The organism is Micromonospora sp. WMMD1155 (assembly GCF_029581275.1).
Taxonomy (GTDB): domain Bacteria; phylum Actinomycetota; class Actinomycetes; order Mycobacteriales; family Micromonosporaceae; genus Micromonospora.
In genome coordinates this window covers 6,675,218-6,789,104 of sequence record NZ_CP120742.1, presented here as the reverse complement: position 1 = coordinate 6,789,104, position 113,887 = coordinate 6,675,218, and the positions used below count along the sequence as shown (strand labels likewise).

The following is a 113,887-nucleotide window of genomic DNA, read 5'->3' as shown; positions in this document are numbered from 1 at the left end:
CGGGTCGTCGGTCAGGCCGATTCGCGACTCGGGTCGACGGCCGCGCTGCGTGCGTCCGGTGGCGGGTACGGCTGCTCGGCGAGCAGCCGCGCCAGGTGTGCGCTGTTGAGCGCCAGTGCCCTGGTGGTGCGGCCGGTGGTGTCCGGCTTCGGGCCGGCGTCGCGGTAGTCCACGGTGTGCAGTGCCTCGCCGACCCAGTAGGTGGCGGCGGCCGCCGCGAGGGTGAACCCGACCTCGTTGAGCGCCTGCTGCACCTGGCCGATGGTGTGGTGCGCGCCGTCCTCGTTGCCGACGACCGCCACACCGGCCACCTTGCCGTAGGTGAGCAGTCGGCCCTCGTCGTCGGTCTCGGAGAGTTCGGCGTCGAGGCGTTCCAGGACCATCTTGCAGACGCTGGACGGCTGACCGAGCCAGATCGGCGTGGCGATGACGAGCACCTGGGATGCCAGCAGCTTGGCGCGGATCGACGGCCAGCCGTCGCCGTCGCCCTCGTCGGTGGACACCCCGAAGCGCACGTCGTGGTCGACGACCCGGACCAGCTCGCCCTCCACGCCCTGCGCGGCCAACTCGGCGAGCACCTCCCGGGCGAGCTGCTCGGCGCTGGACGGTGCGGGTGACGGCTTGAGGGTGCAGTTGAGTACGAGGGCGCGGATGCTCGCCACGTCGATTCCCTTCCGCCGTCGGGTGAGGATTACCGTCTCCCCATACCCGGATGCCGACTCGGGACACCTCGGCAAGACCTAATGCGCTGGTCGGGTCTGCCGGCCGGTGGCATGGTGACCGCATGATCGAGGACGTCCCGCGGCGGGTGGCCGAGCAGGTCCGGGCAGGCTTCGGCCTGAGCATCTCCGCGATGGAGCTGGTGACCCACGGTGCGGACCAGCGCGCCCGCCTGTGGCTGGCCCGCACCGTCGACGGCGGCCGCTACGCGGTCAAACTGAGCGGTGGCGGCACCGCCGCCGGCCTGGTCGTCACGGCGTACCTGGCCGACCAGGGGGTGCCGGGGATCGCCGCCCCGCTGCGGACCCGCGACGGTGGCCTATCCGTCGACCACGACGGGTGGCGCCTCTCGGTGGTGCCCTGGGTCTCCGACCAGCGGGCCCTCGACGGCCCGATGACCGACGCGCACTGGCGCGCGTACGGTGAGGTGCTGGCCGCCGTGCACGCGGTGCCGGTGACCGAGCGGCTGCGACGGCTGTTGCCGACGGGCGGCGCGGCGTACCCCTCGATCGTGGCCTCGACCCGCGCGGTGGCCGAGCGGCTGCGCGACCCGGCCGGACCGCTCGCCGCCGAACTGGCCCGCCAGTGGTCCGCGGTGGCCGACCGCGTGGACGCGCTGACCCGGCACGTCGAACGCCTCGCCGCCGACCAGGGGATCGGCCCCGGCCCGGACGTGGTCTGCCACGGTGACCCGCACCTGGGCAACCTGCTGCTCGGCGCGGACGGGCAGGTCTGGTTGATCGACTGGGACGACGCGGTGCTCGCGCCGCCCGAGTGTGACCTGATGTTCGTGGTCGGTGGCGTGCTGGCGTTCGCCCCGGTCAGCGCCGCCGAGCAGGAGGCCGCCCTCGCCGGGTACGGGCCGGTCGACATCGACAGCGCCCGTCTCGCCTGGTTCCTCGCGGTCCGCGCGCTGGACGACCTCTCCGACTGGACCCGCCAGGCGTTGGATCCGCACGCCGAGACGGCCGAGCGGGAGCGGGCGGCGCGGATCGTGCGGGGGCTGGTGTCCGACGTCGGTCTGGTCGCTCTCGCCGATGCGGCGCTGCGCGACCTCGACCGGCGGAGCTGAGCGGGGACCGCGTCCCTCCGGGGCCGGAGAACACGAACGGCAAGGAGGTCACGCGCTCCTTGCCACCTCCAACATATAGCGCACCCCGGGTCTTGCGGCAAGACCCGGGGTGTGCCGCAGAATCTCCTGCCGACGCCCAAAACTGGGGAAACCGGGGGATATCATGATCGATGTCGTCATTGCCGGCGGTGGACCGACCGGCCTGATGCTCGCCGCCGAGCTGCGCCTGCACGGCGTGCGGGTGCTCGTGGTGGAGAAGGACAGCGAGCCGACCCCGTTCGTCCGCTCGCTCGGCCTGCACGCGCGCAGCATCGAGGTGATGGACCAGCGCGGTCTGCTGGAGCGGTTCCTCGCGCTCGGACAGCAGCACCCGGTGGGTGGCTTCTTCGCCGCCATCCCCAAGCCGTCACCCGGCGGGCTGGACACCGCACACGCGTATGTCCTCGGCATTCCGCAGACCACCACCGACCGCCTGCTGGCCGAGCACGCGGGCGAGGTCGGCGTCGAGATCCGGCGGGGCTGCGAACTGGTCGGCCTCAGCCAGGACGAGCACGGGGTGACGGTGGAACTCGCCGACGGTACGTGGGCGCGCTCCCGGTACCTCGTCGGCTGCGACGGTGGTCGCAGCACCGTCCGCAAACTGCTCGGCGTCGGCTTTCCCGGCGAGCCCAGCCAGGTCGAGTCGCTGCTCGGCGAGATGGAGGTGGGGGTCGCGCCGCAGACGGTGGCCGACGTGGTGGCCGAGGTCCGCCGGACCCACCTGCGATTCGGTCTGGGGCCACTCGGCGACGGGGTGTACCGCGTCCTCGTCCCCGCCGAGGGGGTGGCCGAGGACCGCTCGGTCCCGCCGACCATCGAGGAGTTCAAGACCCAACTCCGGGTGTACGCGGGCACCGACTTCGGCGTGCACTCGCCGCGCTGGCTGTCCCGCTTCGGCGACGCCACCCGGTTGGCCGAGCGGTACCGGACCGGCCGGGTGCTGTTGGCCGGTGACGCCGCGCACGTCCACCCGCCGACCGGTGGGCAGGGGCTCAACCTCGGCATCCAGGACGCGTTCAACCTCGGCTGGAAACTGGCCGCCGAGGTGAACGGCTGGGCGCCGGAGGGGCTGCTGGACAGCTACCACGCCGAGCGGCATCCGGTGGCCGCCGACGTGCTCACCAACACGCGTGCGCAGATGGTGCTGCTGTCGCCGGAGCCGGGCCCCCGGGCGGTGCGTCACCTGATGTCGGAGCTGCTGGACTTCGAGGAGGTCAACCGGTTCCTGATCGAGAAGATCACCGCCATCGGCGTCCGGTACGACCTCGGCGCGGGCCACCAGCTGCTCGGCCGGCACCTGCGCGACGTACGGCTGAAGCACAACGGTCGCCTCTACGAGCTGATGCGTGGTGGCCGGGGTCTGCTACTCGACCAGACCGGCCGGCTCTCCGTCGCCGGGTGGGCGGACCGGGTCGACCACATCGTCGACGTCAGCGACGAACTGGCGGTGCCCGCCGTGCTGCTGCGGCCGGACGGCCACGTGGCGTGGGTGGGCGACGATCAGGCGGACCTGCGCGGCACGTTGCCCAGGTGGTTCGGCGCACCCGTCCAGGGCGACCCGTCAGCGCTCGGCGCTGTCGACCAGTTGCCGGGGTGACCGGGCGCCACCGAGGCTCTTCGCCTGGTACATGGCGGCGTCGGCGCGGCTGAGCGCCTCGGTGAGCTGGGCCGGACCGGTCACCGGGGCGAGCCCGACGGAGGCGGTGACCCGGACGCTGCATCCGCTGAGCCGGATCGGCGCGGCGACGGTCTCGGCGAGGCGACGGGTGGAGTGCTCGATCCAGCGCCGGTCGACGGTCGGGCTGGCGAGCAGGCCGGCGAACTCGTCCCCGCCGAGGCGGGCGACGAGATTGTCACCGGCGAAGCCGGCGAGTCGTTCGGCCACACTGATCAGCACCTGGTCGCCTGCGGCGTGCCCGTACCGGTCGTTGATCTGTTTGAAGTCGTCGAGGTCGAGCACCACGGCGATCAGCGGCTGGCCGGCCGCGTCGGTGAGCAGGGCGGCCGCGAGGCGGTAGAAGGCGCGTCGGTTCGGCAGGCCGGTGAGGGGGTCGTGGCTGGCGGCGTGGCGTTCGGCGGCGAGCTCGGCCTGCAGGTGCTCGATCTCGGCCTCGGCCCGCACCGCCCGCCGGCGAAGTTGCCAGGAGGAGAGAAGCGCGCCGGCCGCGCAGATGCCGGAGGCGACACTCATCGGATCCGGCACGAACCCTCCCATCGCCGCGACCGCCTCCAACGCTCGGCCGACGCGGTGCGCCGCGTCGGGCCAGTTTTACCTGATGGTTGCCCCTGTGGGGTGACTCAACGTGAACGGATGCACACCGATCATGTGCGTTATCATGCTCGCCGTCCGGTGCAGATGCAATAGCAGATGCACGTGCAGAACCGTCCGATGTCGATACCGCACCCCTCGCCGTCACCGCTCCTCCCACGGCCACCGGCGGGCTCGTGAGCAGAAAGACGCCTCCATGCAGCAGCCACCCAATGGCGTACCGATCCATCAGTTGCCCCCGCTGAGCTGGCAGAAGAGCCGCCGCAGCAACCCCAGCGGCAACTGCGTCGAACTCGCCGAACTGCCCGGGGGAGCGGGCATCGCGGTTCGCAACTCACGGCACCCGGAGGGGCCGGCACTGATCTACACAGTGGACGAGATCGCCGCCTTCGTGCTCGGCGCGCGGGACGGGGACTTCGACCACCTGATCAACTGACCGTCCCGGGTGGGGTCGTCCCGGCGACGGGACTGATTCACCGGCGCGGAGGAGTTCACCTCACTGTCGGTCCATGGCATGCTTACACGTCGGCCGGGCCAGGTACCCGACCGCGTGGGTCGGTGTCCGGAGGTCCGCACGTGACGATGGTTCCCGCCGAGGGTGGCCCGACGACCGGGCCGACCGTGCTGCGCATGCTGCTCGGCGCCCAGTTGCGTCGCCTGCGGGAGACCAGCGGGGTGACCCGTGAGGGCGCCGGCTGGGAGATCCGCTCCTCCGAATCGAAGATCAGTCGGATGGAGCTGGGTCGGGTCGGCTTCAAGGAGCGCGACGTCTCCGACCTGTTGACCCTCTACGGCGTCACCGAGGAACACGAGCGCGAGGCGCTGCTGAAGCTCGCCCGGGACGCCAACAGCCCCGGCTGGTGGCACCGCTACGGCGACGTGCTGCCCACCTGGTTCCAGTCGTACCTGGGGCTGGAGGCCGCTGCCGCGTTGATCCGCAGCTACGAGGTGCAGTTCGTGCCCGGCCTGTTGCAGACCGGGGACTACGCCAGGGCGGTCGTGCTGCTCGGGCACGGCGCGGCCGGTGCGGCCGAGATCGACCGACGTGTCGCCCTGCGGATGCAGCGGCAGCAGTTGCTCCACCGGGATAATCCGCCGCAGCTCTGGGCCGTGGTGGACGAGGCGGCCCTGCGCCGCCCGATCGGTGGGCCCGCGGTGATGCGCGGCCAGCTCACCGCGCTGATCGAGGCGACCAAGTCGCCGAACATCCGGCTCCAGGTCATCCCGTTCGCCGCCGGTGGGCACGCCGCGGCCGGGGGCGCCTTCACCATCCTGCGCTTCGGTGACCAGGAGTTGCCCGACATCGTCTACATCGAACAGCTCACCAGCGCTCTCTACCTCGACAAGCGTGACGACCTGGATTACTACGCGGTGGCCATGGAGCGGCTCTGCGTCGAGGCCGAGCCGCCGGAGCGCACCCCGGACATCCTCCGCCGTTTGCTGGACGACCTCTACCCGGCCTGATCGCGGCGCGACGCACGCCAGCTCGGCTTCCCCGGTCCCAACCGACTGCCGCGACCACTGCCTGCCACCCCGCGCTGTTCCTGACCCCTTCGCACTCATTCGGGCACGCACGGGACGAACAGTGTGGGCTCGGGCACGGAGGGTGGTCGAGGAGGGCTCGGCCAGGCAGAATGGTGAAACCATGTCGCCTTTCACGCCCACCCTCCGTCTGCACGACCGCTACGTACTGCACGAGCGGATCGGCCTCGGCGGCATGTCCGAGGTGTGGCGGGCCGACGACGACGTGCTAGGCCGACCGGTAGCGATCAAGGTCCTCGCCGGGCAGTTCGCCACCGACCCGCACCTGCGGGCCACCATCCAACGCGAGGCCCGCGCGGCCGCCCGGCTCACCCACCCCCACGTCACCCAGGTGTACGACTACGCCGAGGCCACCCTGGTCGACGGTGCCGTCGTCCCGTACCTGGTGATGGAGCTGGTCGAGGGCCACAATCTCGCCGACCGGCTCCGCAACGGCCCGCTTCCCTGGCCGGAGGCGGTCCGGGTGGCCGGTCAGATCGCCGCCGCGCTCGCCGCCGCACACCGCATCGGCGTCGTGCACCGCGACGTCAAGCCCGGCAACGTCATGCTCACCGACACCGGCGCCAAGGTGCTCGACTTCGGTATCGCCGCGCTCGGCGGGCTCGACGGCCAGTCCGGCGAACCACTGATGGGCACCCCCGCCTACTTCGCCCCGGAACGGCTCAGAGCCGGCCCGCCCGACCCGGCCAGCGACGTGTACGCCCTCGGCGCGCTGCTCTACCGCACCCTCACCGGTCAGGCCCCCCTGCCCGTGCAGAGCTGGGAGGACGCCCTGGAGGTGCACCGGCGCGGCACTGTCGTGCCGCCGCTGCGGGTGCCCGGTCTCCCCGCCGACCTCGCCGACCTGACGCTCGCCTGCCTGGCCGCGAACCCGGCCGACCGGCCCAGCGCCGCCCACCTGGCCCGCCGCTTCGGGGCGGGCCAGCCGGTCGAGCCGCCCACCGAGATGCTGCGCGTCCTGCCGGCCGCCCACCCGCCCACCCTGATCGACCGCTCGGCCGCCCGCCCCGCCCCGGTCGCCGCCGTGCCGTCCCGCAGCCGGTCGCGCCGGCCCGTCGCCGTGCTGGTCGCGGCCGGCCTCGCCGTGCTCGTCGGTGTCGGTGCCCTGATCACCCAGGGCCGGCTGGGCACCTCGGGCACACCCGACCGGGCCGACGTCGCCGGCGCGCCGTCGGCCTCCGCCCCGGCACCCCGACCCACGACGCAGTCGCCGACACCGAAACCGCCGCCCTCGCCGTCACCGGCCGCCGGCACCGCGCCCCCGACCGCCGGGCAGCAGGTGCCGGTCAGCCTCCGCGAGGTGACCGGCGAGTTCGCCGCCGTCCTCGCCGGCGCGCTGGCCCGTGGTGACGTCGACCGCAAGACCGCCGAAGACCTGCGCGACGAACTCGCCGACCTGAACCGCCACACCTGGGACCGGGCCAAGCGCGTCGCCGAGCTGCGGGAACACATCGCCGAGTTGGTGGAGCGCGACCGATTGTCAGCGCGCACGGGCGCCCAGCTCGACGATCTGCTCGCACGGACCAGCAGCATTGTCACCGGCCGTACGGACGACTGATACCTGCGTCTATGCCGCTGGCATGATGTCCCGATGCGGACACGTCTGATCTTCGTGCGACACGGCGAGTCGCTCCACCAGCTCGAAGGAATCGTGGGCGGACCACGTGGATGCCGGGGCCTCACCCCCCTCGGCCACGAGCAGGCCGACGACCTCGCCAAGCGGCTCACCGGCGAGGTCGCCGCCGACCGACCCGTCGCGGTCTATTCGTCCGTGCTGCGGCGGGCCGTCGAGACAGCGCAACCCATCGCCACCGCGTTCGGCGTCCGGCCGGTGGCCGACTGTGGCCTGTGCACCTGGCACACACCCCCGTACGCCGACGGCCTGCCGGCCGCCCGCTTCCGCACCGAACACGCGGTGCCCGGCGGGGGTGTGTTCCGGCCGTTCGAGGAGGGCAACGAGAGCTGGGCCGAGCTGGTGATGCGCGTCAGCCGGGCGATCATGGAGATCGCCGATCGGCACCGGGGTTCCACAGTGGTCCTGGTCGGTCACAGCGAGACCGTCGAGGGTGCGTTCCACGCGCTCGCCGCGCAGCCGGTCTTCCGGGCGTTCGACCTGGACGTGCCCCCGGCCTCGATCACCGAGTGGACGACCGACCACGATCCGGGCGGTTGGCCGCCGGCCCGTTGGACGCTCCGTCGTTTCGCCGACACCGGCGGGTGGGCCCGGGCGTGACCCGTTCGTCGACGACCGACGGCCACCTGTTCGCCGTCGCCGGCACGGCGTGGCCGTCCGCCTGCTCCCGCCGGTCGTAGTCTCGCAGGATGACGACGATGCAGACGCACACCCTCGCCGTACCCGGTGCCGACCTGGCCTACGACGTCCGCGGTCCGCTGCCCCCGACCGGCGGACGCCCCGTGCTGCTGATGATCGGTCAGCCGATGACGGCGGAGGGCTTCAGCGCGCTCGCGCCGCACTTCACGGACCGTACCGTCGTCACCTACGACCCGCGTGGCCTCGGCCGCAGCGTCCGCACGGACGGCCGGATCGACCACACGCCGCAGCAGCAGGCGGCCGACCTGCACCTGCTGGTCGAGGCCCTCGGTGCCGGCCCGGTCGACGTGTTCGCCAGTAGCGGCGGCGCGGTGACGGCACTCGAACTCGTCGCGACGTACCCCGGTGACGTCGGCACGCTGGTGGCGCACGAACCCCCGATCAACGCAGTGCTCCCCGACGCCCACGCCGCCGAGCGGGCCCGCGCCGGGTTCTACGACGCGTACCAGGCGAAGGGGACCGGCGCCGGCATGGCCGCGTTCATCGCGATGACGTCCTGGCAGGGCGAGTTCACCGACGCGTACTTCGCCCAGCCCACGCCCGACCCGGCGATGTTCGGCCTGTCGACCGACGACGACGGCACCCGCGACGACCCGTTGCTGTCGAAGAACTCGTGGGCGGTCACCGACTACCGGCCGGACGCGGGACTGCTCGCCGCCGCGCCGACCCGGATCGTGATCGCGGTGGGGGAGGAGTCGGCGGGGACGTACACCGCGCGAACGGCCCACGGCCTGGCGGCCCTGCTCGGTCAGCAGGCGGTGGTGTTCCCCAGTCACCACGGCGGCTTCCTCGGCGGCGAGTTCGGCTACGCGGGCAAGCCCGAGGAGTTCGCGGCCCGGCTGCGGGAGGTGCTGGACGCCGGCTGACCGGGCTGGGTCACCCGCGCTGCTCGCTCAGGATCTGCTCCCGCAGGATCTCGGCGTGCCCGCAGTGCTGGGCCAGCTCGCGCAGCACGTGCAGGTACACCCAGCGCAGCGGCAGCGGGCCACGCCGGTGGCCGGGCAGCACGTCGTCCAGGCCGAGCGACGACGTCGCGCGGCGGGAGGCCTCGCAGGCCTCGCGGTGGGCCTGCTGCACGCTGGCGATCGTGTCGTCGTCGTCGAGCACGAACGACTCGTTCGGCGTCGCGGGAATGCCGATCTCGGCGCGAGAGCGGCGGGTGACGGCCTCGTCGAACCAGACCTTCTCCACGAAGGTGGCGTGCTTCACCAGACCCAGCAGCGTGGTCCGGGACGGCACCAACGATCGCCGCGCCTGCTCCTCGGTCAGCCCGTCCAGGTAGCCGTCGAGCGCCCGGCGATGCTCGTCGACGAACGCCTCGAACTGCGCCTGCTCCGGCAAGGCGATGACGTCGGGTGCGAAGGTCCCGGGAAAGGATGTCATCCGCGCAGCATCCCAACGTCATCGTCGGCATGCAAACACGTCAGCCGAAGGAGAGGAGAGCACCGCGCTCGTCGAAGCGGGCCGTGGCCGCCCAGGCGATCTCCCAGCGGTTGCCCTCCGGGTCGGCGAGGTAACCGGAGCGCCCACCCCACGGCCGGTCGACCGGCTCCGCCACCACCGTCGCGCCCGCCGCGACGGCCGCGGCGAAGGCCGTGTCGACCTCGGCGCGGCTGTCGACGTTGCAGGCCAGGGTGACTCCGGACCAACCACCGGCCGGCGCGGCCACGCCCGGCGCCGCCTCGGCGGCCAGTTCCGGCAGCGGGTAGAGCGCGAGCAGGACGCCACCGAGCAGGAAGGCCGACCAGCCGTCGTCACTGCTCGGCAGCTCGGGCCACCCCAGCGACCGGTAGAACGACCGCAGCGTGGCGACGTCGCGTGCACCCAGCGTGACCACGGACAGTCGGGAGGGGACGGTGCTCATGGTCCGACCGTAACGCGGTCACCGTCCGCCACTCGCCCGGGGACGCAACGGCACCGCTCGTCCGGAGACCACGGCGTCACCCTGACCGCGCCGGTCGCCGCCACGGTCGGGTCACGTCCGGCGACCGGTCAGTCGAGGCGGACGCTGACCGACTCGCCCGGCTCGACTCCCGCGCGGGCGTACACCTCGCCCTGCGGTGTCCAGACCCCCGACCGCCCCGCCGCCTCGGTGTACCCGCCACCGGTCGAGCCGGCGAAGCTCGCCACCGCCACCCAGACCCGGTGCGCGGCCGTGATCCGCCCGGCCCGCTCGTCGATCACCGCCGAGTCCTCGGCCGACTCCAGCACACCCGCCGCGTACACGTCGATCCCGAGCGCGGCGGCCCGCGCCGCGTGTGCGGCGATCCCGGTGTCCTTGCAGATCGCCAACCCCACCCGCCAACCGTCCACATCGAGGACCGTCGGGGCGCCGCCCGGTCGGAAACGGCGGGACTCCGCGCCGCCCAACCACATCTTCCGGTACGCCACGGTCACCCCGCCCCCGGTCACCGCCAGCACCGCGATGTGGTCGCCCGCGACCGGCGCACCGGCCAGAGCCAACGCGCCCGTCTCCGCGCACGCCTCGACCAGCGGCGTCAACCGCGGGTCGTCGACCGACACGACCGGCGCGTCCAACTCGTACCCCGTCAGCGACAGCTCCGGGAAGACCACCACCCGGGCGCGCGCCGCGCGGACCGCGGCGGCGTGCGCCACCGCGTTCTCTCCGACATCCAGGGGTACGCACGCCGGCTGCGCCGCCGCGAGCCGCAACGGGGTGCGGTTTTCCACACCCCCACCGATGTGGTCGACTCGTGCGGTCGGGCGGTCGTCCTCATGGTCGACTCTCAGGATCGCTTCGTACCGTGGGGGCATGATTCGAACGTCCCACGTCGTGCTCGCCACCGGAACCCCCACCGCCGCGGCGGAACCGCCGCAGGGCGGGATCGTCGGTTACGTCACTGACCTGGTGGAACGGCTCGGCGGCCCCGGTGCCGGCCTGGCGGTGGCGCTGGAGAACCTCTTCCCGCCGATCCCGAGTGAGGTGATCCTGCCGCTGGCCGGGTTCGTCGCGGCGCAGGGACGGATGAGTCTGGTCGGTGCGATCTTCTGGACCACGCTGGGCTCGGTCGTGGGTGCACTGGCGCTCTACCTGATCGGCGCGTCGCTGGGGCGCGACCGGATGCGCGCCATCGCGGCCCGGCTGCCGTTGGTGAAGCTCGCCGACGTGGACCGGACCGAGGCGTGGTTCATCCGGCACGGCGTGAAGGCCGTCTTCTTCGGCCGGATGATCCCGATCTTCCGGAGCCTGATCTCCATTCCGGCCGGGGTGGAGCGGATGCCTGTCGCCACGTTCCTGATCTACACCACGTTGGGCAGCCTGATCTGGAACACCACGTTCGTGCTCGCCGGCTATTTCCTCGGCGACAACTGGCATCTGGTCGAGGGCTACGCCGGCATGCTCCAGAAGGTGGTGATCGTCGTCTGCGCGGCGGCGGCCGCCTGGTTCGTCGGGTCGCGTGTGCTGCGCGCCCGCCGCGCCGCCCGCAACCCCGAACCGGCCGCTCCCGAGCAGAGCGACCTGAACGGTGTGCCCGACCCAGCCGGTCGCGGCACCCTCTACCGAAGCGGCTCGTGGGCCTCGGACGAGCGCTGACCGGCCCGATCCGGTTCCCTCCGCTCTGCCTCACCTGACGCGGCACCCGGTGCCGCCGACCGGTGCGTCAGGGCTCGGCGCGAAAGGTGGACGAGATGGTGGGGGAGCGGCGACCCGGCAGGTGGTGGCACCGGCTCCGGCTGCCGGTCGGCGTCGCCGCCGGAATCGCGACGGCCGGTGTCGGGTTCGCCTTCCTCGCCCTCGTCGCCGCGTTCAGCCTGGGCGCTGTCACGCCTGCGGGCCGCCGTCGGGGCGCTGCCCTGACCAGGAGGTACGCGACGCGGCTGGTGCACCTGGAACATCGCCGCCTGAGCGGGCTGCTCGCCGCGGCAGAGCTGCCCACGGCGAACGATGTGGCGACCCGACGGCAGCTCGGCTACCTGGCCGCCCGACTGCTACCCGGCACGCTCGGCGTGCTGGCGTACGCCGTGCTGGCCATCGGCGTGGTGCTGGCCGGGATCGTGCTGCGCGCCGCCGTACGCGGAGAGCTGGACCTCCTCGACGCCCTGGCCCAGATCGGAGTGGGGGCGGTCCTGCTGCTGCTCAACGTCCAAGCCCTCGCCAGCATCGCGGCGCTGGACGTCCGGTTGGCTCGGCGACTGCTCGGCCCGGATGGTCGAGCGGAGCTGACGCGGCGGGTCCAGGAGCTCACCACCAGCCGGGCCGGGGTCATCGCCGCTGTCGACGCCGAACGGCAGCGCATCGAACGCGACCTGCACGACGGCCTCCAGCAACGCCTGGTCGCCCTCGGCATGCTGCTCGGCCGGGCCCGCCGTGCCCGCGACGCCGACCGTACGCACGCGCTGATCGTGCAGGCACACGAGGACGTACAGCGGGCCGTCGAGGAGTTACGCGAGGTGGCATGGCGGGTCTACCCGTCGGCACTGGACAGCAACGATCTGGGGGAGGTGCTGGCCATCGTCGCCCGCGGATCGGAGGTGCCGGTGCGGATCCGGTGCGAGCTGCCGGTGCGCCCCGAACGGCAGATCGAGACGGTGCTTTACTTCGTGGCCTGCGAGGCGCTCACCAACGCCGCGAAACACGCCGCCGCTAACCTGGTCACCGTCGACATCGAGGCACAGGATGGGTGGGTCCGGATGCGCGTGCACGACGACGGTGTCGGCGGGGCGGAACCGGCCGGGCGCGGCCTGTCCGGGCTGGCCCGGCGGGTCGCCGCCCTGGACGGCCGATTGCAGGTGACCAGCCCGGCCGGCGGTCCGACGATCGTGCAGGCGGAGCTGCCGTGCGGCTAGTCCTCGCCGAAGACTCGACGCTGCTCCGGGAGGGCCTGACGCGGCTCCTCGCCGAGGAGGACCACGAGGTGCTCGCCGGTGTCGGGACCGCCGACGAACTCGTCGAGGCGGTCGGACGAGTCCGTCCCGACGTGGTCGTCACCGACGTCCGGATGCCGCCCACCCACACCGATGACGGGCTACGGGCCGCCCTGGAGATCCGCCGACGGTGGCCCGACACCGGCGTCCTGGTGCTCTCCCAGTACGTGGAGCGGCGGTACGCGGGCCGGCTGCTCGCCGACCGCCCCGAAGGAGTCGGCTACCTGCTCAAGGACCGCGTCGCCCAGGTGGACGACTTCCTCGACGCACTCGACCGGGTCGCCGCCGGAGGCACCGCCCTCGACCCGGAGGTGATCCGTCAGGTGGTGGCCGGCTCGGAGCGGCCCGACCCGCTCGGTCGGCTCACGCCGCGCGAACGGGACGTGCTGCACGAGATGGCGCAGGGCCACACGAACCTCGCCATCGCGCAGCGGCTGCACGTGTCGCAGAGTGCGGTCGAGAAGCACGTCAACGCCATCTTCGACAAACTCGACCTCACTCACGCGGCCGGCTACAGCCGACGAATCCTCGCCGTCCTGCGATATCTGGGCACCTGACGTCCTTACCTCTGCGACGTAGCCGCCCCGCCTTGATCCACTCGACGTCGGCGAAACGGCGGTATCCGTCACCCAGGACACCCCAACTTCGCCGAAGTCGAGTGGATCAAGCCCACGTACGCGGACTGTGCGGCATGCGTACGTGGGTGGCGTGGATTACCGCCCGGTTCGGGTATCGAGCCCGCGATGTCCGGTCCGGGTGGACGAATTGTCTGGTATCGGACTGTGGTCGGCTGCACTCGTGGGCCGGAATGATGGTCGGGCGGGGGTCGTTACATACTCCGACGATCGCAGGACCACGGCCGCTGGCTCGACCGGCCGGCCCCGGAATGACCCCGGTTCGCAGATCGTTGCACCTGGACCCCGGCCCGACCGGTACCCCGCTTCACCGGGTGCCAGCGGATGGTCCATCCCCGGAATGACCCCGGCCCCCGGGTCGTTACACCTGGGCCCCGGCGCCGCGAGCCCCCCGCTCGCAGGCCGCCGATGATCCCCCAAAGACTTTGTTGCAGCGCCGGACGAGGTGCTCACACCCGTGGCATCACTGCGGGTGTTCCTACCCCCGAAGGAGCTTCCCCCATGAACACGATCATGCGTAAGAGTGTGCTGTCCGTTGCTGGTCTGGCGTTCGCCGGTGGTGTGTTCGCCGGTCCGATCGCCGCCCACGCCAACCCGGTCGATGCCAAGCCTGCCGCTGTCGCGGTGCCGTCGGCGGCACCGAAGCCGCAGGGCGAGCAGTCGCACATCGACCTGAACGACGAGCAGACGGCCAACGTCAAGGCGATCATCGACGCCACGAAGAAGGCCGGTCTGCCGGAGCGGGCCGCGGTGATCTCGATCGCGACGAGCCTGCAGGAGTCCAAGCTGGAGAACCTCGGCCACCTCGGCGACGCCAACGACCACGACTCGCTGGGCCTGTTCCAGCAGCGCCCGTCCAGTGGTTGGGGCACGCCGGAGCAGATCACCGACCCGGCCTACTCGACCACCGCGTTCCTCAAGGGCCTCAAGCAGGTCGACGGGTGGCAGGGCATGCCGCTGACGGATGCCGCGCAGACCGTGCAGGTCTCGGCCTACCCCGACGCCTACGCCCAGTGGGAGCAGCAGGCCACCGAGCTGGTCGCCCAGCACTGGAACAGCTGACCCCCAACCGCACCAACCGACCGCTGGCCGGCACCCCCACAACGGGGTGCCGGCCAGCGGCACATCCACACCGAGATCTTGGGACAGTTTCCGTTACGCGAGAACGGAAACTGTCCAAGATCTCGTGATGCGGCGGTGTGGCAGCGCGCTTCGGGATGGTGTGAGGTAGCGCGGCAAGGAAGTTGCGGCGGGAAGCGGGACGCCGGGAACAACGTCGGGGTCGGGCTGGTTGTGGAGGGTGTCGGTGTGACTCAGTGTCCCCGGGCCTCACCTATATCGCCCTCGCGGAATACCGTTCGGCTGGAGCCGCGTCGTGCCACTCGCCGAGAGGCGACCTGCACACCGACACCAGCGCCGCCCCCGACCCACACGGCCGGGGGCGGCGCTGTCTCTGCTGAGAGGGCGGCGGCACAATGTCCGGATGACAGACGCGCAGCCGTGGTCCGAGCAGCCGGGCGTACTCGTACTCCCCAGTGGGGTTGCGGTGCGCGGGCGCCGTGTCGCTGCGGAGACCTCGCCTGCCGACTTCGCCGTGCTGTTGGCACCTGGTCCGGTGCCGGCCTGGCCGCATCGGCGGATCCGGTGGCCCGATTTCTGGGTTCCGCTGGATCGCGCCGACGCCCTCGATGCCCTGCGGGAGGCACTGCGGCGGGCGCACGACGGCGAACGCGTCGAGGTGGCCTGTCGGGGTGGGGTGGGCCGCACCGGAACGGCCCTGGCCGCGTTGGCGATCCTCGACGGTCTGCCGGTCGAGCGGGCGGTGCCGTGGGTGCGGGCGGGCTACCACCTGAAGGCGGTGGAGACCCCCTGGCAGCGGCGCTGGCTACGCGGCGTCGCCTGAGCCGCAAACCTCCACACGCTTCGACCGGACCGCGCGCACGCCCTGGCCAAGCCGTGCACCCCGTCGCGCCCCCGACCGGCTGCGGGCACGCCCCTGGCCGGCCGCGCGCACAGCCCGGAAAGCCCGAACCCACAAGCGTCACCCCCTGGGGATCACCGCCGGTTCGGTGACGTACTCGCGTAGGTGGGTGGCGGTGAGGGTGTCACCGTGGGCCACCAGGTCGGCGGGGGTGCCGGTGAAGACGACCCGGCCTCCGTCGTGTCCCGCCCCGGGGCCCATGTCGATCAGCCAGTCCGCGTGCGCCATGACCGCCTGGTGGTGCTCGATGACGATCACCGTGTTGCCGGCGTCGACCATCCGGTCGAGCAGGGCCAGCAACTGATCCACGTCGGCCAGGTGCAGGCCGGTGGTGGGTTCGTCCAGGACGTACGTGGTGGTCTTCTCCGCCAGGTGGATGGCGAGCTTGAGTCGTTGCCGCTCGCCGCCGGACAGGGTGGTCAACGGCTGACCGAGGCTGAGGTAGCCCAGCCCGACGTCGACCAGACGGTTGAGGATGGGGTGCGGGAAGAACCCGTGCGCCTCGGTGACCGACATGGCCAGCACCTCGCTGATGTTCTTGCCGCGCAGCGTGTACGTGAGCACCTCGTCGGTGAAGCGTCGGCCCTCGCACCGTTCGCAGACGCTCGCCACGCCGGCCATCATCGCCAGGTCCGTGTAGATCAGGCCGATGCCTTTGCAGGCCGGGCAGGCGCCCTCGGAGTTGGCGCTGAACAAGGCGGCCTTGACCCCGTTGGCCTTGGCGAACGCGGTGCGGATCGGGTCGAGCAGCCCGCTGTAGGTGGCCGGGTTGCTGCGCCGGGAGCCACGGATCGGGGACTGGTCCACGATCACGACGCCGGGTCGGCCGCGCAGCGACCCGTGGATCAGCGAGCTCTTGCCGGAGCCGGCCACGCCAGTGACCACGGTGAGCACGCCGAGCGGGATGTCCACGTCCACGTCGCGCAGGTTGTGCAGGTCGGCCTGGCGGATGGCGAGCTGGCCGGTGGGTCGGCGTACGTCGGCGCGCAGGGTCACCCGGTGGTCCAGGTGCCGACCGGTCAGGGTGTCGGAGCGGCGTAGCTCGGCGACGTCACCGGCGAAGCAGATCCGACCGCCGTCGCTGCCGGCCCCGGGGCCGAGGTCGACCACGTGGTCGGCGATCGTGATGGTCTCCGGTTTGTGCTCGACCACCAGCACGGTGTTGCCCTTGTCGCGCAGTCGCAGCAGCAGGTCGTTCATCCGGGCGATGTCGTGCGGGTGCAGGCCGACGGTGGGCTCGTCGAAGACGTACGTGACGTCGGAGAGGCTGGAGCCGAGGTGCCGGACCATCTTCACCCGTTGCGCCTCGCCGCCGGAGAGGGTCGCCGACTCGCGGTCCAGGCTGAGGTAGCCCAGCCCGATCTCGACCAGGGACTCCAACAGGTCGCGGAGGTTGGCGACGAGTGGGGCTGCTCCCGGGTCGTCGACGCCCCGAACGAACGCGGCCAGGTCGCTGATCTGCATGGCCGAGCACTCGGCGATGTTCCGTCCGGCGATCCGCGACGACAGGGCTGCCGCGTTGAGGCGGGTGCCGCCGCAGTCGCCGCAACTGGTGAAGGTGACCGCCCGGTCGACGAAGGCGCGGATGTGCGGTTGCATCGACTCGCGGTCCTTGGCCAGTAGGAGCCGCTTGACCTTGACCGCCAGACCCTCGTACGTCCAGTTGTTGCTGCCCACCTTGATCTTCGTGGCCGGCTTGTGGAGGAAGTCGTCCCACTGCTGCGGGGTGAAGTCCTGCAGCTTGACGTCGGGGTCGAACAGGCCGGAGCCGACGATGGTCTGCCAGTACCAGGAGCCGACGGCGAAGTTGGGCGCGGTGATCGCGCCGTCGTTGAGGGAGCGTTCGACGTCGACCAACTCGTTGATGTCGAGGTCGGAGACCCGGCCCAGCCCTTCGCAGGTGAGGCACATGCCCTCGGGCAGGTTGAAGCTGAACGCCCCGGCGCCGCCCACCACCGGTCGGCCGAGCCGGCTGAACAGGATCCGCAGCATCGCGTACGCGTCGGTGGCGGTGCCGACGGTGGAGCGGGAGTTGACGCCCATCCGTTCCTGGTCGACGACGATGGCCGCGCTGAGGTTGCGCAGCGAGTCGACGTCCGGCCGGTTGAGGTTCGGCATGAACGACTGGAGGAAGGCGCTGTAGGTCTCGTTGATCATGCGCTGGGACTCGGCGGCGATGGTGCCGAAGACGAGCGACGACTTGCCGGAGCCGGAGACGCCGGTGAAGACCGTCAACCGGCGTTTGGGGATGTCGACCGAGACGCTGGCGAGGTTGTTCTCCCGCGCTCCGCGTACCTCGATCATGTCGTGGCTGTCGGCTGCGGACCATGCTGGCTGCGACATGCGGACCCTTCACGAATTCGTGGCGGGACTCGTGCCCGCCGGGCTGACGGATTCCATTGTCTCATTCATCCCCATGTAGAGACTTTCGCCGAGATAGCCGAGCAGACCGCGAGGAACTGCTCCGGAAAGTCTCAAATCACGTGGTAACCGGTACGGTTGCCGTCGTGACCTCCGGACCCGTCGAACGGCTGCGCGCCGTCGACCTCGCCGCCACCGTCGGGATCTCGGTGCAGCAGGTGCGCAACTACGTCGAGCAGGGGGTGTTGCCGCCGGTGCGCCGCACCGCCAGCGGTTACCGGATCTTCACGACCGAGCACGCGCGGGCGCTGACCGTGGCGCGCCGCCTGGCCGAGGGGCACGGCTGGATCCGTACCCGGGAGATCATGGCGGCGGTGCACTCCGGTGACCTGCCGACGGCCCTGGCGGCGCTCGACGGCGGCCATGCCGAACTGGACCGGGAGCGCGCGGAGATCCGCCGGGTGCTCGGCGCCTTCGAGACCGTGCTGGCCAGCCCGTCGCAGGCCCGGCCCGCCCCACGCCGCGACGCCCGCATCGGCGAGGTCGCCGACCTGGTCGGCGTCCGGACCTCGCAGCTCCGGCTGTGGGAGGACCGCGGGCTGCTGCGGCCGGGTCGCGCCCCGGGCACCAACTACCGGGTGTACGACGAGGTGGAGCTACGCGCCGCGCAGGTCATCGCGCTGCTGCGCCGGGGCGTGTACCCGTTCGAGATCATCGAGGCGGTGCTGGGCGAGCTGCGGACCACCGGCAGCCCGCAGCGGGTGCGCGCCGAACTGGCCCGCCGCGAGCAGGAGCTGCACGCCCGCAGCCTGCGCCGACTGCGGGGCAGCGCCGCGCTGCACGACTACCTGAGCGCTCGGGTTGACCCCGCATCCCGTCCCGCCGGGCGATCGTCGTGACTAGGGTCGGGCACATGAGAGCTGCGCTGCTGGCGGCCACGACGTCCGCCGTCCTGCTCGCTCCCGCTCCGGTCGCCGCGGCGGGAGCGTCCGCCGTGCCGTCGGTGCGATGCCCCCGGGTTGCGGTGTCGGCGATGTCCCGTCCACCCCGGCCCTCGCCCCCGCCCGCCGTGCCCGCGCAGCGGGTCGTCGGCGGCGTCGGGCTGGACACCGCCGGTCTGGTCGTGCCGGCCGATGTCGCCGCCCCACCGGCTGTCAGCGCCACGTCGTGGCTGGTCGCCGACCTGGACAGCGGCCAGGTGCTCGGCGGTTGCGGCCCGCACGAGTACGGCACCCCGGCCAGCGTGCAGAAGCTCCTGCTGGCGGCCACGATGCTGCCCCGGCTGGACCCGAAGCAGACGGTCACCGTCACCGACGACGACATGAACATCGAACCCGGCTCCTCGGCCGTGGGCCTGGTCGCCGGAGGCCGGTACACCATCGAGACCATCTGGCTCGGGTTGCTGCTCAACTCCGGCAACGAGGCCGCCAACGCGCTGGCCCGACTCGGCAGCGGCACGGACAGCGCCGCCGGCGTACGCGCCATGAACGAGCACGCGCACCACCTCGGCGCGCTCCAGACGCACGCGGTCACCCCGTCCGGGCTGGACGGGGCGGGCCAGTTCACCAGCGCGTACGACCTGGCGTTGATCGCCCGCGCCTGCTTCGCCCAGCCGACCTTCCGTCGGTACGCGTTGACCGAGCAGACGTCGATTCCGGCCCAGCGGGCGCAACGCACCAAGGGTTTCGCCATCCAGAACGAGAACCAGCTCATCTACCGGTACCCGGGTGCGCTCGGCGGCAAGACCGGCTTCACCGACCTCGCCCGGCACACCTACGTGGGGGCGGCGGAACGGGGAGGACGACGGCTGGTGGTGACCCTGCTGGGTGCCGAGTCGGCGCCGAAGCGCGGCTGGGAGCAGGGTGCGGCCCTGCTCGACTGGGGGTTCACCGTGCCCCGGGACGCCTCAGTCGGCCGGTTGGTCGAGCCGGGCGAGCTGACCGCCACGCCGTCGGCGGCGCCGTCCGCGTTGGCGGTTCCCGGCGCGCCCCGACCGGCGGCGGCCAGCGGGCCGGGGCACAGCGACGCGGGATGGCTCTGGTCGGTGACCGCGGCCAGTGGCGCGGCCGTGCTGGGCTTGATGGGTGGACTGCTGTGGCGGCGTCGCCGTCGCCTGCCCTGACGAATCGACATCCGGCGCTGCCCTCCATAGACTCCGGTCTTCGTGGCACCACGAGTCCAGGAGGATCCCTGTGTCGAGTGAACTCCCACCGCGCCTCCGCGTGGCGACACCCCGCCGCGTCCTGACCCGCCTCGCGGGGGTGACAGTGCTCGCCGGGGCGCTGGTCGTCGGCGCGTCCGCCGCCGCGCTCGCCGCGCCGGGCCCGTCGGCAGACGGGGCGAACGCACCGGGCACGTCGGCCGCGTCCGCTGCACAACGCATCGACGCCGCCACTCGACCGCCGCGCACCACGCACGGCCCGTGTGCGTACACCGAGACGCCGGACGAGCCGGCGGCCCGACCGGTGCCGCTGCCGCCCGACCCGCGACGCACCCCGGCCCGGGGCATGGTCCGGGTGACCCTGGCGACCAACCACGGCCCGATCGGGTTGACCCTGGACCGGGCCGCCGCGCCGTGCACCGTGCAGAGCTTCCTGCACCTGGTCGGCAAGCGGTTCTACGACCGTACGTCGTGCCACCGGCTCACCGCGTACCCGACGCTGAGCGTGTTGCAGTGCGGTGACCCCTCCGGCACCGGCGAGGGCGGCCCGGGATACCGCTACCGCGACGAACTGCCGACCGGCCTGCCGCCGGCGCCGACCGACCCGACCGGGGAACGCCGGGTGTACGCCCGTGGCGTCCTCGCGATGGCCAACGCCGGGCCGGACACCAACGGCAGCCAGTTCTTCCTGGTGTACGCGAACTCGGCGCTGCGCCCCAACTACACGATCTTCGGTGCGGTCGACGGTGCCGGGCTGGCCACCCTGGACCGGATCGCCGCCGGGGGAGTGGCCCCGACCGCCGAGGACCCCGCGCCCGTCGACGGCGCGCCCGCGCTGCCGGTGACGATCCGCAAGGCCGTCCGCTCGCACCACCACCACTGATCCGGCGGCGCGGTGGGAGACCAGTCGTCGCTCACCGCGCCCGCCGGCGGCCCGGCATGGACGGGTCACCTTCCGGCGGCCTGCTGGCATGCCCGCGCAGGGCCATCACCCCGAACCGGCCTCGGCCGGGTTGCTGTCCGGCGGCCGCAATTACCGGAACCGGATCGGAAGCGCTCCGACCGGTCTCCGGCGCAGGTCCGGCCGTCACGACGGGCCGGGCGAGCCGGTCGGCGGGGCGGCGGTGCTGTCCCGCACGACCAGTTCGGTGGCGAGTTCGACACGGGGCGAGTCGATGCCCTCGCCCTGGGACAGGCGCAGCACGGTCCGGGCCGCCAACCGTCCCATCTCGACCAGGGGCTGGCGCACCGTGGTCAGCGGCGGTGACGCCCACCGGGCCTCCGGCAGGTCGTCGAAGCCGACGACGCTGACGTCGTCGGGCACTCGCAAGCCTCGGCGTCGAATGGCCTCGTAGACGCCGAAGGCCATCTGGTCGCTGGCGGCGAAGATGGCGGTCGGCGGGTCGGGGAGGTCGAGCAGCGCCGTTCCGCCGGAGAAACCGGAGGCGTGGTAGAAATCGCCCGGGTAGATGAGCGCGTCGTCCACCGGCACCCCGGCGGCCTCCAACCCGGCCCGGTAACCGTCCAGGCGTGCGCGGCTGCACAGCAGATGCGTGGGGCCGGCCACGAAGCCGATGCGCCGGTGCCCGATCGACAGCAGGTGTTCGGTGGCGGCGAGCCCACCGGCCCAGTTGGTCGCGCCGATGGTCGGCACGTCCATGGCGGGAACGCCGGCCGGGTCGACGACCACCACCGGCACGTTGAGGCGGCGGAGCTGCGCGTGCAGCGGCGGGCTCAGGTGCGAGGTCACGAAGATGACACCGTCGGTGGCCCGGGCGCGCAGATTCTGCAGCCACTGCCGGGCGGCGGTGGGCTGTCGGTGGATCGCGGACACCACGGTGCCGAGGCCCGCGCCGTGCCCGACATCCTCCACACCGCGGATGATCTCCACGGCCCAGGGGCTGTCCAGGTCGTTGAAGACCAGGTCCACGAGGCCGGCGCGGCGCACGCTGCGGCTGGTGCGCCGCCGGTAGCCGTGGTGACGCAGCAGTTCCTCGACCCGCTCCCGGGTGCCGGGGGCCACATCGGAGCGACCGTTGAGCACCCGTGACACGGTCGGCACCGAGACCCCGGCCTCCCGTGCGATCGCGGTGATGGTCACCCTGCGTCCGTCGTCCGCGCCCACCCGCGTCTCCTTCACCGAGCCGGAGGAACGACCGCAAGCCGCCGTCCGCCGTGTGTCCCGGAACGGCGTGCCCGTTCCACGCGTCATCTTGCCTCACCGGTAGGGGTTGAGGACATGCCAGGTCGGTTCCAGTGGGCGACGGAGTTACGGAAACATTCCGGACAACTTTCGGGCCACTTCCGTCTCTGTCGTTGATCGCGGTCTCAGTGCTGACACACCGGCCGGTCCGTGACCCAGTGCTGGTTGACCAGGTTGACAACGGGTGGAGGGTCGGGGATGCCGCCCTCGGCGGCGATGGGTTTGGCGTTGAAGACCCGCAGGAAAAAGTTGATCACTTTGGCGACCAGGGCCGGGATGGTGTAGCCGATGCCGTACCTCGCGTTGATGGTGAGATCGGCGCGGTTGCAGCCCTCGCGGTTGGCGAGGCCCTGCAGACCACCGAAGCCCACGCTCGATCCTCGGGTGATGCCCACCGTGGTGGTGAGCCCGGCGTACAGTCCGGCGCTGAACACGACCGCGCCGAGGCCGACGAAGAACTTCACGTCGTAGTCGATGAGCAGGGCGTTCGCGCCCACCGACAGGCCGTCGACGGAGTCGACGAGGCTGCGCTTCACCTGTAGGCCGCCGGGCCAGCGTGGGCCGAACCTGCCGTCGGCGTAGCCGAAGCCCATGGTGCCGCCGAGTGAGTACTCGCCGGTCGCCCTGATCGTCGTGTGTCCGGCGCTGAAGCCGGTGCGGATGCCGATCGACTGCCGGACGGTCGCGGAGAGGGGGATGCCCAGGATGGATTCGAGAGGAACGCTGAAGGCGACCGGGACGAAGGCGACGGGATGGGCGTTCTGGCCGGTCGTGGTGGTGGCGTCGACCTGGATCCGGATTCCGGCGGCGCCGTGGATCCGCAACTCGGCCGCGGTGACCGTGGACCCGTCGATCGCCAGGTGGAACGTCGCCGAGGGTTGCTTCATCGCGAAGACGATGGTGCCGGAGAGGTCGAGCCCACCGTCGCGGTAGGAGAAGCGGGCACCGACGCCGTCGGCGCAGCAGAGGCCCTCAGCCTCCAGGTCGTTCGGTCGGGCCGCGCCTGCGGTGAGCGGCGCGGTGGCGGTGAGTGGCCGGGTGCCGGCCAGCGTCAGCGCGTTGCCGGTGGTGCTCGGGGCGCGGTCCGCGGTCGTGGGCGCCGCCGGTTCGGATCGCGGCGCTGCGGTGCTCGGGTGGACCCAGAAGGTGTCGTCGAACTCGTAGGCGGTCGCGTCGACCAGGGAGACGGGCTGTTCGGAGGTGAATTCGCCGTCCTGGATGACGTCGGTGACGTTCACGGGGCCGATGGTGACGGCGAGGTCCCGGCCGTCACGGCGGGTGTCGATCACCCGCCCGACCCCGCGTCCGGTGACGAACATGACCTTGCCCGGGGCCAGCAGACCGGCGTTGCCGGCGTCGGGGTCGAGCCGCCAGGTCAGACCCCCGTCGGTGACCGACCGCACCGCGCCGCTGCCGCCGGACACGATGACGACGTCCCGGTGGAGGGTCACGTCCGGGTGTACGGCAGGTGCTGCCCCGTAGCGCAGATCATCGCCGTCACCGCCCGACGTGGTCGGCTGCGCGCCGAAGCACGCGGTCAGGCCGAGCAGGACGGGCAGGACGGTGGTGGCGGCGACGACCCGACGGGTTCGCCGCGTCGTGGGAGTCATAACCGGGTCACCGCGTCCCGAGCCAGGTCCCGCAACGCCTGCTGGGAAGCCGCCGGATCGGCCAGGCTGACCAGCCGGACGGCGACCCAGGTGCCGCCGGCGTTGACGAACACCGCGCCGTCCTCGAGGTACGCCTCGTCACCGACGCCGGTGATGACTGTCAGATCGTGGCCGAGTTCGCGGTCGATGTCGAGGATCTTCTTGGCCCCGGCGCCGACGTAGACCTCGACCTGGGCGGTGGGTCCGCTGATCGGGCCGGTGTAGGTGCACGACTCCGGCGCGGCGACCGGATCCTGCAGGGGCGTCCCGGCCAGGCGTTCGGCGGCGGCTTTCGGCACCAACGCACACGGGTCGGCCGCCCGTGCCGGGGTCGTGGTGACGTCAGCGTGGTCGCCGGGGCCGGCGGGCGCGTCGACGGAGGGCTGCTCGACGGCGGACGGCAGCGGAGGCGGCTCGGCCGTGCCGCACCCGGTCAGCGCAAGGATCATGACCGCCACGGAGATAGCCGAGGCCTGCCGCGTTCCGGTGGTGCGGGCCGGTCCGTGGCCGGGTAGTCGTCGCACGGGTACCCCTTTCTGGTCGGTCGCAGCCGTCGTCTGCGTGGCCGGTTCGGCGTGGACGTTGCTCATCGGACTGTCCGGGCCGGATGTCAGGCGCGGTCCCGGACCAGGCCGATCAGCCGAACCGCGGTGGATCGGTCGCTGTTGTCGGTGACCCTGGTGACGACCTGGATCTCGCAGGCGCGGTCCCGGAGAGCGAACTCGGCGATGCCGCCCGAGGCGAAGCGGATGCCGTCGGCGCCGGGTTCGGTCTGTCCGTACGGGGATTCCGCCGGTAGGTCGCCGCCGACGGCGGTGCCGTCGCTGCCGATGTCGATGGTGATCGAGTGGTAGGTCTCCGGGTTCTCCCAGACGCAGGAGCTGCCACCGTCGCCGGAGTCGCCGGCCCGTGGGCCACCGGCTCCCGTGGTTCCGATCACCTGTGCGACCTCGTCGGCGGACAGCAGTGCGCAGGCATCGATCGGCTTCGCCTCGGTGCCCGCCGCGGTGACCGCGGGGGACGGGTCGCCGCCCGCCGTGGCCGGCCGGTCCGCCGGTGTCGAATCGCAGGCCGGTAGGCCGCTGAGCGCGACCGCGGCGGCTGCGAACACCCACCACCGACCCCGCCGTCGGATCGTTCCGTCCATCATGTGTCGGCCTCCTTCGCTGTCGATTCACTCAGCGCCCGGGGGTGGCCCGAGCAGTTCGATGCCGTGCCGAGCGGCGGCGTGGCCGAGGGCGGCGGGGTCGATCGGTGCCTGGTCGGGCAGACGCCGGTTCCGGGCGGGGGTGCCGGCCTCAGCGGCGAACTGCTCGAACCCGGCCGGGGTGGTGATCTGTAGGGCGCGCAGCGGCTCATCGGGCCGGACGAGGAAGGTGTGGGGCAGTCCGACGGGCAGGAGGACGAAATCGCCTGGCCCGGCGGTGAAGGCTTCGCCGTCGCAGCGGAACTCGGCGGTGCCGGACAGCAGGTAGAACAGCTCGTCCTCGTGCTGGTGTCGATGCAGAGGTGCGGCGAAGCCGGGCGGATTGATGAACTCGACGACGGTGAGACTGCCACGGGTCTGCTCGCCGGTCGCCTTGATGGTCATCAGGCTGCCGACGAACCAGTGGGCCTCTCCCTCGTCGGCGCGGCGCACGTACGGACGGCCTGCCATGGCGTCGCCTCCCTGTCTGGTGGATGCCGTCTATTCACTATCCAGCGTCCAGCGAATATGTTGCTAGTATGGCGAAGTCATGGACGGTGTCAAGGACGGAAAGCCGACCCGGCGCTACCGGTCAGCGGTGCGCGAGGAGAGCGCGCGGCGTACCCGGCGGGCAGTGGTCGGCGCGGCGACCGAGTTGTTCGTCGCACGCGGTTACGCCGGCACCTCGCTGGCTGACGTGGCGGCCGCCGCGGGCGTCGCGCGCCCCACCGTGTTCGCCGCCTTCGGGTCGAAGCCGGCGCTGCTACGACAGGTCCTCGACGAGGCGCTCGCCGGCGACGACGAGCCGGTGCCTGTCGCGCAACGGCCCTGGTTCCGGCCTGTCTTCGAGGCCGACACGCAGGCCGGCGTCCTGCACGCCTACGCCGATGTGTGCACACTGATCGGCAGGCGCGCCGCGCGGATCTTCGAGACCGTGCGGCGGGCCGCGGACGAAGCGTCCGAGGTCGCCGACGTGTGGGAGACACTGCTGCGCAACCGTCGCACGGGCGCCCGGATGGTTGTTGAACGAGTGCGTTCGCTCGGCTCGCTGCGCCAAGGCTCCGACGTCGAGCGGGCGATCGACGCTCTGTGGATCTTCAACGACCCGGCGCACTACGACGCGCTGGTGCTGCGGTGCGGCTGGACCGAGGACGAGTCCAGAGACTGGCTGGCTGAACGAATGCGGGACACGCTTCTGGTCCGCTGACCCGGTCGGATCGAACTGTCCGGCCCTCGGCCCGACCGGTGAACCGGCGCGGGCTCCGGCCAGGGCTGATAGACAGGACTGGTGCGTACCCGCGTCTGCGCCGTCGTGCTCGCGTGCGTCGCGCTGCTCGGGGGCTGTTCGCGGGCGGAGCCCCGGCCCGCCGCGCCGACCGCGTCCCCGCCGACGCCGGTCAGTCCCACGCCGAGCCCCGTCGAGCGGCTGCCCGGGTTCGTCGTGCTGACCGACGTCGACCCGCGCGTCCACGCCGACATCCGCTACGCCACACCGCACAACTTCGTCGGCCGTCCGATCACCGGCTACCGCGAACCGTTGTGCCTGCTCACCCGGCAGGCCGCCGAGGCGCTGCGGCGGGTGCAGGACGCCGCGCTGGCCGGCGGGCACAGCCTCAAGGTGTACGACTGCTATCGCCCGCAGCCGGCGGTGGACGACTTCGTCGCCTGGTCGAAGCGCCCCGGCGAGCAGCAGACCAAGGCCGAGTTCTACCCGGACGTGCCCAAGAACCGACTCTTCGCCGACGGGTACATCGGGGCGCCCACCGCGCACAGCCGGGGCAGCACCATGGACCTGACCCTGGTCGACGAACCGCCCGCCGACCAGCCCCCGTACCGGGTCGGGCAGCCGCTGGTCGCCTGCACCGCGCCGCGCGGGCAGCGGTTCGCCGACAACAGCATCGACATGGGTACGGGCTTCGACTGCTTCGACTCCCGGGCGCACACCGCCGACGCCCGCGTCACCGGCACCCCCCGGGACAACCGCCGATTGTTGCAGCGGCTGATGACCGACGCCGGGTTCGTCAACTACGACCGCGAGTGGTGGCACTACCGCCTGCGCGACGAGCCGTACCCGGACACGTTCTTCGCCGCGCCGGTGGCCCGCTCGTCGGTCGGCTGAAGCCCGGCCCGGCAGCACCGTCGTCGGGGGCGTCCGGCATGATCGTCGCAATGACCATCGAACGGATCGGCCCCCCGGTCACCGGCGACGAGCGGGAGACGCTCCGCGCATTCCTCGACTTCCACCGCGCGACGCTGGCGCTCAAGTGCGAGGGCCTGTCCGACGAGGAGCTGCGACGACAGTCCATGCCGCCCTCCACGCTCTCCCTGCTCGCCCTGGTGCGGCACCTGGCGGAGGTGGAACGCGCCTGGTTCCGACGGGTCATCGACGGCCAGGACGTTCCGTTGGTCTGGTCGGAGACCGGCGACTTCCAGCAGGCGTACGACGCCGGCTCGGCGACCCGGGCGGAGGCGTTCGCCGCCTGGGAGCGTGAGGTCGAAGAGGCCCGCCGGATCGAGCGCGCCGCGCCGTCGTTGGACGTGACCGGTCACAACGTCCGCTCCGGCGAGACGGTGTCGTTGCGGCTGGTGATGCTGCATCTGATCCACGAGTACGCCCGGCACAACGGCCACGCGGACTTCCTCCGGGAGGGCGTCGACGGCACCGTCGGGGTCTGATCGGCGGGTCAGGTCCAGTAGAGGATCCGGCAGGCGGGGACCCGGGCGGTCAGTTCGGCGGTGAACCAGCCGCGCAACTCGGCCATCGTGTCGCGCGGGTAGACGTACTTCACCGCGCCGAACCTGCCGTGCTTGCGGCTGCGGGACTCCTCGTCCATCTCCAGTCGGGTTCGCGGGTACCAACCGAGCAGCACCTCCTTGCTGCCGGGGGTGAACCGGTGGGTGATCAGCTCGGCGGTCAGGTCGAGGTCGGGCACCCCGTCGACCGCCGCGCGGACCTGGTCGAGCAACTCCCCGTAGCGTTCCCGCCAGTCGGGCAGCGCGATGATCGGCGCGATGGTCAACCCCACCGGGTAGCCGTCCAGCGCGAGTCGGCGCAGCGCGGCCAGGCGGTCCGGCACCCGGGCGGTGCCGCCCTCGAACCGTTCGCTCACCGGGGCGCAGTTGACGCTGAACCGCACCCGGGTCCGGCCGCCGTGCGGCAGCCCGACGAAGGTGCCCACGTCCGCGTACTTGGTGGTCCAGCGCAACTGCACCGGCGCGTCCCAGTCGGCGAAGTGCTGCACCGCCCGCCGCCAACTGCCGGTCAGGTGCTCCAACGCGAGCGGGTCGGTGTAGCAGGACGCCTCGAAGGTGGTGCCCTCGTCAGCGCGTCGCGCGTTGCGGCTGGTCACCGTCCCCCGCCCGGCGTACGCGGCGAGCCCGGCGAGGATGTCGTCGAGGTCCGCGTACACCCGGGTCACCGGTGGGCCGGACAGTGAGCCGGCGAGGTAGCAGTACTGGCAGTGGGCGGGGCAGCCCTCGGCCAGGTCGACCCGCCAGTCGGCGCTGGGGGCGATCGGTTGCAGCACGCGTCGCGAGGGTGGGCTCACCACGATCGCCATCGTCGCCTTGGCCCGCGCGTACGTCTCCCGGTCGGTCTGCCCGCGTACCCCGGTGAGCCGGTTGGATCTCAGGTGTTCCACCTCGATGCCCAGGGCCCGTACCCGGTCGGCGATCCGTTGCCCGTGCGGGTGTTCCAGCGCGGCGGGGGTGGCCACCACCCGGCCCGGGGTCCAGCGGCGCGCCGGTCTGGCCGGCGGCGCGAGACCGGCCAGGTCGCGGGTCGACACCCGCTCGCCGCTGGCGTCGTGCGGCGCGGGGGGTACGTCCAGGGCGAGTGGCTGGTCGACGTCGACGGCGTCCGGGCTGGTCACCGGGCCGGGGTACCCGCTGCCGCCGGAATCCCACCCGCTCGGCCGATCGGCGATTGACGTGATCAGGTCAGAGGCATAACCTTTCGTCTATCTGTAAACAATGTGAACAGATATCCCTCGACGCGGCGGCGCGCGTCCCCACCGAAGGGACGATCAGGTGATCGCAGAACTCCCCACCCGTACCAGACGAATCCTGTCGTCGTTCGTCGCGCTCGTCGTCGCGCTCACCGCCGGCGTCGCGGTCAGCGCCACCCGCTCCGCGCAGGCCGCGCCGACGTTCAAGGTCCTGGCCTTCTACAACGGCACCTGGGACGCCGCGCACATCGACTTCGTCAAGGACGCCCGGGCCTGGTTCCCGCAGGCCGCCGCCCAGCACGGCTTCTCCTGGGAGGCCACCAACAACTGGAGCCTGCTGAACACCTCCAACCTGGCCCAGTACAAGGTCGTCATGTTCCTGGACGACGCGCCGCCCACCGCCCAGCGGGCCGCGTTCCAGCAGTACGTGCAGAACGGCGGGGGATGGCTGGGCTTCCACGTCAGCGCGTTCACCACCAACCCGTCGAGCTGGAGCTGGTACTACAACACCTTCCTCGGCACCGGCTCGTTCCAGACGAACACCTGGGGACCGACCCGGGTCACGATGCGCGCCGACAACCGCACCCACGCCGCCACCCGCAACCTGCCCGCGACGTTCCAATCGTCGATCAGCGAGTGGTACTCCTGGAGCAACGACCTGCGGCAGAACCCCGACATCGACATCCTCGCCTCGGTCGACCCGTCCAGCTTCCCGGTCGGCACCGACCCCAACCAGTCCTGGTACGGCGGCTACTACCCGCTCGTCTGGAGCAACCGGCAGTACAGGATGCTGTACGCCAACTTCGGCCACAACGCGATGAACTACAGCACCAACACCGGCCTGTCGTCCACCTTCGACAGCCCGCAGCAGAACCAGTTGCTGATCGACGGGCTGCACTGGCTCGCCGGTGTCACCGGCACGCCCCCGACCACGCCCCCGCCGTCCGACGGCATCTCGCCGACCGCCTGGCACACCGTGGTCAACCGGGGCAGCGGCAAGTGCGTGGACGCCCGGGCCGCCGCCAGCGTGAACGGCACCGCCATCCAGCAGTACACCTGCAACAGCAGCGCCGCCCAGCAGTACCAGTTCGCGCCGACCAGTGGCGGTTTCCTGCGGGTCAACAATCGCAACAACAGCGCACAGGTGCTCGACGTGACCGACCGGTCGACGGCCGACTCGGCGCCGATCCAGCTCTGGAGCTACAGCGGCGGCAACAACCAGCAGTGGCGCGCCGAGGCCGAGGGCAACGGCTACTACCGCCTGGTCAACCGCAGCAGCGGTAAGTGCCTGGACGTGCCGGGAGCGTCCACAGCGGACAGCGTCCAGCTCATCCAGTACACCTGCAACGGCACCGCCGCGCAGTCGTTCCGCCTGGTGGCCATGTCATAACTCCGCGATAGCCTCGCGGCCATGGCGATTCCCGACCTGGTGCCGATCGCGCACGAGCCCGACTACCGCACCAGCACCATCGGCCACTACGACAAGGGTCAGTTCTTCGGCTCCGTCACCGCCACCCTCACCGACGGTGCCGGAGCCGAAGACGACTGGTACCGCCACAAGCGCTGGTACGCGGTGCTGCACCGGTTCGACGCCGACGGCGCGCACGTCGACTCGGACATCTGGTTCGCCGGCACCAGCGAGACCGAGGAAGCCTCCATCGACCGGGCCGAGGCCCGCCTCACCGAGTGGCTGGACGCGCTTCCCGGCCGGCACTTCGCCGACATCGCCATCGCGCTGTTCCAGGTCGAGGTCGACGGGCACGTCTTCGGGCTGGTCGACTGGTCCCACGAGTACGACGGCGCGGACCACGCCGAGTTCCTCCCCGACGACCTCGGGTTCGACCCGCCCTGGGACGGCTGCTACGACACCTGAGCCGCCCACCCGACCAGCCGGCCCCGCTCGGGCGGCGGCGATATCCATTGCGGACGCGCCCCCGCCCTCCTACTGTCAGCGGTGCACGATCACACCGATCAAACCCGAAGGGAGCACGCCATGGCGCAACGTGTCCGCACCGATGTCCTGCGGCGGCTGCTCCCTGCCGGCACCCCTGCGTGCGACACCGCCAAAACCCGTGCGTACTGCCCATTGCAGGGCGTGCCGGGGTGGCGCGACTGACGCCGACGCTGACGCGTCCGCCGGCCGCCCATCCCACCGGGATCGGGCGGCCTCTTGGTAACCACGCACCGCCTCTGACCATTTTCGGTCACCATTCGACAGAAGGAACCCACGATGGGATTCACCCCCCTCGCCGGCACCCGGGCACCGGTCCGGGTCTGGACCGACCCGTACGCCATCGAGGCGCAGGCCGCCAAGCAGCTGCGCAACATCGGCGCGCTGCCCTGGGTGCAGGGGGTCGCCGTCATGCCCGACGTGCACTTCGGCAAGGGCGCCACGGTCGGCTCGGTCATCGCGATGCGGCAGGCCGTCTCGCCGGCCGCGGTCGGCGTCGACATCGGCTGCGGGATGTCGGCGGTGCGTACCTCGCTGACCGCCGCCGACCTGCCGGACGACCTGGGCGGGCTGCGCTCCGCGATCGAGGCCACCATCCCGGTCGGCTTCACCCAGCGGCAGGACCGGGTCGACACGCGTCGGGTCCGTGGCCTGGAGCAGGCCGGCTGGGACGACTTCTGGGGCCGGTTCGCCGGCCTGGACCGGCGCGTGGCGCAGCTGGAGACGCGGGCGCGGCGGCAGCTCGGCACCCTCGGCGGGGGCAACCACTTCATCGAGGTCTGCCTGGAGCAGGGCGGGGCCGACGAGGGTCGGGTCTGGCTGATGCTGCACTCCGGATCTCGCAACATCGGCAAGGAGCTGGCCGAGCGGCACATGGCCGTGGCCCGGGGCCTGCCGCACAACGCCGACCTGCCGGACCGGGACCTGGCGGTGTTCCTCACCGGCACGCCGGAGATGGACGCGTACCGCAGAGACCTGTGGTGGGCGCAGGAGTACGCGCGGCGCAACCGGGCCGTCATGCTTGCCCTGCTCTGCGGCGTGGTGCGGGAGCAGTTCCCGCACGTCTCCTACGACGAGTCGATCTCATGTCACCACAACTACGTCTCGGAGGAGAGCTACGACGGGGTGGAGGTGCTGGTCACCCGCAAGGGCGCGATCCGGGCCGGCCGGGGTGACCTGGGCATCATCCCCGGGTCGATGGGCACCGGGTCGTACATCGTCCGGGGCCGGGGCAACCCGGACGCGTACTGCTCGGCCTCGCACGGTGCCGGGCGGCGGATGTCGCGGGCGCAGGCCAAGCGGACGTTCAGCACCGACGACCTGGCCGCGCAGACCGCCGGGGTGGAGTGCCGCAAGGACGCCGGGGTGGTCGACGAGATCCCCGGCGCGTACAAGGACATCACCGAAGTGATGGCCCAGCAGGAGGACCTGGTCGAGGTGGTCGCCCACCTCAAGCAGGTGGTCTGCGTGAAGGGCTGAGAGGTCGCGCGGGCCGGGTCACCGGCCCGCGCTGCACCCACTCAGAAACCGGCGAAGACCCGGCGCAGGTCGTCCAGGGTCACCGGGCCGGTCACCCGCACCCCGTCCGGGGTGTACGCGGCACCGAGCCGGCCGACCGCCAGCCGCAACCACGCCTCGGCGGGCGCGACCAGCTCGCCGTCGGGCTGCTCCGGCGCGTCGACGATCTCGACCTTCTCGCCGAGCCGCAGCCCGAACGTCCGCTCCGGCGCGTGCAGGCGCAGCAGCAGGGTGGCCTCCCGACCGGCCAGCTCCTGCGGTCGGCTGGTCCAGGCCAGCATCCCGCCGATCTGGTCGAGCAGCAGCGCCACCGCCCCCGGCGTCACCGCGGCGAACCTGTTGAACGCCACCTCGGCGTCCCACTGGTGCAGCGCGAACTCGCTGAGCCGGAAACGGCCCGCGGTGGCCACGTCGACCGGCTCCGGCAGGAAGCCCAGGTCGATCCGCAGCGTGGCGCGCGTCTGGGCGTCCAACGCCTCGTACGCCTCGACCAGACGCTCGTTGGCGGCGAGGAACCCGGCGGCGTGCTCGGCCGGGGACATCGCGTCCCAGCGGGCCCAGACGCCACGGTTGAAGTCCCCGTCCGGGGCGGGCGCGCCGGTGCGGGCGGCGTCCAGCGCCGCCAGGTTGATCTCGGCGCCGCTGCCCAGGTGACTCAACACCTGGGAAACCTGCCATTCGCTGGCCCCCGACGGGCGGAGCAGGTCGTCCTCCTTGAGGTCCCGCACGAGCGCGGCGAGCTCCTCGTGGCCCGCGCGCAGAGCCGTGATGATCTGGTCAGCTGGGGTGGACATGGATCTCCTCAAACGGACTTTCGACGATGGTCGGGACGTTACCGGAAGCGATCGCCGACCGGTCCGCACCCAGGTCGGGGCGGACCGGCCGGCGGCCGCGTCGGTCAGCTCAGCCCATGTGCACGGTGGTGCCGGTCGGGATGTCCTCCTTGCGCACCTTCACCAGGAACACGGTGGCCAGACCGGCGAGCACGATCAGCACCGCACCCCAGGCGAACGCCACGCTGTAGCCCTGCACCAGCGCCTCGACCTGGTTGACCGGGTTCGGTGCCCGACCGACGAGGTACGTGGCGACCGCGCTGGTGTAGAGGGTGTTCAGCAACGCGGTGCCGAGCGAGCCACCGATCTGCTGGGTGGCGTTGAGCGTCGCACTGGCCGCGCCGGCGTCGTGCTCCGGCACGCCGACCAGGGCCAGGCTGGACAGCGGGACGAAGGTGAAGCCCAGCCCCAGGCCCAGGATGACCTGGGCGGGCAGCAGGTGGGTGAGGAACGACGTGTTCACGTCGATCTGGGTCAGCACCAGCATGCCCACGGCGGCGAGCGCCGAACCGGCCACCATCAGCGGCTTGGCACCCAGTCGGGGCATCAGCTGGCTCGCGCCACCCGCGGCGATCAACACACCGGCGGTGACCGGCAGCGACGCCAGACCGGCCTCCAGGGGCTTGTACTGCAGCACCACCTGGAAGTAGAAGGTCAGGAAGAGGAACGCCCCGAACAGGCCGGCGCCGATCAGCGTCGAGGTGAGGAACGCCCCGCCCCGGTTGCGGTCCAGGATGATCCGCAGCGGCAGCAGCGGGTGGCTGGAGCGCATCTCGATCACCACGAAGGCGGCGAGCAGCACCACGCCCGCGGCGATGAAGCCGAGCGTCGCGGTGGCGTCCCAGCCGTCCTCGGCGGCCTTGGTGAAGCCGTAGACCAGGGCGACCAGGCCCGCGGTGACCACGATCGCACCGGGTACGTCGTAGCGGGTGTTGCCGTGCGCCCGGCTCTCCGGCACCAGCGGGAGCGCGAAGGCGATGGCCACGGCGGCGACCGGGATGTTCACCAGGAGGCACCAGCGCCAGTCGGCGTACTCGGTGAGCACCCCGCCGAGCAGCAGACCGACCGCCGAGCCACCGCCGGCGATCGCGCCGTACACCGCGAACGCCTTGGCCCGCTCGGTGGCCTCGGTGAAGAGGACGGTGAGCAGCGCCAGCGCGGCCGGGGCGAGCAGCGCGCCGAACGCGCCCTGCAGCGCGCGGGCGGCGAAGAGCATCCCGCCGGTGCTGGCCAGACCGCCCAGCGCGGAGGCCAGCGCGAAACCGGTCATACCGACCAGGAAGGTGCGCTTGCGCCCCCAGTAGTCGGCGATCCGGCCGCCGAGCAGCAGCAGACCCCCGAACGCCAGCGTGTAGGCGGTGACCACCCACTGCCGGTTCGCGTCGCTGATGCCCAGGTCGACCTGGGCCTGCGGCAGCGCGATGTTCACGATGGTGGCGTCCAGGACGACCATCAACTGCGAGACCGCGATGACCGCCAACGCGATCCAGCGCCGCGGGTGCGGCGCGCCTGTCGACGTCCCGGCGCCGGGGGCGCCGGGGGCGGTCGAGGTGGTTCCGGGCATGGTGGAGCCTTCCGTGTTGCGAGATGTCGGTGAGATCAGGCCTGGGACGGGCGGTCGTGCTGGTAGCGGAGAACCGGGATCAGCACCTGGTCGACGACCTGGCTGAGGAACGCGTCGTCGGCGGGTAGGCCGTGCGCGACGATGCGGGACATGGTGAGCGCGGGCGCCAGATCGTGGAACAACTCCCGTTCGCCGGCCTCCGGCGGGATCTCCCCCCGGGCGGCTGCGCGGACCAGGATGGCGGTGCTGGCCACCCGCCCGGCCGGGAGCACCTGGTGGCGCACCAGGCGTTCCAGCTCGGGGTTGGTGCGCATGGCGAAGGTCAACGCCTGCATGAGGTCGCAGTCGGCGGCGCAGATCGCGACGGTGGCCCGGAGCAGCTCGATCAGGTCGCCGCGCAGCGAACCGGTGTCGGGCGGGTTGTGCACACCCACCTGCCGGTCTCGCAGGGCGGCGACGACCAACTCGGCCTTCCCCTCCCAGCGCCGGTAGATGGTGGCCTTGCTGACATGGGCGCGAGCGGCGACGGCGTCGATGGTCAGCCGGTCGTAACCGACCTCGCGCAGCAGCGCGATGACGACGGCGAACAGGTCGGTGTCCGTGCAGCGCGGACCACGAGCCGCCGGCACCCCGGCACTCGTGCCCACCTGCTGACCACCCAGCATCCCCGACGACCCCCCCGCGAAACGATGTCGTACCGACACTAGTTCGCGGTTGCCCGAACATGCAGGCTTTCGTGAGTTGCGTCGCACCAGCTCGGCGAAACGATCACGTTTCGCCGGGCGCCGGTCGTGCGGTCAGGAACTCAGCGCCACCTCCACCTTCGTGCGGGTGCCCCAGCCGGTGCGCCAGCAGGTGACGATGCCGTACCAGCGGATCGCCCGCAGCACGACCAGGGCGAACACCACCGCGACGGGCGTGAGGAGCCAGGTGCCCCACTGGTAGGCGGTCGACTGGTCCGATCGTCGCACCGTCAGGTAGCGCAGCGCCTGCCCGTACCCGACGATCAACGGCACCGCCACCAGCCACGGAATGGCCCGCGGGTCGGGGTCGATGATCGGCGACAGGATCGCCACCGCCACGAACAGCACCGTCGCGACCACCGTGGCCGCCCAGCGCAGCAGATGCAGCCACCACGCGATCGACCGCAACGACAGGTACCGGACCCGCCACCAGGTTCTGATGAAACTGCCGCGCATCCAGCGCAGGAACATCCGGCAGAAGTGCCCGGCGTTCTCCGGCATCAGGGAGAACGCGAACGCCGACGGCTGCTGCACCGTACGTCCCCGGACCATCGCGAAGAGGGTGAGGAGGGAGTCGTCGGAGAAGGGCACCCGCCGGCCGAAGAACGTCTCCGTCAGGTACGCACCGAGGTTGTCGCGGACCACGGCGGCCCGGTAGGCGGCGATCGGGCCCGAGTTCACCCAGACGCACCCGAACACCGACAACGACGACCGGTCGGTGAGCTGCCCGGTCACCAGCCACAGGTCGGTGAACCGGGTGAGGAAGCTGCTGCGGACGTTCGCGGCCATCACCACCCCGGCGACGGACTGCACCGCCGGGTCGGCGAAGGGCTTCAACAACTCCCGCAGGGCGTTCGGGTCCGAGATGGTGTCCGAGTCCACCGTCCAGTAGACGTCCGCTGCCGGTGTCGACCGCACCGCGGCGGCCTGGGCGTGCCGTTTCCCGGCGTTGGGTTGGATGTGCCAGGCGGCGATGATCCCGTGTACCGGAGCCACGTCGAGGAACCACCGCTTGACCGGCTGGTAGCCCTCGGTCAGCTTCGACCCGTCGTCCACCACGTAGATGGTGTCCGGCCTGCGGGTTTGGAAGATCATGGATTCGAGGCAGGCCCGCAGCGCGGCGGGATCCTCGTTGTACGCCGGCACGATGCCCACCACGTGCAGAGCGTCGAGGTGCCCCTGCATCCGGTCCGTGACCATGGCCGGCTTCTCCAGATAGGCGGTGCCGAGCTGCCAGATCAGCAGCAGGAACATGATGGCGTACGCGAAGGTGAACCGGTGACCGCCTCCGTCGAGGGCGCCGATCACGGCGAGGACGTGATGGGCGGTCCACGCCGCCGCGGCGGCCAGGACGACCGCCGCGGCGAACAGGACACGACCCCTGGTGACGCTCGCGGTCACTGGCCGACCGACTGCTGACGCCGGAACGTCATCCGGATCATCAGGAAGCCGACGAGGACGGCTGTGGCACCGGTGATCGCGATGGTCAGCGGAAGGGGGAGGGCGTAGCTGCCGATACCGGCGGCGCCGCCGATCGTGACAACGCCCATACCGGTACGGGGAAGGCTGCCACCGGACATGATGGATCTCCACTCTGTGCGGGATGGTGAGGCTGTCGCGGCGACCGGTGCGACGTCGGTGTGGCCCGGCCGCCGCAGCCCTGATCAGTGAATGTGACTGTGCGCAACGGCGCGCTCACGTTCGCAAACATGGCCGCCTCGGTCAATCTCGGAGGTCACGTGAACGGCCGTCCGGCACGGCCCGACGCGCCACCTCGCTAACGGCGTGTCGAAGACGTTCCCACCGGCGCGACCTCGCCTGACCTGCGCTTTCACCGATTGCTCGGGGCGGGCCGCGCGGTGGGCCCGCAAACGGCATGCTGTCGGGTAGACGTCAGGACCGCACGTCGTCGTCGATATACGGATGACGCATCGGGTTAACACCCGTCTTCGCGGGGGCGGTCAGCCGCCCGGCGCCAGGACCACCGGGACGGTCGTCGTGTTGATCCGGGAACCGTCCCGCGCGGACACCTCGTACACCTCGATCGTGCCCTTCTGCTCCCCGGTCGTGCGCCAGCCGACCAGCACGCGGTAGCCGCCCCGGCAGCCGCTGCCGCAGCCGGCGGTGCCGAACCCGGTGGCCACCTCCCGGCCGGCGGAGTCCAGCACCCGGACGCTCACCGTCGCCTCGAACACGTCGGCCGTGCCGGTGACGACGAGGGGGGTGGTGACGCGTTCGCCGACGACCGGTCCGGTGACCACGATCGGCGGCAGCAGGTCCGCGTAGTCCTCCCGGTCGACCGGGGCCGCTCCGTCGAGGCGGACCCGGCGCACGGTGGGGAACTGGGTGAGCGTCCACACCACCTGGGCCTCGCGCAGCCGCCGCGTCGCGGGGTCGCCGGACGGGCCGCGCAGCGTCGCCGTGCCGTCGGTGATCCGGGTGACCTCGACGTCGGCCGGGACGAGGGTGCGCAGGCCGACGGCCGCCTCCGCCGCGCTCGGACCCCGGGCCAGCTCGGTCAGCGCCAGCCGGGACGTCGCCACGGTGGCCGGCCGGGACCGCCTGGTCGGCACGAGGTCCCCGGCGCGGACGAACCACAACTCGACCGTCACGCTGCCCCGGGCGGGGGTGCTCGTCGGCGACGACGGGTTGGGCGTGGACGATCCCGGCGGGCCCGCCGGTGGGGTCGGCTCGGGACGTCGGGGCGTCGCGGCGGTGGACGGCGCGACGCTCACCGGGGCCGTGGCCGCGGTGGGCGCCGGCCCGAGCGCGCCCGAGCGCGGGCTGCCACACCCGCCCACGAGCAGGACAGCGACGAGCACCAGCCCGGCGACGCCGCGCCGGTTCACACCGCACCGCCCGCCGGAATGCCGCCCCCCGGAGCCCGCTGGTGGCCGTCGTCGATCGTCGGCCCGGCCGCCGGCAACTCCAACCGGAAACAGGTACCGGCACCGGACCCGCTGCGGACGCTCAGCACCCCACCGAGCAGCACGGCGTGCTCCCGCGCGATGGCCAGCCCGAGCCCGCTGCCCGGTGCGGAGCGGGACCTGTCGACCTGGTGGAAACGGTCGAACACCCGGGACAGATGCTCCGTCGGGATGCCCGGCCCCTGGTCGGTGACCTTGAAGACGACGAGCGGGCCCGCCCCGACGACGGTGGCCCGGATCTCCCCACCGCCGTGCTCGACCGCGTTGGCGACCAGGTTGGCCAGCACCCGTTCCAACCGACGCCGGTCGGTGCGCAGGGTGACGGCGTCCCCGTCGACCAGCACCCGATCCGACCAGCCACGCGCGGCGACGATCCCGTGCAGCAGCGCGGACGCGTCGACCGCCTCGACGGCCGGTCGCTCCCGTCCGGCATCCAGCCGGGAGATCTCCATCAGGTCCTCGACCAGCCGACGTAGCCGAACCACGTCCCCGACCAGCAGCCGCGCCGCCGGCCGGGCGTCGTCGGGCAACTGGTCGAGGTGCTCCCGCAGCAGCGACGCCGCGGCCACCAGAGCGGTCACCGGGGTACGCAACTCGTGCGCGACGTCGGCGGTGAACCGCCGCTCGCGCGCCTCGGCCGCCGACAGTGCCCCGATCTTCGACTCCAGCGCCTCGGCCATCTCGTTGAACGTCGCCGCCCAGACGCTGAACTCGTCGCGCCCGCGTACCGGCAGTCGGGTGGCGAGCAGGCCCTCGGTGAGCGCTCGGGCGGCCCGACTGGCCCGACCCACCGGCTCCAACGTGCGACGGGCCAGCGCGTGACCGACCCCGGCGGCCAGCAGCACCACGAGCACCCAGCCCGCCACCAGGGCGTTGCGCAGTTGACCCAGGTCGGTGGCGACGTCGTCCTCCACCGTGAGGACGTACAGCTCGGCGGTCGAGCCCGGAATGCGCCCGCCGACCACCAGCAACCGGGGACGTTCCGCCGGGTCGGAGCGCTGGAAGCCGAGCTGTCCACCCGCGACGGTGGCCCGTAACCCGGTGCCCAGCTCCGGGACGTACGCGGGGTGCGAGGGGCGCAGCGGGCCGTCGACGAGCACCACGTGCCGGCCGCCGGCCTCGAAGCCGGCGAGCAGGTCGGCGGTGCGCTGCTCGGTCAGTGGGAGGAACTGCCCGGCGAGGACGAGTTGGTAGCGGGCGTCGGCGGCGGCCTCCCGCAACGACGCGTCCCACCAGGACTGCCGCAGCAGCAGCCCGGTCCCACCGGCGAGCAGCCCCGCCGAGACCCCGGCGACCAGGACGAACGCGATGGTCAGCCGGCGCCGCAGGCGGCCCGGGGGCACCGCGCGTCCGGCCATCGCCGTCCCTCCCGTCAGCCCACCGACAACTTGTAGCCGGCGCCCCGCACGGTCTGGACCAGCCGTGGCCGCGCCGGGTCCTCCTCGACCTTGGCGCGCAGCCGTTGCACCGCCACGTCGACGAGTCGGGAGTCGCCCAGGAAGTCGTGGTTCCAGACCAGGTGCAGCAGCAACTCCCGGGTGAAGACCTGGCCTGGTCGACGAGCCAGCTCCAGCAACAGGCGGAACTCGGTGGTGGTCAGCGGCACCTCCCGGCCGTGTCGGCGGACCACGAAGCCGCCCGGGTCGATCTCCAACCCGCCGACCTCGATGAGCGTCGACGGGACGGGCGCGCTCACCCGACGCAGCACCGAACGGACCCGGGCCACCAACTCGGGCAGGTCGAAGGGCTTACGCAGGTAGTCGTCCGCGCCGCACTCCAACCCGACCACCACGTCGATGGTGTCCGTCCGCGCCGTCACCATCAGGATCGGCACCTGACTCGTACGCCGGATCTCCCGGCAGACCTCCAGACCGTCGAGGGCCGGCAGCATGACGTCGAGCACGATCAGGTCGACGGGGTGGGCCCGCCAGGCCGCCAGGGCCTGTCGCCCGTCGACGGCGCTGTCGACCCGGAAGCCCGCGCGGCGCAGCCCGAGGACGCTGGCCTCCCGGATGGAGGCGTCGTCCTCGACCACCAGCACGCGGCCTTCCATCACCTGACTGTAGACCCGTCGCCACGCTACGCAGCCTGCCGAAACGGCTGATCCCAGAGACCAGGCAGCCCTCCGCGAAGCACCGTCCAACCGCTACGGTCAGATGATTTCGGCACCCCTCGACCAGTTCACACGAAAGGGCACGACGTGCAACGTCATGGCTGCGTGATCCGACTCCGCCCGGACCAGCGGGAAACCTACCTTCGGCTGCACGCCGAGGTCTGGCCGAGCGTCGAGCAGACGCTGCGCGACGCCAACTTCCGCAACTACACCATCTTCCTGCACGGCGACCTGCTCTTCGGCTACTACGAGTACGTCGGTGACGACTACGAGGCCGACCTGCGGTTCATCGCCGCCGACCCGCAGACGCAGGAGTGGTGGAAGCTGACCGACCCGTGTCAGGAGTCGATCGCCGAGCCCGGCTCGGGGGACTGGTGGGCTCCGATGCGCGAAATCTGGCACCTGACCGACGAGGCACCCGGCCAGGCCTGACGCCGGCCTCGGCCGCCACCCCGCTGTGTCGATCATGGAGTTGTGGTGCCCGGTATCGGGAATTCCTGGCGGCTATGTCGCCACCACAACTCCATGATCGACGAGGTGAGGCGATGACCGGGTACGCCTAGGGCAGCCACCACGGGGCGAGGTACGGCGCCGATGCTCCCTCGGTCGCGAAGGACCACCCGCCCGCCGGTGCGCTCTGCAGCCTGACGACGACGTTCGCGACGTAGGCCGAGCTGACCGGGCGGAAGTCGACGTCGCTGTACCAGGTCCTCCCGTTCGGGGCGCAGAAGTCCGACGCGCTGTCGGTGTAGGTCACCACCACGCCGTTCTGGTAGGTGACGACCATCTGGACCCGGACGCACTCGCCGGACGCGTTGTTGATGTAGATGCGCCCGAGCAGCCGAGGCTCCCAGGTGCCGTTGACGAGATCCCACTCCAGCCGGCCGTCGGCCTTGGGATCTCCGGAGATGTTGCCCAGGTCGCCGTCGCCGAAGTCGAAGTGCCGTTCGGTGATGGAGAACCGGTCGGTCCGCTGCACCGCGGCCTGCGCCGGGCTCGCGGCGATCAGCCCGAGTGTGCACACCACCAGGGGTACCGCCAGGAGCCGGGTCGCCGTTCTGCTGATCCGCATGTCTTCCTCCTCGATCGCGCCGCGGCCACTGCGCGGCGTCTGAATCGAGTCTCGGCAGGGGGCTCAGGGTCACGTCACGATCCGCTCCGGGTGGCGACCCGGTGCAGGCGCACCATGACGCCACCGTGAGGTTCGTCCGGACCATGGTGGTGCCCGGCCAGAGAGGGCCGGCGAGCGTGAGGGAGTGACATGCGCACGGTGGACATCGCACGACGGACGGCGGTGGGCGCCGTCGCCGTCGCACTGGGTACGGCGGCGGGGGCGGCTGCGCCGAACGGACCGGCCCACGCGGGAGGGTACGCACCGGTACGGGTCGAGGAGGCCAGCGACAGCGACGGAAGCGTGACCAAGGTCGTCACCGCGACCTGCCCGGGGGCGCGATCCGTTTTCGCGGCGGGTGCTCGGATCGTGAACGGGAACGGCGGTGTCGTGCTGACCGCGATGGAGCCTGACGCGGAACTGACCACGGTGACCGTCACCGCGACAGCCCGGACGGGGCACGCGGGCGCGTGGTCGGTCGTTGCCTATGCCACGTGCGACTCGTCGACGAGCCCACCGGTGCGAGCCACGGCCACGGTCGGATCGGCGTCGACGGTGGAGGTGAGCTGCCCGGGCGGCACCCGGTTGGTCGGCACCGGCTTCCGCTTCGACGGACCGGTGGACCAGACGTACGTCGACGAGGTCGCCTTCGGCCCCGGTCTGCGCACGGTGCGGGTGCACACCGGCGGAACCGCCGAGCCGGCGGATCTCACCGCCGTCGGGGTCTGCAAGGAGCCGACTCAACCGACCGGGCCGCCCGGCGTCCGCGTCGAGGCCACCAGCGGGTACGACGGCACGTGGCCGAAGACGGTCGTCACCGCGGATGCCGGTCCGGACGCCCACGTGTACGGCGTCGGCGCCCGCGTGACGGGCGCGGGACAGTTCTTCCTCAGCGCGATCGTGCCCAGCGCGACCCTCCGTCAGGCGGGCGCCGAGGCCGTCCGGGCGAGCCAGGTACCGGGAGCGGTCGCCGCCCGGGCCGGTGCCGCAGAGGACGGTTCGGGCTCGGTCACCGTATCCGCCATCGAGATGGCCGCCTTCCATTGATGGGCCGGCGGTCGCGAGCCGACGAACTCGGTCGGGGCGGGGTCTCCCGCCGCCGCCAGCGGCCCCGCCGTCAACGCCTGCGGTCGGCCGCCCGCGCACGCCGGTGGTCGGCGGCGGCTGGGGAGCCCCGGTGGTCGGCGGCCTGCGGCTGCCGACCCGGACGGCCGGGCGCGAGGATGATCTCGTCCGGCGGGTGCACTCCGATGGCGGACATCGCCTCGCGGTACCGGGCGAGCGCCCGGCGTGCCTCGCCGTGCTGGCCGCCCGCGGCCAGCGTGCGCACCAACGCCCGGTGCGCCGGCTGGTCGTACGGATCCCGTTCCAGGAGCCGCAAGAGGTACGTCACCGCCGCCGCCGGCCCCGCCGTGGCTCGGCTGACCTGGGCCAGCATGCGCAGAAGGCTCAGGTACGCCGCCCGCGCCTCCTCGCGCAGCGGGCCGGACCAGTCGGCGTACGGCTCGTCCTCGAACGCGTCGGCACGGTACTGCCGGTCGGCGGCCAGCAGCACCGTCCGCCCTTCCGCCAGCGCTCCCCGCTCCACCAGGCGACGCGCGTGCGCGACGTGCGCGAGGAATTCCTCGACGTCCACCCGCAAGCGGCTGACGTCGAGGCCGATGCACGCCTGGTCGGCGACGAGGAAGTGGTCGGGGGCGAACGTCTTCGTCGGGTCGAGCACCCCGCGGACGATCGAGAGCAGGACCGACAGCCGGTGCCCGGTGCGATCCGGGTCGTCGTCCGGCCAGAGCAGTTCGCACAGCTCGCTTCGCGGCACCGGCCGGCCACGCCGGGCGACGAGGATCCGCACCAGGTCGCGCGCCTTGCGGGACTGCCACTGCGAAGCCGGCACCGGGCGACCGTCGAGGTGCACCTCGAACCGGCCGAGAGCCCGGATCACGACCCGCTGATAGATCGGCCCGGTGCCGGGCGCCCATTCGCCGGAACTGCTCGCCGTCCGATCCACCTGGGCGCCGGCGAGAGCGACCTGCTCGCCCGCGAGAAGGCCGGCCAGCCGATCGTCGATGTCGGCCCCGGGCAACCGCCCGAGTACGACCAGCAGCCGGGCCGCCTCGACCGCCGCACCGGCCCGGTTCCAGATCACGCACCCCTCACGCAGCGCCTCGCGCGCCCGCCCGAGGTCCTGCTCGGCCGCAGCCCGCAGTTCGAGCGCGTCGGCCAACCCGGCCAGGTCGCCCTGACCGCGCGCGATGCGGGCCGCCTCGCCGGCGAGCGTGGTGGCCCGGTCGGGCGCGGCCGTCCGGAGCGCCACCCAGCCCTGGGCCAGCAGTGCCGGTACGACGATCTCGTCCGCGACGTCCCGGGCGGCCCGGTCGGCGAGCTGCGCCGCTGCGGGCACATCGTCGTCGAGTCGCACCAACGCCAGCCCGGCGAGCGCGGGCACCAGGACATGCGCGTTGCCGGTCTCCTCGGTGACCCGGATCGTCTCCTCGTACGCGGCGCGCGCCTGCTCGCGCCAGCCCCGCCGGCGGTACAGCTCACCCAGCCCGAGGAGGGCGTGGATGAACCGGCGGGAGCCCTTCTGCTGGTAGAACGCCAGCGCCGCCTGGTACCGCTGCACCGCCTCGTCGTACCGGCCGAGCATCGCCAGCGCGTCCGCCTCGTTGCTGGTCGCGATGGCGCGCAGGCTGGGCGCGCCGGCCAGTGCGGCATACCGGGCCGACCGCTCGGCCATCGTCAGCGCCTCGGCGAAGCGGCCGGTGCGCAGGAACTGGTGCGTGCGATTGGTGTGGATGCGGGTGAGCAGCAGGACGTCACCGGTGCGTTCCGCGATCGGCAACGCCAGGGCGAAGTGCTCCTCGCTGCCCGCGCGGTCGCCGGCGACACTAAGGCACAGGGCGACGCTGAGGTGGGTCGTGGCCAGCACGTCGTCCTGCCCGGCGCTGGTCGCGGCAGCGAGCGCCTGCCGCGCGTAACCGGTGGCGGTCTCGGTGTCGCCGGCCAGCAGGTGTGCGTGTGCGGTCCAGGCGAGCAGCAGCGCCCGATCGGCCGGCGGGGCGGACCGGGCGAGCGGCCGGCCGAGGATCGCCAGGGCTGCCCGGGCGTCACCCCGCTGGTAGTGGATCCGACCCAGCCGCCAGGCCAGACCGGCGTCCCAGGACTCCTCGGCGACGGCGTCGTACTCGCGGGTGGCCGCCCCCAGGTCTCCGAGGGTGCGTAACGCGTCGCCGAGCAGCAGGCGCAGCCGCCGGGTGCGAAGCCGTTCCGGCAGCATGCGGACCAGCTCGATCACCGCAGGAGAGCGACCCGCCGCGATCATCCGATCGCCGTGCGCGTCGAGCACCCGGGCACCCGCCGGGTGATCCCCGGCCCGCAGGTACTCGCGGGCTGCGGCGACCGGCGGTCCGTGCTCGTCGTACCAGGCCGCAGCGGCGGCGGCCGTGTGGCGGACCTGGTCGGTGGTCGGTGCTCGGTGCCCGTGCCGGGCGGTCTCGACGACGATCGGCACGAGGTGGTCCTCCGGCGTCGGTGCGCCCGGCCCGGCCGCCGCCCAGGCCTGCCGGGTCAGCAGACCGGTGCGGCGCAGCCCGTCGACGACCCGCGCGGCACCGCGATGGCCGAGCGCCCGGCACAGCCCCACACTCACCGGCGTCAGCGCACCGACCTGGCGGAGCAGTCGGCTGGCCTCCGCCGGCAACGCGGCGAGCACCTCGTCGGCGATGTACCGCGCGATCGGCCCACCGGGCTCGCTGAGGATCGGGGCGAGCGGCCCGGACGGCACCCCGCCCAGCCGCAGGGTCTCGGCGGACAGATGGACGAGCGCCGGCCAGCCGCCGGTCGCCGCGTACACCCGGTCGGCGAGGTCCGGCGTGGAGAGGCCGTACTCCTCGGCGATCAGGTCGGCGACCCCTTGCGGAGAGAGCGCCAGGTCGGCGGGGCCCAGTTCGGTCCAGAGACCGCTGCCGAGCAAGCGGGTGGCCGGCGCCGACAGCGGCCACCGAGAGGCGAGGACGACTGTGACGTCGTCCCCCCACCGCCCGACCTCGTGCAGCAGGAGGTGCAGCTGCTCCGCCGAGGTCGGCGGCAGGTCGTCGACCACGACCAGGCGGTCGCCGGCCGCGACGGCGTCGGCGACGAGTTGACGTACGGGTCCCTCGTCGCCCCGGCACCAGCGGCCATCGGTTCGGGGGAACCAGCGGCGCAGCGCAGTGGTCTTGCCGTAACCGGCGGCGGCCACCACGCAGCAGACTCCCCGCTGACGACCTGCCCGTAACGGATGCACCGCGTTCCTCCCGGCCGTGCCGCGCGAATCCGGACGATCGATCGGCGTCCGTGGATTAAGGGTTCACCGGCGGCGTCCGGCGAGGCAAGACCCGGGTTGGTCGCGTACCCGATCCGCGATGCGCGCGTGTCGAACCCCGCGCGACTGAGTGTCCGCCGGCCGGGGCGCCGCCTTCCCGGGACGGCCGGTAGCAGGTCACCACTGGTGCGCGACGTCGAGCACGATCCGGCTGTGCGTGCCCGGCCCGGCCAGCACGAGCACGCGGAACGGCAGGCGCGCCCGAACTCCCACCGCGAAGGTGCTGTAACCCTCGAAGCTGCCGCCGAAGACGACGTCTCGCAGCGTCGAGTAGCGCAGCGGGTTCGCGACGTGTTCGCCGACCGCGTAGGGCACGGTGCCCTGGTGCGCGTCGTCGTACGCCGGGGCCCGCAGCGAGACCCGGAGCAGCGCGCCACCGGCGGTGTACGGCGACAGCGCCAACCCCTCGCCCTCGGTCCAGGTCTCGCCGTAGCCGATGGCGTACCCGTCGACCGGCCCGGCGAACTCGAACACGACCCGGTCGTGGCAGTCGTGCCGGCCGGTCCGTACCTCGGTCAACGGGGCGTCGCTCAGCGCCCCGGCCGACTTCTCCGCGCTGCCCCAGGTGATCCCGCAGTAGGCCGCGGCGCTGCTGCCCGCCGCGCTCGAACCCGCCGCGCTGGTGCCGGCCGTGCTGCTGCCGGCGCCGGCGACCAGTCCGGCGAGGACGACCGCCGCCACTGTCAGTGCGCTGGTGATCCTCATCGTGATCCCTCCGTTCGGTCCTCGGGGTCACGTCGCGGCGGAATTGCCGGTGACCCTCTGCCGCCACCGTCGTCCGTCCCCGGCACAGGCGCTTCGCCGCGGCGTAACCGCCGGGTAACAGCCGTCGTCCGGGCCGGTATGACGCTTCCGCTATGACACTCGCCGCTCACGCACGGCCTAGCATCGACACATATCAATGACCGGTGACCGTTGGTCGCCGGATGACCCCAGGGGAGTGCATGATGTTCCGACGACGACTGCGACGTGTGGCGCTGGCCATGCTCGCGGCGACCCTGGCGGCAGCCGGGGTGCAGCTCAGCACCGGCGCGCCGGCCGCCGCCGTCCGGACCGTCTACTACGACGCGAGCCGGACCGGCGAGTTCCGCACCAACTTCGACCAGGCCGCGCAGATCTGGAACAGTCGGGTCGGCAACGTCCGGTTGCTGGCCGGCACCCCGGCCAGCATCACCATCTACGTCGACGACGGCTGGCCCCGGGCGCAGCCGACCGGCCTCGGCTCCGGGCGGATCTGGATGGGCCGCACGGCCGTCAACCAGGGGTACGACCGCAACCGCATCGCCGCCCACGAGATCGGTCACATCCTGGGCCTGCCGGACCGGCGTACCGGCCTCTGCTCCGATCTGATGTCCGGCAGCAGCGCACCGGTCTCCTGCCGCAACGCGAACCCCAGCTCCGCCGAGGCGAGCCGGGTGAACTCGCTGTTCGCCGGCAGCCTGGCCGCGCCGGCCGGCACCACGTACACCTGGACCGGCGCCTCCGACGTCGAGCCCCTGGTGGTCGGCGGCCGTCCGGCCTCGGAGAACTACCCCTTCATGGTGTACGTCTCCGGTTGCACCGGCACCCTGATCAAGGCCAACTGGGCGGTCACCGCCAAGCACTGCTCGACACCGTCCTCGGTGCGGGTGGGAAGCATCACCCGCACCAGCGGCGGCAGCGTGGTGCGGGTGACCCGCGCGGTCAACCACCCCAGTGTCGACGTCAAACTGCTGCAACTGGCCAGCTCGGTCACCTACGCCCCGGCCCCGATCCCGAGCACCTCCGGCGCGGTCGGCACGGCCACCCGGATCATCGGTTGGGGCCAGACCTGCGCGCCCCGGGGCTGCGGCTCCGCCCCGACGGTCGCCAACGAGCTGGACACGTCCATCGTGGCCGACGGCAGGTGCTCCGGCATCAACGGCCCGTACGAGATCTGCACCAACAACACCAACGGCGACTCCGGCGCCTGCTACGGCGACTCCGGCGGCCCGCAGGTGCGGCGCGTCAACGGGGTGTGGAACCTGATCGGCGCGACCAGCCGGGCCGGCAACAACAACTCCACCTGCGCCACCGGCCCGTCCATCTACGTCGACCTGCCCTCGATCCGTTCGTGGATCTCCACCCAGGTCGGCGGCCTGCCGGTCTGACCACCAGGGACACCGAGGCGGGGACGCGCAACACGTCCCCGCCTCGGGTGCGGCAGGGTCACCCAGCCGATCCCACGATGCGATACGGTGCCTGGCACATCGACACACCGGAGGTGGCCGTCGTGCCTGCCGTCGTCGCCCTCGTGCTGACCCTCGCGCTCGCGCCCGCACCGTCGCCGTCGGCCACCTCGGGCCCGGTCGGTGACCTCCTCGGTGGCGTCGGCCGGATCGTCGACGACCTGCTCGACGGCGACCGTCCGCCGAGCGTCACCCCGACCCCGCCGACCCCGCCAAGCCCACCGCCGACCACCAACCGACCCAGCTCCGCGGTGCCCACCGTGACCACCCCGGCCAGGGTGTCGTCGACCGGTGCCCCACCTCCGGCGGCACCCGCCGGGCCCGCCCGCCCCGGCGGCGGCGGCGAGCGTACGGGCAGCCGCGAGGCCCCGCTGCCCGTACGCGACGCCGACGCCCCCGCTCCGATCGGCGCGCCGCCCGCCGACTCCGACAGCGGCAGGTGGCCGCCCGTGTCGTACCTGCTGCTCCTGGGTGTCCTGGTGGTGCTGGGGCTGCTGGTCCTGCGTCGCCGTGCCCCGGGCCCCGCCGCCGCACCGGTGCCCGCCCCCGCTCCCACTCCCGACCCCGACCCCGCGCCGAACAACGTCAGCCGCCTGCCGACCAGCCTGAACGCCGTCTACGAGTTGGGCCGGCTGGACGAACGGACGGAGCAGGAACGAGGCCGCCGCAGCTGAGGCGGGATCGACGTCAGCCCTCGGAGTAGGCGCCCTCGCGACGCGGGATCTCGTCGTCGTACGCCCCGACCGGCCCGCTGTAGCGGACCTTGCCCTGCGGGTACGGCCAGGCGTTGGCGGTGCAGCCGTGCAGGCCCAGCGTCTGTTGCTGCATCACCGGTGCGGGTCGGCCCCGCCGAGGGCACCGTTCGTGCCCGAATCCCAGCTTGTGCCCCACCTCGTGGTTGACCATGTACTCCCGATAGGTGGTCAGGTCGGCCCCGTACCCGGGCACGCCCTTGACCCAACGCGCCACGTTGAGCACCACCCGGCCGCCGTTGCGGCACGAGGTGTATCCCTCCGGCTGGTCCTGGCAGAGGGTGTCACGGGTGCCGGGGGTGGCCAGGTAGATGGTGAAGTCGGTCGGGTCGTCGGCTCCCACCCGGCGCAGCCGCCACGCCCCGGCGGCCGTCCAACCGCGTGGGTCGTTCAGGGTCGCGCTGACCGCCGTGGCGATGTCCTCCACCGGCAGCCCCCGGATGTCGCGCTCGACGGCGACCCGGTACCTCATCAGCGTGCCCCGGCCGGTCCGCGCCGGTGCCGTCTCGGCGGACGCCGTCACCCAGCGGTTCCCGCCGGAGGCGGGGTAGCTGACCGGGACGACCGGCAGGGAACTGGGCACCACGGCGGCGACCTCGGTCGGCCCGTCGGTGGTGGCCGGCGCGAGGTTGCCGCCCGGCGGCGGTCCGGCGGCGACGGGACCGTTCGCAGGCCGCCCGGCGGTCGGCAGTCCGCATCCGGTGAGCAGCGCCACCGCCAGCAGCAGCGTCGCCGAGGCGGAACGCCATCGGTGGGTAACCTTCGTCGACATGTCTCTCCCCTCGCGCAGCGCTCGGCGGCGGCGCGGAGGAGAAGACGGGTGACCGTGGCGAAAAGTTGATGTGACCCACCGCTCAACCTTTCACCGACCTGACCCGTCCATAGCGGTGTGGCACGGAGAGGTTCACGGGTGGCGCGGGGTGACGCGGAGTTCGTCGAGTTCGCGCGGGCGGCGTCCGCGCGACTCGTGCACGCCGCGTTCCTGATGACCGGTGACCACCACCAGGCCGAGGACGCCGCGCAGACCGCCCTGGCCCGCACCTACGCGTCGTGGTCGCGGGTCCACGACGACGACGCCTACGGGTACGCCCGCCGCACCCTGGTCAACCACCTGGTGGACGGGTGGCGGCGGCCGATGCGGGAGTACGCGACCGACGAGGTGCCGGAGCAGCGCCGCGCGGACGTGGCCGACGTGGTCACCACCCGACGCTGGCTGGTCGGCATCCTCAATGCGCTCAGCCCCCGGGAGCGGGCCATCGTCGTGCTGCGCTACTACTTCGACCTACCGGAGGCGCAGGTGGCCCGGGAACTCGCCGTATCCGTGGGCACCGTCAAGAGCACCAGCTCGCGGGCCCTGGAGAAACTACGCGCCGCCGCGCCGCGGCACGCCGACGAGGAGGCGCGCCGATGAACGAGCTGGATCAGCTCCGCCACGCCATGCGGGCGACCGAGCGCCCCGACGCCGTCCTCGACCTGGCCGCCGTGATGCGTGACGGTCGACGGTTGCGTACCCGTCGGCGGGTTGCCGGAGCCGGGGCGGCGACGCTCGCGGCCGGTCTGGCCGTCGTCGTCGTGGTGGCGGCGGACGCGCGGACCGAGGGGCCGCCGACGGCCGATCGTCGCCCGCCGGTCGCCGTCGCCCCGTCACCGGCCGGTGTCTCGCCGTCGGCGCGGTCGTTGGAGCCCACCCCGCCGCCGACGGCAGGCGACGTGCCGTCGCCGAAGCCGCTGGGCCAGGTGATCGACAGCAAGCTGCGGCACGGTGTCGACCAGCGGGTGTTCTACGTCGTGCGGGTGTCCGTGCCGGGCAAGCCGAAGATCACCATCGGGCTGGCCGCCGGTCGCCGCCTCTCGAACGGCATGCTGACCACCGACATCCTGGTCAACGACGTGGAGGGAGCCGACCGTAGCCCCGGTTTCCACCAGATCGGCTACGACGAGCGTTCGTCGATGAACCCGGTGCCCACCTTCGGTTACTTCGTCGGCCCCGCCCACCGCATCATCGGCACCGTGGACGGGCGGCAGGTCGACGCGCGGCTGTCCCGGTGGAGTGTCGACAAGCAGGTGGTGATCTTCTGGTTCGAGCCCACCGCGTTGAGCCCGGGGGAGCGGCTCGACGGCATCATCGCCCGCGACGCCGCCGGCGGGCGGCTCTGACGCCGATGGCCGGTCACCCCGTCGATCAGGCCGGGTCGTCCAGCCGGCGTTCGATGGTCACCGTCGTCCCCTCGACGGTGGACACCAGCCGCACGTCGCCGTAGGCGTTCATCAGCAGTGCGCCGCGGCCCCGGTCCATCGCCGGTCGCCGGTCCCGCCAGGTGCCGAAGTCGCGTACCGAGATCCGGACCAGACCCCCACCCGCCTGGACCCGTACCCGCACCTCCGGACGGCTGGGCCGCTGTGCGTGCTCGACGGCGTTGTTCACCGCCTCGGACGCGGCCAGCAGCAGATCCTCCAGCACGTCCGGGTCGACGGCGAGGTCGCCCAGCTTCCGTCGGACGTCCGCGCGCATCGCCGCCGCCGACGTGGGTGCGGACGGATACGTCCAGCCGGCGTCCAGGAGGTCGCCTACGCCGTCCCGGTCGGCCGTGGCGTCCCGCCCGGACGTGTCGACGTCCGGCTTCCCAGCGGCGACGCCGTCCTCCGGCCCCCCGACCTCGGCCGTCGGCTCCTCGACCGTCGTGACCGCGCCGGCCGGTGCCGGAGCGGCGCCGCCCGTCCCCGTGCCGGACCTGTCGTCGCGGTCGCGGGCCCGCCGGAGGGCGGCCCGGATCCGGGCGACCAGCTCGGTCGCGGCGAACGGCTTCACCAGGTAGTCGTCGGCGCCCAGACTCAGGCCCTCCACGCTGGCCTCCCCGCCGGCACGGGCGGACAGCACCAACACCGGCAGCGACCGGGTCGCCGGGTCCGCGCGTAGTCGGCGCAGCAGGTCGAAACCGTCCAGCACCGGCATCATCACGTCGGTGAGGAGCAGGTCGGGCCGGTCGCGGTGGACCTCGTCCAGGGCCTGCCGTCCGTCGGTGACGGCCCGTACCCGCCAGCCCTGCCCGGTCAGCAGTCGGCTGAGGTACGCGCGCATGTCGGTGTTGTCGTCGGCGACCAGGATCCGCGCGCCGGCCAGCCCGTCCACGGCCCGCCCGGAGGCGTTCCCGGGCCCGGTCGGGCTGTCGGTGGCCTCGGCGAGCCAGCCGGCCGCCTCCTCGACGGCGGCGCGGGCCGCGTCACCCCGCCGGTCCACCGGCGGGTCGGTCACCGTGCTGCGGTGTGTCGCCGACCAGGGCAACGCCACGGTGAAGGTGCTGCCGACACCCACCCGGCTGGTGACCCGGACCTCGCCGCCCTCCAGCCGGGCCAACTCGTGCACCAGGGCCAGGCCGATGCCGGTGCCCTCGTGGCTGCGCGCCCGAGCGCCCCGCACCCGGTGGAAGCGTTCGAACAGTTTCGGCAGGTCCTGCTCGGCGATGCCGATGCCGGTGTCGGCGACGGTGAGGCGGATCTCCTCGTCGTCGGCGTCCAGGCTGACCCGGATCCGGCCGATGAACGTGTACTTCAGGGCGTTGGACAGCAGATTGGTGACGACACGCTCCCAGTTGACCGGGTCGATCGTGACCGGCCGGGGCAGCGGAGGGCAGCTGACCTCCAGGGTCAACCCGGCCCGCTCGACGGCGGCCCGGAACACGCCGGCCAGCTCCGCGGTGAGCGCGGCCAGGTCGACCGTCCGGGCGTCGCTGCGCGCGCGACCGGCTTCCAGGCTGGAGAAGGTGAGCAGGCTGTTGACGAGGGTCAGCAGTCGGGCGGCGTTGCGCCACGCGGTCTCGACCCGCTCCCGCTGGACGGGGGGCAGGGGCGCGGTGGCGTCGGTGAGGGCGTCGGCCAGCGGGCCGAGCATCAGGGTCAACGGGGTACGGAACTCGTGGCTGACATTGGCGAAGAAGTCGGTCTTCACCCGGTCCAGCTCGGCCAACGCCTCGATCCGACGCCGTTCCTCCTCGTGCTCCTGGGCGGTGCGCAACGCCAGGGACGCCTGTTGCGCCAGGAGTTGGTGGAACGACAGGTACGCCTCGTCGAGCCGTCGGCTGGGGCTGACCCCGGAGAGCAGGACGCCGAACGGGTGGTCCTCGTCGCCGGAGGGCAGCGGTAGCGCCAACGCGGTGTGGACCGGGTCGTCCCACGCGCCGGCGGGCAGGGTCATCCGGTCGGCGACGTCGGGCACCTGGGTCGGACGCCCCTCGGCGGCCTCCGGCAATCCCCAGGCGTGGGCGACCGGGCCCGGGTCGACCAGGTCGACGGTGTCCGGTAGCGCCTTCTGGTCGGCACCGGTGCCGGCGACGAGCCGCAGCGACGCGCCGTCGCGCAGGTAGATGGTGGCGAACGGGACGTCCAGCGGGTGCGCGCCGATCGCGTCGACCAGCCGGGCTCCGGTGGCGTCCACGTCGACTGTGCGACCGTCACCGAGAACGGACAGGTCGCGCAGCAGCCGCAGCCGACGTTCGCCGACCACCTGCTCGGTGACCTCGCTGCACACCGTGAACACGCCGACGGTGCGGCCGTCGTCGTCGCGGGCCGGGGCGTGCGAGACGCTGAAGTACGCCTCCTCGCGGTACCCGGCCCGCTCCAGCAGCAGCCGCAGGGCGGGGACCCAGCTGGCCACCCCGGTCGTCATGGCCTGCTGGATCAGCGGGGCGAGCACGTCCCAGCCCTCGGCCAGGGTCACCCGCACGTCGTTGCCGAGCGCGTCGGGATGCTTGTCGCCGATCAGCGTGGAGTAGGCGTCGTTGTAGAGCTGGGAGAACTCCTCGCCCCAGAGCAGCAGCATGGGGTAGCGGGAGGAGAGGACCAGCCGGACCGCGGCCCGCAGGCTCTGCGGCCACCCGTCGACCGCGCCGAGCGGCGTACGGGCCCAGTCCAGCTCGGCCATCAGCCGACCGGTCTCGCCGCCGCCGCTGAACAGGTCGGTGCTGGGTCGTGTCACGCTCGACCCGGCTTCATCGCAAGCCCCCGTTCCGGGCCCGACGACCCCTGCTGGCGTTACCTACCCATCCTGGCACCTCTACTCACCTGTGCCGACGCCGGTACCCACCGTCGAACCGACCGTGGTTCGGGACGAACGACCGATGCTCCACGTATCGACATCTGTAATTGTCTCGGGTATCCCTTTGACCCCCGAGGAGCCCCCATGAGAGGCAGAACGCTGAGCGCGGGAGTCGCGCTCGCCGTGTTCGCCGGGATGACGGTGACGCCGGCCGCACAGCCGGTGGTCGCGTCACCCACGACCGCGAGGACGTTGGCCCGGCCGATCGCCGCCACCGTCGCCGCGTTGGCCGCACCGGACATTTCGGTCAGCAATGTCCAAGCCCACCTCACCCAGTTCAACACCATCGCCACCAACAACGGCGGTAACCGGCGAGCCGGATCGGCCGGCTACACGGCCTCGCTCACCTACGTCAAGACCAGGCTCCAGGCGGCCGGCTACACGGTCAGTGAGCAGTACTGCTCCAGTTGCCGGTACCCGTCGAACAACCTGATCGCGGAGTGGCCCGGCGGCCCGGCCGACCAGGTGGTCATGTTCGGCGCCCACCTGGACGGCGTCTCGGCCGGTCCCGGCATCAACGACAACGCCACCGGCTCGGCCACCCTGCTGGAGAACGCGCTGGTCCTGGCCGCGCAGAACCCGACGATGACGAAGAAGGTCCGGTTCGCCTGGTGGACCGACGAGGAGCAGGGGCTCAACGGCTCCCGGTTCTACGTCAACTCGCTCAACACCACCCAGCGCGGCTACATCAAGGGCTACTACAACTTCGACATGGTCGGCTCGGTCAACGGCGGCTACTTCATCAACCGGGTCACCTCGACCACGGCGGCGCCGCTGAAGGCGTACTGGGACTCGTTGGGTCTGCAACCCGAGGAGAACGTCGAGGGCCAGGGCCGCTCCGACGACTACTACTTCCAGCAGGCCGGCATCCCCACCTCCGGCTACGCCGCGGGCGCCAGCGCCCGCAAGACCAGCGCCCAGGCGGCCAAGTGGGGCGGCACCGCCAACTCGGCGTACGACCCGTGCTACCACCGGTCCTGCGACACCACGGCCAACGTCAGCGCCACGGTGCTGAACCGGGCGGCCGACGGTGTCGCGTACGCGCTGTGGCAACTCGCCGTCGGCGGCGGCACCCCCACCTGCACCGGCGGTCAGGTGATCGGGAACGGTGGCTTCGAGACCGGCAGCACACCGTGGACCGCGTCCTCCGGGGTGATCACCAATTCCAGCAGTCAACCGGCCCGGACCGGGTCGTACAAGGCGTGGCTGGGCGGCAACGGCACCACCCGCACCGAGAGCCTCACGCAGTCGGTGACGGTGCCGGCCGGCTGCGCCAGCTACACGCTGTCGTTCTGGCTGCACATCGACACCGCCGAGACCACCGGCTCCACGGCGTACGACCGGCTCACGGTGCAGATGGGCTCCACCACGCTGGCGACGTACTCGAATCTGAACGCGGCCGCCGGTTACACCCAGCGCGGCTTCAACGTGGCCGGGTTCGCCGGTCAGACGGTGACGCTGCGGTTCACCGGCACCGAGGACTCGTCGCTGCAGACCAGCTTCGTGGTCGACGACGTGGCGTTGCAGGCGAGCTGACCGGGCGGGCCGCCGCCGGAGACCCGGCGGCGGCCCGTCGCGTCGTCGGTCAGGGGAGCTGGGGGTAGAGCGCGGACACGCCGCCGGCCAGCCCGGCCTGCACCTGGCGGCTGAGGTCGTCGGCGAGGATCTCGTACGCGTCGGCCTCGATGCCGTCCACGCCGATGCGGGCGACCGCCGCCGGGTCGGTCTTCGGGCCGGTGATGTCGGCGGCCATGTCGGTGTCCAGGTAGCCGACGTGCAGGCCCGCGACCCGGACGCCCCGGTCGGCGAGTTGGACGCGCAGCACGTTGGTCATCGCCCACTCGGCGGACTTGGCGGCGCTGTAGGCCGGGTGGGTCGTGGATCCGAACCAGGACAGCACGGAGAGCACGTTGAGGATCGTCCCGCCGCCGTTGCCGGCGATCACCGGCGCGAACGCGCGGACCGTCGACAGGGTGCCGATGTAGTGGGTCTCCAGCTCCAGCCGGACGAGGTCCAGGTCGCCGTCGAGGAGGTCGGTCCGGGTGTCGATGCCCGCGTTGTTGACCAGCAGGTTCACGCCGCCGGCCAGCTCGGCGGCGGCCGCCACCGAGGCGGGGTCGGTGATGTCCAGGCGAACCGGCGTCACGCCCGGTAGGTCGACGCTGTCGGGGTTGCGGGCGCCCGCGTAGACGGTGGCGCCCCGGGCGAGGAGCTCGGCGGCCAGGTGGCGGCCGAGGCCACGGTTGGCGCCGGTGACGAGGGCGGTGCTTCCGGAGATCTTCATGGGCGTCACGCTATCCCACCTGACTTCTGCAAACCAAAGTCAGCTATGTCACACGGGCGACCCGCTCGATCGGGAATGCGACCCGGACGCGGCAGCACCCCGCCCGGTGACGGCTCGTATCCTGTCCGCGAAACCCCGCACGAGCCGAGATGGGAGACGGTGTGAGCAACCAGGCCGAAACGTTGGAGTTCCAGGCCGAGGCGCGTCAGCTCCTCCAGTTGGTGGTCCACTCGATCTATTCGAACAAGGACGTCTTCCTACGGGAACTCATCTCCAACGCCTCCGACGCCCTGGACAAGCTGCGACTCGCCACGCTCGTCGACAAGGACCTCGTCGCCGACACCGACGACCTGCACGTGACGCTCGAGGTCGACAGGGACGCCCGTACCCTCACCGTGCGGGACAACGGCATCGGGATGACCCGCGACGAGGTCGTCGCGCTGATCGGCACCATCGCCAAGTCGGGCACCGCCGAGCTGCTTCGCCAACTACGCGAGTCCGCCGACGCCCGCGCCTCGCAGGACCTGATCGGTCAGTTCGGCGTCGGCTTCTACGCCGCGTTCATGGTCGCCGACCGGGTCACCCTGGTCAGCCGCAAGGCCGGCGAGACCGGCGGCACCCGCTGGGAGTCCACCGGCGAGGGCACGTACACCATCGAGGCGGTCGACGAGGCGCCGCAGGGCACCGCCGTGACCCTGCACCTCAAGCCGGCCGACACCGAGGACAACCTGCACGACTACACCGCCGAGTGGACCGTCCGCGACATCGTCAAGCGATACTCCGACTTCATCGCCTGGCCGATCCGGATGACCGTCGAACGCCCCGGCGCCGACGGCGAGGCCGCCACCAGCGAGGTGCAGACCCTCAACTCCATGAAGGCGCTCTGGGCGCGGCCCCGCGACGAGGTCGACGCCGCCGAGTACAACGAGTTCTACAAGCACGTCAGCCACGACTGGGCCGACCCGCTCGAGGTCGTGCACATGAAGGGCGAGGGCACCTTCGAGTACGAGGCGCTGCTGTTCCTGCCCAGCCACGCCCCATTGGACCTGTTCTCCCCGCAGGGTCGCCGAGGCGTCCAGCTCTACGTCAAGCGCGTCTTCATCATGGACGACTGCGAGGCGCTCGTCCCGACCTACCTGCGCTTCGTCAAGGGCGTGGTCGACGCGCACGACCTGTCGCTGAACATCTCCCGGGAGATCCTCCAGCAGGACCGGCAGATCCAGATCGTCCGCCGCCGCCTGGTCAAGAAGATCCTCGCCACGGTGAAGGACCTGAAGGCCAACCACGCCGAGCGCTACCGCACCTTCTGGACCGAGTTCGGCGCGGTCGTCAAGGAAGGGCTGATCGACGACACCGACAACCGCGACACCCTGCTGGAACTCCTCTCCGTCGCCTCCACCCACGACGCGACCGAGCCCACCGACCTGGCCGGTTACGTCTCGCGGATGAAGGACGGCCAGAGCGACATCTGGTACGCCACCGGCGAGTCCCGGGCCGCCATCGAGAACTCGCCGCACCTGGAGGCGTTCCGGGCCAAGGGTCACGAGGTGCTGCTCCTGACCGACCAGGTCGACGAGGTGTGGGTCGAGCGGGTCGGCGCGTACGACGGCAAGACGCTGCGCTCGATCGCCAAGGGCGAGATCGACCTGGACACCGACGAGGAGAAGCAGCAGGCCGAGGCCGAGCGCGAGCAGCAGCGGCAGGAGTTCGCCAACCTGCTCGACTGGCTGGGCACGACGCTGACCGACAGCGTCCGGGAGGTGCGTCTGTCGTCCCGACTGACCACCTCACCGGCCTGCGTCGTCGGCGACGCCCACGACCTCACGCCGACGCTGGAGAAGATGTACCGCGCGATGGGGCACGAGGTGCCCCCGACCAAGCGGATCCTGGAGATCAACCCCGGTCACCCGCTGGTCTCCGGGCTGCGCAAGGCCCACGAGCAGGGGAGCGACCCGGCAGCGCTGACCGAGACCGCGGAGCTGCTCTACGGTCTGGCGGTGCTCGCCGAGGGCGGTGAGCTGACCGACCCGGCCCGCTTCACCCGCACGCTCGCCGACCGGCTGGCGCGCACCCTGTAGGCGGTCGACCCGTCCGGCCGGCGGGCCACCCGACCAGGGGGCCCGCCGGCCGGTTCGGCGTACGACGTCGAGCTGCGATCACCGACGGACACGTCGAGTCGCTCAACGCGTTCGTGTGTGCGGTGCTGGTCAGCCCGAGTGGCCGGACCTGCCGCGAGTCACGCCGCCGAGGCGGACGCCCGCGGCGCGCGACGCGAGGCCGCCGGTCCGGCGTTGCGACCCCAGCGGGAGGCCGGCGTCGCCTCCGTGCCGGCGTCGAGGCCGTCGATCGTCATCTCGACGGGTTCCGCCGCCCCGCGCGACAGTCGCAGCGAGTGCTCGGCGCCCTGCCGGGCGGCGCACGGCCACGCCTGCCCCGCGCACTGGAGGTTGTGGCAGTGACCCTCGTCGTCCGGCTCGTGGGCGTCCAGCACGTCGATCGCCAGTTGCCAGAGCAGCGGGTCGGTCACGTCGTGCGGTCGCTCGGCGCTGCGGCTCGGTCGGTTGCTGGTGTCGTCGGACATCGTGGGTCCCCCCTTGTCAGGCTGTACCCCTCAAGGGTCACCCGTCAGCCGTCGGCTAAACCGCCGACCTGCTGTGATGTGTCTCCGGTCGCAACTCGTCGCACGGACGCCGCACGCAGATCGGTCAATCCGGCAGGAGTGGCATCTCGACGCCGGGCTCCCGACCGAGTAACACCGCACGGGTGAGCGCCGCCGAGCCGAACCGGTCGCGGACCGCGTCGACCGCGGCGTCCAACTCCGCACCCGGGTCGCGGTGGAACGGCAGCTCCGGCTGCACCGGGCTGTCGTCCAGATTGCCCACCGAGACGCCGATCAGCGTGACACCACGACTGTCGATCTCGGGCTGGGCCGCGCGCAGCAACGCGCGTGCGGCGGCGAGCAGCGGGGTCGTGTCCGCTGTCGCCTTGCCGATGGTGTGCGAGCGGGTCGCCCGGCTGTAGTCGCCGAAACGCAACCGCAGCACCACGGTGCGACCGGACCGCCCGGCGGCCCGCATCCGGCGGGTGACCCGGTCGACCAGCCCGGCGAGGATGGCGTCCAGTTCCGTCGGGGCGTGCGGGGTACGGCTCAGCGCGTGCTGAGCGCCCATCGACGCCCGTCGGCGGCCGACCTGCACCGCGCGTGGGTCACGGTTGTGAGCCAGGGCGTGCAGGTGCCGGCCGGCGCCGGACCCGAGCAGCGACACGAGTGTCGCCTCGCCGAGCCGTGCCACCTCGCCGACGGTACGGATCCGGTGTTCCCGCAGCTTCGCGGAGGTGACCGGGCCGACGCCCCACAACCGCTCGACCGGCAGCGGATGCAGGAACGCCGTCTCGGCGTCGGGTGCGACCACCAGGAGCCCGTCCGGCTTGGCCACCCCGCTGGCCACCTTCGCCAGGAACTTCGTGCGGGCCACACCCACCGTGATCGGTAGGTGGACCCGTTCCCGAACCTCCCGACGCAGCCGCGCGGCGATGTCGGCCGGTGGGCCGACCAGCCGCCGCAGGCCACCCACGTCGAGGAACGCCTCGTCGATGGAGAGCCCCTCGACCAGCGGAGTGGTCTGCCGGAAGATCTCGAAGACCGCGCGGCTCGCCGCCGTGTACGCCGACATCCGCGGCGGCACCACGATCGCGTCCGGACACAGCCGGCGCGCCTGCCGGCCGCCCATCGCGCTGCGGACACCCCGCGCCTTCGCCTCGTAACTGGCCGCGAGGACCACACCTCCGCCGACGATCACCGGCCGCCCGCGCAGGCGTGGGTCGTCGCGCTGCTCGACCGACGCGTAGAAGGCGTCCAGGTCGGCGTGCAGGATGCTGGCGCCGGGCGACACGTACACATGTTCGCACGGCGCTCGACGATCGCCGCGGTGACCTGGGCGTACGCCCGGTCAGTCGAGGCAGAACTCGTTGCCCTCCGGGTCGGCCATGATGAGATGACCGGCACCCAGTGGGGGAGCGGGCTCGTGGCGGCTGAGCCGGGTGGCACCGTGCGCGGCGAGCCGCTCGGCCTCCTTCTCCAGCGCCGCCATCCGCTCGTCACCCTCCAGCCCGGGTGCGGCCCGCACATCGAGGTGTACGCGATTCTTGACCCGCTTGGGCTCGGGGACCCGCTGGAAGAACAGCCGTGGCCGCGAGCCCTCGGGGTCGACCACCGCCGACGCGTCGTTGCGGCGCTCCGGCGGCACCCCCAGCGCGTCGAGCGCGTCCTCCCAGGACTCGAAGTCCCCGGGCGGACCCTGCACCCGGTAGCCCAGGGCCTCGGCCCAGAAGGCCGCCAACGCGGCGGGGTCGGCACAGTCGACGGTGATCTGCACGTCGCGGACCATGTCGGCTCCCTGTCTCGTGATCTCCTCGGTCATGGGCCCAGCCTCCCGTAGATAGCGGACAGAATCGTTCCGCATCCCGTGCAACGATCGGCACGTGACTGTCGAGGCGACGACCGAGCGGGTGCTGCGGTTGCTGGCACTGCTCCAACGGCGGCCGTCCTGGACGGCTGCGGACCTCGCCGCCGAGCTGGGTGTCACCGACCGTTGCGTCCGCCGTGACGTGCAACGACTACGGACGCTCGGTTACCCGGTGCACGCGGTCCCCGGGGTCGGTGGTGGTTACCAGCTCGGTGCGGGCACCCGCCTGCCGCCGTTGCTCCTCGACGACGAGGAGGCGATCGCGACGGCGGTGTCCCTGCGCCTCGCCTCGGGCGGCACGATCGCCGGCGCGGGCGAGGCGGCTCTGCGGGCCCTCACGAAACTCGATCAGGTCATGCCGGCGCGGCTGCGCGCCGAGGTGCGGGCGGTGCACGGCGCGACCGAGACGCTCGTGGGACCGGTGGCCGAGATCGATGCCGAGGTGCTGGTGACACTGGCCCGGGCCTGTCGCGACGCCGTGCGGGTGCGATTCACCTACGTGGCGCGCGACGGTGGGCAGCACGAGCGGACCGTCGAGCCGGTCCGGATGGTCACGACGGGTCGCCGCTGGTATCTGATGGCCTGGGATGTCGACCGTCACGACTGGCGGACGTTCCGCCTGGACCGGATGGGTGCCGCGACCGCGACGACCTGGCGCTTCCGGGCGCGCGAGCACCCGGATCCGGTCGCCTTCGTGCAGCGGGCCGTGACCGGGGCGGCGTACCGGTATCTCGCCCGGGTCCGTGTGCGCGCCACGGCCGACCAGGTGCGGGAGCTGGTGCCGCCGCAGGTGGGACGGGTGGAGGACGACAGCGACGGGTGGTGTCTGCTGATCATCGGCGGGGAGCGCCTGGACTGGCTCGCCGCGCACCTCGCCCGCCTCAGTTACCAGGTGGAGGTGCTGGAGCCGGCGGAGCTGCGCGACGCCGCCGCCCTGCTCGCCCGACGCCTGACCGCGATGGCCGGCGCCGCGTCGACGGGCAGCGCGTAGCGACGTTCACAGGTCGTCGAACGGGCGGGCGTAGCGGAACTCGCCCCGGATCGAGTCGCGCCACGCGGCCATCCGACGGGCCATGAAGTACTGCGGCCCCCACGGCTGCGGCGGGGTGACGCCCAGGTCGACGGCGGGCCCGAACCCGAAGCGCGGGTAGTAGTCGGGATGCCCGAGCAGCACCACGAGCGGCTCGTCCCGCGCGTCGGCCGCGCCGAGCACCGCGTGCATCAGCGCGCTGCCGACGCCGCGCCGTTGCCGGTCGGGCAGCACGCCGAGCGGCCCCAGGCCCAACGCCACCGGCTCGCCGCCCACCAGGCCGCGGGTGGCCACCACGTGACCCACCACCTGGCCGTCCGAATCGACGGCCACCAGGGAGTACGCGGGCAGCCAGCCCTCGTCGGCGCGCAGCGCGTCGACCAGTGTCGCCTCCACCGGTACACGGCTGCCGTCGCCGTCGCTGTTCCCGTCGCCGGTCTTGGCGAACGCGGCGGCGTGCACCGCCCGGATCGCGTCGACGTCGGCGGGTGTCTCGCGTCTGATCAGCACCGCGCCACGATACGGCTCCACCGGCCGGGCCTCCACGCGTTTATCGCACCGGATGACGGCGACGCGCTCACCTTCGTCCTGCCGGCGCCAGGTGCTCGGCGGGCATGTCGCCGAAAGGGCCTATACCTGTGAGTCATAAATATGACTCACAGGTATAGGCGTCATCAGGGATATGCCCGGGCTGAGTCAGCCCGGCCGGAGCCGGTGCCGGAATCAGCCCACGGCGGTGGCCGAGGGTGGGGCGCTGCCGCCCTGCGGTGCCTCCGGCGTCATCAGTCGCACGATCTCCGCCTGGTCGGCTGCCGAGGGCAGACCCCAGTGCCGCTGGTAGCCGTACACCTCGTGCAGGGGGGTGGAGCCGGTGCGGCCGTCCAGGATCTCCACGGCGTCGGTGTCGATCAGGCCGGGATGTTCGACGCCGCAGGCCTCGGCGACCTTGGTCAGGTCGCGGCGCAAAGTCCGGAGGTAGTTGGCCGCCCGGACCGACTTCAACGACGGGTCCAGGCCCCGGGCGAGCCACGCGTTCTGGGTGGCGACGCCGGTGGGGCAGGTGTCGGTGTGGCACTTCTGGGCCTGGATGCAGCCGATGGAGAGCATCGCCTCCCGGCCGACGTTGACCATGTCGCAGCCGAGCGCGAAGGCGACGACGGCGTTGTCCGGCAGGCCGAGCTTGCCGCCGCCGACGAAGACCACCTGTTCGTGCAGGTCATGCTCGGCGAAGATCTTGTACACCCGGGTGAAGCCCTGCTGGAACGGGAGTGACACGGAGTCGGTGAAGATCAGCGGCGCCGCACCGGTGCCGCCCTCGCCACCGTCGATCGTCACGAAGTCCACGCCGCGGCCGGTGTCGCGCATCAGCGTGGCCAACTCCTGCCAGAAGCCCAGGTCGCCGACCGCCGACTTGATGCCGACCGGCAGGCCCGTCTCGGCGGCCAACAACTCGACCCAGTCGAGGAGACTGTCGCAGTCGGAGAACTCGGCGTGCCGCGACGGGCTCACGCAGTCCTGTCCGGCCGGGATGCCGCGGGTGGCGGCGATCTCGGCGGAGACCTTCGCCCCGGGCAGCAGACCGCCGAGGCTCGGCTTCGCGCCCTGGCTGAGCTTGATCTCCAACGCCTTCACCGGTGCGCCGGCAACCAGGTCCTTCAGGCGGTCCAGACTGAACCGGCCGTGCTCGTCGCGGCAACCGAAGTACGCCGTCCCGAGTTGGAAGACCAGGTCACCGCCGTTTCGGTGGTACGGCGACAGGCCGCCCTCGCCGGTGTTCTGGAAGCAGCCGGCGAGCGCCGCCCCCTTGTTCAGCGCGGCGATGGCGTTGCCGGAGAGCGAGCCGAAGCTCATCCCGGAGATGTTCACCACCGACTCCGGGCGGAACGCGTGGGCCCGTCCCCGGGCGGCGCCGAGCACCTTCGCGCAGGGCAGCCGTACGTCGTGCCCGGCGGTCGGTGTCGACGGCGGCACGGCCCGGCCGAACGTGCGGTGCTTGATGATCGGATACCCGGGGGTGTACTCGATGTCGTTGTCGGTGCCGAAGCCGAAGTAGTTGTTCTGCTGCTTCGCCGACGCGTACACCCAGCGGCGCTGGTCGCGGGTGAACGGCCGCTCCTCGTTGTTACCGGCCACGATGTACTGCCGAAGCTCCGGCCCGATCGCCTCCAACAGGTAGCGGGCGCGCCCGAGCACCGGGAAGTTGCGCAGCAACGCGTGGTCGCGCTGGATCAGGTCCCGCGCGGCGAGTGCGGCGACGGCAGCGGCGGCGGCGGGTACGGCTCGACGGGCCCATGTCATGCCCGGCTGTCTTTCCGTCCGCGTGTCGGCCCAAACCGACCGGCGGTGCGTTCGCGCTGGTGACCGGTCCGGCGGTGATGCGGGTCGGACCCGCACCACCGCCTCGGGCTCACCGGTGCCGGTAGGACTGGCGAACCGACCCGCCGACGATCGTGCACCACGTGCTCGTGCTGACCTTGCCGTTGCGGGGCAGCCCGTGCAGCGCCTGCAGGTCCTGCACAGCGGCCCGGGTGGCGTGGTCGTACGCCCCGGTGACGGTGACCGCGTACCCCTTGGTGGCGAGCATCTCCTGCACGGCCGCGACCGGCGCGCCGGTGGCGTGCTGGTCCAACTCCGGCGCCAGGGTCTCCCAGGTCGGCGGGGTGAGGGTGGCGTCCACGTCCACCGGGATGCCGTGGCGGGCCTGCCAGTCCTGCACGGCCGCCACGGTGGCGGTGTCGAACGTGCCGCTGACCGTCACCGCGTAGCCCCGGTGGGCGAGCAGGTGCTGCACGACCCGGACCGAGGGGGAGTTGACGAAGCGCCACAGGTCCGGCCAGCGGCGCGCCGGCACGTCGCCCAGCTTGGTGCCGAGGGCGGCGTGCACCCGCCGGCGCAGCTCCGGGAACTGCCGGTAGAAGGCGGCACCCGGGCACTCGGTGGTGCGGAAGTCCCAGTGGCCGAAGATGTCGTACGCGTGCAGCCCGTACTGTCGGCAGATCGCGACGCAGAGCTTGACCAGGGAGTCGGTCAGTGCCTTCGGCGGCGTCTCGGTGACGTAGGTGCCCTCGTTCTCGATGCCGATTGCCCGACCGTTCTCGCCCGGGCAGTGCGCCGAGATCATCTGGCGGTCGCCGGCTTCGAGTCGCTCCAGGCTGCCCCGGCGGCCCTCCAGCACGTAGCCGCCGCGGCTCACCGTGAAGTGCTGGCCGGTGTCCGACCAGCCGTTGCCGTCCATGTGCAGGTCCTGGCAGTCGTGGGCCAGCTTGACGGCCTGCTCGCGGGAGTAGTCCGTGACGTTCGGGAACGCCATGTGATGCACGATGATCTTGTTGGTGGCGATGGCGCTGACCGACAGCGGGTCCTTCGGCGGGCGAGCGGCCCACTCGTCGCAGCTGATGATCCAGTCCAGGTCGGTGCCGGGGGCTGCCTGCGCCGAGGCGGGGAACGCGAGTTCGCTCCCGACGACGGCGACGGTGGCGGCGCCGAGACCGGCCCGCAGCAGCGTCCGGCGATCCAGTTCGGAATGGTCGACGTGCATGACATCTCCTCCTGCGGCCGACGGCGGGGGGATGAAAAGTAGCTCCAGTGGCCGCACGCGCTTCGGAGAATATTGCCAAGACTCGTCCGCGCGCTAGACCCCGCGCAACCAGGCCGGCGTTTCCTCGCCGGCCGACCGGGGTAGGTCGGGAGCCGACCGTTCCGGCTGTCCCGTGAGGAATGACCAGATGAGTGACAACGTCAGCGACGCGGTGGGTGACGCCCTCCGCTCGGTGATGCTCTTCCTGCCCAAGGCCGTCGCATTCGTGGCGATCCTGGTGGCCGGATGGCTGATCGCCAAGGCCGCGCTGAAGATCGTGGAGAAGGTCCTGGAGCGGGTGGGCTTCGACCGCGCCGTCGAACGCGGCGGCGTCCGCCGGGCGTTGAGTCGCTCCCGGTACGACGCCAGCGACATCGTCGCGAAGCTCGTTTACTACGCGCTGCTGCTGTTCACCCTTCAGCTCGCCTTCGGCATCTGGGGGCCCAACCCGATCTCCGACCTGCTCGGCGCGGTGATCGCGTGGCTGCCCCGCGCCTTCGTCGCGATCGTCATCGTCGTGGTGTCCGCCGCCATCGCCAGCGCGGTGAAGGACATCATCAGCGGCGCGCTCGGCGGCCTGTCGTACGGCCGGGTGCTGGCCACCACCGCCTCGGTGTTCATCCTCGGCCTCGGCGTCATCGCCGCGCTGAACCAGATCGGTGTCGCCACCGCGGTCACCACTCCCGTCCTGATCGCCGTGCTGGCCACGATCGGCGGCATCCTCGTCGTCGGGGTCGGCGGTGGCCTCGTCCGTCCGATGCAGAGCCGGTGGGAGGGGTGGCTGACCCGCGCGGAGCAGGAGTCGCAGCTGATCGCCGAGCACGCCCGCGCCTACCGGGCCGGTCGCCGGGACGCCGAGGCCGAGGCCGAGCTGGCCCGCGCGGCGGCTGTCCCCGCCACGCCGGACGCCGAGCCGGCGCGGCCATCCTTCGTCGCCACCGACGCGGATACCACCCAGGTGGTGGCCGCCCGGTCGGCCGATCCGGAGGCCACCCAGGTGGTGACCCGACCGTCCGACCCGGAGGCCACCCAGGTCGTGACCCGACCGTCCGATTCAGAGGCCACCCAGGTCGTGACCCGACCGTCCGGTGCCGATACGAACCAGGCGGTGAGCGGTGGCGACGCCGACGCGACCCAGGTGGTACGTGCCGGGGACGACGCCGACACGACGCAGGTGGTGCGTGCCGGGGGCACGGTGCCCGGCCCGCGTACCAGCGACGACAGCGAGGCGACCACGGTCCTCCCGCCGGTCGACCCGAAGCGGCGCTGACCGGCACGTCACCGGCGGGGTGGGGTCCTTCGGGATCCCACCCCGCCGCCCGCTGTCCGGCGCGCCGAAAGCGCTGGCGAGCACGATCAGGACGCGGCTAGCATCCCGGCATGACCTGGCGACATTGATCCAGCCGCTCAAGCCGACCCCGTGGGCCACCACGGGCACCACACGTCCGGTGTCCGTCTCCACTCCCACGGGAAGGCCCCCATGCGTCAACTCGCCCCGCGCGTGCCCGACCCGGCGGTCCGCCGCCTGACCACCACCCTCTACGGGTACGCGTTCCTCAGCGACCTCGTCCTGCTCTACCCGCTGTACGTGGTGTTCTTCGCCGACACCGGGCTGTCGGTCGGGCAGATCTCGTCGCTCTTCGTCATCTGGTCGGCCGCCGGCATCCTGTTCGAGGTGCCGTCCGGCGCGTGGGCCGACGTGGTCTCCCGCCGACTGCTGGTGTGCCTCGCCCCGCTGCTGAGCGCCGCCGGGTTCGCGCTCTGGGTGCTGGCGCCGTCGTACCCGGTGTTCGCGGTCGGCTTCCTGCTCTGGGGTGCCGCGGGAGCGTTGGTCTCCGGCGCGTTGGAGGCGTTGGTCTGGACCGAACTGGACCGGCTCGGCGCCGCCGACAGGTACGCCCGGGTGCTCGGACGCTCCCGGACGGCGGGCGTGCTGGGTGTGGTGGTGTCCGGGGTGCTCGCCGGCCCGGTGCTCGTCGTCGGCGGCTACCCGCTGGTGGGCGCGGCGAGCGTGGTCGCCTGCCTGCTCGCCGTCGCGGTCGCCGCCCGGTTCCCGGAGCACCGCCCGGCGTCCGTCAGGGGCGACGCGGCCGGGCCGGACGCCGCCGCCGACCCGGACGGCGATGACGACCTGGGGTGGTGGGACACGTTGCGGGCGGGGGTGGCCGAGGTCCGCACCCGTCCACCGGTACGGGCCGCCGTCCTGCTGGTCGCCGTGGTCGCGGCGGACTGGGGTGCCCTGGACGAGTACACCCCGCTGCTGGCACTGGACACCGGTGTCGGCGCGCAGGCCGTGCCGTTGCTGCTCCTGCTGCTCTGGGCCGGGGTGACCGTCGGCGGGCTACTCGCCCCGGTGGGGGAGCGGTGGGGCGGCCGGGGCTACGCCGCGCTGCTGGGCCTGGTGGGTGTCGGGCTGGCCGGGGGTGCTCTGCTCCGACACCCGACGGGGTTCGCGTTGCTCGCTGTCGCGTTCGGGGCGGCCCAGCTGGCCACCGTGCTGGCCGACGCGCGGCTCCAGGCGCGGATCAGCGGCGGCAGCCGGGCCACCGTCACGTCACTGGCGGGGATGGCCACCGACGTGCTGATCATCGTGACGTACGCCGGTTACGGTCTGCTCGCCACGGCGGTCGGCAACGCGGTGGCCTTCGCGGTGACGGCCGGGCCGTACCTCGTGGTGGCGGTGGTCCTGCTCGCCCGCGGTCGGCGAGCCGGGGCGGTGCCCCGCGACGCCGTCTCGTCGGCGAACGGTCAGGGCTGGTCACCGTCGAGGTAGACCCATCGGCCGTCCTCGCGGACGAACCGGCTGTGCTCGGTCAGGGTGCCGGGTCGCCCGGCGCCGCGGTAGTGCGCGTGGAAGGTGACGGTGCCGGCGGTGTCGAGCAGGCCGCCCCGCTCGGTGCCGACGATCTCCAGTCGGGTCCACCGCTGCCCCGGGTCCAGCTCCAGCGACGCGGGCCGGGTCGAGGAGTGCCAGCTGCGCAGCAGGTAGCCGGTGTCGCCGAGGGCGAAGGCACTGAACCGGGAACGCATCAACGCCTCGGCCGTCGCCGCCGGCCGCTCGCCGCCGTGCGCCGGTGCGCAGCAGTCCGCGTACGCCTGCCCGGAGCCGCACGGGCAGGCCCGTCCCGTCATCGTGTCCGCCCGTCGGCGTGCCCTACCCACCTCGCCATCCTGCCGTACCGGCCGCACCGCCCGACGGTGACCCGGGCCGGTTGACGATCGTCCCTAGACTCGCGGCATGACACGATCGCCCGCCGTGCCGCTCGCCCCGAACGTCTGGCGCATCCCCACCCAGGGGCGCTCGGCAGTCAACTCGTACGCGTTCGTCGACGGCGACGGCAGCGTCACGCTGATCGACTGCGGGCTGACCAAGGCGCCGGCCCGGATCGTGCGCGGGCTGGCGGCGATCGGCAAGGTGCCGGCCGACGTCACCCGGATCGTGCTCACCCACGCACACCCCGACCACGCGGGCGGCGCGGCGGAGATGTCGCGGCGCACGGGTGCCCCGGTGGCGGCGCACGTTGGCGACGTTCCGTACGCCGAGGAGGGCCGCTCCCCGGTCAGCGACCCGACGGTGACCGGTGGTCGGCTCTTCGCCCGGTTCAACAAAGGGCGGTTCCCGGCGGTGCGGGTGGCGCAGCCGCTGGCCGACGGCGACGTGCTCGACGTCGGCGGGGGCCTGCGGGTGGTGCACACTCCCGGCCACTCTCCGGGTCACGTGTCGTTGCTGCACGAGCCGACCCGACTGTTGATCACCGGGGACGCGCTGTTCAACATTCTCGGCGTCCGCTACTCGCCGAAGGTGCTGTGCAGCAACTTCACGATGACCCAGCAGACCGCCCACGTGTTCGGCGAGTTGGAGTACGACCTCGCGGCCTTCACCCACGGTCCGGAGCTGACCGACAACCCCCGTGACCGCATTCGCGCCTTCCTCTCCGCGCACCGCTGAAACGAGCGGCCTCACAGCCAGCCGGAGCGGCGAGGGCTCGGGACGTCGCCCTCGACCCGGCCGAGCAGTCGACGGGCCAGGGCGCGTACGCCTCGACCGGCCCGGTCCCGTACCGCTCGCTGGTCCACCGTGTGCCTCCCCGTCGCCGACGCACCGCCTCGATCAGGGATGGTGCCACCGCATTCTGCCGAGCACGATCCGGCGTCCGACAGCGGGGCGCGGCTCAGGCGGTGCGGGTGGCGAAGACGACCACGTTGTCGACGTAGTTGCCGGTGGTGGCGTCGAACCGGCCGCCGCAGGTGATCAGGCGCAGTCCGGCGACGTCCGCCGGGCCGTAGACCAGCGCGGTCGGGAAGCGGTCCTTGGGGTACGCCCGCACGTCGTCGACGGTGAACGTGGCGACCTGCGCGTCGGCGCGGGTGACCTGGATCTGCTCGCCGGCACGGAGCCGCCCGAGGTCGAAGAAGACCGCCGGCCCGGCCGGTGAGTCGACGTGGCCGACCAGGACCGCGTTGCCGGTCTCGCCGGGGCTCACCCCGTGCCGGTACCAGCCGGCGAGGGTGGGCCGATCCAGCGGCGGCACCTCCAGCACCCCGGCGGCGTCGGCACCGACCGGGACGACCTCCGCGCGTACACCGATGGTGGTGATCTGCACCCGGACCGGCGCGGCGCGGTGGAGCGGCACCAGGTCGGGTGCCGGTTCGGTACGCCTCGGCGCGTCGGCCGGTGGTCGGGGCGGCGCGGCCGGGTCGGCGGTGAGGCCCACCGTGATCAGCCCCAGCCCGCTCACGGCGAGCAGGGCGACCACCGCCGGCAGGGTCCGCCGCGACCACACGTGGGCACCTCCGTAGGGGTCGTCGGGATGCCCGCGCCGGTGTCACCGGCGCGGGCACCCGTCCTCAGGGATGGAACAGCCGCCGGTCAGGCGACAGTGGACACCGGGCGACGCCGGCGGATCAGGATCACCGCGCCGGCCAGGGCGGTGCCGAGAAGCGTGCCTCCGGCGGCCAGAGCGCCGTTGTCGCGGCTGTCGCCGCCGGAGCCGGCGGGCGCGCCGCCGATCGGGGTGACGGTGAACGTCGCGCTGCCTGCCGAACTGCCGTCGCCGCAGGTCGCCGTCACCGTGTACGTGCCCAGGGTGAACCCGGCGGTGAAGAGTTCGGCGCTCAGTCCGCCGCCGGCGGCGGCCGTCGTGGACCTGACGTTCTGGTCACGGTTCGGGCCGGTGACCCGGAACAGGGCGTCACCCGACTTCGGGTTGCAGGTCGTCGCGGTGAGCACGACGGTCCCTCCGACCGGGGTGGTGGCCGGTGACACCGTGGTGTCGGCCAGTGCGGCGCCTGGCAGCAGGAGTGTGCCGAGGCCCACGCCGAGCGCCGCCGAGCAGAGTGCTGTTGAGACCTTCATACGCGTCTTCCCTCACTTTTCGTCCGCTGACTGCGTGGGACGTCGTTCGGGTGGCCAACTCCGTGACTAGCACCGGTGTGCCCAACACTAGGTGGGTTGGGCCCACGATCAGGTGAAAATGAGAATTCCTCGTTGCCGTCACGTGTCCACCCGAAGGCGGGGAGAGCTGCGGGCTGTCGCGGCTGGGCCGATGGCGAGGTATCTACAGAAATACGCCGGCTGGGCGTCCGGTCAGCCGGACGGGGTCGGCTCGGGCATCGGTTCGCCGGTCTCGAGGAGGGTCTTGAGGCCGGCCAGCAGCTCCGGCCAGCCTCCGCTGCCGTCGAGCTGGCCGCTGATCGCCCGGTGCATCTCGCTGTCCGGGGAGAAGTCGTCATGGATCACGGTCAACCGGACGGCCGCCGGGCCGTGCGGCTCGATCTCGAACGTCACCGTCGACCGGCGCTCGCCGAGTCGGGCGGCCAGCTCCTCGTCGGACCAGCCGAAATGCTCGGCGTGCTCGGGTTGGAAGCCGTGCCAGCTGTAGGAGAGCAGGCGGTACGGCTCCGCGGCCAGCACCCGTTGGCCGAGGTCGCGGGGCTCGTCCCCGGGCGCGTCCTGCCACAGCACCGGCGAGCCGACCTGCCAGTCGGACACCAGCGCGACCCCACCCCAGTAGCGACGGGTGAACGCCGGTTCGGTGAGCGCGGCCCACAGCCGCTCTGGGGTGGTGGTGACGTACGTCGTGTAGGCGAAGGTCGGGCTCTCCATGGGCTGTCGCTCCAATGCGCTGGTCAGGTCGGCGAGGGCGGCGGCGCGCTCGCGGTCGTAGCGGCTGAGCCACCGGTCGGCGATGGCGTTGATCGGGGCGGCGTTGAGGTAGTGCACCTTCTCCCGGCCCCGCCGCACGCTCGTGACGAGATCGGCCGCCTCCAGGATCGAGAGGTGCTTGCTGACGGCCTGCCGGGTCGTCGCCAGTCCGTCGCACAGCTCCCGCAGGGTCTGGCCGTTGCGCGCGTTGAGCCGGTCCAGGAGTCGGCGCCTGCTCGGGTCGGCCAGTGCTCGGAACACCTCGTCCACTGACCCTCCCAACAGGCAACCGTCTGGTTGCCAATGACGATAGGCAACCGGATGGTTGCTCGTCAAGCGTCGCACCGCGCGCCGGCCGGAGCGGCGTGACCGGCCGCGCGTCGGTGTGGCAGCGTGGGGCGGGTGACCGAATCCGCGCCGCTGGACGTCGACCTCGCACTGCTCGGCGGTGGCGGAGCGGCGTCCCTGCTGCTCGCCGCGCTGGACCGGCACGGCGTCCACGACCTGCGCATCGCCGTCGTCGACCCGGTCCGCCGACGCGGTCAGGACCGCACCTGGGCGTTCTGGGGCCACCCGGGCACCGACCTCGACCCGTTGCTCAGCGCGAGCTGGCAGCAGGTCGAGGTGGCGACCGCGGCGCGACGCCGCGTCCTGGACCTTACCCCCCTGCGGTACGCCATGCTCCGCTCCGGCCCGGTCTACGACCGGGCTGCCGCAGCCGAACGCCGGCTCGACGCCACCCGGATCGTCGCGCCCGCCGACACGGTGACCGACGACGGCACACGGGTGCGGGTACGAACCGGCGACGGGCAGACCGTACGGGCCGGATGGGTGCTCGACTCACGGCCCCGCCCACCGGTGCGCGCCGGGCGGACCACCTGGCTGCAGCACTTCCGCGGCTGGTGGCTGGAGGCCGACCGTCCCGTCTTCGACCCGGCCCGCGCGGTACTGATGGACTTCCGCACCCCGCAACCGCCCCGGGGTGTCTCCTTCGGGTACGTACTGCCGGTGAGCGACCGCTACGCCCTGGTCGAGTACACCGAATTCTCGCCCGACCTGCTCACCGACGCCGGGTACGACGCGGCGCTGGCCGGCTACCGGGACCTGCTCGGGCTGGACCCGGCCGGACTGCGGGTACGCGAGGTGGAGAACGGGGTGATCCCGATGACCGACGCGCCGTTTCCGGCCCGGCCCTCGCCCCGGGTGATCCGACTCGGTACGGCCGGCGGCGCGACCCGACCCTCCACCGGCTTCACCTTCTCCGCCATGTACCGCCAGGCCGACCAGGTGGCCCGCGCCCTCGCGGCGGGGCGACCGCCGGTGCCCCAGGCGGCGTACCCCCGTCGACACCGCTGGATGGACGCGGTGGCGCTGCGGGCGCTGGACCGGGGCGGCGTCGGCGGCCCGGACTTCTTCGACCGGCTCTTCGACCGCAACCCCGCCGAGCGGGTGCTGCGCTTCCTCGACGGGGCGACCACACCGGCCGAGGAGGTCGCCATCATGAACTCCACCCGGCTGTTGCCGATGATCGCCGCCACCGCGGGCGACGCGGCGCACCGCGTCCGCGACCGGCTGCGGCCCACCCGACCCGCCCCGGCCGTCCCGCCCGCCGTGGTCGGCGCGGAGCCCGGCGCTTAGCGGGCTGCGCACCCACCGCAGCTCGGTGCACCCCACCGGCCGGCAGCGCGGGCGCAGCGGAAGACGCTCGCCATCAGCGTTGGCTGACTGCGGTGTCGATGTGCTGGTGGGCGCATCCGCCCTCACGGTGGCGGCGTAGCCCGGCCCCCGGGCCGGGAGGAGCACGTCACCGCGCGGTAGGTTGCCGGGCATGGTGGACGCGGCGGCCGGCAGGGGCGTGCAGATCTGGACCGACGGGGCGTGCAGTGGCAACCCCGGGCCGGGCGGTTGGGGCGCGTTGCTGCGCTACGGCGACCACGAGCGGGAGTTGTTCGGTGGTGAGGCCACGCCGACCACCAACAACCGGATGGAGCTGATGGCGGCCATCCAGGCGTTGGAGAGCCTGAACCGGCCGGTCACCGTGGAGCTGCACACCGACAGCACGTACGTGCGCAACGGCATCACCAGTTGGCTGGCGTCCTGGAAGCGCAACGGTTGGCAGACCGCCGCCAAGCAGCCGGTGAAGAACGCCGACCTGTGGCAGCGGCTGGAGGCGGCCTGCGAGCGGCACCAGGTCACCTGGCTCTGGGTCAAGGGACACAACGGCCACCCGGAGAACGAGCGGGCGGACCGGCTCGCCAACAAGGGCATGACCGAGGCGCGGGCCGCGTTCGCCGGCCGCTGACCGTCAGCGGGTCGCGTCCGGATGCCCGGGCATGCTGGACCCACCGCCGCTGCTGCCGGACGAACCACCGGTCATGCCCGAGCTGTTGTCCTCGGTCACGATGTCCGGGCGCACGTCGGTGTCGGCCGGAGCCGGGACCTCGGTGTCCGCCTCGACCTGCACCAGCGGCACCTGGCCGGCCTCGTCCTCGCTGTGCTGCGGGTCGCCCGGCAGCTCACCGTCGCGTTTTCGGAAACCCACGCCGTGCCCCCCGTCGATGGCGATCCGCGTCGGCGCTGGCTACCCGGCGTCGTCCCGACCGAAACCTTGCGGTGTGTCAGCGGCGTCGGCCGCGCCGGGCGGGAGCGGCGCTCCGCGACGGCCGGCGGACCGGGGTGAGCGGCAGTGCCGTCCAGTGCGGTGGTCGGGTCACTGTCGTCGGCAGGCGGGTGCGCGCGTCACCCCGGGCGGCGTCCAGTTGAGCCTGGTGCAGGAAGAGGGCGCCCCGCAGGTCCGCGCCGCGCAGGTCGGCCCCGCGCAGGTCCGCGCCGGTGACGTCGGCGAGACCCAGGTCGGCCCCGCGGAGGTCGGCGCCGATCAGCAGCGTCCCACGCAGGTTGGCCCGGCGAAGGTCGACCCGGCGAAGGTCGACGCCGAGCAGGGGCGCGCCCCGATGGTCGGCCCCGCCGGGGGAGCGGGCCACGTCGCTGGTCCGCGACAGCAGAGGGTTGACCCGGGCCCGGTGCGCGGCGACGTCCACCGCGCGGAGCTGCGCCACGTCACCAGCGGTGAGCGCGGCGGTCTCGGCGCGGGCGTGTTCCAGCGCGTCCCGCAGGTCGACCGGCGGGTGCAGCGCCACCGCCGCGTCGAGATACCAGAGCAGTTCGTGCAGCGGTCGCAGCACGGCGAACGCCTCCGCCATGGCGGGCAACGTCTCCGGCGCGTCCCGCCAGTCCCTCCCGCCGAAGGTGACCTGCGCGACCTGTTGCCCGGCGCCGAAGCAGTCGAACACCGTACAGCCGGGGAAGCCACGCTGGCGCAGCTCGGTGTGGATGCCGCACCGGTGGTCCCCGCGCAGGTTGGGGCAGGGCTGCCCGGCCGGCTTGTCGATGGCGAAGTCGGCCGACGCGGCGAAGGCGGGCACCACGCAGCACAGCCCGAAGCAGCGCCCGCAGTCCGCGCGCAACTGCGCCGACTGTGGTGGCGGTGCGAGGTCCGGTGACACGCGGACGTCCTCCAGGCGTTCGGGCGGAACCCCCATTGTTCCGCGCGCGGCCGTGACCGGACCGCCGGGGTCACCGTCCGTGGTTGTCCCCGGCCGTCGCGGAGCGGGGTTCCGGGGTACGGGAGACGCCCGGCGGAGGCACCAGCCGATAGGCCGCCCGTGCGCCGTCGTCGTGCCCGTACTTCTGGTCGAAGTGCCGTTTCACGACCTCAGCCGGCGTCTGGTCCCCGTCGGTCGGCTCCGCCAGCGCGAACACGGCCGGGGCGGCCCCGGGCGCGCGGGGTGGCAGCACGGCTCGCACGGTCAGCGGCCCGGTCACCCGGAACCCACGGCAGTCGACGAAGTGCTGCCCGTCCACCGTCACGTACGGCACGCGCACCTCCACCACGTCCGAGTCGTCGTGGCGAAGGGTGAGCGTGACCGACCAGTACCGCTCCAGGTTCAGGGTGGCCTGTTCGTGCTCCCACAACTCCTCGAACCGGGCGTGCACGAACCCGCCCCACGGGCTGTCCATGTCGACTTCCAGCTGCGGGACGTTGAACGACAATTTCCCGATCGGGAAGAACGAGATCAACGCCCGGCCGTCCCACTGGTAGAGCTGGATCGACGGCGAGGCGTCGTAGAGCCGGACCTGCAGGCGGCGCCGCAGACGACCGTCGAGGGCGTCGGTGAAGGCGGCCAGGTGACGCAGGTTGGTGCGGATCTGCCGCGGTACGTCCACCCGCTGCCGTTCCAGCTCCTCGGAGCGCTGCTGGGCGGCGGTGCAGTCCGGGTCGAGCAGGAGCAACTGCACCTGCGCGCCGTTGGCGAGCGCCGCCCGGATCCCGGCCAGGGTCTCCTCGCGGTGCCGTTGCTCCAGCAGGATCGTCCAGGTGTCGAGGATGCGCACCCGGCGGCCGGAGCGGTGCAACCTCGTCACGAAGGCCTGCTGGTCGAAGCTCAGGTGCTCCTGCACCCGGGCCTTGCGGGCCTCCTCGAACAGCGGATCGAAGATGACGTACGAGATGGCGGCGAGGACCACGCTGGCCCCGAGGTTGAGCAGCAGGTCGCTGAGGAAGCCGCTGCTGCGCCAGGCGCCCAGCAGCATGACGACGGCGATCCCGAGCAGGGCGCCACCGACGCCGAAGGCGCGCCGCTGCCGGCCACCTCGACCAGCCCACCCGGGCATCCGATCCCCCTCCGCCGTCGACCGGCCCGGCCACCGGTCGGTGATCCGGAACGCGGACGATACGTGCCCGCTTCGCCGGCCGCTGTCCCGTTCGAGCGCGACGGGGTCACCGCCCGGACCCTCTCCACCCCTCATAGGGTGACGGTAACGGTACGGTGCGACCACGGAGGGTGGGCGCGGTGGGCGACAGTGAACGTGAGCGGGCGTTGCTCAGCGCGTCGACCACCGAGCACGACGCGTTGGAGAGCTGACGTAGCCGGCCGCGGGAGAGGCGGGCCCGGCCCGAGCGTCACACCGGCGGCGTACCGTCGCCGAGTGCGGATCACACGGTTCACCCACGCCTGCGTCCGGGTCGAGCACGACGGCGGGGTGTTGGTCATCGACCCGGGCACATGGAGCGAGCCCAGTGCCCTGGTCGGCGCGGACGCCGTCCTGGTCACCCACGAGCACACCGACCACGTGGACGTGCTGCGCCTCGCCGGCCTGGGCGTCCCCGTGTACGCCCCGGAGGGCGCCCGACTGCCGGATCTCGCGCCGCTGCCGGTGACCCGGGTCCGCGCGGGGCAACGCTTCACGGCGGCCGGCATCGAGGTCAGTGCCCACGGCGGCCGGCACGCGGCGATCCACGAGGGACAGCCGGACTGCCCCAACCTGGGCTACCTGGTCGGTGACGGGCTCTACCACCCCGGTGACTCGTTGCACGTGCCGGACGAGCCGGTGCGCACGGTGCTCGTCCCGGCCCAGGGGTCGTGGCTGCGCCTCGACGAAGCGATCCGGTTCGCTGCCGCCGTGGGCGCTGCCGCCGCGTACCCGATCCACGACGCGCAGCTCAACGAGCGCGGCCTGGCCAGCGTGGCCGGTTGGTTCGGCGAGACCATCCCCGGCTACCGCCATCTCGCCCCCGGCGACACCGTCTGAGGGACCACACCGGCGACGGCGAACGTGTCGGCCGTACTCATGTCTGATGTGGTCTATGTCACGGTAGCTTCGGCGCGCGCCGTCACCCCCGTCGGCGCTGTCGAGGAGCGCCCATGTCCACACCGCGGAAGATCGCCACCACCCTCGCCGCCGTCCTTCTGCTCGCCCTGACCACCGCCACCCCCGCCCAGGCCGCCACCCCGCCCACCAAGACCCCGGTCGCCGGGTCGTTGGGCACCTACAACGTCTCCGGCGTCTACGTCGCCGGTGTCTCCTCCGGTGGCTACATGGCGACGCAACTGCACGTCGCCTACTCGTCCCGCATCCGCGGCGCGGCGGTGTTCGCCGCCGGGCCGTACTACTGCTCGCAGAACACCGTCGCGCAGGCGCTCTACGGGTGCGGCGACAACGCGTACCCGACGAACCTGACCGCCCTGCAGACCTACACCCGCACGTGGGCGTCGTACGGCTGGGTCGACCCGGTCGGCAACCTGTCCGGCGATCCGGTGTACGTGTTCCACGGCGGCAACGACACCACCGTCAAGAAGTCCGTCACCGACGACCTGGTCCGCTACTACCAGCACTTCGGGGCCACCGTGCAGTACGACAGCGGCTCCGCCGCCGGTCACTCCTGGGTCACCCCTTACGGCACGCTCGGCTGCACGGCGACCGCGTCGCCCTTCCTCAACGACTGCGGCACCGACCCGCAGAACGCGTTGCTGCGCAAGCTGCTGGGCGGGGTGAACGCACCGAACACCGGCGCGCTCGGCGGCACGCTCGTCCGGTTCAGCCAGAACACCTTCGCGGTCAACGGCTGGGCCAACGGGTTGAGCATGGACGCCAACGGTTACGCGTACGTCCCGTCGGCCTGCGCGGCCGGCCAGTCGTGCCGACTGCTGGCCTCCCTGCACGGCTGCGCGCAGGGAGCCGGCGCGGTGGGCACGGCCTTCGTCGACCGGGCGAACCTCAACCAGTACGCCGACACCAACAACCTGATCGTCCTCTACCCGCAGGCGGGCACCAGCCTCAGCAACCCGAACGGCTGCTGGGACTGGTGGGGCTACCTCGGCGCGACCAACTTCCCGATCAAGGGCGGCGCGCAGGTGGAGACCATCATGAACATGGTCCGCCGCCTGGACGGTTGAGCGGCCGGGCCGGCCGGTCGAGGGTGGCGGCCGGTCAGCCCAGGAACAGCTGGACCAGCACCAGCACGGCGAGCAGGGCCAGCCCCCGTGAGCCCTGGCGCAGCAGGTCGACCGGGACCATCCCGAACGGGGTGTTGACAGTAGCGCCGCCGTAGTCGATGGGCGGACGGGTGCCGGCCCGGAACGCGGCGGCCACCACCCCTAGCGCCAGGGTCGGCGCCAACCACGGCGGCCCCGGCTCGACAGTCGGCACCGTCAGCAACCACCACAGACCCGCGCCGACCGCCGGCACCACCACGTGGACGCCGCGCAGCAGGTTGTCGCTGCCCCCGAGCGCCCGACGCAGCCCGGGTGAGCGGCTGATCGACCGCAGACCACCGGTCAGCCGGTCGACGGCGAGGTACGCGAACACCACCTGCGCGGCACCGGCCAACCCGGGCAGGGCGAGCGCGGTAGCGTACTGCACTCCGATCAGCGCCGCCCAGATCAGCACCGCGCTCGGGTGGCGACGCAGCCGCCGTACGTCGGCCTGGAGCAGCGCCCACCAGCCCGGACCGGCCAGGAACCGGCTGCTGCGGACCTTGCCGACCCGCCGCCACCGCCGGCTCTCCACCAGCCCGGCGAGGAGACTCGGGTCCAGCAGGATCGTCGCGGTGGAGGCGGCGTTGGCGAACTGGGCGCCGGTGGTCAGGGTGGCCCGGTCGACGCGGGGTAGCGCGCGTACCGCGAGGACCGTGCCCAGGGCGGCCAGGGGCAGCGCGACGGCGAACAGCGCGACGGTCGGGGTCGTCGTCGGCCGGGGCAACGCGTCGCCCAGGCCACCGACGAGCACCACCGCGCCGGTGATCACGGCGGCCGCCGTCAACGGGACCGCACCGGCCAGCGTCGGCCACCGTCGACCCGCCCGGCTGCTCTGGGCGACGACGCTGAGCGCCAGCGCGGCCGCGCCCCAGCCCGCGCCGGCCGCGGCCGCCCAGCCCAGGGCACCCGGGTCGGTGACACCGCCGAGCGCGGCGACGGCCACCCCGAGCGCGGCGGTGCCGGTCGCAGCGCCGACCAGCAGCAGGACGAAGCGCGGCGCGAGCCAGGCCCGCCGGTCGACCGGCGCGCTCGTCGCCCAGCTCTGCGTGGCCGGGGTGACCAGCAGCGGCCCGAGCGCGCGCAGGCCACGCCAGGCGAGGCCGGCGCCGGCCAGCAGCGCCGCGACCGCCAGCCACCAGCGCACGCCCGGCTCGGCCTGCCCCACCGTGGGGGAGTCCAGCAGGTCACGACTCGCGCTGATCGCGAACCACCCGTACATGCCCACGAACAGGACGATCACGTACGCGCTGCCCAGCACGTCGCCGAGGGAGTGGTCGTGGTGCCGGCTGCGCGCCTTCCGCAGGTGTGTCCGCAGTTGCCGCGCGGTGGGTACCCCGGTCGGCGTGTCGGCGATGGTGGCCGTCGGGGCGGTCACCGGCCGATCTCGATGCGCTCGTCGACCACCGCGTCGATCAACTCCGGGTCGTGCGAGGCCAGCAGCACGGCGGTGCCCGCCTCGCGTTCCCGGAGCAGGCGCTCGGTGAGCCACTGCCGCCCACGGACGTCCAGCCGTTGCTCGGGCTCGTCCAGGATCAGCACCCGACGGGGTCGGACGAAACAGGAGGCGAGCGCCAACCGGCGGCGTTGCCCGCTGGACAACGTCACCGGCAACTGGTCGCGGGCCGGCTCCAGACCCAGCTCGGCGAGGACCTCCTCGACCGGCTCGGAGTCGCCCCCGTGCGCGTACGCGACCAGTTGCAGGTGCTCGACCACGGACAGGTCGGGGAAGAAGTCGATGTCGTCCAGGGCGGCGGCCACCAGCGCCCGCACCTGCGGGTCGGTCTCGTCGGCCCGGCGACCCTGCACCAGCACCTCGCCCGCGTCCGGCCGGTCCGCGCCGACCACACAGCGCAGCAGGGTGGTCTTACCGCTGCCGTTCGGGCCCAGCACCACGGCGATCCGGCCCGCCGGGAGCGTGAAACTCACGTCGTCGAGCACCACCAGGTTGCCGAAGGTGCGACTGAGTCCCCGTACCGCGAGCGCGTCCACGATCACAGAGTCTCCCAGAGCCGTGCCACCGGCCAACCCGGGCGACCTATGTCACGCGGTCCGCGGCGTCGTCCTCCAGTCGCGCGTCGGCGGCGGCCAGCCCTTGCTCGTCGCCGACCTCCTCGGCGACCGTCGCCGCGTCCGCCCAGTGCCGCCGCGCGTCGGCGTGCTCGCCCAGCGCGGCGCGGGCGTCACCCAGGTAGAGCAGGGTGCGCGCCAACCCCGCCGTGGGCCGTGTCTCCTCGCGCAGCCGTCGACTCTCGGCCAACAGGTCGTACGCCGTGCGCGCCTGCCCCGGCGTGCTGGTCAGCAGTGTCGCCCCGGCGTTGAGCAGCGCCGTCGCCCGGCTGGTCGGGTCGTTGACCGAGTCGTACTCGCGCAGCGCCGCCCGCCACGCCTGCGCGGCGTCCAGGTGCTCGCCGAGACCCGCGTGCACCAGGACCAGGTTGGTCAACGCCGCCGCGTACCCGCGGGCGTCACCCACCGACCGGAACGTGTTGGCCGCCCGCACCAAATGGTGGTGCGCGCTGTCCAGCTCACCCCGGGCGAGCTGCGCCGCGCCGAGACCCAGGTCGGTGAGCGCGTGACCGGCCCGGTCGGCCCCGGAACGGTGTCGCCGGGACATCTCCAGGTGCTCCACCGCGTCGTCGAGCTGCCCCAGGTCGAGCAGGGCCAGGCCGAGGTTCATCCGGGCCTGGGCGGTGCCACCGCGCCCGCGTTCGTTCACCGCGAGGGTGAGTGCGGCCGCCGCCCCGTGCGGATCGTGCCGCCGCCGACGCAGCACACCCAGCTCGTTGTGCGCCCACCCGGCGATCTCCGGTCGGTCGTCGGCGGTCGGCGTGGCCAGCACGGTGCGGCAGACCTGCTCCCACTCGTCGAGTCGCTCGGCGTACGCCAGCCACCCGCAGAGCGCCACGGCCAGCCGGAACCACCACCGGCGGACCCGTCGGGGCAGTGTCTCGGCCGCCCCGGCGGGCACCCGCACGACCGCCAGCAGCAGCTCCTGGTGCAGGTCGAACCAGCCGTACGGGTCGTCGTCCAGCGGAAGTGACCACTCCCGGTCCGGCGGGGAGCCGAGCACCGCCAGGTTGGCCGCGTGCTGTTCGGCCCGGCGCGCCAGGTACCGGGTCAGCCGGGCCTGCGCGGCTACCCGGGCGCGGACCGGGTCGGCGTCGCGCAGGTGCAGTCGGGCGCTGTCGGCGAGCAGCGGGCGGATCTCGTACCGGTCGCCGGGCGCGCCGACCACGAACGCCGCGGCGGCCAACTGGTCGAGCAGCGTGGTAACCCGCTCGGTGTGCCGCCCGGCCAGCGCGGCGATCGTCGGCCGGTCGACCGGGGCGGGGATCAGCGACATCACCCGGTACAGCCGTCGGGCCTCGCGGCTCAACGCCCGGTACGCGGTGTCCCGCTCGGTGATCAGACGCGCGGCCGGTGACACGGCGAGCCGCTGGTGTGGTGGGGTCTGCACCGCGCGACGCAGCGCGTCCAGCACGTCGGAGTGCCGCCACCCGTGCTGGGCGGTGCGGTAACCGAGCGCGCGCACGGTGCGCGGTTGTCGGCCGCACAGGTCGACGATCTCGCGGACCGCCGGGTCGGTGCGCGGGTCGGCCCGACGAACCCGGGCGGCCGGCGCGGCCCCGCCCGCGGCGGCGAACAACTCGACCGCCTCGGAGGTGCCCGGCTCGGCGATCCAGTGCGCGACCACACCCTTGAGCCCCGCCAGCGCCGGACCGCCGGCGAGCAGCAGCCGGCAGGTGCGCGCGGTGGGCGGCAGCAGGGGCCGGACCTGGTCCGGTCGGTCGACGTTGTCCAGCACCAGCAGGATCCGGCGGCCGTCGAGCTGGCCGCGCAGCGCGTCGGCCGCGGCGACGAGCGCGTCCGGCCGCCCGGAGGTCGGTGGGGCGGTGCCCAGGATCCGGGCCAGCGCGGTGAGCACCTGTTGGGCCGAGCGGGGTCGGCCGTGTCGGCGCAGGTCGAGGTAGTACTGCCCGTCCGGGAAGTCCTCCCGGCACAGGTTGGCGGCCTGCACGGCGCACGCGGAGGTGCCCACCGCGCGGCGGCCCAGCACGGCCACCGCGTGTTCCCGGGAGAGCAGCCCGACGACCGCCTCGACGTGCTCGACGCGACCGGTGAACTCCGCCGTGTAGGGCAGGTTCGGCGTGCCGGCGGCCGGTGTGGTGAGCACGTCCGTCGGTTCGGGGTCGACCTCCCGGTCGGCCCGGCGGCGACGAACCTCGTACCCGACGAAGCCGAGGATGCCGCCGACGGCTAGGGCGATGCTGGTCGGCCCGAGCACGCTGGCCGCCAACTCGGAGAGCAGGTTGCTGGCGAGGTTGCTGACCAGGTTGGCGAGGACGCCGCTGACCACCCCGCCGATCGCGATCAACGCCGGCCAGCGCGGGCTGCGGCGGCCACCGCCCGGCCTGGTCAGCGGACACCCCCGGAGACGAGCCCGGCGACCAGGTGCCGCCGCGACAGCACCACCAACACCACCGGCAGCACCGAGGCGAGCACCGAACTGGCCGCGAGGGCGCCGCTGTTGCTCACGAAGCTGCGGGTCTGCTCGGCCAGGAACGGCCCGAGCGGCGACGCCCCGGGCCCGCTGAACAGCCGACCCACCACCAGGTCGTTCCAGACCTGGACGAACTCCAGCACGGACACCGCCACCACCGCCGACAGGTTGTGCCGGGCCAACCGACGCAGGGTGTGCCACCACCGACGGCCGCCCAGCCGGGCGTCGCGCACCTGCTCGACCGGCAGGTCGGCGAACGCGTTACGCAGCACCAGGACGGCGAACGGCACACCCAACGCGGTGTGCACCAGGGCCAGACCCTGGGTGGTGCCGGAGGAGAGCACCAGGCCCAGTACCTCGTTGACCGGACCGGCGATGACCTGGACCGGCACGACGCTGGCGGCCAGCAGCACCAGCCCGGTGGCCTGCGCCGCCGGCCCGGTCAACCAGGCCAGCGGGTACGCGGCCAACAGCGCGACCACCAGCACCGTGGCGGTGACCGCGGTGGCCAGGAGCAGGGTGAAGCCCAACGTGCGCCACAACTCGGTGCCGGTGACCAGGTCCCGGTAGGACTCGCCGTCGGGTGCCGTCGACCACCAGCCGCGTGCGGCGGCGTCCACCCTGCCGTGTGCCGAGGTGGCGACCAGCACCACGAGCGGCACCAGCCACGCCACCGCCGCGCCGACCGCGAGCAGCCGGATGACCCGCCGGGGCGGGGCCACCGGACCGGGCGGCGGGGCCGCCTCGGCGGGTGGCGGCGGCCAGGACTGCCGGACGAAGAGTGCGGCCACCATGATCCCGCCGACGACCGCCACCAACCACACCACGCCGAGCGCGGCCCCGTCGCCGGTGGTGGTGCCACCGGACGTCTGCCAGATCCGCAGCGCGAGCACCGACGCCTCGTCGCGCACCGAGCCGGGCGTCATGACCAGGATCAGGTCGAACGTGCGGCTGGTGCCGACCGCCACCAGGGCGAAGACCACAGCCGTGGTACGCAGCAGCAGGGGTCGCCACTGCGCGTCCCACAGGACGTGCCGACGCCGTCCCCCGTAGGCGCGGACCGCGTCGGCGAGGCTCGGCGGCACCGCGTCCAACGCGGACCGGAACACCAGCACGGCCAGGCCCACCCAGGCCCAGACGAACGCCGACATCAGCGCCACGGTGACCAGCCCCGGCCCGAGCAACTGCGGCGCGTCCTCGGCCGAACGGCCGGTCAGCCGGGCGGCGACCAGGGTGGCCAACCCCCGGCTCGGGTCGGGGTCGTACATCAGCCGGAAGGTGACCCCGGTGACGACCAGCGGCAACGCCACCGGCACCAGGAGGATCAACCGGACCAGACCGCCCTCCTCGGAGCGGCGCGACGCGGCGGCGAGCAGGTAGCCCAGCGCGGTCACCACCGCCGGCACCAGCAGCGCCCACAACACCGTCCGGCCGACCACCGCGCCGGTGCCCGGGGCGGCGAGCGCGGTCCGGAAGTGCTCCGCGCCGACCCAGCGGCCGTCGGTGGTGACGCTGGCGTGCATGGTGCGCAGCACCGGCCACAGCACGAGCCCACCGAGCAGCACGGCGGCCGGCAGCAACAGCGCCGAGGTCGCCCCCGCCGCCGGATAGGCCCGGCCCCGCCGGGGTGGCCCGACGTCGTCGAGCACGGCCAGCTCGCCGAGGACCGGCGTCCGGCTCATCGGCCGCCGCCCGCGTTGCGGGCCGCCAGGGCGAGCTGACCGGTGGCGCGGCGGATCGCCTCGCCTGCGCCCACACCGTCGGTGACGTCGGCGAAGAAGCCCTGCATGATGCGCCAGATGCCGACGCCGTCCGAGCCGGTGAACGCGCCCGGCAACTGGTCGGAGAGGTCGAAGCGCAACGTGCCGGGCGCCTGCATCTCCCGGGCGAGCCGCCGACCGACCTCGTCGGCGTAGCTGGTGATCGGGACGTTGGTGTTGGGCGAGAGGTAGCCGCCGGCGCGCAGCCAGGACCGGAACGAATCGGCCTCGGTGAGCCACTGGACCAGCTCGACCCCGCCCGCGGAGCCCGCGAACGCCACCGCCGCGTCCCCACCGACGATCAGTGGGCCGCCTCCCGGTCGGGTGCCCGGGAACGGGAACGTGACGGGTGCCTCCGGGCCGCGCTGGAACGGGCCGACGACGTCTGCGGTGAAGTCGGCCCCGCAGAGCATCACCGCACGCCGGGAATACACCACCTGGATCACCGACTCCTCGTACTGGGTGAGCAGGGCGCGACGGCCGCCGCCGAGGAACGCGCCGTCGATGCTCCAGAGCCCGGCCAGCCGGTCCAGGGCGTCCCGCACCGGCCTGCCCTGCCAGTCCGCGTCCGGCCCGGCGAGAGCGTCGTAACTCTCCGGTGCCACGTCGGCCAGCACGTTCTCGAACCAGTCGGTGAGCACCCAGCCGTCCGCGGCGCCGATGGCCAGGGGCGCGGGGCCGCCGTCGCGCCGGGCCGCCGCGCCGAGCCGCCGGGTGCGCTCGACCAGCGCGTCCCAGTCGGTCGGCTGCTCGGGGAGCATCGACGGCAGGTGCCAGACCAACGACTTGTGCGCCGCCTTCACCCACACCCCGTAGCGCCGACCGTCGGCGGTCAGGAGGTCACCCAGCCCGTCGGGTACGGCGTACTCGCCGGACGGGCGCACCGTGCTCAGCCAACCGCGCTGGGCGTACTCGGTGACCAGACCCGGGCGGGGCAGGATCGCCACGTCCGGGCTGGTGCCCGCGAGGTGCCGGGCCCGCAGGAACGCGTCGACGTCGTTGCCGGCGCTGACCACCTGCACCGACCCGGGGTAGTCGGCGACGACCCGGCGGAACCGGTCCAGCTCGCTGGTGCTCCAGACCACCGCCACCTGCACCGACCGGGTTCCGCCGGAGCAGCCGGCGGTCACCGCGGCGACACCCGCGGCGGCGGCGCGCAGCACTGCGCGACGGCTCGTCCGGCCGGTCGGTCTCATCGGGTCGCCTCGCTCGGCTCGGTGACGAGGTCGTGCCGGACCGGGATCTCGGCCAGGGTGGCCGGGTCGGCGGTGCAGACCAGCACGGCCACCCCGGGCGCCTCGGGTGGGGAGAGTCGGGGCATCAGGTCGGCGAGGCGGCTGTCACCGGCCGACCCCGCCGGCAGGTCGACGACGAGCACCTCGGGCAGGCAGGCCGCCGCCCGGGCGAGCGCCACCCGGAACCGTTGGGCGGCGGAGATCTGGTGCGGCAGCAGGGTGAGCGACAGCGCCAACTCGAGCCGGTCGACGACCGTGGTCGTCCAGTCGTCGGCCACCTCGTGCACCCGTTCGCGTTTGCGCTGGCCGTACTCGATGTTGCGGCGCACGGTGAGTTGCGGCAGCAGCGCACCGCCGGCCGGCACGTAGCCGATCTGCCGGCGGGGCGGCGGCAGCGCGGTGACGTCCCGGTCGCCGACCAGGATGCGGCCGGTCACCGGAGCGGCGAGGCCGACCAGGACCCGGGCGACGGCGGTGCCGAACCGGGGCGGGGCGACCAGGGCGGCGAGCGTGCCGGCGGGGACGTCGAGGGTCACCGGCCCGGTGCCGGGGACGGCGACCAGTGCGCGTAGCCGTAACGTGACCCTCACCTCCGGTGACCGCTGGGCGAACGCACCCAGGGTGGCACACGATGCCGACAATCGATGCCCTCGGGCATCTCCACTGTGGAGATGTCGGAAGCCGGTCAGTCGGCGGCGTAGAGCGCGGCGAGCCCGGCCGCCGTCGCGGCCAGGCGCTCGCGCAGCGTCGCCGGGGCGAGCACCTCGACGTCGGCGCCGAGGCGCAGCAGGTCACCGTGGGCATGGGTGAGCGACTCGATCGGCAGCACGGCGGTCACCCAGCCCCGCTCGTCCGGCGGCCCGGCGCTGGCCTCCACGGCCGTCACCACCGGGTCGCCGGCGACCTCCCGCAGTCGTTCCCGACCGGCGGGGGAGAGTCGTACGGTGGCCTGGTCGCGGTGCAGTCGGGTGCGGAACCCGACCACGTGCTCCCGCCACCACGACGGCAGGTCGAAGTCGGCGGGCCGGTCGAACTCCTGCGCGAGCGGAGTCAGGGCGAGGATCTGGCTGACCCGGTAGGTCGCCGGTGCGCCCCGGCCGGGCTGGTCGGCCACCACATACCACCGGCCACCCTTGAGCACCAGGCCGTACGGCTCCAGCACCCGGGTCACCTCACCGTTCCAGCTCCGGTAGCGCACCTCGACGCGGTGTTGCCGCCAGACCGCCTCGGCAGTGCGGGCCAACTCCGGTGAGGCGTCGCCGTCGGCGTACCAGCCGGGCGCGTCGAGGTGGAAGCGTTGCTGAAGTCGGGCCGCCCGGTCGCGCAGCGGTGCGGGGAGCGCGGCGTGCAGCTTGAGTTGCAGCGCGGCCACCACATCACCGTAGCCCAGCTCGTCGGCGGGGCCGGGCAGCCCGGCCAGGAACAGCCGGTCGGCCTCCTCAGTGGTCAGCCCGGTCAGGCGGGTCCGCCAGCCGTCGACCAGCTGGTAACCGCCGGCGTGCCCGGCCTCTCCGTAGAGCGGGATGCCGGCGGTGTGCAGCGACTCGACGTCCCGGTAGATGGTGCGGGGCGAGACGGCCAACCGCTCGGCGAGCTGGGCGGCGGTGAGCCGACCGTGGGTCTGGAGCAGCATCAGGACGGAGAGAAGTCGACTGGCCCGCACTTCACTGACACTAGCTGTCAGGGGATCGCTCGTACCGTCCCGGCATGGCATTTCGCGACAAGGATCTGAGCACGCCGGAACCGATCACGGTGGACGGTCGACAGCTCAAGCGCTACCACATCGACCAGCCGGAACAGCGGATCGAGTCGGAGGTGGAGAAGGCCGCGTACGACCTGCTGCCCGCCCTGCTGGCCGACGTCGTGGACGACGGCACCCCGGCCGCCGGGTGGGTGGTGCTGCACCGGGGCGCGGACACCGGCGCCTACCTGCTGGCGTACACCTGGGTGTGGGACAACGCGGTGGAGATCCGCGTCGCGGCAGCCGGGCAACCGGCGCTGGACTGCCCGGACCAGGACCCCACGCACTTCGTCGAGCTGCGTCGCCCCGCGGTGGGCTGTGTCTGGGAGCTGGCGGTGCTGGAACACGAGCGGGCCGCCTGGGTGCGGCACATGCTGGCACCGGAGAGCCCCGACCTGACCGACTATCTGCGCGACACGCGAGCGGAAGGGCCGGTGGGCCGCTGATGGGCGACTTCGACTTCTTCACCGGCACCTGGAACGTCGTCAACCGGCGGCTGCGCGAGCGGCTGGTCGGCTCCGACGAGTGGGAGGAGTTCCCCGGGGTGTCGGTCGCGCACGGGTTCTTCGCCGGTGGCGGGAACTTCGACGAGATCACGTTCCCGACCAGGGGCTCCGCCGGCGCCACCGTCCGGATCTTCGACCCGGCTCGCGAGGAGTGGTCGATCTACTGGATGAGCAGTGTCGACGGGGTACTGGGGCTGCCGCCGATGGTGGGACGCTTCGTCGACGGGGTCGGCCACTTCTACGCCGACGACCAGCACGAGGGGCGACCGGTGCGGTGCCGGTTCGTCTGGTCGGACATCAGCGCGACCACCGCCCGCTGGGAGCAGGCGTTCTCCGTCGACGGTGAGCAGACCTGGGAGACCAACTGGATCATGAGCTTCACCCGGGCGTCCGACTAGCGGCTTCCGACCCATTCGGGTGCGGTGTTAGGGTCCGTCCACCGCCCCGGATGGAGGAACGCCGAATGGCCTCCGACCACGTCGACGTGCTGATCGTCGGCGCCGGGCTGTCCGGCATCGGGGCCGCCTGCCACCTGACCCGGGACTGCCCGGACAAGACGTACGCGGTGCTGGAGGCGCGCGACGCCGTGGGCGGCACCTGGGACCTGTTCCGCTACCCGGGCATCCGCTCGGACTCGGACATGTTCACCCTCGGCTACGCGTTCAAACCCTGGACCGCGCCGAAGGCCATCGCCGACGGCGCGACCATCCGGGAGTACGTCGACGAGACCGCCCGGGAGTACGACGTGCAGCGGCACATCCGCTTCCGGCACCGGGTGCTGCGCGCCGAGTGGCACAGCGCCACCGCCCGCTGGACGGTGCACGCCCAGCGCGTCGACACCGCCGAGACGGTGGTGCTGACCTGCTCGTTCCTCTTCGCCTGCACCGGCTACTACCGCTACGACGAGGGCTACACACCACCGCTGCCCGGCGTCGACGCGTACGCCGGGCGGCTGGTGCACCCGCAGCACTGGCCCGACGACCTCGACCACACCGGTCAGCGGGTGGTGGTGATCGGCAGCGGCGCCACCGCGGTGACCCTGGTGCCGGCGATGGCGCAGCGGGCCGCCCACGTGACGATGCTGCAGCGCTCCCCCACGTACGTCATGGCGTTGTCCTCGCGGGACCGGCTGGCCGACGCGTTGCGGCGCCGGCTGCCGGCGGCTGCCGCGTATCCGGTGGTGCGCGGGAAGAACGTGCTGCTGTCCACGGTCACCTACCAGCTCAGCCGGCGCGCCCCCGGCCTGGTGAGACGGGCGTTGCGTCGGGCCGCCGCCGGCCGACTCCCGGTCGGGTACGACGTCGACAGACACTTCTCACCCCGCTACGACCCGTGGGACCAGCGGCTCTGCGTGGCACCCGACGGTGACCTGTTCACCGCCGTGCGGCAGGGCCGGGCGTCGGTGGTCACCGACACCGTCGACACCTTCACCCCCGACGGTGTCCGGCTGACCTCCGGAGACGAGTTGCCCGCCGACGTCGTGGTCACCGCCACCGGGCTCAACCTGCTCGCCGTCGGTGGTCTGACGCTGCGGGTGGACGGCGTCGACGTCGACCTCGCGAGCACCGTCGCCTACAAGGGCATGATGCTGTCCGGCGTGCCGAACTTCGCGTTGACCCTCGGCTACACCAACGCGTCGTGGACGCTCAAGGCCGACCTGGTCGCCGGGTACGTCTGCCGTCTTCTGCGGCACCTGGACCGCACCGGCCAGCAGGTCGTCACACCGCTCCCGCCGCCCGACGCGCGACGGGTGCCGCTGATCGACCTGCGCTCCGGCTACGTGCTGCGCGCCGTCGACGCGCTGCCCAAGCAGGGCGCCGACGCGCCCTGGCGACTGCACCAGAACTACCCCCGTGACGTGCTGCTGATGCGGCACGGCAGGCTCACCGACGAGGGTGTGCGGTTCTCCCGGGCCGGTGCGGCGGTCGCGCCCACCGGCACCCGACGTGCCGTGTCGTCCGAGCGTCGGTGACCGCCAGGAGAGGAGCACCCCGTGCGGAGGTTCGAGTTCACCGGCGCCACGGCCGTGGTCACCGGAGCGGCCAGCGGCATCGGCGCGGCGTTGGCGCACGCGCTGGCCCGTCGGGGCAGCGACCTGGTGCTGCTGGACCGCGACGCGGAGCGACTGGACGCGGTCGTCGCCGCGATCCGCGTCGCGCACCCGGACCGCCGGCTGCACACGTACGTGGTGGATCTCGCCGACGCGACCGCGACCGCCCAGGTGGCCGCGGAGATCGGCCAGCGGCATCCGCGCGTGCGGCTGCTGGTCAACAACGCCGGGGTCGGCCTCGGGGGCCGGTTCGACCAGGTGACGTTCGACGAGTTCAGCTGGGTGATCGACGTCAACTTCCGGGCCGTGGCGCAGCTGACCCATGCGCTGCTGCCCACCCTCCGGGCCGAACGCGGCGCGCACCTGGTCAACATCTCCAGCCTGTTCGGGCTGATCGCACCCGCCGGGCAGGCCGCGTACTCGGCGAGCAAGTTCGCCGTGCGTGGCCTCACCGAGGCGCTGCGCCACGAGCTGGTCGACGACGGCATCGGGGTGACGTCGGTGCACCCCGGCGGCATCCGCACCCGCATCACCGAGAACGCCCGCATCGGCAGCGGCGTCTCGCACGAGGAGTACGCGGCCGGCCGGGCACAGTTCGAGAAGCTGCTCACCATCGCGCCGGAGCGGGCCGCCGAGGTGATCCTGCGTGGCGTCGAGCGGCGTCGCGGTCGGGTGCTGATCGGCTGGTCGGCGAAACTGCCCGACCTGCTGGCCCGGGTGCTGCCGGGCTCGTACAACCGGCTCCTGGTCACCGGCCTGGACCGGGGGGTCGTCCGCCCGACGCCGGCCGTGCCCGCGCCACGCCCCGCCGCCGAGGCCGCCGCCGACGCGGCCCGCGAGGTGGCCTGACCGGCACCGCGGTCAGGCCGGGTCGCCCACCGTCGCGCTGGGGCCGACGTCGCGGCGACGCAGCAGCACGGTCACCGTCACCAGGGCGACCAGCAGGGCCGCGAGCGCGTACACCGGGGCCGGGCCGAGCGGCGCGAACAGCGCCAGCAGCGCGACGACCGGGAAGGCCACGACCACCACGCCGTGCTGCTGCCGCCGCACGTGCAGCACCCAGATCGTGAGCAGGAAGACCGCGACGGGGATGCCCACCGCGTACCCGGCGGTGCTCTCCGAGATGTGCGCCTTGCCCCGGTCGACGTCCACCGCCGCGCCCAGCCCGGCCCCGATGGCGGCGATCGCCGCGAAGACCAGGTAGTGGCCGTAACCCCAGACCAGGGAGTACGGCAGCCGGTCGGGCGCCTCGATCGGCCGGTCGAAGTACAGCCACCAGAGCGCGAACACGATGACCGCGCCGGCCGCCGCGAGTGACCAGAGGTCGTGCTCACCGGCGTCGAGCCCGGTCTGGATCGCCATCGAGATGGCCAGCACCGTCTCGCCGAGCACGATGAGGGTGAACAGCCCGTACCGCTCGGTGATGTGCCGCGGATGCCAGGGCGTCATGCCGGGGCGTTCGGCCACCGCCGGTACCAGCAGGTCGGCCAGCAGGAGCAGCACGAACGACGCGATGGCCCACTCGGCGGGGAGCAACAGCCGCAGCAGCCAGCCGATCTGCACCACCGTCACGCCGATCGCGTAGCGGCGTGCCGCCGGGCGGTGTCCGGGGTCGCCGACCGCCGCGCGGGTCCAGTGCACGACGGCGGCCAGCCGCATCACCACGTACCCGTAGGTGATGACCGCGAAGTCTCCGTCGGCGAAGGCACGCGGCACCCCGGCCGCCAGGATCAGCGCACCGGAGATCTGCACCAGGGTGGTGATGCGGTAGACGTCGTCGTCGGTGTCGTAGGCCGAGGCGAACCAGGTGAAGTTCACCCACGACCACCAGATCGCGAAGAACACCATGACGTAGCTGCGCACCGCGTGGCCGAGGTGGCCCTCGGCGACGTCGTGGTGCAGACCGCTGGCCGCCTGCGCCACCGCCACCACGAAACACAGGTCGAAGAACAGTTCCAGCGGCGTGGCCGCGCGGTGCGGCTCGTCGCGTCGACGCGGTCGCATCGGCCGGTAGAACGGCCGTACCGAACGGGAGTCGGTCAACTGCGCTCCTCAGCGCCGGCTCAGGAGCGCCGCCGCCGACCGTGGGTCAGCCCCTCCAACACCAGGGTCAGGCCCGCGCCGACCAGCCAGACGTCCTTGGCCAACCCCGCGCCCTGCTGGGTCGGGCGGATGCTCCCCGGCTCCCGCAAACCCGGCGTCTTCAGGTACAGCTGCACCAGACCCGCGCCGAACGCGGTCAGACCGAGCCCGACCAGCGGCGCCGGGAAGAACGGCGCGATCAGCGCGGTCCCGAGGGCGACCTCCGAGTACGCCAACAGCTTCGCGAAACGCGCCGGCTCGAACTGGCCGAGTTGGGGCATCGCCGTGACCGCCATCCCGTGCATGCTCTCCGCGGCGGCGCCCTCCAGGTTCCGTTTCTGCAGACCCGAGTTGAGGAAGTACGCACCGATGCTGACCCGTAGCGGCAGGTGTGCGAGTTTCATTGTCACTCCCGTTGGCCGTGGTCGAATGCGGCCCGCGTACCCCGACCCGCCCGCGATAACCGCACGGCGGGCTGGGCCGGCCGTGGTGATCGCGGTAGGTTCGCCGAGGGCCCACCGCCGAGCCCGTGGCACCCCGCCCCGCTCGGCGCCCGGCCCTGCCGCAGACCACCAGCAGGAGGCGAAGTGAGCCAGGAAGTCCGGGGAGTCATCTCCCGCAGCAAGGGCGCTCCGGTCGAGGTCACCACCATCGTGGTGCCCGATCCCGGCCCCGGTGAGGCCGTCGTCCGGATCCAGTCCTGCGGCGTCTGCCACACCGACCTGCACTACCGCGAGGGTGGCATCAACGACGACTACCCGTTCCTGCTGGGCCACGAGGCGGCGGGCATCGTGGAGCAGGTCGGCGAGGGCGTCACCGACGTCGCCCCGGGCGACTTCGTGGTCCTCAACTGGCGGGCGGTCTGCGGGGACTGCCGCGCCTGCCGCCGAGGCCGCCCCTGGTACTGCTTCAACACCCACAACGCGAAGCAGCGGATGACCCTCACCGACGGCACCGAACTCGCCCCGGCGCTGGGCATCGGCGCGTTCGCCGAGAAGACCCTGGTGCACGCCGGGCAGTGCACCACAGTGGACCCGGCGGCCCGACCGGCCGCCGTGGGTCTGCTCGGCTGCGGGGTGATGGCCGGGCTGGGCGCGGCGATGAACACCGGCAACGTCACCCGGGGCGACTCGGTCGCCGTGATCGGCTGCGGCGGTGTCGGAGACGCCGCGGTCGCCGGTGCCGTCCTCGCCGGGGCCACCACGATCGTCGCGGTGGACACCGACGGCCGCAAGCTCGACTGGGCCCGCCGGTTCGGCGCCACGCACACCGTGAACGCCTCGGAGACCGACCCGGTCGAGGCGATCCGTGCCGCCACCGGCGGTTTCGGCGCCGACGTGGTGATCGACGCGGTGGGCCGACCGGAGACCTGGAAGCAGGCGTTCTACGCCCGCGACCTGGCCGGCACCGTGGTGCTGGTCGGCGTACCGACCCCGCAGATGCAGATCGAGTTGCCCCTGCTGGACGTCTTCGGGCGCGGCGGCGCCCTCAAGTCGAGCTGGTACGGCGACTGTCTGCCCAGCCGGGACTTCCCGATGCTCACCGAGCTGTATCTGCAGGGGCGGCTCGACCTCGACGCGTTCGTCACCGAGGAGATCGCGCTCGATGCGGTCGAGACCGCGTTCGAGCGGATGCACCACGGCGACGTGCTGCGCTCGGTGGTGGTGTTCTGATGACCGCCCGGGTCGACCGCGCGGTCACCGCCGGCACGTTCTCCCTGGACGGCCAGACGTTCGACGTGGACAACAACGTCTGGGTGATCGGTGACGACAGTGAATGCGTCGTCCTGGACGCGCCGCACGACGCCGCCGCCATCCTCGCCCTGGTGGGCGACCGGCGGGTCCGCGCGATCCTGGCCACCCACGCCCACGACGACCACGTCCGGGTGGCGCCCGAGCTGGCCGAGGCCACCGGCGCGCCGGTGCTGCTGCACGCCGCCGACCGGGTGCTGTGGGACATGGTCCACCCGCATCTGCCGCCGCACGGCGAACTGCACGACGGGCAGAGCATCGAGGTGGCCGGCACCACCCTGCGGGTGCTGCACACCCCCGGGCACAGCCCCGGGGCGTGCAGCTTCCACGCCCCGGACCTGGGCGTGGTCTTCACCGGGGACACGCTCTTCGCCGGCGGCCCGGGTGCGACCGGCCGCTCGTACAGCGACTTCGACACCATCGTCCGGTCGATCCGCACCCGCCTGCTCACCCTCCCGGCGGAGACGGTCGTGCACACCGGCCACGGTGACGACACCACCATCGGCGCGGAGGCCCCGCACCTTGAGGAGTGGTTGGCGCGCGGCCACTGAACCGCGTGCGCGTGTGCGGCTCAGCGCCCGTCGGCCGCGCCCAGCACCGTGGGTCGAAGACGAGCCAGGCCGCCGGCGCACCCTCGTCACCCTGACGTAGGGCGTCCGCCACGTCCGTCAGCGGCGAGGCGACCCAGGGGGTACGTCTCATCGTGTGTCGTCCCGCCCATGATGCTCCCTTCCCGACGCTGCGACCGTACGGCGTTAGGATCGCGCGCATGGCCGCCGAGCACAGTGCACCTGTCGTCCGCCAGCTACGCCTCGTGGTGGAGGCCGACGACTACGAGGCCGCCGTCGCGTTCTTCCGGGACGCGCTCGGCCTGCCCGAGGAAGCGGAGTTCGTCAGCGACGGAGACGCCCGGGTGATGATCCTGGAGGCCGGCCGCGCCACCTTGGAGATCGCCAACCCGGCCCAGAAACGCATGATCGACGAGGTCGAGGTGGGGCGGCAGGTGGCGCCCCGGATGCGGGTGGCCTTCGAGGTGGACGACACCGAGGCGACCACCGCCCGGTTGGTCGCCGCCGGGGCGAGCGAGGTCGCGCCGCCGACGCGTACACCGTGGGACTCGCTCAACTCCCGCCTCGACGCGCCCGCCGGCCTGCACATCACCGTCTTCCAGGAGTTGCTCGCCCCCGGCGAGGGCGCCGGGACGCGGGGCGCCGAGCCCGGACCTGACAGCGACGTCTGAATCGGGCAGCTTCCGGGCCACCCGCTCTCACCCCGCACCTCGCGCACAGCTCTGGTACGTCCTCGTTCGGCACGACGAGCCGCACCGTAACCTCACACACCGTGCCCGACCTGGACGTCCACTCACGGTAGCGACAAGTGGCCCGCCGTCCGGCCCTCCACCCGGCCCCCAACAGGGGGCAGGCCCCCCTTTGCTCTGCATCCCTATCTGCACCACGTGCCGTGAGCTGCGGTCGGGCGCTTTCTGCCCATGACGGCGGTTCCGTCACCGGCGTCACGGATCGTGCCTGGCGCGTATTGGTAAGCAGAGCAAAGGCTGGGTGTCGGACCCATCCTCCGGCCGCTGAAATCACCCTTCGTCACCGCCGTCACACCTTGTGACGCACTGGGCCCGCACCCGGCCGCCCGCAACGAGGCAGTGGCCCTGTCCGATTCGGTGCCGTGACCGGGACCGCATCGACCGGTGGACCGCGCATATCCGGAATGACCGACACGTGAACCTGGTTGTGTCCCCCGTACCGCCGGAGCTCAAACCCCTTTCCGCGGTCATCTCCCGAGGAGTGTTCACCCCGGAGCGCTCCGCACGATCGAAAGGGCAACCATCGTGAAGGTCGACTTCACTCGATGGCTCCCCGCCATCGCTAAGGACTCGTACCGCAAGACCGCGCTGAGCGTCGCGGGCGTGGCCGCCCTCGGCGGTCTGGCCCTCGCCCCGACCGCAGTCGCCGCTCCGGTCACCACCGGGCCCCACCAGGGCGCCGTCGCCGCCATCGACCTCGCCACCGGCAAGGCCGCCACCGCGGCCCAGCAGGACGACCAGCCCGTCGAGTCGGGCCTGACCACCGGCTCCGCCACCGGCAAGCCGCCGGCCGGCAAGCCCACCCGCGCGCAGCTGATCCCGCACGGCATCGAGGGCGCCCAGTCGCGCATCCCGCTCGACGACGCGCAGCTCGCCAACGCCCGGCACATCGTCGACGCCGCCAAGAAGACCGGTGTCGGTGACCGGGGCGCGGTGATCGGTGTGGCCACGTCGCTGCAGGAGTCGAAGCTCTACAACCTCGGCCACCTGGGCGCGTACAACGACCACGACTCGCAGGGCCTGTTCCAGCAGCGCCCGTCGTCCGGTTGGGGCACGCCCGAGCAGATCACCGACCCGGAGTACTCGGCCACCGCGTTCTTCAGCGCGCTGAAGAACGTCGGCGGTTGGCAGGACCTGCCGCTGACCACCGCCGCGCAGACCGTCCAGGTCTCCGCGTTCCCGTACGCGTACGCGCAGTGGGAGGAGCAGGCGGCGGACATCGTCCAGCAGCTCTGGTGACACCCGCACACACGCGCCGGCCGGCCCCCGAGCGGGGCCGGCCGGCGTCGTCGTGTGTCAGCAGGCCGGGTAGAGGCGGCGGGTGCCGACCCCGGCGGCGTACGCCTCCCGGTCGCTGAACCGGCAGCCGTAGTCGGGTCGGGCCACCACCGCCGGGTCGGTCACGGTGTCGCCGGCCGGGCGCTTGCCGGTGCGTACCCAGGACACCAGGTCGTCCCAGGCGGCGCCGGCCTCGGCCGGGGTGAACTCGCAGTGCTGCGTGGCCCGGATGGCCCGCTGGACCAGCAGCTTGCTGCGGCCGTGCCGCGCCACGTCGTCGGCGTACGCCTGCTCCATGCTGAACGGCACGAACAGGTCCCCGAGGCCGTGCAGGCTGAGCACCGGCGCGGTGGGCCGACCCGCGATCCGCGGCACCTCGGTCAACGTCGGCAGGAGCCGCTGCACCACGTTCTCCGGCGCGACCCGTTGCACCGTGGCGTTCACGTCGACCGGGCTGTTCGGGGAGTACCGGGTGAGCAGATTGGTGGAGAGTTGACCCGGCCGCTGGGCGGGGGAGTCGCCGCTCCCGGTGGGCACGCTGATCGAGAAGAGGAAGTCCTTCCAGACCGCGAACGCCGCGTCCGCGCCGGGACGAGGCCCGCCCGAACGGTTCACCGTGATCGCCCGCAACTGCTTTCCCCGGTCCGTGGTGGTGTCCGGCCCGGTGGGCGTCAACCCGGCCAGACCGAGCGTCACCTGGATCCGGGGTACGGCGTTCGTCAGGTAATCGGCCGGCGTCGGGTACGCCGGCACTCCGGCGAGGGCCTGCGCGACCAGGTTGTAGTCCAGGTAGAAGTCGAGCAACGTCTGGTCACCGAGCACCCCGCACATCGGCAGGGCCCCGTCGTAGAAGCCGGGGTACTGCTCCAGCGAGCGCCCGATGACGTACCCGCCCATCGACACCCCGGCGACGTAGGTGTGCTGCGGCCGGCTGACCGTCCGCGCGAAGTGGTCGGCGAGTTCCCTGGTGCCCAGCACCCCCGAACGGATGTCGAAGCCGTTGCGGTCGTACGAGGACGACGCCCAGGCGTACCCCTGATCGAGGAGTCGCTGGCGCAGCCCGAAGGCCGGCGGTTCCGGCGACAACACGGTGCCCTGGCCGCGGTAGCCGTGCGCCCACAGCACCAGGTCACCGTTCCACCGGGCGGGGACCTCGATGATGTACCCGGCGTGGCGGTGCACGCCCTGGCGTACCGTCGTCGGTTTGCCGCCCACGACCAGCGGCGTCAACGGCGGATTCTCGATCGTGTACCCGGGCAGCGGCTCCCCGCCCCTCGGATCGCGACCGGTGGCGGCGGCCGGCGCGGTGCCGACCAGCCCGATCGTGAGAGTCAGCGTCGCGGTGGTGGCGAGCAGCCGGCGGAGGGTACGAACGGGTGCGGACAGCATCGATGCTCCCCATCGGACGGACGTCGCCCGAGGGGCGACCAGGCGGGACGGTTGCCTACCGGCCGGTAGCGACCTGAACCTAGGACGGCCTTCGACCAGTGTCAATGGCTGCGCTGATCGGCCGGTCAAGCGCGACTGTCCGGCCGATCAGGCCATCCCGGGCCCCCGGTTGCCTCCGCGCGCAGCGGCCCTCGCGCTCGGTGGGCTGGGTGTTCGTCGGCCTCCGTGTTCGGTGGTCGGGGTGGGTCGTGTGCTGGTTGGCCTTCGCGGTCGGTGGTCGGGGTGGGCTGTGTGCTCGTCGGCCTTCGTGGTCGGTGGTCGGGGTGGGCTGAGCGGTCGGGTTTTTGTGCGACGCCCACCGGGGCGGACGGCAGCTCGTCGGTGGGGTGCCGGTCGCATGCCGTACCCGGCCTCACGGCGAGGTGGGGCGGTCGGGTTGACTTGTCGCCGTGGACGAGTCGATCTGGGAGGCGGCCCGCGTGTCGCGGAGCTGGTTGGACACCGCGAACGGCACCGGGCAGACCGAACTGACCTGCCGCATCCTCAAGGTGACCGAGGAGGCGGGGGAGGCTTCGGCCGCCTGGATCGGCCTGCTCGGGCAGAATCCGCGCAAGGGCGTCACCCACACCCGCGATGACGTCGCCGCCGAACTGGCCGACGTCGCCTTCACGGCGTTGGTGGCCATCGAGAGCCTGGGGCTGGACGCCCAGACGGTCCTGAACGCCTGTGCCGCGAAGGTGCGCTCCCGCCTCGCCACCTGAACGAGCGCGCTACCCGTGGCCCCCGTCCCGGCTCGGCTCGTTCGGCCGGTTCGGTCGGCTTGCCAGTTTGTCCGTTCGTCTGGCGGACCGCCGCTTGGCCGGCGCCTGCGTGGCGGCTTGGCCGCCCGGCACGGCTGGCCGCCAAAGCCCCGACCCGATGGCGCAATGCCCCCCGGACCTCCCAAACGGCGATGATCGACTCCGTTTCGGTGAAGTCGCGGTATCAACCCCTCATGGATACCGCGACATCGGCGAAGTCGTGTGGATCATGCATGGGCTGGGGTGTTCTGCCCGCAGCCCTGGGTGGTTTGACACCCGAGGTCGGGTTGGCTTGTGGGTTTTGTTCTGTTTGGGTGATATCGGTGTGTGGTCCGGGGCACGTGCCGGCCGGAATCCTGGCCGGGTCGGGGTCGTTACACATCCTGACGATCGCAGGACCACGGCCGGTCGGCTCGATGGTCCGCCCCCGGGAATGACCCCCGACCCCGGGTCGTTGTAGCTGGACCCCGGCCCGACCGGCACCTCGCTCAACCGGGTGCTCACGGACTCGGTCGCCCCCGGGAATGACCCCGCCCGCCGGGTCGTTATACACGGACCCCGGCCTGACCAGCACCCCGCTTCACCGGGTGCCAACGGATGGGCCGCCCCCGGGAATGGCCCCGCCCCGCCGGGTCGTTACACCCGGTCCCGGCGCCGCGAGCCCTCCGCTCGTAGTCCGCCGACCCCGGTGCGACAAGCCCCGCTTGTAGGTCACCGAATCGCAGACTTCCCCCGCATTACTGCAGCGCCGGACGAGGTGCTCGCACCCGCCGTACCCGGGTGGGTGTTCTGACCCCCGAAGGAGCTTCCCCCATGACCACGATCATGCGTAAGAGTGTGCTGTCCGTTGCTGGTCTGGCGTTCGCCGGTGGTGTGTTCGCCGGTCCGATCGCCGCCCACGCCAACCCCGTCGACGCCAAGCCGGTTGCGACTGCCGTGCAGTCGGCGGCGCCGAAGCCGCAGGGTGAGCAGTCGCGCATCGACCTGAACGGTGAGCAGACCGCGAACGTGAAGGCGATCATCGCCGCCACGAAGAAGGCGGGTCTGCCGGAGCGGGCCGCGGTGATCTCGATCGCGACGAGCCTGCAGGAGTCGAAGTTGGAGAACCTGGGCCACCTCGGCGACATGAACGACCACGACTCGCTGGGCCTGTTCCAGCAGCGCCCGAGTTCGGGTTGGGGTACGCCGGAGCAGATCACCGACCCCGCCTACTCCACGACGGCGTTCTTGAAGGGTCTGAAGCAGGTTGACGGGTGGCAGGACATGCCGCTGACCGACGCCGCGCAGACCGTGCAGGTCTCGGCCTACCCGGACGCGTACGCCCAGTGGGAGCAGCAGGCCACCGACCTGGTCGGCCAGTACTGGAACAGCTGACCCACACCCGAAACCATCCGACCGCTGGCCGGCACCCCACCCGGGGTGCTGGCCAGCGGCATATCCACCACCGCCACCGTGGCGCGCGACGGTGATGGCGGCGCGTCCACAACGAGATCTTGGACAGTTTCCGTTCGCGCGGAACGCGCGGAACGGAAACTGTCCAAAATCTCGCGATTGGCGACGTCGTGGAGTGGCGCTGTCGGCGCGGAGGTGGTCGCGGGCGCCCGCCATGTTGAGTGATCCGATCGGGCGGCGGGTACGTACCTCCCGTCGGGGACCGGCGGAGGGACAGGCGAATGACCGCGGTGGGGCACGGCACCAATCAAGAACCGGAGGCACCGCCGGCACCTGCACCGCCGGCATCTGCACCGCCGGCATCTGCACCGCCGGCATCTGCACCGCCGGCATCTGCACCACTGGAACCTGCACCGCCGGAACCTGCACCACTGGAACCTGCACCGCCGGAACCTGCCGGTGACGCCGTACCGCTGCGCTGGTCCACCGGGTCTCGCCTGCTGGTGGCTGCCGCGGCGGTCGTGCTGTTGCTGGGGGCGGCGGCGGTGGCCGTGATCGTCGCGGATCCCGGGCGGCGCGGTATGACCTACACCGGCGCACCGGACGGCACCCGCCCCGACGGCACCCGCCCTGACGGCACCCGCCCCGGCGACGTCGGGCGGGCGGGAGGCGTTGCCGATCCGGACGTGGCCGATGGTCGTCCCGGCGCGGGAGCCGCCGATGGTCGGACGCTCACGGCACCCGTCGCCGGTCGGCGGACGGGCACGTTCGTCCTCGCGGACGGGTTGTCCTCGTTCGACCTGCGGGTGGCTGATCTCGGAGACGACCTGTACCGGATCACCAGCCCCGTCGGTTCTGGTGTGGTGGGGCGGCCGGTCGTGTCGGGGGAGACCGTCCGACTCGACCTCGCGGACTCCGGGGAGCGTGGGCCGGGGGCAGTGCGCGTCCTGCTCAACGAGCGGGTCACCTGGCGTCTGCACATCGTCGGCGGAGTGAGTCGTCAGGTGCTGGACCTGACCCGGGCCCGGTTGCTGGGTGTGGAACTGGCCGGCGGGTCGTCCCGCACCGAGATCCGGCTGCCACCGATCACCGAGGCCAACACCGGCAACGGGCCCGGCACCGGCGACGCGCCCGGCACCGGCAACGGGCCCGGCACCGGCATCGGGCCCGGCAGCCCGGAGGGCACCGGCATTCTCACCGTGCGCCTCACCGGTGGGACCAGTCAGCTCGACATCCGGCTCGCCGGGGAGACGCCGGTGCGGGTACGCGTGGGAGCGGGCGCCGGCTCGGTCGCGCTGGACCACGACCATTGGGACGGGGTGGGCGCGGGTACGGTGCTGGGTACGCCGGGGTGGGACCGCGCCGCCCAACGGCTGTATCTGGACCTGGTCGCGGGTGCCGACAGTGTGACGGTGTCCGCCCGTGCCCGATGACCCCGACAGTCGGCTGACCAGCCGACCCCTGCGGGAAGCGCTGCGGTCGTGGGTGGGCGTGAGCGTACAGTCGGGCGGTGGAGCGTACCGAATCGATGCTGGCGCAGACCCGACCACCCGGTGTGGCCGACGTTGATCCCGGCAGTGTGCTGTTGCCCGGCCACGACGTGCCGTTGGGGCGGTACACCACAGTGCGGCGACTGTTGCCGCAGCGCCCCCGCCGCATGGTCGGCGCGTGGTGTTTCGTCGACCACTTCGGTCCTGACGACGTGGCGCAGCGACCCGGGATGGAGGTGCCACCGCACCCGCACACCGGTCTGCAGACGGTGACCTGGCTGCTGGAGGGGGAGATCCTGCACCGGGACAGCCTCGGCAACGTGCAGCCGATCCGGCCCGGCCAGTTGAACGTGATGACCTCCGGGAACGGCATCGCCCACTCCGAGCGGTCGCCGGCCGTCCACCCGCCGGTGATGCACGGCGTGCAGCTCTGGGTGGCGTTGCCGGATCCGGCGCGCGCCGGGGCGGCCGACTTCGCGCACCACGCCGACCTGCCGCGCTGGCGCGACGGCGAGCTGGACCTCACCCTGCTGGTCGGCGAGTTCGGTGGACGGCGGTCACCGGCGGTGGTGCACACCCCGCTGGTGGGTGTGCAGCTGGAGCTGGGCGGTGAGGCGCCGACGACGCTGTCGTTGCGGCCCGATTTCGAGTACGCGGTGCTGGCGATGTCCGGTTCGGCGGAGGCCGCCGGGGTGGGGTTCGAGCCGGGGGCGTTGCTCTACCTGGGCACGGGTCGCCGCGAGCTGACCGTGCGGGGAGGGTCGGGGGCCCGGTTGCTGTTGCTGGGGGGTACGCCGTTCGAGGAGCCACTGGTGATGTGGTGGAACTTCGTCGGCCGCTCGCACGAGGAGATCCTCGCCGCCCGGGAGGACTGGATGGCGGGGGACGCACGCTTCGGCGTGGTCGCCGACGACCCGGCGCCGCCGCTGCCGGCGCCCTCCCTGCCCACCACCCGCCTCAAGGCCCGCGACCGCAGCGGCGGCCTGCACGGCTGACCGGCCCGCGACCGCACCGCCGACCGGCGTGCGGCTCGCGTGTGGCAGTCGGTCGCGCGGGTAGTCGCCGGCATGCCGACCACTCTGATCACCGCGATGGCGGACCGGAAGCGCCTGGCGCGCCGGCTGGCGGGCACCGGGCGGGGCTTCGCCGAGCAGTACGGCTTCCGGGTGACCAACAACCCGGCGAGCCTGTTCCAGGTCCTCTACCTCGCGGTGCTGCTGGCCCGTCGGGGTGACTTCCGTCGGGCGGTGGACGGCGCGCGGGCGTTGCGCGACGCGGGGTGGGACAGCGCCGCGGGGTTGGCCCGTTCGTTGCACGAGGACCGGGTGCGGGTGCTGCGCGCCGGCGGCCGGCGAGGCGACGTGGACGCCCTCGCCGCCGTGCTGGGCGACCTGGGTCGCACCGTGGTCGAGCGGTACCGGGGCGATCTGCGTCGGTTGCGGACGGTGGCGCACCACGATCCGGCCCGGGAGCGGAAGCTTCTCGCCGAGCTTCCCGGGGTGGACGACCAGGTCGTCGACCTGTTCCTCCGCGAGGCGCAGGCGTTGTGGCGGGAGGTGGCCCCGGTGGCCGACCGGCGCGCGTTGGCGGCCGCCCGTCGGCTCGGGCTGGGCAGGTCGGCGGACGACCTGGCCGGCTTGGCCAGCGGTGAGTCGGAGCAGCTGGCCTGGCTGGTGGGGGCGCTGGCCCGGGTCGACCTTGAGCACCGGTACGCGGAGGTGACCGGCCGATCATGACGTGCCGTGGCCCACACTTCGCCGAATACTGACCGAACGGAGGATGTTCTGTCGTATGGTTGGACCCGGTAGTGCTGACCGCTCGGTTCGAGCGGGCATCCACCGCCTGGTGGCGGCACCCGGTTCGGGTGCGGTTCACCGCCTGGGCAGGTTTGCGTGGCGCCCTAGGTCGCGGTTCGTGACCAGGGGCGCCCGCCTGTCCCGGCGATTCGTCCGACAGTCGCCCCGTGTCGTCCCCGGGGCCGCCGCGCAGCCCGAAACCGCAGGCCGAACCCGCCGTGAAGCAGCGAACGGGCCCGCCGTGAAGCGAGAACGGCTCAGCGCGCCAGGCCAGCCAACAGGTTCACCGTCACGGCGATGATGAACGCCCCGAACAGGTACGACACCATCGAGTGCCGCAGCACCGTACGACGCATCTCGTTGCTGGTCAGGTTGGTGTCGGACACCTGGAACGTCGCTCCGATGGTGAAGGCGACGTACGCGAAGTCGGAGTAGCTGGGCGGCTCGGGCTGGTTGAAGTTCACCCCGCCGTCCGGGCCGGTGTAGTAGATCCGGGCGTACCGGGCGGCGAACACGGTGTGCACCACGAACCAGGAGAGCACCACGCTCAGCACTCCCAGCCCGCTGTGCACTTCACGACTCAGCCCGGGAGGCGCGTCCTGCGCGTTGGCCACGACCAGCCCCACGGCCAGCAGGCTGGCCAGGCAGGCGACGAGCAGGAGCGCGTCCCGTACCGCCCGGTTCGGGTCCTCGTGCACGGCCAGCTGGGCGGTCCGCTCGGCGTCCATCGGCCAGAGTTTGAGCCACACCAGCACGAGCCAGCTCAGCGCGCCCACGTCCCAGCCGGCCAGCGCGGCGAGGGGCAGCGGCAGCAGCAGTGCGAAGAGGCCGCCGGCGACGACGCCGACCACCGCCACCACGGCGAGCTGTCGCGCGGCGGGGAAACGTACCTCGACGGGCCGGGACGGGCTGGTGTGGGTCATCGGTGACGATCCCGTCTCCGGGCGATGGGCGTCACCGCCGGGTCAGATGCCGCGCAGGTGCTGCGAGACCCGGTTGTGCTTATTGTCCCGGGCCTGCTCGGCCCGCTGAGAGGCGCCCACCTCGGGTGCCGCCTCGATGCCGGCCGAGCGGGCGACCTCGGTGCCGTTGGCGTAGTCCACCGGTGGCAGCGCGCGCAGCGCCTTCAACACGTCCGGCGGGGCACCCTCGCGTTCGGCCTCGCGGACCACGTCGTCCTTCTCGGCCGGGTAGTCCAGGCTCGACAGGTACTGCAGGACCTCGGCGTAGCTCGCCATGGCAGGGGCTCCCTCGGGCATCGATGTGGTGACGACCGGCGGCGGTTACCCGCCCGCCGGCCGGTCACGCCCGTCCGGCGGAGGAATCGCCGCGCCGTTTCCGAGGGGCCGCGGCGGGTACCCGCAGGCGCCGACGCGAGCCCAGAGGGAGTACGCGATGAACTACGACACCTTCATCGACCAGGTTTCCCAGCGCACCGCGACGTCGTCCGAGCGGGCGGTCGAGCTGACCCGGGCGGTGTTGGAGACGTTCGCCGAGCGGCTGACCGGTGGTGAGGTCCTGGACCTGGCCGTTCAGTTGCCGCAGCCGTTGCAGTTGGTGCTCAAGCCGAGCCCGAGCACCGAGCAGGCCGACCGGTTCGGTGCCTCCGAGTTCGTCGCGCGGGTCGCGTTGCGTGCCGGTGTGGAGGAGCCCGCCGCCGACGACGCCACCCGGGCGGTCTTCACCACCCTGCGGGAGGCGATCACCGGTGGTGAGTTCGACGACGTGGTGACCCAGCTCCCGCGGGACTACCGGGGCCTGGTCGAGCAGGCGATGGCACCGGGCGCGACGCTGCGCCGCGCCTGACAGCGGCCTCACCGGGCCTGCACAGCGGTTTACCAGGGCAACCATCGATGTCCCGCTTGGCGCCGCGTTTCGGCCTGGCCTAACCTTGTCGTGCGAGGGGAGTACTTCCCACGAACCATTCCGGTCAGTACGGCGTGCCCGGCGCGCCTCGGGTGGTTGCCCATCACGGTGATGGGTGAAGGAGACCTCGAACATGACGGTGTTCGAGGAGACCCCAATGAGCGAAGTGTCGTACCTGTCCGCCGCCAGTGACCTGTCGTCGGTCGGCACGCCCACGCTGTGGGCGGTCACGATCATCGGCGTGATCCTGCTGCTGGTGCTGGACTTCCTGGTCACCCGTCGCCCGCACGAGGTGTCCATGCGGGAGGCCATCGGCTGGTCGGCGTTCTACATCGCCCTGCCGCTGGCGTTCGGCGCCTGGATCTGGTCCCGCTACGGGTCCCAGCAGGGCGTGGAGTACCTCACCGGTTACCTGGTGGAGAAGTCGCTCTCCGTCGACAACCTCTTCGTCTTCATGCTGCTGCTGGCCGCGTTCGCGGTGCCGGCGGTGCTCGCCCAACGGGTGCTGCTCTACGGCATCGCCGGCGCACTGGTGCTGCGGGCCGTCTTCATCGCCCTCGGTGCGGCCGCGTTGCAGACCCTCGACTTCGCCTTCCTGCTGTTCGCGATCATCCTCATCGCCACGGCGGTGAAGCTGCTGCGGGACGCCCTGTCCGGGCACGAGCAGGAAGTCGACATCAACAAGATGCGCTCGGTGAAGCTGCTGCGCAAGATCATGCCGGTGGTCGACGACTACCACGGCACCAGGATGACCGTCCGGCAGGGCGCGAAGCGGGCTCTCACCCCGTTCGCCCTGGTGGTGGTCGCGGTGCTGGCCACCGACGTCGTCTTCGCCGTCGACTCGGTGCCCGCGGTCTACGGCATCACCGAGGACCCGTACCTGGTCTTCGCCACCAACGCGTTCGCCCTGCTCGGTCTGCGGGCGCTCTACTTCGTCCTGCACGCGGCGCTGAGCCGGCTGGTGCACCTCAGCTACGGCCTGGCCGTCATCCTGGCGTTCATCGGCCTCAAGCTGGGTCTGCACTGGGCGCACGGCATCTGGGACGGCGTACCGGAGATCCCCACCCTGGCCTCGCTCGGCGTGATCATCGGGGTGCTGGTGGTGGTCACCGTGACCAGCCTGCGCGCCACCCGGGGCGGCGACCTGCCCGAGGACCGCAAGGTCGTCGCCGAACGGCACTGACCGCGCCGCGCCGGGCGACGAGGGGGTACGCGGGAAAGCTCCCGCCCCCACCGGCGCGGGTGGTACGACTGTGCAATGGGAATCGTGTCACCGGGTTTTCAGGGTCGGCCCCGAACGCAGGAGCCGGCCCTGCCACCCGGTCAGTACCTCACCGAGGACTTTCCGGTGCTCTCGGCGGGCCCGACGCCCCGGGTGTCCCTGGACACCTGGGAGTTCGTCATCTCCGCCGAGAACGGCAGCGAACACCGCTGGTCGTGGCAGGAGCTGATGGCTCTGCCGCAGGAGACGCCGCACGTGGACATCCACTGCGTCACCCGCTGGTCGAAGCTCGGCACCACCTGGCAGGGCGTCTCACTGGACACCCTGCTCGCCGACGTCGACACGGGAGCGCACTACGCGTTGGCGCACTCCTACGGCGGCTACACCACCAACCTGCCGCTGGACGACCTCCGCGGCGGGCGGGCCTGGGTGGCGCACACCTTCGAGGGCGCCCCGCTCGCCGCCGAGCACGGTGGCCCGGCCCGGCTGCTGGTGCCGCACCTGTACTTCTGGAAGTCCGCCAAGTGGGTGCGCGGCATCCGGCTCAAGACGATGGACGAGCCGGGGTTCTGGGAGACCGCCGGCTACCACGACTACGGCGACCCGTGGCGCGAACAGCGGTACCAGGGTGACTGAGCGCGCCGTGGCGACGAGCAGCCCGCCCCGCACCGCCAACCGCTGGCAGGTCGGTCGGCTGGTGGAGCGCCGGGTGGAGACACACACCGCGCAGACCCTGGTCCTGGAGGTGCCGGACTGGCCGGGTCACCTGCCCGGGCAGCACGTCGACCTGCGCCTGACCGCTTCGGACGGCTACCAGGCGGCCCGGTCGTACTCCATCGCCGGGCCGGTCGTGGACGGCCCCGGCGGCCCGCGCATCGAGGTGACCGTCCAGCGCGTGCACGACGGCGAAGTGTCCCCGTACCTCATCGACGTCTTCGGTGACGGCGACCCGGTGGAGGTCCGCGGACCGCTCGGTGGGTGGTTCATCTGGCGGCCGGAGGAGACCGCGCCGGTGCAGCTCGTCGCCGGCGGCTCGGGGATCGTGCCGCTGATGGCGATGATCCGGGCCCGCCGCGCCGCCGGCAACAAGGCGGCCTTCCGGCTGATCTACTCGGTGCGCACCCCCAGCGACGTGATCTACGCCGACGAGCTGCGCCGCCGGGTCCGCGACGACTTCGGCCTGGACGTCGCGTACGTCTACACCCGCGAGGCGCCCGAGGGTTGGCGCGGCGAGCCGCACCGCATCGGGCTGGCCGACGTCAACACGCACGGGTGGCCACCGGACCTGCAACCGCTGACCTACGTGTGCGGCCCGACCGCGTTCGTGGAGACCGTCGCCGACCTGCTGGTGGGGCTCGGGCACCCGTCGCGGCGGGTCAAGACCGAACGCTTCGGCCCCACCGGCTGACGCACGCCCTGTCGAGGAGGACCGATGACCGAGATGTCGTACGTGGACGGCAACATGCTCGACGGCCCCATGCACGAGCTGTTGACCGTGGACCTGAGCAGCGCCACGGGCCGCTGTGAGAACTGCGGGATGACCGGCTCGATGGCCAGCCTGCACGTCTACTCGCACGCCCCGGGCCTGGTGGCGCGCTGCCCGTCCTGCGAGGCGGTGATGATGCGCCTGGTCCGTGGGCCCGACCGGGCCTGGCTGGACATGCGCGGCACGACCTTCCTCCAGGTCCCCATGCCGATGCAGCAGCCGTTCTCCGGCCCGGTCTGACGCACCGGCCGTCGTGTTCCCGTCCGTCGAGGTTCCCGCACCACCGGACTTCGGGGACCGGTTGGACAACGGCTGCGCCGGTCGGCCAGAGTGATCGGCCGTGAGATACCTGCGTACCGGCGGTCCCGCCGCGATCCGCCGGCCCCGGCCCGCCGACGCCGACGAGTTCGTCGCCGCCGTGCGGCGCAGCCGGGACCTGCACCACCCGTGGTTGGCCGCGCCGGGCACCCCCGAGGAGTACGACCTCTACCTTCGCCGGATCCGCCGCCGCGACGGCGCCGGCTACCTGATCTGTGACCGGGCCAGTGGTGCGATCGCCGGTTACGTGAACATCAGCGGGATCGTGCTGGGCGCACTGCGCGGCGGCTACCTCGGGTACGCGGCGTTCCTGCCGTACAGCGGGACCGGTCACGCGTCGGCGGGCATCGCCCTGGCGATCGACCACGCGTTCACCACGGTCGGGCTGCACCGGCTGGAGGCGAACATCCAGCCGGGCAACGAGCCGTCCCGCCGGGTCGCCCGCAAACTCGGGTTCCGGTTGGAGGGCTTCTCGCCGGACTACCTGTTCATCGACGGCGCCTGGCGCGACCACGAACGCTGGGCGATCACCGCCTGACCCGCCCGCACGCCCGCGCCTGCCCGCCCCCGCCCGCGGCTGGGCCTGCCCGCGCCCGCCTGACGGCGGCTCGCCCGCGCTGCCCGCGGCCGGGCCCGCCCGCGCTGCCCAAGATCCGCACAACATCGGGGAAAGTGCTGCCTAATGCGCCGATGACACAGCAACATCCCGGATGTTGCGCGGATCTTGGGCGGCCCGCGCGGATCTTGGGCGGCCCGGGCGGATCTCGGGCGGCGTGTGCGGATCTTGGGCGGCCTGGGCGGGGATCTTGGAGGGCTGACACGGTCGGTCGGGGCGTCGGGGACGTTTGTCCGGGGCTGCGACGGGAAACGGCCCGCAATGACGAAACCTCGTGTGGTGATCGTGGGGGCCGGGTTCGCCGGTTACCACGCGGCGAAGACGTTGAGCCGGATCGCCCGGGACCGGGCCGAGATCGTGGTGCTGAACTCCACCGACTACTTCCTCTACCTCCCGTTGCTGCCCGAGGTGGCCGCCGGGGTGGTCGAGCCCAAGCGGATCGCGGTGCCGCTGACCGGGACGCTCAAGAACGTCCGGGTGGTGATCGGCGAGGCGGACCACGTCGACCTGCAGAATCGCTGGGTCGGCTTCACCCAGGCGGAGGGGGAGAAGAACCGGCTGGCGTACGACCGGTTGGTGCTCGCCGTGGGCAGTGTCAACAAGTTGCTGCCCATCCCGGGGGTGACCGAGTACGCGCACGGCTTCCGTGGTCTGCCCGAGGCCGTCTACCTGCACGACCACATCGTCCGCCAGATCGAGTTGGCCGAGCAGGCCGAGGATCCGGCCGAGCAGCAGGCACGGTCCACGTTCGTGGTGGTCGGGGCGGGTTACACCGGCACCGAGGTCGCCGCGCACGGGCAGTTGTTCACCGACGCGTTGCACGCCCAGCGGCCCCGGCTCACCGTCCGCCCACGGTGGATGCTGCTCGACGTCGCGCCCCGGGTGTTGCCGGAGCTGGACAAGCGGATGTCGGACACGTCGCACCGGGTGCTCGAACGGCGGGGTGTGGACGTCCGGATGGGCACGTCGGTCGCCGAGGCCACCTGCGACGGGGTGAAGCTCACCGACGGCGAGTACGTGCCGACCTGCACCCTGGTGTGGTGTGTGGGGGTGCGACCGGACCCGTTCGTCAACGAGCTGGGGTTGCGCACCGACCGGGGTCGGCTGGTGACCGACGAGTTCCTCAACGTCCCCGGCTACCCGGAGGTGTACGCCATCGGCGACGCCGCCGCCGTACCCGACGTGCTCAACCCGGGGAAGGTCTGCGGGATGACGGCGCAGCACGCGCAGCGGCAGGGCAAGCGCGCGGCGCACAACATCGCCGCGTCGTACGGCTTCGGCCGGCGCAAGCCGTACAAGCACCACGATCTGGGCTGGGTGGTCGACCTGGGGGGCAAGGACGCGGCGGCGAACCCGCTGCACGTCAACCTGGGCGGGCTGCCGGCGAAGGTGGTCACGCGGGCGTACCACCTGATGGCGATGCCCGGAAACCGGACGCGGGTGAGCGCCGACTGGGCCCTGGACGCCACGCTGACCCGGTCGGCCGTGCAACTGGGGTTGGTGCCGGCCAACGCGGTGCCGTTGGAGAGCACCTCACCGGAGGTCGCGACCCGGGCCCGCTGAGCGGCCGCCGCCCCGGTCAGCCCTGCGGGGCGGGACCGGCCGGCCGGCGTGCGGATGCGGGGCGGAGCCGGCGCGGCCCGTACTCCCGTAGCAGGGTCTGGACGATGCCGGCGGCGGGGATGGCCAGCAGCGCGCCGAGCAGGCCGGCCAGCTCCGCCGCGAGCAGCACACTGGCCAGCACGGTCAGCGGGTTGAGCCGGACCGCCCGGGACAGGATGAGCGGTTGCAGCAGGTGGTTCTCCACCTGCTGGTAGACGACGAAGAAGACCAGCACCACGATCCCCGCGGTGGGGGAGTGCAGGAACCCGGCCCCGGCCGCGATCACCGCGCCGAGCGTCGCGCCGACCAGCGGTATCAGGTCGGCCACCGCGACCAGCAGGGCGATCACGGCCGCGAACGGCACCCCGGTGAGGGCGAGCACCAGGTAGGTCAGCAGCCCGCAGATCGCGCTGATCAGCAGGTTGCCGGTGAGGTAACCGGTGACGGTCCGCGACACCTCCCGGCCGACGCGGCGCAGTCGCTCGCCCCGAGCGTCCCCGGCCACCGCGAGGACGCCCCGGGTGATCCGCGGGGCCTCCAACACCATGAGGTACGCCAGCACGATGACGGTGACCAGCCCGGCGACCGTCTCGACGACGCCGCGCAGCACCCCCACCGCGGGTTGGCGCAGCCGGGTTCCGAGGTCGCGCAGTTGGTCGGAGTGCTCGCTGACGTAGCGGCGCGCTCCGGTGCGCTCCAGCAGTTGCCCCAGCGGGCCCTGGCCGACGCGGGCCTCGTGCAACAACCCCGGTGCCCGGTCGGCGAACCGTCCCAGCTCGTCGAACAACGGCACCAGGATGAGGGCGGCCACGGTCGCCAGCAGCACGAACGCGGCGAGGAACACCAGCAGGGTGGCCAGCGACCGGCGTCGGACGAGCCGGTGTTGCAGCCGGTCGACCAGGGGGCCCAGCGCGACGGCGAAGAACGCGGCGACCACGGCCCAGGTGAGCACCCGGCGGGTCGCGTACACGAAGGCCAGCGCGAACGTGGTCGCCAGCACCAGACCGATCACGATCAGGGTCCGGCGGGCAATCGCCCGATCGTCGGCGTTGCTCATCCGACGCGCCTTCCCCGCGCGGGGCGTCGGAAACCCGGCGTCGCGGGCGCAACAGCCCTGGCTTGATCTTTAACCCCTCAGGGGTTAAAGATCAAGCTAGCGCTCGTCGGTGACCGGGCGGGCACCGGCCACGAACGTGTCGAGCGCCGCGGCGTGCAACAGCCCGCCGGGCACCGGGTCGCGGAGGGCGGCCACCGCCAGCCGGCCGACCGGCAGGCCGCCGGGGCGTGACGTCGCGGCCAGCACCAGGTTGCCGTACCGCCGGCCGCGCAGCATCCGCCGGTCGCCGACGACGCACACGTCGGCGAAGACCGCCCGCAGCGTCGCCACCTGCGCCCGGGTGCCGACCAGCGGCGGCAGGTCCGTGACGTTGACCAGGTACGTCCCGTCCGGGCGCAGGACACGGGCCACCTCGGCGGCGAACTCGACGGTGCGGACGTGCCGGGGCATCTGGGCGGCCCGGTAGATGTCGGCGATCACCAGGTCGTACCGACCGGCCGGGGTGGCGGTGAGTGCGTCCCGGGCGTCGGCGACCTCCACCCGTACCTCGGGCGGCAGTGGCGGCAACTCCCGGGCGACCAGCTCGACCACCGCCGGGTCCCGCTCGACGACCCGCTGCGGGGAGCCGGGCCGGGTGGCCGCCAGCCAGCGGGGCAGCGTCAACGCGCCGCCGCCCAGGTGCAGGACGTGCAACGGGGTGTCGGCCGGTGCGGCCACCCGCACCGCCGAGGCGATCCGCCGGACGTACTCGAAGTGCAGGTGCAGCGGATCCTCGACGTCCACGTACGACTGCTCGACACCGGCGGACAGCAGCGTCCGCCCGGTGCGGCGGACCGGATCGGCGACCAGCTCCAGCCGGTCGGCGGCGCGGTTCATGACCGGCACGCTAGCCGAGCCGGTGGTCCGGCCCGGCGGTGGTCCGGCACCGCCGACGGGCCGGCGGACCGGGGTGTGCCCCCGCCCGCCGACCCGCCCGGGTCACCGTGGCCGGTCAGCCGCCGGCCATCCCGGCCCCCACCTCGTCGATCGCGTCGTCGACCTGGTGGGCGAGGTCCACGTCGAGCGCGGTCACCCCGTCGGCCTGGCTGGTGCGTACGGTCACGACGGCGGCGGTGTCGCCGGGACGTCCGATGCTCGGGCCGCGGCCGGTGTCCTGGCGCAGCCGGTCGAGGCGGGCGAGCACCCGGTCCAGGTTGTCCGCCGGCAGTGCGACCACCCGATGCAGGCCCTGGCTGTCTCCGGCCCAGTACGGCAGGTCGTCCAGCGCCGCGTCGATCTCGTCGGCGTCCAGGGTGGGTGTGGTGGTGGACGCGCCGACCAGGCCGCCGCCGGCCTCCGGCGGGTTGAGCAGGTCGCGCAACCCGTCGGGTACGTGCAGCGACTCGACCAGGTCGCCGTCCTGCTCGGCGAGCGCGGCCATCGTCGCCTCGGCCTGGTACCGGGCCTGCTCCGGGGTGTTGCCGCTGATCCGGCCCACCTCGGCCAGGAAGCCGGGCAGCTCCTGGTGCCGCTCGATGCCGTCGACGGGCAGCACGTCGTGCAGCGACGACGGCACCGCCGCGAGCAGCCGCTGCCGCTCGGCGGTCTCCAGGGCGAAGGCGAGGACCAGCACCGTCGCCTCGGTGCCCACCTTGGCGGTCTTGAAGTCGACGCCGGCGCGACGTCGTACCTCGTCGACCAGGTCGTGGTAGCCCATGGTGCTCACGCCGGTCGCACCGCTCGGCGGGGACGGCTGCGGCCGCGGATTGTCGGCGCTGCCGAGCTGCGGCGGAGCCGGACCGCCACGCGTGCTGTCCGGTTTGTGCGGCCCGGCCGACGGCGGGCCGGCTCGCTTGCCCGACTCGAGGCTCGTGAGCTGCTTGGAGGCGCTCAGGCTGGCGCCGATCTCGCTGGGCTGGCGACTCTGTTCGCGGGCCTGCCGGGCCAGCGCCCGACGCCTCTGGTTGTCGCCTTCCATCTGCTTGCGCATCGTGGAACCCCTTCCGCTGGGGATCGTGGCTGCGCCGGTCGCCTTCCCGCCGTCGCCGAGAAGGAAACGGCGACGGCCGGCCGGGTCGGCCCGACAGTCGCCGACGCTTCATCCGGCGGGGGTGAGCTGTGCTCACCCGCAGGGCCCGCACGATCGATCCAGGACCGGAGTTCTTCCGAGGTAC

The 113,887-nt window shown here is 72.5% G+C and carries 111 protein-coding genes; 57 read left to right on the top strand and 54 right to left on the bottom strand.

Annotated elements, in window-relative coordinates:
* Positions 1–11: 11 nt before the first annotated feature.
* Positions 12–662: an NAD(P)H-dependent oxidoreductase gene (locus O7617_RS31100; protein WP_282260038.1), complete on the bottom strand. Its 651-nt coding sequence runs from the start codon at positions 660–662 to the stop codon at positions 12–14.
* Between the two features lie 122 nt (positions 663–784).
* Here O7617_RS31100 and O7617_RS31095 point away from each other — a divergent pair, with 122 nt between their 5' ends.
* Entirely contained in the window at positions 785–1,792 is a 1,008-nt protein-coding gene (locus tag O7617_RS31095) for a phosphotransferase (protein ID WP_282260037.1), read from the top strand.
* Between the two features lie 163 nt (positions 1,793–1,955).
* On the top strand, positions 1,956–3,428 hold the full coding sequence (gene rox, locus O7617_RS31090; RefSeq protein ID WP_282260036.1) for a rifampin monooxygenase: 1,473 nt from the start codon (positions 1,956–1,958) through the stop codon (positions 3,426–3,428).
* On the opposite strand, the gene O7617_RS31085 is transcribed toward rox, so the two are convergent.
* Positions 3,393–4,034 carry a GGDEF domain-containing protein gene (locus tag O7617_RS31085; RefSeq protein WP_282260035.1) on the bottom strand — a complete coding sequence of 214 codons (642 nt, stop codon included), beginning with the start codon at positions 4,032–4,034 and terminating at the stop codon, positions 3,393–3,395. The genes rox and O7617_RS31085 overlap by 36 nt on opposite strands.
* Before the next feature lie 262 nt (positions 4,035–4,296).
* Here O7617_RS31085 and O7617_RS31080 point away from each other — a divergent pair, with 262 nt between their 5' ends.
* From O7617_RS31080 to O7617_RS31060, 5 genes are all read left to right on the top strand, one after another.
* Positions 4,297–4,536, top strand: coding sequence for a DUF397 domain-containing protein (locus tag O7617_RS31080; protein ID WP_074309213.1), 240 nt, complete (start codon positions 4,297–4,299; stop codon positions 4,534–4,536).
* A 140-nt stretch (positions 4,537–4,676) separates the two neighbouring features.
* Positions 4,677–5,564 (top strand): helix-turn-helix transcriptional regulator, encoded by an 888-nt coding sequence (locus O7617_RS31075; RefSeq protein ID WP_282260030.1) that lies wholly within the window; start codon positions 4,677–4,679, stop codon positions 5,562–5,564.
* 181 nt (positions 5,565–5,745) lie between these two features.
* Entirely contained in the window at positions 5,746–7,200 is a 1,455-nt protein-coding gene (locus tag O7617_RS31070) for a serine/threonine-protein kinase (RefSeq protein WP_282260028.1), read from the top strand.
* Between the two features lie 33 nt (positions 7,201–7,233).
* Positions 7,234–7,875, top strand: a complete 642-nt coding sequence (locus O7617_RS31065) for a histidine phosphatase family protein (RefSeq protein WP_282260026.1) — start codon at positions 7,234–7,236, stop codon at positions 7,873–7,875.
* Between the two features lie 89 nt (positions 7,876–7,964).
* Positions 7,965–8,840, top strand: a complete 876-nt coding sequence (locus tag O7617_RS31060; protein ID WP_282260024.1) for an alpha/beta hydrolase — start codon at positions 7,965–7,967, stop codon at positions 8,838–8,840.
* 10 nt (positions 8,841–8,850) lie between these two features.
* On the opposite strand, the gene O7617_RS31055 is transcribed toward O7617_RS31060, so the two are convergent.
* From O7617_RS31055 to O7617_RS31045, 3 genes are all read right to left on the bottom strand, one after another.
* Entirely contained in the window at positions 8,851–9,357 is a 507-nt protein-coding gene (locus tag O7617_RS31055) for a DinB family protein (RefSeq protein ID WP_282260022.1), read from the bottom strand.
* A gap of 40 nt (positions 9,358–9,397) precedes the next feature.
* On the bottom strand, positions 9,398–9,838 hold the full coding sequence (locus O7617_RS31050) for a VOC family protein (RefSeq protein WP_282260020.1): 441 nt from the start codon (positions 9,836–9,838) through the stop codon (positions 9,398–9,400).
* Positions 9,839–9,966: 128 nt separating this feature from the next.
* Positions 9,967–10,665 (bottom strand): carbon-nitrogen hydrolase family protein, encoded by a 699-nt coding sequence (locus O7617_RS31045; protein ID WP_282260018.1) that lies wholly within the window; start codon positions 10,663–10,665, stop codon positions 9,967–9,969.
* An 82-nt stretch (positions 10,666–10,747) separates the two neighbouring features.
* Between O7617_RS31045 and O7617_RS31040 the strand changes: the two genes are divergently transcribed.
* From O7617_RS31040 to O7617_RS31020, 5 genes are all read left to right on the top strand, one after another.
* On the top strand, positions 10,748–11,530 hold the full coding sequence (locus O7617_RS31040) for a DedA family protein (RefSeq protein ID WP_282260017.1): 783 nt from the start codon (positions 10,748–10,750) through the stop codon (positions 11,528–11,530).
* 95 nt (positions 11,531–11,625) lie between these two features.
* Positions 11,626–12,783: a histidine kinase gene (locus O7617_RS31035; RefSeq protein ID WP_282260016.1), complete on the top strand. Its 1,158-nt coding sequence runs from the start codon at positions 11,626–11,628 to the stop codon at positions 12,781–12,783.
* On the top strand, positions 12,774–13,418 hold the full coding sequence (locus O7617_RS31030; protein ID WP_282260014.1) for a response regulator transcription factor: 645 nt from the start codon (positions 12,774–12,776) through the stop codon (positions 13,416–13,418). Before O7617_RS31035 ends, O7617_RS31030 begins: the two co-directional genes overlap by 10 nt.
* Positions 13,419–13,997: 579 nt before the next feature.
* Complete coding sequence (locus tag O7617_RS31025; RefSeq protein ID WP_282260013.1) at positions 13,998–14,558, top strand: hypothetical protein; 561 nt, start codon at positions 13,998–14,000, stop codon at positions 14,556–14,558.
* 421 nt (positions 14,559–14,979) lie between these two features.
* The gene (locus O7617_RS31020; protein WP_282260011.1) at positions 14,980–15,399 is read left to right on the top strand and encodes a protein-tyrosine phosphatase family protein; all 420 of its coding nucleotides are present in this window, start codon (positions 14,980–14,982) and stop codon (positions 15,397–15,399) included.
* 138 nt (positions 15,400–15,537) lie between these two features.
* On the opposite strand, the gene O7617_RS31015 is transcribed toward O7617_RS31020, so the two are convergent.
* On the bottom strand, positions 15,538–17,820 hold the full coding sequence (locus O7617_RS31015; RefSeq protein WP_282260010.1) for an excinuclease ABC subunit UvrA: 2,283 nt from the start codon (positions 17,818–17,820) through the stop codon (positions 15,538–15,540).
* Between the two features lie 164 nt (positions 17,821–17,984).
* Here O7617_RS31015 and O7617_RS31010 point away from each other — a divergent pair, with 164 nt between their 5' ends.
* The 3 genes from O7617_RS31010 to O7617_RS31000 all read left to right on the top strand — a co-directional run bounded on the left by O7617_RS31010 (position 17,985) and on the right by O7617_RS31000 (position 20,882).
* Complete coding sequence (locus O7617_RS31010; protein WP_282260009.1) at positions 17,985–18,737, top strand: MerR family transcriptional regulator; 753 nt, start codon at positions 17,985–17,987, stop codon at positions 18,735–18,737.
* Positions 18,738–18,751: 14 nt separating this feature from the next.
* Complete coding sequence (locus O7617_RS31005; RefSeq protein ID WP_282260007.1) at positions 18,752–19,960, top strand: serine hydrolase; 1,209 nt, start codon at positions 18,752–18,754, stop codon at positions 19,958–19,960.
* A gap of 70 nt (positions 19,961–20,030) precedes the next feature.
* Positions 20,031–20,882: a peptidylprolyl isomerase gene (locus tag O7617_RS31000; protein WP_282260005.1), complete on the top strand. Its 852-nt coding sequence runs from the start codon at positions 20,031–20,033 to the stop codon at positions 20,880–20,882.
* Positions 20,883–21,086: 204 nt separating this feature from the next.
* Here O7617_RS31000 and O7617_RS30995 read toward each other — a convergent pair whose 3' ends face one another.
* The 5 genes from O7617_RS30995 to O7617_RS30975 all read right to left on the bottom strand — a co-directional run bounded on the left by O7617_RS30995 (position 21,087) and on the right by O7617_RS30975 (position 25,508).
* Positions 21,087–22,124, bottom strand: a complete 1,038-nt coding sequence (locus tag O7617_RS30995; RefSeq protein ID WP_282260004.1) for a LacI family DNA-binding transcriptional regulator — start codon at positions 22,122–22,124, stop codon at positions 21,087–21,089.
* Positions 22,125–22,327: 203 nt separating this feature from the next.
* A complete protein-coding gene (locus O7617_RS30990) occupies positions 22,328–23,812 on the bottom strand; it encodes a hypothetical protein (RefSeq protein WP_282260002.1) in 1,485 nt (494 codons plus the stop codon).
* Entirely contained in the window at positions 23,809–24,300 is a 492-nt protein-coding gene (locus O7617_RS30985) for a hypothetical protein (protein WP_282264922.1), read from the bottom strand. The genes O7617_RS30990 and O7617_RS30985 overlap by 4 nt, the downstream gene beginning before the upstream one ends.
* A gap of 161 nt (positions 24,301–24,461) precedes the next feature.
* Complete coding sequence (locus tag O7617_RS30980) at positions 24,462–25,001, bottom strand: hypothetical protein (RefSeq protein ID WP_282260001.1); 540 nt, start codon at positions 24,999–25,001, stop codon at positions 24,462–24,464.
* 24 nt (positions 25,002–25,025) lie between these two features.
* The gene (locus O7617_RS30975; protein ID WP_282260000.1) at positions 25,026–25,508 is read right to left on the bottom strand and encodes a quercetin 2,3-dioxygenase; all 483 of its coding nucleotides are present in this window, start codon (positions 25,506–25,508) and stop codon (positions 25,026–25,028) included.
* A 79-nt stretch (positions 25,509–25,587) separates the two neighbouring features.
* On the opposite strand from O7617_RS30975, the gene O7617_RS30970 reads away from it, so the two are divergent.
* The 3 genes from O7617_RS30970 (at position 25,588) to O7617_RS30960 (ending at position 27,713) form a co-directional block, all read left to right on the top strand.
* Entirely contained in the window at positions 25,588–26,244 is a 657-nt protein-coding gene (locus O7617_RS30970; protein WP_282259999.1) for a TetR/AcrR family transcriptional regulator, read from the top strand.
* Positions 26,245–26,367: 123 nt separating this feature from the next.
* Positions 26,368–27,156 carry a M15 family metallopeptidase gene (locus O7617_RS30965; protein ID WP_282264921.1) on the top strand — a complete coding sequence of 263 codons (789 nt, stop codon included), beginning with the start codon at positions 26,368–26,370 and terminating at the stop codon, positions 27,154–27,156.
* 50 nt (positions 27,157–27,206) lie between these two features.
* Positions 27,207–27,713 (top strand): DinB family protein, encoded by a 507-nt coding sequence (locus O7617_RS30960; RefSeq protein ID WP_282259998.1) that lies wholly within the window; start codon positions 27,207–27,209, stop codon positions 27,711–27,713.
* 8 nt (positions 27,714–27,721) lie between these two features.
* On the opposite strand, the gene O7617_RS30955 is transcribed toward O7617_RS30960, so the two are convergent.
* Positions 27,722–28,909 (bottom strand): spore photoproduct lyase family protein, encoded by a 1,188-nt coding sequence (locus tag O7617_RS30955; RefSeq protein WP_282259997.1) that lies wholly within the window; start codon positions 28,907–28,909, stop codon positions 27,722–27,724.
* A 157-nt stretch (positions 28,910–29,066) separates the two neighbouring features.
* Between O7617_RS30955 and O7617_RS30950 the strand changes: the two genes are divergently transcribed.
* The 3 genes from O7617_RS30950 (at position 29,067) to O7617_RS30940 (ending at position 32,414) form a co-directional block, all read left to right on the top strand.
* The gene (locus tag O7617_RS30950; protein WP_282259993.1) at positions 29,067–30,374 is read left to right on the top strand and encodes a ThuA domain-containing protein; all 1,308 of its coding nucleotides are present in this window, start codon (positions 29,067–29,069) and stop codon (positions 30,372–30,374) included.
* A 21-nt stretch (positions 30,375–30,395) separates the two neighbouring features.
* A complete protein-coding gene (locus tag O7617_RS30945; protein WP_282259991.1) occupies positions 30,396–30,857 on the top strand; it encodes a hypothetical protein in 462 nt (153 codons plus the stop codon).
* Positions 30,858–31,214: 357 nt separating this feature from the next.
* Entirely contained in the window at positions 31,215–32,414 is a 1,200-nt protein-coding gene (locus tag O7617_RS30940) for an RtcB family protein (protein ID WP_282259990.1), read from the top strand.
* 41 nt (positions 32,415–32,455) lie between these two features.
* Here O7617_RS30940 and O7617_RS30935 read toward each other — a convergent pair whose 3' ends face one another.
* The 8 genes from O7617_RS30935 to O7617_RS30900 all read right to left on the bottom strand — a co-directional run bounded on the left by O7617_RS30935 (position 32,456) and on the right by O7617_RS30900 (position 40,573).
* A complete protein-coding gene (locus O7617_RS30935) occupies positions 32,456–33,247 on the bottom strand; it encodes a maleylpyruvate isomerase family mycothiol-dependent enzyme (RefSeq protein WP_282259989.1) in 792 nt (263 codons plus the stop codon).
* Between the two features lie 109 nt (positions 33,248–33,356).
* On the bottom strand, positions 33,357–34,850 hold the full coding sequence (locus O7617_RS30930) for an MFS transporter (RefSeq protein ID WP_282259988.1): 1,494 nt from the start codon (positions 34,848–34,850) through the stop codon (positions 33,357–33,359).
* Between the two features lie 35 nt (positions 34,851–34,885).
* Entirely contained in the window at positions 34,886–35,515 is a 630-nt protein-coding gene (locus tag O7617_RS30925) for a TetR/AcrR family transcriptional regulator (protein ID WP_282259987.1), read from the bottom strand.
* Between the two features lie 132 nt (positions 35,516–35,647).
* Positions 35,648–36,994 (bottom strand): glycosyltransferase, encoded by a 1,347-nt coding sequence (locus tag O7617_RS30920; protein ID WP_282259985.1) that lies wholly within the window; start codon positions 36,992–36,994, stop codon positions 35,648–35,650.
* Positions 36,991–37,173, bottom strand: coding sequence for a hypothetical protein (locus tag O7617_RS30915; protein ID WP_282259983.1), 183 nt, complete (start codon positions 37,171–37,173; stop codon positions 36,991–36,993). The genes O7617_RS30920 and O7617_RS30915 overlap by 4 nt, the downstream gene beginning before the upstream one ends.
* A 381-nt stretch (positions 37,174–37,554) precedes the next feature.
* A complete protein-coding gene (locus O7617_RS30910) occupies positions 37,555–38,442 on the bottom strand; it encodes a Gmad2 immunoglobulin-like domain-containing protein (protein ID WP_282259981.1) in 888 nt (295 codons plus the stop codon).
* Positions 38,439–39,878: a HAMP domain-containing sensor histidine kinase gene (locus O7617_RS30905; RefSeq protein WP_282259979.1), complete on the bottom strand. Its 1,440-nt coding sequence runs from the start codon at positions 39,876–39,878 to the stop codon at positions 38,439–38,441. Before O7617_RS30905 ends, O7617_RS30910 begins: the two co-directional genes overlap by 4 nt.
* A 14-nt stretch (positions 39,879–39,892) precedes the next feature.
* The gene (locus O7617_RS30900; protein ID WP_282259978.1) at positions 39,893–40,573 is read right to left on the bottom strand and encodes a response regulator transcription factor; all 681 of its coding nucleotides are present in this window, start codon (positions 40,571–40,573) and stop codon (positions 39,893–39,895) included.
* Positions 40,574–40,738: 165 nt separating this feature from the next.
* On the opposite strand from O7617_RS30900, the gene O7617_RS30895 reads away from it, so the two are divergent.
* The gene (locus tag O7617_RS30895; RefSeq protein ID WP_282259977.1) at positions 40,739–41,065 is read left to right on the top strand and encodes an L-rhamnose mutarotase; all 327 of its coding nucleotides are present in this window, start codon (positions 40,739–40,741) and stop codon (positions 41,063–41,065) included.
* Positions 41,066–41,192: 127 nt separating this feature from the next.
* Here O7617_RS30895 and O7617_RS30890 read toward each other — a convergent pair whose 3' ends face one another.
* Complete coding sequence (locus O7617_RS30890; RefSeq protein ID WP_282259975.1) at positions 41,193–41,705, bottom strand: hypothetical protein; 513 nt, start codon at positions 41,703–41,705, stop codon at positions 41,193–41,195.
* 189 nt (positions 41,706–41,894) lie between these two features.
* Here O7617_RS30890 and O7617_RS30885 point away from each other — a divergent pair, with 189 nt between their 5' ends.
* Positions 41,895–42,791: a hypothetical protein gene (locus O7617_RS30885; RefSeq protein WP_282259974.1), complete on the top strand. Its 897-nt coding sequence runs from the start codon at positions 41,895–41,897 to the stop codon at positions 42,789–42,791.
* 70 nt (positions 42,792–42,861) lie between these two features.
* On the opposite strand, the gene O7617_RS30880 is transcribed toward O7617_RS30885, so the two are convergent.
* Together O7617_RS30880 and O7617_RS30875 are read right to left on the bottom strand one after the other, a co-directional pair.
* Complete coding sequence (locus O7617_RS30880; protein ID WP_282259973.1) at positions 42,862–46,029, bottom strand: BTAD domain-containing putative transcriptional regulator; 3,168 nt, start codon at positions 46,027–46,029, stop codon at positions 42,862–42,864.
* 195 nt (positions 46,030–46,224) lie between these two features.
* On the bottom strand, positions 46,225–46,812 hold the full coding sequence (locus O7617_RS30875) for a hypothetical protein (protein ID WP_282259971.1): 588 nt from the start codon (positions 46,810–46,812) through the stop codon (positions 46,225–46,227).
* Positions 46,813–47,054: 242 nt separating this feature from the next.
* On the opposite strand from O7617_RS30875, the gene O7617_RS30870 reads away from it, so the two are divergent.
* Both O7617_RS30870 and O7617_RS30865 read left to right on the top strand, forming a co-directional pair.
* Entirely contained in the window at positions 47,055–48,236 is a 1,182-nt protein-coding gene (locus O7617_RS30870) for a snapalysin family zinc-dependent metalloprotease (RefSeq protein ID WP_282264920.1), read from the top strand.
* 122 nt (positions 48,237–48,358) lie between these two features.
* Complete coding sequence (locus O7617_RS30865; protein WP_282259969.1) at positions 48,359–48,988, top strand: hypothetical protein; 630 nt, start codon at positions 48,359–48,361, stop codon at positions 48,986–48,988.
* A 13-nt stretch (positions 48,989–49,001) separates the two neighbouring features.
* On the opposite strand, the gene O7617_RS30860 is transcribed toward O7617_RS30865, so the two are convergent.
* Positions 49,002–49,838, bottom strand: coding sequence for a DUF3152 domain-containing protein (locus O7617_RS30860; protein ID WP_282259968.1), 837 nt, complete (start codon positions 49,836–49,838; stop codon positions 49,002–49,004).
* Positions 49,839–49,976: 138 nt separating this feature from the next.
* Between O7617_RS30860 and O7617_RS30855 the strand changes: the two genes are divergently transcribed.
* Both O7617_RS30855 and O7617_RS30850 read left to right on the top strand, forming a co-directional pair.
* Complete coding sequence (locus O7617_RS30855) at positions 49,977–50,477, top strand: SigE family RNA polymerase sigma factor (protein ID WP_282259959.1); 501 nt, start codon at positions 49,977–49,979, stop codon at positions 50,475–50,477.
* Positions 50,474–51,223 (top strand): hypothetical protein, encoded by a 750-nt coding sequence (locus O7617_RS30850; RefSeq protein WP_282259957.1) that lies wholly within the window; start codon positions 50,474–50,476, stop codon positions 51,221–51,223. Before O7617_RS30855 ends, O7617_RS30850 begins: the two co-directional genes overlap by 4 nt.
* Positions 51,224–51,248: 25 nt before the next feature.
* Here the strand turns inward: O7617_RS30850 and O7617_RS30845 are convergent, their stop codons facing one another.
* The gene (locus tag O7617_RS30845; RefSeq protein ID WP_282259955.1) at positions 51,249–54,038 is read right to left on the bottom strand and encodes an ATP-binding protein; all 2,790 of its coding nucleotides are present in this window, start codon (positions 54,036–54,038) and stop codon (positions 51,249–51,251) included.
* A 204-nt stretch (positions 54,039–54,242) separates the two neighbouring features.
* Here O7617_RS30845 and O7617_RS30840 point away from each other — a divergent pair, with 204 nt between their 5' ends.
* Positions 54,243–55,694, top strand: a complete 1,452-nt coding sequence (locus tag O7617_RS30840; protein ID WP_282259953.1) for a M28 family peptidase — start codon at positions 54,243–54,245, stop codon at positions 55,692–55,694.
* Positions 55,695–55,743: 49 nt separating this feature from the next.
* Here O7617_RS30840 and O7617_RS30835 read toward each other — a convergent pair whose 3' ends face one another.
* Positions 55,744–56,442: an SDR family oxidoreductase gene (locus O7617_RS30835; RefSeq protein ID WP_282259952.1), complete on the bottom strand. Its 699-nt coding sequence runs from the start codon at positions 56,440–56,442 to the stop codon at positions 55,744–55,746.
* Between the two features lie 149 nt (positions 56,443–56,591).
* Between O7617_RS30835 and htpG the strand changes: the two genes are divergently transcribed.
* The gene (htpG, locus tag O7617_RS30830) at positions 56,592–58,520 is read left to right on the top strand and encodes a molecular chaperone HtpG (protein WP_282259951.1); all 1,929 of its coding nucleotides are present in this window, start codon (positions 56,592–56,594) and stop codon (positions 58,518–58,520) included.
* A 158-nt stretch (positions 58,521–58,678) separates the two neighbouring features.
* On the opposite strand, the gene O7617_RS30825 is transcribed toward htpG, so the two are convergent.
* From O7617_RS30825 to O7617_RS30815, 3 genes are all read right to left on the bottom strand, one after another.
* Positions 58,679–59,023: a hypothetical protein gene (locus tag O7617_RS30825; RefSeq protein ID WP_282259950.1), complete on the bottom strand. Its 345-nt coding sequence runs from the start codon at positions 59,021–59,023 to the stop codon at positions 58,679–58,681.
* Positions 59,024–59,147: 124 nt separating this feature from the next.
* Entirely contained in the window at positions 59,148–60,335 is a 1,188-nt protein-coding gene (gene dinB, locus O7617_RS30820; protein ID WP_282259948.1) for a DNA polymerase IV, read from the bottom strand.
* 57 nt (positions 60,336–60,392) lie between these two features.
* Complete coding sequence (locus O7617_RS30815; protein WP_282264919.1) at positions 60,393–60,830, bottom strand: VOC family protein; 438 nt, start codon at positions 60,828–60,830, stop codon at positions 60,393–60,395.
* A 94-nt stretch (positions 60,831–60,924) separates the two neighbouring features.
* On the opposite strand from O7617_RS30815, the gene O7617_RS30810 reads away from it, so the two are divergent.
* Entirely contained in the window at positions 60,925–61,899 is a 975-nt protein-coding gene (locus O7617_RS30810; RefSeq protein WP_282259946.1) for a YafY family protein, read from the top strand.
* Positions 61,900–61,905: 6 nt separating this feature from the next.
* On the opposite strand, the gene O7617_RS30805 is transcribed toward O7617_RS30810, so the two are convergent.
* The 3 genes from O7617_RS30805 to O7617_RS30795 form a co-directional block, all read right to left on the bottom strand.
* Positions 61,906–62,448 (bottom strand): N-acetyltransferase, encoded by a 543-nt coding sequence (locus tag O7617_RS30805; protein ID WP_282259944.1) that lies wholly within the window; start codon positions 62,446–62,448, stop codon positions 61,906–61,908.
* A gap of 213 nt (positions 62,449–62,661) precedes the next feature.
* Positions 62,662–64,236: an FMN-binding glutamate synthase family protein gene (locus O7617_RS30800; protein WP_282259943.1), complete on the bottom strand. Its 1,575-nt coding sequence runs from the start codon at positions 64,234–64,236 to the stop codon at positions 62,662–62,664.
* A gap of 109 nt (positions 64,237–64,345) precedes the next feature.
* Positions 64,346–65,476: an N-acetylmuramoyl-L-alanine amidase gene (locus tag O7617_RS30795; protein WP_282259941.1), complete on the bottom strand. Its 1,131-nt coding sequence runs from the start codon at positions 65,474–65,476 to the stop codon at positions 64,346–64,348.
* Between the two features lie 187 nt (positions 65,477–65,663).
* Here O7617_RS30795 and O7617_RS30790 point away from each other — a divergent pair, with 187 nt between their 5' ends.
* A complete protein-coding gene (locus O7617_RS30790; protein ID WP_282259939.1) occupies positions 65,664–66,785 on the top strand; it encodes a hypothetical protein in 1,122 nt (373 codons plus the stop codon).
* A gap of 210 nt (positions 66,786–66,995) precedes the next feature.
* Positions 66,996–68,288, top strand: coding sequence for an MFS transporter (locus O7617_RS30785; RefSeq protein ID WP_282259937.1), 1,293 nt, complete (start codon positions 66,996–66,998; stop codon positions 68,286–68,288).
* On the opposite strand, the gene O7617_RS30780 is transcribed toward O7617_RS30785, so the two are convergent.
* Positions 68,264–68,647: a YchJ family protein gene (locus O7617_RS30780; protein WP_282264918.1), complete on the bottom strand. Its 384-nt coding sequence runs from the start codon at positions 68,645–68,647 to the stop codon at positions 68,264–68,266. The two genes, O7617_RS30785 and O7617_RS30780, sit on opposite strands and share 25 nt — an antisense overlap.
* Positions 68,648–68,753: 106 nt before the next feature.
* Between O7617_RS30780 and O7617_RS30775 the strand changes: the two genes are divergently transcribed.
* Entirely contained in the window at positions 68,754–69,464 is a 711-nt protein-coding gene (locus tag O7617_RS30775) for an MBL fold metallo-hydrolase (protein ID WP_282259935.1), read from the top strand.
* A gap of 223 nt (positions 69,465–69,687) precedes the next feature.
* Here the strand turns inward: O7617_RS30775 and O7617_RS30770 are convergent, their stop codons facing one another.
* From O7617_RS30770 to O7617_RS30760, 3 genes are all read right to left on the bottom strand, one after another.
* Positions 69,688–70,299 carry a class F sortase gene (locus O7617_RS30770; RefSeq protein ID WP_282259933.1) on the bottom strand — a complete coding sequence of 204 codons (612 nt, stop codon included), beginning with the start codon at positions 70,297–70,299 and terminating at the stop codon, positions 69,688–69,690.
* An 86-nt stretch (positions 70,300–70,385) separates the two neighbouring features.
* On the bottom strand, positions 70,386–70,871 hold the full coding sequence (locus O7617_RS30765) for a hypothetical protein (protein ID WP_282259932.1): 486 nt from the start codon (positions 70,869–70,871) through the stop codon (positions 70,386–70,388).
* A 231-nt stretch (positions 70,872–71,102) separates the two neighbouring features.
* A complete protein-coding gene (locus O7617_RS30760; protein ID WP_282259931.1) occupies positions 71,103–71,930 on the bottom strand; it encodes a metalloregulator ArsR/SmtB family transcription factor in 828 nt (275 codons plus the stop codon).
* A 132-nt stretch (positions 71,931–72,062) separates the two neighbouring features.
* Between O7617_RS30760 and O7617_RS30755 the strand changes: the two genes are divergently transcribed.
* Positions 72,063–73,298: a lycopene cyclase family protein gene (locus O7617_RS30755; protein WP_282259930.1), complete on the top strand. Its 1,236-nt coding sequence runs from the start codon at positions 72,063–72,065 to the stop codon at positions 73,296–73,298.
* 190 nt (positions 73,299–73,488) lie between these two features.
* Positions 73,489–73,962 carry a ribonuclease HI gene (rnhA, locus tag O7617_RS30750; RefSeq protein WP_282259929.1) on the top strand — a complete coding sequence of 158 codons (474 nt, stop codon included), beginning with the start codon at positions 73,489–73,491 and terminating at the stop codon, positions 73,960–73,962.
* A gap of 3 nt (positions 73,963–73,965) precedes the next feature.
* Here the strand turns inward: rnhA and O7617_RS30745 are convergent, their stop codons facing one another.
* From O7617_RS30745 to O7617_RS30735, 3 genes are all read right to left on the bottom strand, one after another.
* The gene (locus tag O7617_RS30745; RefSeq protein ID WP_088989852.1) at positions 73,966–74,202 is read right to left on the bottom strand and encodes a preprotein translocase YidC; all 237 of its coding nucleotides are present in this window, start codon (positions 74,200–74,202) and stop codon (positions 73,966–73,968) included.
* Positions 74,203–74,278: 76 nt separating this feature from the next.
* Complete coding sequence (locus O7617_RS30740; protein WP_282259926.1) at positions 74,279–75,202, bottom strand: pentapeptide repeat-containing protein; 924 nt, start codon at positions 75,200–75,202, stop codon at positions 74,279–74,281.
* Between the two features lie 34 nt (positions 75,203–75,236).
* Positions 75,237–76,469: a DUF5919 domain-containing protein gene (locus tag O7617_RS30735; protein WP_282259924.1), complete on the bottom strand. Its 1,233-nt coding sequence runs from the start codon at positions 76,467–76,469 to the stop codon at positions 75,237–75,239.
* A 180-nt stretch (positions 76,470–76,649) separates the two neighbouring features.
* Between O7617_RS30735 and O7617_RS30730 the strand changes: the two genes are divergently transcribed.
* Together O7617_RS30730 and O7617_RS30725 are read left to right on the top strand one after the other, a co-directional pair.
* On the top strand, positions 76,650–77,252 hold the full coding sequence (locus O7617_RS30730) for an MBL fold metallo-hydrolase (RefSeq protein WP_282259923.1): 603 nt from the start codon (positions 76,650–76,652) through the stop codon (positions 77,250–77,252).
* A gap of 113 nt (positions 77,253–77,365) precedes the next feature.
* A complete protein-coding gene (locus O7617_RS30725) occupies positions 77,366–78,397 on the top strand; it encodes a PHB depolymerase family esterase (RefSeq protein ID WP_282259921.1) in 1,032 nt (343 codons plus the stop codon).
* A 34-nt stretch (positions 78,398–78,431) separates the two neighbouring features.
* Here O7617_RS30725 and O7617_RS30720 read toward each other — a convergent pair whose 3' ends face one another.
* From O7617_RS30720 to O7617_RS30690, 7 genes are all read right to left on the bottom strand, one after another.
* Positions 78,432–79,853, bottom strand: a complete 1,422-nt coding sequence (locus O7617_RS30720; protein ID WP_282259920.1) for a DUF6297 family protein — start codon at positions 79,851–79,853, stop codon at positions 78,432–78,434.
* Positions 79,850–80,473 (bottom strand): ABC transporter ATP-binding protein, encoded by a 624-nt coding sequence (locus tag O7617_RS30715; protein WP_282259919.1) that lies wholly within the window; start codon positions 80,471–80,473, stop codon positions 79,850–79,852. Before O7617_RS30715 ends, O7617_RS30720 begins: the two co-directional genes overlap by 4 nt.
* A 40-nt stretch (positions 80,474–80,513) precedes the next feature.
* Positions 80,514–82,853 (bottom strand): tetratricopeptide repeat protein, encoded by a 2,340-nt coding sequence (locus tag O7617_RS30710; protein ID WP_282259918.1) that lies wholly within the window; start codon positions 82,851–82,853, stop codon positions 80,514–80,516.
* A gap of 41 nt (positions 82,854–82,894) precedes the next feature.
* The gene (locus tag O7617_RS30705) at positions 82,895–84,661 is read right to left on the bottom strand and encodes an ABC transporter permease subunit (RefSeq protein ID WP_282259917.1); all 1,767 of its coding nucleotides are present in this window, start codon (positions 84,659–84,661) and stop codon (positions 82,895–82,897) included.
* Positions 84,658–85,935 (bottom strand): extracellular solute-binding protein, encoded by a 1,278-nt coding sequence (locus tag O7617_RS30700; protein ID WP_282259916.1) that lies wholly within the window; start codon positions 85,933–85,935, stop codon positions 84,658–84,660. Before O7617_RS30700 ends, O7617_RS30705 begins: the two co-directional genes overlap by 4 nt.
* Positions 85,932–86,564, bottom strand: a complete 633-nt coding sequence (locus tag O7617_RS30695) for an ATP-binding cassette domain-containing protein (protein ID WP_282259915.1) — start codon at positions 86,562–86,564, stop codon at positions 85,932–85,934. Before O7617_RS30695 ends, O7617_RS30700 begins: the two co-directional genes overlap by 4 nt.
* A 95-nt stretch (positions 86,565–86,659) precedes the next feature.
* Positions 86,660–87,637, bottom strand: a complete 978-nt coding sequence (locus tag O7617_RS30690; protein WP_282259914.1) for a YafY family protein — start codon at positions 87,635–87,637, stop codon at positions 86,660–86,662.
* A 44-nt stretch (positions 87,638–87,681) separates the two neighbouring features.
* On the opposite strand from O7617_RS30690, the gene O7617_RS30685 reads away from it, so the two are divergent.
* The 4 genes from O7617_RS30685 to O7617_RS30670 all read left to right on the top strand — a co-directional run bounded on the left by O7617_RS30685 (position 87,682) and on the right by O7617_RS30670 (position 91,120).
* Entirely contained in the window at positions 87,682–88,161 is a 480-nt protein-coding gene (locus O7617_RS30685; RefSeq protein ID WP_282259913.1) for a hypothetical protein, read from the top strand.
* Positions 88,161–88,619 (top strand): hypothetical protein, encoded by a 459-nt coding sequence (locus O7617_RS30680; RefSeq protein WP_282259912.1) that lies wholly within the window; start codon positions 88,161–88,163, stop codon positions 88,617–88,619. The genes O7617_RS30685 and O7617_RS30680 overlap by 1 nt, the downstream gene beginning before the upstream one ends.
* A gap of 65 nt (positions 88,620–88,684) precedes the next feature.
* Positions 88,685–90,193 (top strand): NAD(P)/FAD-dependent oxidoreductase, encoded by a 1,509-nt coding sequence (locus O7617_RS30675; RefSeq protein ID WP_282259911.1) that lies wholly within the window; start codon positions 88,685–88,687, stop codon positions 90,191–90,193.
* 21 nt (positions 90,194–90,214) lie between these two features.
* Entirely contained in the window at positions 90,215–91,120 is a 906-nt protein-coding gene (locus O7617_RS30670) for an SDR family NAD(P)-dependent oxidoreductase (protein WP_282259909.1), read from the top strand.
* Positions 91,121–91,132: 12 nt separating this feature from the next.
* Here O7617_RS30670 and O7617_RS30665 read toward each other — a convergent pair whose 3' ends face one another.
* Together O7617_RS30665 and O7617_RS30660 are read right to left on the bottom strand one after the other, a co-directional pair.
* Entirely contained in the window at positions 91,133–92,314 is a 1,182-nt protein-coding gene (locus O7617_RS30665) for a low temperature requirement protein A (RefSeq protein WP_282259907.1), read from the bottom strand.
* Between the two features lie 20 nt (positions 92,315–92,334).
* Positions 92,335–92,757 carry a DoxX family membrane protein gene (locus O7617_RS30660; protein ID WP_282259905.1) on the bottom strand — a complete coding sequence of 141 codons (423 nt, stop codon included), beginning with the start codon at positions 92,755–92,757 and terminating at the stop codon, positions 92,335–92,337.
* Positions 92,758–92,940: 183 nt separating this feature from the next.
* Between O7617_RS30660 and O7617_RS30655 the strand changes: the two genes are divergently transcribed.
* From O7617_RS30655 to O7617_RS30640, 4 genes are all read left to right on the top strand, one after another.
* Positions 92,941–94,026, top strand: a complete 1,086-nt coding sequence (locus O7617_RS30655) for an S-(hydroxymethyl)mycothiol dehydrogenase (protein ID WP_282259903.1) — start codon at positions 92,941–92,943, stop codon at positions 94,024–94,026.
* A complete protein-coding gene (locus tag O7617_RS30650; RefSeq protein WP_282259902.1) occupies positions 94,026–94,655 on the top strand; it encodes an MBL fold metallo-hydrolase in 630 nt (209 codons plus the stop codon). Before O7617_RS30655 ends, O7617_RS30650 begins: the two co-directional genes overlap by 1 nt.
* A gap of 218 nt (positions 94,656–94,873) precedes the next feature.
* Entirely contained in the window at positions 94,874–95,344 is a 471-nt protein-coding gene (locus O7617_RS30645) for a VOC family protein (RefSeq protein WP_282259900.1), read from the top strand.
* Positions 95,345–95,947: 603 nt separating this feature from the next.
* A complete protein-coding gene (locus O7617_RS30640) occupies positions 95,948–96,661 on the top strand; it encodes a hypothetical protein (protein ID WP_282259898.1) in 714 nt (237 codons plus the stop codon).
* 57 nt (positions 96,662–96,718) lie between these two features.
* Here the strand turns inward: O7617_RS30640 and O7617_RS30635 are convergent, their stop codons facing one another.
* The gene (locus tag O7617_RS30635) at positions 96,719–98,089 is read right to left on the bottom strand and encodes a hypothetical protein (RefSeq protein ID WP_282259896.1); all 1,371 of its coding nucleotides are present in this window, start codon (positions 98,087–98,089) and stop codon (positions 96,719–96,721) included.
* 449 nt (positions 98,090–98,538) lie between these two features.
* Between O7617_RS30635 and O7617_RS30630 the strand changes: the two genes are divergently transcribed.
* The 5 genes from O7617_RS30630 (at position 98,539) to O7617_RS30610 (ending at position 103,507) form a co-directional block, all read left to right on the top strand.
* Positions 98,539–98,850 carry a MazG-like family protein gene (locus tag O7617_RS30630; RefSeq protein WP_282259894.1) on the top strand — a complete coding sequence of 104 codons (312 nt, stop codon included), beginning with the start codon at positions 98,539–98,541 and terminating at the stop codon, positions 98,848–98,850.
* 852 nt (positions 98,851–99,702) lie between these two features.
* Positions 99,703–100,263 (top strand): hypothetical protein, encoded by a 561-nt coding sequence (locus tag O7617_RS30625; RefSeq protein ID WP_282259893.1) that lies wholly within the window; start codon positions 99,703–99,705, stop codon positions 100,261–100,263.
* Between the two features lie 521 nt (positions 100,264–100,784).
* Positions 100,785–101,714, top strand: a complete 930-nt coding sequence (locus tag O7617_RS30620; RefSeq protein WP_282259892.1) for a hypothetical protein — start codon at positions 100,785–100,787, stop codon at positions 101,712–101,714.
* Between the two features lie 77 nt (positions 101,715–101,791).
* A complete protein-coding gene (locus O7617_RS30615; RefSeq protein WP_282259891.1) occupies positions 101,792–102,766 on the top strand; it encodes a pirin family protein in 975 nt (324 codons plus the stop codon).
* A gap of 72 nt (positions 102,767–102,838) precedes the next feature.
* The gene (locus tag O7617_RS30610) at positions 102,839–103,507 is read left to right on the top strand and encodes a hypothetical protein (RefSeq protein ID WP_282259889.1); all 669 of its coding nucleotides are present in this window, start codon (positions 102,839–102,841) and stop codon (positions 103,505–103,507) included.
* 317 nt (positions 103,508–103,824) lie between these two features.
* Here O7617_RS30610 and O7617_RS30605 read toward each other — a convergent pair whose 3' ends face one another.
* Both O7617_RS30605 and O7617_RS30600 read right to left on the bottom strand, forming a co-directional pair.
* Positions 103,825–104,490: a DUF1345 domain-containing protein gene (locus O7617_RS30605; protein ID WP_282259888.1), complete on the bottom strand. Its 666-nt coding sequence runs from the start codon at positions 104,488–104,490 to the stop codon at positions 103,825–103,827.
* A 42-nt stretch (positions 104,491–104,532) separates the two neighbouring features.
* The gene (locus O7617_RS30600) at positions 104,533–104,805 is read right to left on the bottom strand and encodes a DUF2795 domain-containing protein (protein WP_282259887.1); all 273 of its coding nucleotides are present in this window, start codon (positions 104,803–104,805) and stop codon (positions 104,533–104,535) included.
* 157 nt (positions 104,806–104,962) lie between these two features.
* On the opposite strand from O7617_RS30600, the gene O7617_RS30595 reads away from it, so the two are divergent.
* The 7 genes from O7617_RS30595 to O7617_RS30565 all read left to right on the top strand — a co-directional run bounded on the left by O7617_RS30595 (position 104,963) and on the right by O7617_RS30565 (position 110,638).
* The gene (locus O7617_RS30595) at positions 104,963–105,373 is read left to right on the top strand and encodes a DUF2267 domain-containing protein (protein ID WP_282259886.1); all 411 of its coding nucleotides are present in this window, start codon (positions 104,963–104,965) and stop codon (positions 105,371–105,373) included.
* 217 nt (positions 105,374–105,590) lie between these two features.
* Entirely contained in the window at positions 105,591–106,616 is a 1,026-nt protein-coding gene (locus O7617_RS30590) for a TerC/Alx family metal homeostasis membrane protein (protein WP_282259885.1), read from the top strand.
* Between the two features lie 75 nt (positions 106,617–106,691).
* A complete protein-coding gene (locus O7617_RS30585) occupies positions 106,692–107,291 on the top strand; it encodes a sulfite oxidase-like oxidoreductase (RefSeq protein WP_282259884.1) in 600 nt (199 codons plus the stop codon).
* 7 nt (positions 107,292–107,298) lie between these two features.
* The gene (locus O7617_RS30580; RefSeq protein ID WP_282264917.1) at positions 107,299–108,063 is read left to right on the top strand and encodes a ferredoxin reductase; all 765 of its coding nucleotides are present in this window, start codon (positions 107,299–107,301) and stop codon (positions 108,061–108,063) included.
* A 24-nt stretch (positions 108,064–108,087) separates the two neighbouring features.
* On the top strand, positions 108,088–108,381 hold the full coding sequence (locus O7617_RS30575) for a DUF6510 family protein (protein WP_282259883.1): 294 nt from the start codon (positions 108,088–108,090) through the stop codon (positions 108,379–108,381).
* 100 nt (positions 108,382–108,481) lie between these two features.
* Positions 108,482–108,997 (top strand): GNAT family protein, encoded by a 516-nt coding sequence (locus tag O7617_RS30570; protein ID WP_282259882.1) that lies wholly within the window; start codon positions 108,482–108,484, stop codon positions 108,995–108,997.
* Positions 108,998–109,336: 339 nt separating this feature from the next.
* The gene (locus O7617_RS30565) at positions 109,337–110,638 is read left to right on the top strand and encodes an NAD(P)/FAD-dependent oxidoreductase (RefSeq protein ID WP_282259881.1); all 1,302 of its coding nucleotides are present in this window, start codon (positions 109,337–109,339) and stop codon (positions 110,636–110,638) included.
* A 16-nt stretch (positions 110,639–110,654) separates the two neighbouring features.
* On the opposite strand, the gene O7617_RS30560 is transcribed toward O7617_RS30565, so the two are convergent.
* From O7617_RS30560 to O7617_RS30550, 3 genes are all read right to left on the bottom strand, one after another.
* On the bottom strand, positions 110,655–111,734 hold the full coding sequence (locus tag O7617_RS30560; RefSeq protein WP_282259880.1) for an AI-2E family transporter: 1,080 nt from the start codon (positions 111,732–111,734) through the stop codon (positions 110,655–110,657).
* 96 nt (positions 111,735–111,830) lie between these two features.
* The gene (locus O7617_RS30555) at positions 111,831–112,610 is read right to left on the bottom strand and encodes a fused MFS/spermidine synthase (protein ID WP_282259879.1); all 780 of its coding nucleotides are present in this window, start codon (positions 112,608–112,610) and stop codon (positions 111,831–111,833) included.
* 115 nt (positions 112,611–112,725) lie between these two features.
* Positions 112,726–113,703: a DUF2267 domain-containing protein gene (locus O7617_RS30550; RefSeq protein WP_282259878.1), complete on the bottom strand. Its 978-nt coding sequence runs from the start codon at positions 113,701–113,703 to the stop codon at positions 112,726–112,728.
* Positions 113,704–113,887: the final 184 nt, after the last annotated feature.

Bases quoted from the DNA above. Each gene is read 5' to 3' on its own strand.
- O7617_RS31095 (WP_282260037.1), top strand. From the start codon at position 785: ATGATCGAGGACGTCCCGCGGCGGGTGGCCGAGCAGGTCCGGGCAGGC.
- rox (WP_282260036.1), top strand. From the start codon at position 1,956: ATGATCGATGTCGTCATTGCCGGCGGTGGACCGACCGGCCTGATGCTC.
- O7617_RS31080 (WP_074309213.1), top strand. From the start codon at position 4,297: ATGCAGCAGCCACCCAATGGCGTACCGATCCATCAGTTGCCCCCGCTG.
- O7617_RS31070 (WP_282260028.1), top strand. From the start codon at position 5,746: ATGTCGCCTTTCACGCCCACCCTCCGTCTGCACGACCGCTACGTACTG.
- O7617_RS31065 (WP_282260026.1), top strand. From the start codon at position 7,234: ATGCGGACACGTCTGATCTTCGTGCGACACGGCGAGTCGCTCCACCAG.
- O7617_RS31060 (WP_282260024.1), top strand. From the start codon at position 7,965: ATGACGACGATGCAGACGCACACCCTCGCCGTACCCGGTGCCGACCTG.
- O7617_RS31055 (WP_282260022.1), bottom strand. From the start codon at position 9,357: ATGACATCCTTTCCCGGGACCTTCGCACCCGACGTCATCGCCTTGCCG.
- O7617_RS31050 (WP_282260020.1), bottom strand. From the start codon at position 9,838: ATGAGCACCGTCCCCTCCCGACTGTCCGTGGTCACGCTGGGTGCACGC.
- O7617_RS31040 (WP_282260017.1), top strand. From the start codon at position 10,748: ATGATTCGAACGTCCCACGTCGTGCTCGCCACCGGAACCCCCACCGCC.
- O7617_RS31035 (WP_282260016.1), top strand. From the start codon at position 11,626: ATGGTGGGGGAGCGGCGACCCGGCAGGTGGTGGCACCGGCTCCGGCTG.
- O7617_RS31025 (WP_282260013.1), top strand. From the start codon at position 13,998: ATGAACACGATCATGCGTAAGAGTGTGCTGTCCGTTGCTGGTCTGGCG.
- O7617_RS31020 (WP_282260011.1), top strand. From the start codon at position 14,980: ATGACAGACGCGCAGCCGTGGTCCGAGCAGCCGGGCGTACTCGTACTC.
- O7617_RS31015 (WP_282260010.1), bottom strand. From the start codon at position 17,820: ATGTCGCAGCCAGCATGGTCCGCAGCCGACAGCCACGACATGATCGAG.
- O7617_RS31005 (WP_282260007.1), top strand. From the start codon at position 18,752: ATGAGAGCTGCGCTGCTGGCGGCCACGACGTCCGCCGTCCTGCTCGCT.
- O7617_RS30990 (WP_282260002.1), bottom strand. From the start codon at position 23,812: ATGACTCCCACGACGCGGCGAACCCGTCGGGTCGTCGCCGCCACCACC.
- O7617_RS30985 (WP_282264922.1), bottom strand. From the start codon at position 24,300: ATGATCCTTGCGCTGACCGGGTGCGGCACGGCCGAGCCGCCTCCGCTG.
- O7617_RS30980 (WP_282260001.1), bottom strand. From the start codon at position 25,001: ATGATGGACGGAACGATCCGACGGCGGGGTCGGTGGTGGGTGTTCGCA.
- O7617_RS30975 (WP_282260000.1), bottom strand. From the start codon at position 25,508: ATGGCAGGCCGTCCGTACGTGCGCCGCGCCGACGAGGGAGAGGCCCAC.
- O7617_RS30970 (WP_282259999.1), top strand. From the start codon at position 25,588: ATGGACGGTGTCAAGGACGGAAAGCCGACCCGGCGCTACCGGTCAGCG.
- O7617_RS30960 (WP_282259998.1), top strand. From the start codon at position 27,207: ATGACCATCGAACGGATCGGCCCCCCGGTCACCGGCGACGAGCGGGAG.
- O7617_RS30945 (WP_282259991.1), top strand. From the start codon at position 30,396: ATGGCGATTCCCGACCTGGTGCCGATCGCGCACGAGCCCGACTACCGC.
- O7617_RS30940 (WP_282259990.1), top strand. From the start codon at position 31,215: ATGGGATTCACCCCCCTCGCCGGCACCCGGGCACCGGTCCGGGTCTGG.
- O7617_RS30935 (WP_282259989.1), bottom strand. From the start codon at position 33,247: ATGTCCACCCCAGCTGACCAGATCATCACGGCTCTGCGCGCGGGCCAC.
- O7617_RS30930 (WP_282259988.1), bottom strand. From the start codon at position 34,850: ATGCCCGGAACCACCTCGACCGCCCCCGGCGCCCCCGGCGCCGGGACG.
- O7617_RS30925 (WP_282259987.1), bottom strand. From the start codon at position 35,515: ATGCTGGGTGGTCAGCAGGTGGGCACGAGTGCCGGGGTGCCGGCGGCT.
- O7617_RS30915 (WP_282259983.1), bottom strand. From the start codon at position 37,173: ATGTCCGGTGGCAGCCTTCCCCGTACCGGTATGGGCGTTGTCACGATC.
- O7617_RS30905 (WP_282259979.1), bottom strand. From the start codon at position 39,878: ATGGCCGGACGCGCGGTGCCCCCGGGCCGCCTGCGGCGCCGGCTGACC.
- O7617_RS30900 (WP_282259978.1), bottom strand. From the start codon at position 40,573: ATGGAAGGCCGCGTGCTGGTGGTCGAGGACGACGCCTCCATCCGGGAG.
- O7617_RS30890 (WP_282259975.1), bottom strand. From the start codon at position 41,705: ATGCGGATCAGCAGAACGGCGACCCGGCTCCTGGCGGTACCCCTGGTG.
- O7617_RS30885 (WP_282259974.1), top strand. From the start codon at position 41,895: ATGCGCACGGTGGACATCGCACGACGGACGGCGGTGGGCGCCGTCGCC.
- O7617_RS30875 (WP_282259971.1), bottom strand. From the start codon at position 46,812: ATGAGGATCACCAGCGCACTGACAGTGGCGGCGGTCGTCCTCGCCGGA.
- O7617_RS30870 (WP_282264920.1), top strand. From the start codon at position 47,055: ATGTTCCGACGACGACTGCGACGTGTGGCGCTGGCCATGCTCGCGGCG.
- O7617_RS30860 (WP_282259968.1), bottom strand. From the start codon at position 49,838: ATGTCGACGAAGGTTACCCACCGATGGCGTTCCGCCTCGGCGACGCTG.
- O7617_RS30850 (WP_282259957.1), top strand. From the start codon at position 50,474: ATGAACGAGCTGGATCAGCTCCGCCACGCCATGCGGGCGACCGAGCGC.
- O7617_RS30840 (WP_282259953.1), top strand. From the start codon at position 54,243: ATGAGAGGCAGAACGCTGAGCGCGGGAGTCGCGCTCGCCGTGTTCGCC.
- O7617_RS30835 (WP_282259952.1), bottom strand. From the start codon at position 56,442: ATGAAGATCTCCGGAAGCACCGCCCTCGTCACCGGCGCCAACCGTGGC.
- htpG (WP_282259951.1), top strand. From the start codon at position 56,592: ATGGGAGACGGTGTGAGCAACCAGGCCGAAACGTTGGAGTTCCAGGCC.
- O7617_RS30825 (WP_282259950.1), bottom strand. From the start codon at position 59,023: ATGTCCGACGACACCAGCAACCGACCGAGCCGCAGCGCCGAGCGACCG.
- O7617_RS30815 (WP_282264919.1), bottom strand. From the start codon at position 60,830: ATGGTCCGCGACGTGCAGATCACCGTCGACTGTGCCGACCCCGCCGCG.
- O7617_RS30800 (WP_282259943.1), bottom strand. From the start codon at position 64,236: ATGACATGGGCCCGTCGAGCCGTACCCGCCGCCGCCGCTGCCGTCGCC.
- O7617_RS30795 (WP_282259941.1), bottom strand. From the start codon at position 65,476: ATGCACGTCGACCATTCCGAACTGGATCGCCGGACGCTGCTGCGGGCC.
- O7617_RS30790 (WP_282259939.1), top strand. From the start codon at position 65,664: ATGAGTGACAACGTCAGCGACGCGGTGGGTGACGCCCTCCGCTCGGTG.
- O7617_RS30785 (WP_282259937.1), top strand. From the start codon at position 66,996: ATGCGTCAACTCGCCCCGCGCGTGCCCGACCCGGCGGTCCGCCGCCTG.
- O7617_RS30780 (WP_282264918.1), bottom strand. From the start codon at position 68,647: ATGACGGGACGGGCCTGCCCGTGCGGCTCCGGGCAGGCGTACGCGGAC.
- O7617_RS30775 (WP_282259935.1), top strand. From the start codon at position 68,754: ATGACACGATCGCCCGCCGTGCCGCTCGCCCCGAACGTCTGGCGCATC.
- O7617_RS30765 (WP_282259932.1), bottom strand. From the start codon at position 70,871: ATGAAGGTCTCAACAGCACTCTGCTCGGCGGCGCTCGGCGTGGGCCTC.
- rnhA (WP_282259929.1), top strand. From the start codon at position 73,489: ATGGTGGACGCGGCGGCCGGCAGGGGCGTGCAGATCTGGACCGACGGG.
- O7617_RS30740 (WP_282259926.1), bottom strand. From the start codon at position 75,202: ATGGGGGTTCCGCCCGAACGCCTGGAGGACGTCCGCGTGTCACCGGAC.
- O7617_RS30735 (WP_282259924.1), bottom strand. From the start codon at position 76,469: ATGAGGGGTGGAGAGGGTCCGGGCGGTGACCCCGTCGCGCTCGAACGG.
- O7617_RS30725 (WP_282259921.1), top strand. From the start codon at position 77,366: ATGTCCACACCGCGGAAGATCGCCACCACCCTCGCCGCCGTCCTTCTG.
- O7617_RS30705 (WP_282259917.1), bottom strand. From the start codon at position 84,661: ATGAGCCGGACGCCGGTCCTCGGCGAGCTGGCCGTGCTCGACGACGTC.
- O7617_RS30700 (WP_282259916.1), bottom strand. From the start codon at position 85,935: ATGAGACCGACCGGCCGGACGAGCCGTCGCGCAGTGCTGCGCGCCGCC.
- O7617_RS30685 (WP_282259913.1), top strand. From the start codon at position 87,682: ATGGCATTTCGCGACAAGGATCTGAGCACGCCGGAACCGATCACGGTG.
- O7617_RS30680 (WP_282259912.1), top strand. From the start codon at position 88,161: ATGGGCGACTTCGACTTCTTCACCGGCACCTGGAACGTCGTCAACCGG.
- O7617_RS30675 (WP_282259911.1), top strand. From the start codon at position 88,685: ATGGCCTCCGACCACGTCGACGTGCTGATCGTCGGCGCCGGGCTGTCC.
- O7617_RS30660 (WP_282259905.1), bottom strand. From the start codon at position 92,757: ATGAAACTCGCACACCTGCCGCTACGGGTCAGCATCGGTGCGTACTTC.
- O7617_RS30650 (WP_282259902.1), top strand. From the start codon at position 94,026: ATGACCGCCCGGGTCGACCGCGCGGTCACCGCCGGCACGTTCTCCCTG.
- O7617_RS30645 (WP_282259900.1), top strand. From the start codon at position 94,874: ATGGCCGCCGAGCACAGTGCACCTGTCGTCCGCCAGCTACGCCTCGTG.
- O7617_RS30635 (WP_282259896.1), bottom strand. From the start codon at position 98,089: ATGCTGTCCGCACCCGTTCGTACCCTCCGCCGGCTGCTCGCCACCACC.
- O7617_RS30625 (WP_282259893.1), top strand. From the start codon at position 99,703: ATGACCACGATCATGCGTAAGAGTGTGCTGTCCGTTGCTGGTCTGGCG.
- O7617_RS30610 (WP_282259889.1), top strand. From the start codon at position 102,839: ATGCCGACCACTCTGATCACCGCGATGGCGGACCGGAAGCGCCTGGCG.
- O7617_RS30605 (WP_282259888.1), bottom strand. From the start codon at position 104,490: ATGACCCACACCAGCCCGTCCCGGCCCGTCGAGGTACGTTTCCCCGCC.
- O7617_RS30600 (WP_282259887.1), bottom strand. From the start codon at position 104,805: ATGGCGAGCTACGCCGAGGTCCTGCAGTACCTGTCGAGCCTGGACTAC.
- O7617_RS30595 (WP_282259886.1), top strand. From the start codon at position 104,963: ATGAACTACGACACCTTCATCGACCAGGTTTCCCAGCGCACCGCGACG.
- O7617_RS30590 (WP_282259885.1), top strand. From the start codon at position 105,591: ATGAGCGAAGTGTCGTACCTGTCCGCCGCCAGTGACCTGTCGTCGGTC.
- O7617_RS30585 (WP_282259884.1), top strand. From the start codon at position 106,692: ATGGGAATCGTGTCACCGGGTTTTCAGGGTCGGCCCCGAACGCAGGAG.
- O7617_RS30575 (WP_282259883.1), top strand. From the start codon at position 108,088: ATGACCGAGATGTCGTACGTGGACGGCAACATGCTCGACGGCCCCATG.
- O7617_RS30565 (WP_282259881.1), top strand. From the start codon at position 109,337: ATGACGAAACCTCGTGTGGTGATCGTGGGGGCCGGGTTCGCCGGTTAC.
- O7617_RS30560 (WP_282259880.1), bottom strand. From the start codon at position 111,734: ATGAGCAACGCCGACGATCGGGCGATTGCCCGCCGGACCCTGATCGTG.
- O7617_RS30555 (WP_282259879.1), bottom strand. From the start codon at position 112,610: ATGAACCGCGCCGCCGACCGGCTGGAGCTGGTCGCCGATCCGGTCCGC.
- O7617_RS30550 (WP_282259878.1), bottom strand. From the start codon at position 113,703: ATGCGCAAGCAGATGGAAGGCGACAACCAGAGGCGTCGGGCGCTGGCC.